Consider the following 83,493-nt stretch of genomic DNA (forward strand, 5'->3'; position numbering starts at 1 on the left):
CCCCACCGGCGGGTCCGGCCCTGACGCCGCCCGCCGGCCCGGCCCTCGCACCGGCCGCCGGGGCCGGCCTGGCCGTCGGGCCGTCGTCGCCACCGGCTGTCCGGCCGGCGCGCACGCCGACCGTCGGGTCCGCGCCCGTACCGACCGCCGGACCGGCGTCGGCCCCGCCGGTCGGTCCGGCCCGCACGGCACCCCCCGCCGGTGGTCGCCCGTCGGTCCCGGCCGGGCCGGAACCGGTCGGCCCGCCCACCGGACGGCCCGGCACGCGGTCGCCGATCCGGCAGCGGGTGCCCGGCGCGAACCTCCCGGCCCCCGCGCCCACCACCCCGGCCGCCCCGGCGACCGGCGGGCCGCTGATCGGCGTACCGGCCGATCCGGCCTCCGTCCGGGCCCTGGTCGAGGCGTTCCAGGACGGCGTACGCCGGGCCGAGGGCCACACCACCCTCGTCCCGCCCGCAACGGAGCGTCCCCGGCTGAGCCGGCGGGTGCCGGGCGCGAACCTGGCCGACACCCCGGTCCAGTCCACGCCCCCGGCCAGCTCCGACCCCGGCGACCCCGTCGAGGTCCGCAATCTCGTCAACGAATTCGAGGCGGGCGTCGCCCGCGCTCTGCGCGAAGTCAGCCCAGACCGTCATTACGAAGAGGACCCATCACGGTGACCAGCCCCTTCTTGCACGACAACATCGAACAGAGCGCCGCCGGCGACCTCAGCCCCGAGGCGCGCACCTTCAACTGGCTGCTCGACTCGTTCACCTCCAGCACCGCCGGGGTGATGGAGGCGATCGCGGTCTCCTCGGACGGGCTGCTGATGGCCATGTCCGCCATCAAGGACCGGTCCAACGCGGAACGGCTCGCCGCCGTGGTCTCCGGCATGACCAGCCTCGCCGGAGGCGCCGCGAGCTGGTACGCGCTGGGCGCGCTCAACCGGGTGATCGTCGACATGGCCGAGGGTTACCTGCTGATCAGCGCGATCAGCAGTGGTTCGGTCCTCGGCGTCGTCGCCGACCGGACGGCCAACCTGGGCACCGTGGCGTACGAGATGACGCTCTTCGCCGGCCGGGCCGGCGGCGCCCTGAGTCCCCGCCTGATCGCCGAGCTGAAGAACGCCGTTCAGCAATGATCCCGGGGGCCGCCGGCGCGGACCCGGAGCCGGAACCCGGCATCCGGGTCCGCCCCTTCCTGCACGCGTCCGTTCCGGTTCCGGAGCCGGACGCGGGCGACGGGGAGCCGACCGGCCCGCGCCCGTTCGTGCTGACCGCCGGACGAGTGGACGGCGACCCGGCGATCGGTCTGGAGACCCAGGTCACCGCTCGTCCGGGCAGCACCTCGTGGGCGGTGACGGCCCGGCTGTCCCCGGAACTGGCGGCGATCGTCGCGATCTGCGCCGAGCCCGTCTCGGTGGCGGAGATCTCCGCCCGGACCCGGATGCACTTCGGTGTGACCCGGGTACTCGTCGGCGACCTCCGCGCCGCCGGCCATCTCGACGTGCACGTCGCGGACGGCGACGACGCCCTCGATCCCGACATCATCCTGCGAGTGATTGATGGACTTCGTGCGATCTCCTGAATGGCCGGCGGCGGCCCTGGGCGGGCCGTCCGCGAACAGCGCCCCGAGCCGCTACGGCGGACCGGCCCCGCTGATCGGCCGCGCCACACCGCCACCGCCCACCCCGCCGCTGCCGTACCTGCCGCCCGGGGTGCCGCCCCAGGAACCGGCCCCGATCGTGAGCCGGGTCCCGGCGCCCCGCCCGCCGATCCCGGTCAAGATCCTGATCGCCGGCGGGTTCGGGGTCGGCAAGACCACCACGGTGGGGGCGATCTCGGAGATCGCGCCGCTGACCACCGAGGCCGAGATGACCACCGTCGGGATCGGCATCGACGACCCGGGCGGCGTCGCCGGGAAGACCACCACGACCGTCGCCATGGACTTCGGCTGCGTCACCATCGACCGCAGCCTCAAGCTCTACCTCTTCGGTACCCCCGGTCAGGCGCGGTTCGGTTTCATGTGGGACGACCTGGCCCGGGGGGCGCTCGGCGCGCTCGTGGTGGTGGACAGCGCCCGCCTCGACGACTGCTATCCGGCCATCGACTTCTTCGAACGTTCCGGGCTGCCGTTCGCCGTCGGCGTCAACGCCTTCGACGGGCGGCTGGCCCTCGACCTGCCGTCGATCCGCTGGGCGCTGGCGATCGCGGAGCACGTGCCGCTCGTGCAGTTCGACGCCCGGGACCGGCTCTCCGTCCGGGACGCCCTGCTGGTCGTCCTGGACCGGGCGCTGGACCGGGCGACCCGTTCGGGGCGGCGCGGCGACGGGCCCGCCCCGCAGCCACGGGCGGGCTGAACACCGACAGTCGTTTCGATCCGTTGTCTGGCGAAGGGGTGGACGCCATGAGAGGTGATCTGGACGAGACACTGGCCCGGATGGCGCGGCGCGAGGAGGCGATGCGCCGCCGGGCGCCCGGCGAACCGGCCGGCGGGACCGACCAGGACGTGGTCCCGGAGGAACTGCCGGCCGAGCCGGGCAACGGGCGGGCGGGCCACGGCGCGTACCGGCTGCGGGGCGGCGCGGCGCCGGCGCGGCGTGACCCGGTCGAGGAGGTCGCCGACGCGGTCCGGCGGGTCGTGGCCGACCACCCCGGGGTCGCCGTCACGCTGCGGGTGGAAGTGGGCGACCAGGCGTACCCGCTGCGGGTCTCCTGGTCGGGCCCCGCGGTCACGGTGGGCCCGGCCTCGGCGCCGACGCCCCCGCCGGCGTGGCCCATGTCGGTGAAGACGGTGCCCGCCCCCGGGCAGGACTCGGTCGAGTCGGACCCGGCGGCCCGGCTGGCGGAGATGATCCGGCGGGATCCCTCGCTGCTGGACGGCCCGGACCCGCGCTGAGGCGGCACCTCGTGGTCACGGCGGCTACTGTCGGCGGGTGGCGGAACCCGATCTGACCCTGACCGCGACGCTGCGGCCGGCCGCGCTCGACGCCCGCCGCGGCGTGGTACGCCTGCACCCCGAGGTGCTCACCGCGCTGGCGCTGCGCCCCGGCGATCCGGTGCGGCTGACCGGCCGCCGGACGACCGCCGGCATCGCGGCCGCCGCCGACCCGGGCACCAGCGGCGTCCTGCTGCACGCCGACGACCTGCTGCTCGGCAACCTGGGGCTGCGGGCCGGCGGCCAGGTGACGGTGAGCCCGCTGCCGGCCACCCCGGCGCGCCGGCTCACGCTGGCCGGCCCGGCCGCGGTGGTCGCCGCGGTCCCGCCGGAGATGCTGCGGCTCGCGCTGCTCGGCAAGGTCGTCACGCCCGGCGACGACGTCTCGCTGCTGCCGCAGGACGTGCTCCCGGACGCCGCCGTGCGCGGCCTGATCGAGGCCGCGCGGCGCAGTCTCGCCAGCTCCGTCGGGTACGCCTGGACCAGCACGCTGCTCAACGTGGTGTCCGTCGAGCCGGCGGCCGGCGCGCTCGTCACCATGGACACGGTGGTGGGCTGGGAGCACGGTCCGGCCACCCGGGGCTCCGGCCCGGTGTCCCCGGGCGCGCCCGTCTCCGCCCCCTCGGCCGCGCCGGCCGGGACGGAACGGGCCGAGGGCCTGCTCGGCCCGGAGGACGCCCCGGACGTAGACGAGCTGCCCGGCCTGCGCGCCCAGGCCGAGGAGCTGACCGAGCTGCTGGACCTGGGCTTCCACCACCGTGAGGTGCTGGGCCGGCTCGGCACCACCGTCTCGCTCGGCGTGCTGGTGGAGGGACCGGCGGGCTCGGGCAAGTCAGCGCTCGTGCGCGCCGTCGCGGCCCGGGTCGGCGCGGGTCTGCGCCCGCTCTGGGCGCCGGAGCTGGCCGCGCTCACGAACGACGCGGCGGCCCGCAGGCTCCGCGAGGCGGCGTCGGCGGTACGCGCCGGCGGACCGGCCGTGCTGCTGGTCACCGACGTGGAGGCGATCGCCCCGGCCGACGAGCCGGGTCCGCTGGCCACCGTGTTCCGCCAGGTGGTCGCCGAGGCGCTGCGGGCCGGCGTGGCGGTGGTCTGCACCAGCGGGCGACCGGAGGCGGTGGACCCGGGACTGCGCGGCCCGGACCTGCTGGCGCTGCGGATCACCGTGCCGCTGCCCGACGCGGCGCTGCGCCGGGAACAGCTGACAGTGCTCACCCGGCAGGTGCCGCTGGCCGGCGACGTACGGCTGGACGAGGTGGCCGGCCGTACCCCCGGGTTCGTCGCGGCGGACCTGGCGGCGCTCGTCCGCGAGGCCGGGGTACGCGCGGCGCTGCGGCAGAAGACGGCGGAGACGCCGACGGTGGCGATGACGGACTTCACCGAGGCGCTGGAGGTGGTCCGGCCGACGACGATGTCCGCGTCCACGCTGGAGCTGGCGTCGGTGACGCTCGACGACGTGGGCGGACTGCACGACGTCAAGCAGACGCTCACCGAGTCGGTGCTCTGGCCGCTCACCTACCCGGACACGTTCGCCCGGCTGGGCGTGACGCCGCCGCGCGGGGTGCTGCTCTACGGGCCGCCCGGCTGCGGCAAGACCTACCTGGTCACCGCGCTGGCCGGGTCCGGGCGGGCGAACGTGTTGTCGGTGAAGGGCGCCGAGCTGCTCTCCAAGTGGGTGGGTGAGAGCGAGCGGGCGGTGCGGGAGCTGTTCCGCCGGGCCCGCCAGGCCGCGCCCACGCTGGTGTTCCTGGACGAGGTGGACGCGCTGGCCCCGGTACGCGGGCAGGCCAGCGACGGCGGCACCACCGACCGGGTGGTGGCGGCGCTGCTCACCGAGCTGGACGGGGTGGAGGCGCTGCGCAACGTGGTGGTGGTCGGCGCGACGAACCGGCCGGAGCTGGTCGACCCGGCGCTGCTGCGTCCCGGCCGGCTGGAACGTCTGGTCTACGTGCCGCCGCCGGACGGGCCGGCCCGCGCGGAGATCCTCCGCGCCGCCGCCCGGGGCGTACCGCTCGCGCCGGACGTCGACCTCGACGCGCTCGGCGCCGAGCTGGACGGCTTCTCCGCCGCCGACTGCGCCGCGCTGGTACGGGAGGCGGCGCTCGCCGCCATGCGGGAGTCGCTCAACGCGAGCACCGTGACTGCCGCGCACGTCGGGGCGGCCCGGGACCGTGTCCGGCCGTCGCTGGACCCGGTGCAGCTCGCGCACCTGGAGTCGTACGCCGCCGGCCGGTCCTGACCGGTCAGCGCTCGTCGCGGCGGCGGGCACGCTCCGGCGCCGTGAGGACCGGCTCGTCGGCGTACTCGTCGTCGGCGAAGTCGTTGCCCTCGTCGTAGGCGGCGTACTCGTCGTCGGCCGGCCCGGTCTCTCCCCGCTCCTCCCGGAGCGCGGTCTCGTGGTCCTTGACGACCTGGGAGTCCTCGATCTCGCCGCGCCAGCCCTCGACCGCGTCCGGGTCGAGCACGGTCCGGGTCATCACGTGCCGGACGAAGTGCTTCAGCTCCAGCCGGACCCGGCGGCCCTGGGCCCGCCACAGGTTGCCGGTGTGCTCGAAGAAGCCCTGCGGGTGGTACTGCAGCACGACCAGGATCCGGGTCAGCTCCGGGGCGACCTCGTGGAAGCTGACGCTGCCGTCGACCGAGCCCTTCTCGCCGGTGGACCGCCAGTGGATGAGCCGGTCCGGGATCTGCCGCACGATCGTCGACTCCCAGGTCCGGTGCGACCAGAGCACCTGCGCCTTCCAGGTCATCTTCTCGTCGTCGCAGTCGGCCTGTTCGACCTTCTTCATGAAGCTCGGGAAGTCGCCGAACGTCGTCCACTGGTTGTAGGCGACCCGGACCGGTACGCCGACCTCGATGGTCTCGACGATGTTGGTGACCTTGAGCTTCCGGCCGCCGTCGCCGCCGCCCTTGCGGCCGAACGCCGCCATCAGCTTCTCCCTACCGCCGGCCACGCCGGCATGGAACATGGCCTTCACCGGGGAGCTGCCCTCGGCGAGCTTCCGCGCGCCGGTGGCGGCGGCGACCAGGCCGGGGTCGCCGCCCTGCTGCGCGTACTCGCTGAGTCGTCCGGTCGCGGCGGTGACCCGGTCGCTGATCGCCTGGACGGCCCGTTCACCGAGCGCCGCGGCGAGGTTGCGCAGCTCGCCGCCGATCTCGTCGCGTACCCGGCCGGTCAGATCGGTCGTCGCCATCGTCACCGCCCCCGCTGCTGTCGGTCCGGCGCCTCGGGCTGCTCGTCCAGCTCCGGTTCCTCGTCCGGCGCGGAACGCTCGGCGTCCGGCCGGCCCGGGCCGCTCCGGCGGCGCAGCGCGTCGGCCCCGTCGCGCAGCCGGCCGCCGATCGCGTCGATGCCGCTGCCGGCGGCGGCGGTCGCCGCGGCCCGCCCGGCCGCCACCAGCGGCGGCGCCAGCCCGCCGAGGTTGCGCAGCTGCGGACTGGCGCCCATCAGATCCGCGCCGAGCCGCTTGATGCCGCCGGGACGCTGGCTGGCCCGCCCGGCGGCGACCGCCGCGGCGAGCGTCAACGCGGTACGCATCTTCCTCCGGCGACCCAGCAGGTAGCCGAAGCCCACCGCCAGCGCCACCCGTGCTCCGCTTTTCATCCGCTCTCCTCCGCACTCCCCGGGGCGCGAACTACCCGTCACCCCGTTGGGAAAACATTTCCTCAGGGGAACGGAAAAGGCGGCCGAAACTTCACGTCAAGCGTCAGGGAGCTGCAAGAACGGGTTTCAGCGGATCGGCAGCGCCGAGTCGAGGCACATTCGGGCGTGCACTTCTCCGCCCTCCTCGCGCAATTCCGCACCGCATTTACGAAGAACGGAGAGAGCGCCCGCGTTGTCCGGCGTGGTGTCCGCGACCACTGTGTGCATCCCGGCCGCCGCGGCGGTGTGCAGCAGCTGCCGCAGCGCGGCGGCGCCGAGACCCCGGCCCCGGGCGGAGCGGCCCAGCCACATGCCCGTCTCCACAGTGCCGGGCTCGTCCCGGCGAGTCATCCGGATCATGCCGACGACCTCGCCGCCGGAGACGATCGCGTACATGGCGGTGCGGGTCGGGCCGTCGAGTCCGCCGAGGTTCGCCCGGTGGAACTCCCGGAACGCGTCCCGGCGGGCGAGCGACCAGCCCGCGGGCGCCTGCACCGGAGGCATCACGTCCTCCGGTTCCGCCTCCGCCGCCGCTACGGAGAGCAACGGTTCCAGGTTCCGCTCGTCCACCGGCTCCAGCCGTACCGCACCCGTCACGAGGCGCAGTCTGCCGCTACCTGTCCGGGCCGTCCACCCCTTTGGGCCCGGAATGCCGCTATGGCCGACCGCCTCGGCCGGTCGTACCCCCGGGGTGTTCCGCCTCACGCTGCGTTGTCATCCGACCGGGTGTTCCGGCGTGAGCGTGCTCACGCCGGAGGAGCGAACTCGCACAGCACCACCGAGGCGTCGTCGGTGCGCTTGCGCCGCCGCAGCCGCTCCGGGTGGTCCCGCTCGGCCGCGCGGACCCGGTCGATCAGCCCTTCCGGGCCCGCCACGGTCAGCACCTCCAGCAGCCCGGCCCAGTCGAACAGGCCGAACTGGTCGACCGCGCAGGAGGCGCCGTCGCTGAGCAGCGCGGCCCGGCGCAGCGCACCCGGACCGCGCAGCGGAAGCGTGCCGGTCAGCGCGTGGTACGCCGCGTCCGGGTCGCTCGCCGCCGCCCAGTAGCCGTGGGTGCGGTTCATCCGGGTCCGCTGCACCGTCGTCGCCCGCCGGAACCGGGTCGCCGGGTCGGTCTCGCCGTCGGGCAGCGCGGCGGCGTTGCGCCGCAGGTCGGCCACCGCGTCCGCGAGCCGGTCGTCGGTGACCACCTCGATCCCGCGGTCGGTGTCGAGCACCAGCGGGCTGTCGCAGAGCACCAGGTAGTCGACCCGGTCGCCGCTTTCCCGCAGCAGGCAGACGGTGGACGAGGGGGTGCCGGGATGGTCCAGGTCGCACGTCCCGCCGTGGTCGGCCCGGACCGCGAGGATCGCCGCCGCGAGGCTGCTCATCAGCGTGGCGGCGGGCCGGGCCGCGATCGCCAGGCCGATCCGGGCGGCCAGGTGCCGGACGTACCAGGCGGGACCGTGCACGCATCCGGTGTCGAAGCCCTCCGGCACGGTGGCCCCGTCGAGGACGCCGACGAGCGGGCCGATCCGGAAGACCACGTCCTCGTTCTCCGGGCGGCCCGGTGCCGGGTCGGAGGCGGAACGCACCCGCATCACCGGCGCCTCCCCGGCCGGGCGGGCCGGCCTGCTGCCGATCGCGTACCGGCGGTCCGGTGCTCCCATCGTCGCCTCCGTTCGTCGTCGCCGGCCGCCTACCCGGCCCGCGCCAGGTCATCCGCCACCGACCCGATCGTGGTAACCCTGCGTCATCACTCCCGCACTTTCGGTAGCGTCGAACGCGACCGGGTCGGTCCCGGTGACAGGGGGATTCGAGATGTTGGAGCGGTTGCACGAGGGCGGCATCCGGGCGGAGCACGCATACCTCGCCGGGTTCGTCAGCATCGGCCTCTCGGTCACCAGCTGGTTCCTCTCCAAGCACATGGAGCGCGCCGGAGTGGCGCGGGCGGACCGCTGGGGCATCTTCATCGGCGAGTGGGCGCCGACGTTCTTCGCCATCGGCAACGGGCTGCGCACGTACGAGAAGTGAGGCGGGTCAGCGCCGCCGGTTGCGGGCCCGCGACGAGCGCAGCCGGCGCAGCCGGCCGATCAGCACCGGATCGGCGGCGAGCGCGGCCGGGTGGTCGAGCAGCGCGTTGAGCAACTGGTAGTAGCGGGTCGCGGAGAGCCCGAACGTGTCCCGGATGGCCTGTTCCTTGGCTCCGGCGTGCTTCCACCACTGCGCCTCGAAGGCGAGGATCCGCTGCTCCCGCTCGGTGAGGCCGGCCGGCGTCGTGCCCGCGGCGCCCGTATCCGCCGCTTCCGGACCGGGCTGCTCGACCGGCGCGGTGGACTCGACGGGCGGCGACCCGGGCCGAACGGACTCCGACGGCTCCGACGGTGCGGTGGACTCGACGGGCGGAGCGGTGCGCGGTGGCGGAACCGTCCCGCCCGCGTGGCGCGTACCCGCTGCCGGGCCGGACGGGTCGACGGCGGCCCGCTGCGAGGCGTCGGCGGACATGGCGCTCCTCTCCGACGGCGGGTGACCGGCACGCGGAGCGCGCCGGCCGGGGGAGCCCCAGCGTAACCAGGGCCGCCCCCGGCCGCATCGGACGCGGGGTCCGCGCCGCCGGGGGGAGCCGGCGGCGCGGACCAGGTCAGGCGATGTCCCGCCGCCGCATCGTCCAGAACGCGGCCACGACCGCGCCCACCAGGGCCACGCCGAACACCACAGCCGACTGCTGCCAGGTGACCACGTACGTGGCCGGCTCGCAGGCGCCCTGGGAGAACTGACAGGTGTCGTAGTCGAACAGTTCCGCCTGCTTCAGGAACCACGACTGGGCGTACGTGGAGAGCACGTACCGGTCGCCGAACTGCACCCCGAGCACGGCGACCGCGATCCGGATGCCGATCTCACTCACCGCGAAGATGCCCACCGCCGCGCCGAGCGCCATCGCCGTGTGCCGGCCCAGCGAGGCCAGCGCGAACCCGACCGCCGCCACGAGGAGCGTCATGCCCAGCGCGCGCAGCCCGTCCAGCCCGATCGACTGCCACACCCCGGCGGTCATCTTCGCGGTACTGCCCCGCTGGCCGGCGATCAGCCAGAACGCCGCCGTCCAGAGCGCGCCGAGCACCACGGTCAGGCCGAACACCGTGGTCAGCAGGGCGGCCAGCTTCGTGCCCAGCACGGTCAGCCGCTTCGGTCGCCACAACAGCAGGTTCATCATCCCGCCGGTGTTCCACTCGGCGCCCACGAAGGAGGCGCCGACGATGAAGCCGAACAGCGCCACGGAGGCGGCGAACACGGCGATGAACATGGGGAACTCGGCCCGGAAGTCGAACTGGTAGGGCAGGTTCCACTTCGGGTCGAACATGTCCGGCTGCGGCGCGTAGTCCTTGCCACAGTTCGGGCCGTACTCCTCCTCGGTCTGCTCACCGCGGGCCTGCGCGGCCTCGCACGCGGCGACCCTGCGCTTCCACCCCTCCGTCGCCTGCTGGTACTGGGCCCGGGAGTCGGCCTCCGCCGCCGCCACCACGTCCGGCGAGAGCTTCTGACTGGAGAAGCTGAACGCGGTGGCCACTGTGGCCAGGCCGACGAGCAGCAGGACGAGCATCAGCCGGGTCAGCCGGCGCTTGCCGAGCCGGCGCAGCTCGGTGACGAACAGGCTCATGCGCCCCAACCTCCTGCGGTGCCGGTCTGGTCGACCTTGGCGGACTGATCGACCTGACGGTGCTGGCCGGGGACCGGCGCGGTGGCGGTCAGTTCGAGGAAGACGCTCTCCAGGTCGACGGCGACCGGGGTGAGCTCGCTGACGTACAGGCCCTGCTCGGCGAGCAGGCGGCTGACGGTGGCCGGCTTGTCCACACCGGACAGCATCAGGTGGTCCGGCTCGGCGGTCACGCCGACCCCGGCACGGCTGAGCGCGTCGGCGGCCTGGGGCAGGTCGTCGACCGCCTCCAGGCGTACCCGCACGGCGCCCTGGGAGTGGGCCGCGAGCACCTGGTCGACCGGTCCGAACGCGACCCGGCGGCCGAGCGAGATGATGGTGACCGAGTCGCAGATGAGTTGGATCTCGCCCAGGATGTGGCTCGAGAGCACCACAGTCATCCCGGCCTCGGACAGCTCCCGCATCAGCCCGCGCATCTCCCGGATGCCGCCCGGGTCGAGGCCGTTCGCCGGCTCGTCGAGGATCAGCAGCTTGGGGTTCTTGAGCAGCGCGGACGCGACCGCGAGGCGCTGCTTCATGCCGAGCGAGTAGGTCTTGACCCGCTCACCCGCCCGGTCGCGCAGCCCGACCAGCTCCAGCACCTCGTCCACGCGCTGCTTGGGCAGCTCACCCGCCTGGGCGAGCAGGCCCAGCGTGTCCCGCGCGCTGAAGTGCGGGAAGAACTGCGGACTCTCCACGATGGCGCCTACCTGCCCGGCGACGGCCGGCAGCGCGTGCGGCAGCTCCTGACCGAGGATCGCCATCCGGCCGCCGTTCGGCTTGATCAGGCCGAGCAGCGTACGCAGCGTGGTGGTCTTGCCCGAACCGTTCGGGCCGAGGAAGCCGTGCACCTGGCCGGCTTCCACTCGCATGTCGAAGCCGTCGAGCGCGTGGCGGACCCCGCGCTTCCGGCTCCGGTACGTCTTGCGGAGACCTTCGATCTCCAGGACAGCCGACACAGCTGACCTCCCCCGATAAGTAGGCGTCAGCGACACCATACGCGGTATGCACCGGATGGCAATACCTGGTATGCAGTGTCGGCGCGTCGAGGCGCGTCGAGGCGCGTTAAAAAGGGGCCCCTCCTCTACCGCAGGCGTTAAGAAGGGTCCCTTCCTTGCGCCGTCAGGCGCAGACGACGTGGACGCCGGCCTCGCGGAACGCCGCCACCACGTCCGGGGACGCGCCGGAGTCGGTCACCAGCGTCTCGACCCGGTCCACCGGGCAGATCCGGGCGAACGCGTGCCCACCGAGCTTCGAGGAATCGGCTATCACGACGACCCGCTTGGCGCGGGCGACCATGAGACTGTTCATGGCCGCCTCCCCCTCGTGGTGCGCGGCGGCGCCGAGCTGCGGGTCGATCGCGTCCACGCCGAGCAGCGCGACGTCGAGCGTGACCTCACGCAGCAGCGCCCCGCCCAGCGGGCCGACCAGCTCGAACGACTTGGGCCGGACCACGCCGCCGGCCACCACCACCTTCATCCGCGAGCGCACCAGCAGCTCGTTGGCGATGTTCAGCGCGTTGGTGACCACGGTGAGCTGGGCGCCCTCCGCGCTGGTGTTGAGGTCGGGGCGTACGGCCAGCGCCCGCGCGACCTCGGTGCTCGTGGTGCCGCCGTTGAGGCCGACCACGGTGCCCGGGGAGACGAGGGCGGCGGCGGCCGTGCCGATCCGCTGCTTCTCGGCCGAGTGCTTCGCGGTCTTGTAGCGCAGCGGCAGGTCGTAGGAGACGCCGTTGGCGACCGCGCCACCCCGGGTGCGGGTGATCATCTGCTGCTGGGCGAGCTGGTCGAAGTCACGCCGGATGGTGGCCTGGGAGACGTCCAGCCGGTCGGCCGCCTCCTCGACGGTGACCCGGCCGCTGTCGGTCAGCATCTCCAGCAGCGCGTTCCAGCGCGCGTAGCGGTCCACCGCTGGGGCCTCCCTGACTATGCGTGAACGGTGATCGGTTGCGTGCACACTAGTGCGCGAAACTCAGTCCGCGCAAAAGCCTTCGCTGCGCGAACTTGGAGACAGTTGCCACAACCACGCCGCTTCGCGCAGAATGACGCGCGAAAGACGGCAGTATCGCGCCGTATTGCGCAAGGGTTTTTCCCGGCGAGGAGTTGTCATGGCGTACGTGCACGCGGAGATCGCGAGCCAGCCCGACTGCTGGCGGGAGGCGGCGCGACTCGCTCCGACCGTCGCCGAGCGCCTGCCGCGCCCCGGCGAGCGGGTCGCGGTGGTCGGTTGCGGCACGTCGTGGTTCATGGCCATGGCGTACGCCGGGCTGCGCGAGGCCGCCGGCCACGGCGAGACCGACGCCTTCCAGGCCAGCGAGTTCCCCACCGGCCGCCACTACGACCGGCTCATCGCGATCACCCGCTCCGGCACCACCACCGAGGTGCTCGACCTGCTCGCCGCGCTGCGCGGGCGGATCCCCACCACGGTCCTCGTCGGCGACCCGGACTCGGCCGCCGTCGCGTCCGCGGACGCCACTGTCGCGCTCCCCTTCGCCGACGAGCGGTCGGTGGTGCAGACCCGCTTCGCCACCACCGCGCTCGCGCTGCTGCGCGCCCACCTCGGCGAGGACCTCAGCCGGCTCGCCGCCGACGCGGAGGTGGCCGTCCGGGCCCCGCTGCCGATCGACCCGGCCGGCATCGAGCAGGTCACCTTCCTCGGCCGCGGCTGGACCGTCGGGCTGGCCCAGGAGGCCGCGCTGAAGTGCCGCGAGGCGGCCACGTTCTGGGCCGAGGCGTACCCGGCGATGGACTACCGGCACGGCCCGATCTCGGTCGCCGCCCCCGGCCGGCTGGTGTGGGCGCTCGGCGAGATCCCGGACGGCCTGCCGGAGGACGTGGCCGCCACCGGCGCCGCGTTCGTGCACAGCCGCACTCACGGCTGGCGCACGGTGCTGACGAGCTGGGCGGCCGGGCGCAACCCGGTCGACCCGATGGCCGACCTGATCCTGGCCCAGCGTTTCGCGGTCGCGCTCGCGACCACCCGTGGCCTCGACCCGGACGCGCCGCGCCACCTGACCCGGTCCGTGGTCCTGGCATGAGCGAACGCACCGAGCGCAGCGAGGGCCGTGAGCGCATGCCCAGTCAGCACGGCGTGAGCGAGCGAAGCGAGCCCACGGCGTGAGTGGAGGCGACGAGGTCGTCGTCGCGCTGGACGTGGGCGGCACCGGGATGAAGTGCGCCCTGGTCCGGCCGGACGGCACGACAGTGCACACCGAACGGCACGACACCGGCGCGCAGCGCGGCCCGGAGGCGGTGGTCGGCACGATCCTCGACGTGGCCGAAGGGCTGGCCGGCAAGGCCCGCGCCGACGGCCATACGCCGGTGGCCTGCGGCATCGCCGTACCCGGAGTGATCGACGAGGCGCGCGGCGTGGCGGTCTGGTCGGCGAACGTGGGCTTCCGGGACGTACCCCTGCGGGAGCTGGCGGGCACGCGGCTGGGACTGCCCGCGGCGCTCGGCCACGACGTGCGTGCCGGCGGCCTGGCCGAGGCGCGCCTCGGGGCCGGGCGGGACGCCGGCCACGTCCTGTTCGTCGCCATCGGCACCGGCATCGCCGCCGCCCACGTGGTCGACGGGTCGGCCGCCACCGGCGCGCACGGCGCCGCCGGGGAGATCGGCCACATCCTGGTACGGCCCGGCGGGCCGCGCTGCGGCTGCGGGCGGACCGGCTGCCTGGAGGCGGTGTCGTCGGCCTCGGCGATCGGACGCCGGTACGCGGAGCTGTCCGGCGCGCCCACCACCGCCGCCCAGGTGGCCGAGCGCGCGGCGGCCGGTGAACCGCTCGCCGTGGAGGTGTGGCAGGACGCGGTCGAGGCGCTCGCCGACGGACTGGCCACCGGGCAGGCGCTCTACGATGTGTCGACAGTGGTGCTCGGCGGCGGGCTGGCCCAGGCCGGCGCCCGGCTGTTCGACCCGCTGCGGGCGGCGCTGCGCGAGCGGCTGACGTTCCACCGCGAACCGCGCCTGGTCGCGGCCGACCTCGGCGACGAGGCCGGCTGCCTCGGCGCCGCCCTGCTGGCCCTGGACACCCTGGTGAAGGAGAGTCGATGACCCGGCGCGTGACCGGCAAGGTGGTGACCCCGACCGGCGTCATCCGGCAGGGCTGCGTGGAGATCGCGGACGGGCGGATCACCGCCGTCGCCGAGTATCCGTCGGTGCGCGACGGGCACTGGATCGTGCCGGGCTTCGTGGACATGCACACCCACGGCGGCGGCGGGCACACGTTCACCACCGGCGACCCGGAGGCGGCGCGGCAGGCCGCCGCGTTCCATCTCGGGCACGGCACCACCACGCTGCTGGCCAGCCTGGTCAGTTCCCCGTTCGAGCTGATGCGCGACGCCACCGCCGCCTACCGCCCGCTGGTCGAGTCCGGCGTGCTCGCCGGCGTCCACTTCGAGGGCCCGTACCTGTCTGCCGACCGCTGCGGCGCGCAGAACCCGGAGTTCCTGCGGGACCCGTCCACGGCCGAGCTGACCGAGCTGATCGAGCTGGGCGGCGGCGCGGTACGCATGGTCACGCTCGCGCCGGAACGCGACGGCGCCACCAAGGCGATCGAGCTGCTTGTCGCGCAGGGCGTGGTGGCGGCGGTCGGGCACACCGACGCGACCTGGGAGCAGACCCGCGCGGCGGTGGCCGCGGGCGCGACGGTCGGCACCCACCTGTTCAACGGGATGCGCCCGGTGCACCACCGTGAGCCCGGCCCGGTGGTGGCGCTGCTGGAGGCCCCGAACGTGGTGTGCGAGCTGGTCGCCGACGGGGTGCACCTGCACGACGGGATGCTCGGTTTCGCCACCTCGGTCGCCGGCCCGGAGCGGGCCGCGCTGATCACCGACGCGATGGCCGCCGCCGGCATGCCCGACGGCGAGTACGAGCTGGGCGGCCAGGCGGTCACCGTGGCCGGCGGGGAGGCCCGGCTCGCCCACAACGGCGCGATCGCCGGCAGCACGCTCACCATGGACGCCGCGCTGCGGCACGCGGTCGGCGCGGGCGTGGCCCTGCCGGACGCCTGCCGCATGGTCGCCACCACCCCGGCCCGCGCGATCGGCCTGGGCGACCGGGTCGGCGCGCTGGTCGCCGGGCTGCGCGCCGACCTGGTGGTGCTTGACGACGACCTGAACGTGGTGCGGGTGATGCGCGGCGGTAACTGGGTGGAGTGACCCGCCCGGCGGTCAGGCGGTGGGCACCTCGACGCCGAGTACCGCCTGCTCGTCCGGCCGGTGCACCAGCACGTCCGCCAGGTACGACTGCACCGCCCGGCGCATCCCCACGTCCCGCCCGGCCTGCTCGGAGAGCAGCCACTTGTGCTCGATGATCTGGGCGAACAGCTCCTGCGGCTCCAGCTTGCGGCGCAGGTGCGCGGGCACCGCCCGGACCACCGGCTCGAAGACCTCGGTCAGCCAGCGGTGCGCCGCCTGCTGCTCGTCGGTCAGGTCGCTCTCCACCCGGTAGGCGTCCAGGTCGTTGAGGAGCCGGCGGGCCTGGTTCTCCTCCGCGTCCAGGCCGGTGAGGCGCAGCAGCCGCCGGGTGTGGTAGCCGACGTCGACCACCTTCGGCCGCACCAGGTAACGCCCGTTGTCGACAGTGGACATCGCCACCTCGGCCACGTCGAAGCCCAGCTCGTTGAGGCGGCGGATGCGGCGCTCGATGTCGTGCCGGGCGGCGCGCTCGACCTGCTGCTCGTAGGTGATCTCGTGCCAGAGCTGCTCGTAGCGCCGTACGACCTCCTCGCAGACCACCTCCGGGTCGATCGACTCGTGCAGCAGGCCGGCGGCCTGCAGGTCGAGCGCCTCGCCGAAGATGTTGACCCGGGCGATCTCCAGGTCCTCGCCGCGCTGCCCGTTGGACAGCGACGGGTGCAGCGCGCCGGTCTCCGCGTCCACCAGGTAGGCGGCGAACGCGCCCGCGTCCCGCCGGAACAGCGTGTTGGACAGCGAGCAGTCGCCCCAGAAGAAACCGGTCAGGTGCATCCGGACCAGCAGCACCGCGAGCGCGTCGAGCAGACGGTTCATGGTCTCCGGCCGCAGCGTGCGGGAGAACAGCGCCCGGTAGGGCAGGGAGAACTGGAGGTGGCGGGTGATCAGCACCGGGTCCAGCGGCTCGCCGTCGTCGCTCTGCCGGTCGGCCACGATGGCGACGGCCTCCACCGACGGGAAGTCGATCCGCTCCAGCGCCCGCAGCAGGTCGTACTCGCGCTCGGCGACCCGCTCGCCGGTCTCCTTCACCGCGTAGACGTACCCGCCGAGCCGGACGAACCGCACGATGTGCCGGGAGATGCCCTGCGGCAGCGCCACCAGGTGCTCGGCAGGCCACTGCTCCAGCGGGGTCGACCAGGGGAGGTCGAGCAGCGCCGGGTCGACGAGAGCCGAGGTGATCCGCACGGCAACCAGTGTGACCGCTCACCCCCGGACCGCGCTTCCCTTCGTGGCTCGGCACACAGCCGCCGATGCCCGCGCCGCCCCGGCGCCGTCGGCGGCCGGTAGCGTGGTCGCGTGCGTCAGACCTCAGGGGTACGCGGTCACCTGCGGCTGCGGCCGGTCCGGCCGGCCGGGTGGTGGTTCGACGGGCTGCTGCTCGCGGCAGTGGTGGCGATCACCGTGGCGCTCGCCTCCGGGCACCTGTTCGGGCTCGACCGGGCGGTCGCCGACTGGTCCGACGAGCACCGCCCGACCGCCGCCCGCTGGGTGGCGATGACGCTCAACCTGCTCGGCCAGGGCACCCCGCTGACGCTGCTCGCGGCCGGGCTGGGCGTGCTGCTGGCGCTGCGGCTGCGCTCGGTGCGGCCGATTCTGCCGCCGGTGGTCGCGTTCGTGCTGACGTTCTTCACGATCGGGCCGCTGAAGGTGTGGACGGCCCGGCCGGCGCCGAGCGCCTCGGTCAAGGAGCCGTTCCTGTCGCCCGAGCAGACGCTGCCGCTGTTCCAGCACGACCTGCCGGTCCGCTTCGCCCAGTCGTACCCGTCCGGGCACGTCGCCAACGCGATCGTCTGGTACGGCGTGCTGGCCCTGCTACTGGCCCCGCTCGTGCGCACGGTCGGCCGGACCGTGCCGCCCCGGCTGGTCACCGTGGTCCGGGTGGTGCCCCCGGCGGTGGTCTTCTGCACCACCGTCTACCTGGGCTGGCACTGGCTCACCGACTCGATCGCCGGTCTGCTGCTCGGCCTGCTGCTGGACCGGCTGCTGCGCCGGGTGCCCTGGGACGACCTGCCGCTGCCGCGCCGGCTCGGCGACTGGCGGCGGCCGGTCGACTGGTCCGCGCCGGGCTGACCGGGCGACCGCACCCGCTGTTCACCGCACGCTCCTAGGCTGCCGGTGTGGAACAACTGGCGCGGCGACTCGGCGTACCCGACGCGGTCGTCATCGGTCTCGGCTCGATGCTCGGCGCGGGCGTCTTCGTGGTCTTCGCCCCCGCCGCGGCGGCAGCCGGCGGCGTCGGTCTGCTTGTCGCGCTGGCGGTCGCCGGCTTCATCGCCTACTGCAACGCCACCAGCTCGGCCCGGCTCGCCGCCCGCTACCCCGAGTCCGGCGGCACCTACGTGTACGGCCGGGAACGGCTGCACCCGTTCGCCGGCTTCCTGGCCGGCTGGGGCTTCGTGGTCGGCAAGACCGCGAGCTGCGCCGCCATGGCGCTGACCGTCGGGGCGTACCTGTGGCCGGGGCGGGCGCGGCTCGTCGCCGTCCTCGCGGTGGTGGCGGTGACGGTGGTGAACCTGCGCGGCATCGGCAAGACCGCCGCCGCCACCCGGGTGCTGGTCGCGCTGGTGCTCACAGTGCTCGCCGTGGTGGCGGTGACCGGCGCCCCGCAGGTGGCGGCCGACCGGCTCACCGCCCCCGCCGACCTCGGGGTACGCGGTGTGCTCACCGCCGCCGGGCTGCTGTTCTTCGCGTTCGCCGGGTACGCGCGGATCGCCACGCTGGGCGAGGAGGTACGCGACCCGGAGCGCACCATCCCCCGCGCGGTGCCGCTGGCGCTCGGCGCGGTGCTGGCGATCTACCTGACGCTGGCGGTGGTCGCGCTCGGCGTGCTGGGCGCCGACCGGCTGGCGTCCACCGACGCGCCGCTGGTCGAGGTGGTGACCGCCACCGGGCACCCGGGGCTGGCCTGGCTGGTCCGGGCCGGCGCGGCGGTAGCGGTGACCGGGGTGCTGCTGTCGCTGCTCGCGGGCGTCGGCCGCACCTCGCTGGCGATGGCCCGCCGCCGGGACCTGCCGCGCGCGCTGGCGGCGGTGCACCCGCGCCACCGGGTGCCGCACCGCGCCGAGCTGGCCGTGGCCGCCGTGGTGATCGCCGTCGTCGCGGTCGGCGACGTCCGGGGCGCGATCGGCTTCTCCAGCTGCACCGTGCTGGTCTACTACGCGATCACCAACGCGTCGGCGCTGACGCTCGGCCCGGACCCGGCCCGGCGCGTACCGGCCCGGGTACTCGCCGCGCTGGGGCTGGTCGGCTGCCTGGTGCTGGCGGTCAACCTGCCGCTGCCGAGCGTGCTCGCCGGGTTCGGCGTGCTCGCGCTCGGCGCGCTCGGGTACGCCGTCCGCCGCCGTCGTCGACCTGCCTGACGCGGCCGGTCACTCCTCCGGGCGGCGCGCGGCGGGTGGGCCGGCAGGCGGCGCCGGCGGCGGCACGGGCGTGGTCTCCCGCAGCAGCGCGGTCAGCCCGGCCCGCCGGGCCACCACAGTCAACCGGTCACCGGCCTGGATCACCATCCGCGGATCGGCCGTCCAGTCGGCTTTCTGGTTCGGCCGGGTGTACGCGAGCAGGCGTACCTCGCCGGGCCGGGCCACCGCGCTCAGCGGACGCCCGTCCAGCGGTGAGCCCGCCACCACCGGCACCTCGGTGACCAGCAGCGCGTGCCGGTCGACCGGGATGGTGGCGACGACCGCGCGGTCCAGCAGCGCCGCCGCGAACGACGGCGCGGCCAGATAGGACACACTGCGCGAGATGCCGATGCCGAACGCCTGCTGGATCCGCTCGGCGAAGTCGCCGTCGAACAGCCGCAGCACCACCCGCAGGTCCGGGTCGAGCGACCGGGCGATCAGCGCGGCACGCAGGTTCGTCCCGTCGTCGGTGGAGACCACCACCAGCGCCTGGCAGGTGTCGACGGACGCGGACCGCAGCGTCTCCTCCCGGCCCGCGTCGCCGACGATCAGCGGCACCCCCAGCCGGTGCGCCAGCGCGGCGCCCCGCGCGTCCGCGTTCTTGTCGATCGCCACCACCTCGACGCCGAAGTCGTGCAGCTGGGCCATCACCCGGGTGCCGATGTTGCCCAGCCCGACCAGCACCACGTGCCCGGAGCGGTCCGGCTGGACCCGCCCGGCGTGCAGCGCCAGCCGGGCGTTTACGACGCCGTCGACCACGGCGGCCGTGATCAGCGGGATCAACGCCAGCCCGGCCAGGTTGAGCACCACCTGCATGACCTGGGCGGCGACCGGCTTGTTGACGTCCGGGTCCTGGCCGGTGAGTGTGGTGACCAGCGTCAGGTAGACCGCCTCGCTCCAGCTGACGTCGGCGGCCCGCGCGTTGAGCCAGCCCAGCACCGCGATCACCCCGAGCAGCACCAGCACCGCGATGCCGATCTTGCGGGTGGCGAAGTGGCGGACCGCGCGCAGCAGCACCGCCGCCGGCTGCCGTCGCCGCCGCGCCCGCACCAGCCGCCGCGCGGCCACCTCCGTGCCCGCCGGCCGGCCGGTCGCCTCGGCCAGTACCACGTCGGCCGCGGCCTCGTCGGCGGGCAGCACCCGGACCAGGTCCGGGTCGGTGGTGACGGCCAGGCCGCAGACCACGTCCTGCGGGCGTACGTCGTCGCGCCGCGCCACGTACAGCGTGCGCCCGGCGTGCCGGAAGTGGGTCGGCGCCACCTCGCCCAGCGCGGCGGCGACGAAGGCGGGCGCGGCCATCGAGGCGTCGGAGAGCACCGCCGAGTCCGGGAAGAGCTGGCGCAGCCCGTCCGCCAGGTTGGTGTTGAACATGCGTACCACCAGGCGCAGCCGGGACTCGACCTCCTGGGCGCAGAGCGCGGCGTGCATGTTGCCCACGTCGTCCTGGTTCAGCAGCGCCAGCCCGGCCGCGCCGGCCAGTCCGGCCCGGCGGAACGCCGCCTCGTCGAGGCGTTCGGCGGTGACGACCCGTACCCCCGGCACGTCCCGCCCGTCCGGGCCCTCGGACCGACGGCGGGCCGGCACCACGAGCGTGACCCGCACCCGCCCGTCGGCACTGTCGGTGGCGAGCAGCGACCGGACCACCCAGTAGGCGAGCGGATCGGAGCCGCACACCACGAAGTGGGGGCGTTCGTCCCCGTTCATCCGGAGCCGCCAGCCGGTCGCGCGGCGTGCGCGGTCACGCAGGGGCTCGGCCATGTCCGGATGGTAGTCAGCCGCTCGCGGTACGCGCAGCCCCCTCGATCATGAACGCATGGCGTGGCCGGGTACGGGTAGAGCACCGGCATGCAGACGTTCCTGCCGTATCCGGACTTCCTGGCCAGCGCCCGGACGCTGGACCAGAAGCGGCTGGGCAAGCAGCGCGTGGAGACGATCCAGGTGCTGCGCGGCCTGACCCGGCCGGACTACGGCTGGCGCAACCATCCCGCGGTGAAGATGTGGGCCGGGTACGAGGAGGCGCTGACCCGGTACGGGCTGGACATGTGCGCGGTGTGGTGCGAGCCCGGCCGGGCCGACACCTGCGCCGGCACGCTCGCCACCGACCTCGCCACCGCCTGCGGCATCGCCGTGATCCGCACCCAGGACGAGCTGGCCGCCGCCGGTGAGCTGCCGCCCTGGCTGGGCCGCGACGACCTGCACCGCAGCCACCGGTCGTCGCTGCTTCGCAAGGACCCGGTCCACTATGCGCGGCTGTTCACCGACGTCTCCCCCGACCTGGAGTACGTCTGGCCCCCCTCCGACCGCCCCCGCCACTGCCTCCCGTGAAAGGAAGGGCCCCTTTTTAACGCCTCCGGTAGAGGAAGGGCCCCTTGTTAACACCTCCCCCACGCCGCCGCGCGGCGCACTCGGCGCGCGGGCGGCCGGCGCGCGGCGCACTCGGCGCGCGGGCGGCCGGCGCGCGGCGCGGACGTAACCGGGCCGCCCGGCGTTAAGAAGGGCCCCCGCACATCCGTATGCGTTAAAAAGGGCCCCTTCCTTTCACCTCGGGCAGACTGGGGGGACCACCGACTGAAGGATGCCCCGTGAGTCTGTCGCAAGTGGTAGGTCGCCTGATCGGCGTACGCGAGCACGTGGTGGACCCGGGCGGCGGTGGCGCTCCCCGCGTGCCGCGACCGGTCGCGGCGCTGGTGGTCGGCGGCGGCATCGCCGGCATGTCGGCGGCGGTGGTGCTGGCCGAGCGCGGGGTTGCGGTGACCGTGCTGGAGGCCGCGCCGCACCTCGGCGGCCGGCTCGGCGCCTGGCCGGAGGAGCTGCCCGACGGCGTCCAGCGCAACGAGCACGGCTTCCACGCGTTCTTCCGGCAGTACTGGAACTGGCGGTCGATCCTGCGCCGGGTCGATCCGGCGCTGGGCTTCCTCAAGCCGATCCCGGGTTACCCGATCCTGTCCGAGCAGTGGCCGACGGAGGAGTTCGGCAAGCTGCCGCCCGCGCCGCCGGCGAACCTGCTGGCGCTGCTGCTGCGCAGCCCGAGCCTGCGCCTGGCGGACCTGCGCACGATGGATCGGGACGCCGCGCTGCCGCTGCTGACCTACGACCCGGTGCGCACCTACGAGGAGTTCGACGAGCGCACTGCCGACGAGCTGCTCACCTCGCTGCGCCTGCCGGACCGGGCGCGGGCCATGCTCTTCGAGGTCTTCTCCCACTCGTTCTTCAACCACGAGGCGGAGATGTCGGCCGCCGAGATGATCGCGCAGTTCCACTTCTATCTGCTCGGCAACCCGGAGGGGCTGGCGTTCGACTGCCCGGACCGGGACTACGCGACGGCGATCTGGGAGCCGCTGACCCGGCACGTGGAGAAGCACGGCGGCCGGGTGCTGACCGGCGCTCCGGCGGCCCGGCTGGACCGTATCCCGGAGGGCTGGCGCGTCACCGGCGCGGACGGCGACGTCTGGGAGGCGCCGCACGTGGTGCTCGCGGTGGACCCGCCGGCGCTCGCCGCGCTGGTCGGCGCCTCGCCCGGCCTGGTCGCGGCGGCGCCCGAGCTGGTGGCGCGGATGCCCACGTTCGGCACACCCGGGCCGCCGTACGCGGTGGCGCGGTACTGGATGGACGGGGACGTCCGCCCGGACCGGGCGGTGTTCAGTGGCGTCTCCCGGCAGCCCACGCTGGACTCGGTGACGCTCTACCACCGGCTGGAGGACGAGCCCCGCCGCTGGGCGGAGCGGACCGGCGGCTCGGTGGTGGAGTTGCACGCGTACGCCTGCGAGCCGGACGTGCCGGCCGACGAGCTGGCCGCCCGGATGCTGCGGGAGCTGACCGCGCTCTGGCCGGAGGTGGCCGATCTGCGGGTACGCGAGTTGCGCGCCCGGGTCGAGGCGCAGGCCCCGGCGTTCACGCCTGGCAGCCACGCCGGGCGGCCGGGGGTGGAGACCGACGCGGCGGGCCTCTACCTGGCCGGGGACGGCATCCGCACGGAGTTCCCGAGCGCGTTGATGGAACGGTCGGCGGCCACCGGGATCATCGCGGCGAACCACATCCTGCGTGCCGAGGGGGCGTCGGCCGAGCCGGTCCGCTCGATCCGTCCGCGCGGCCTGCTGGCCGGCAGGGTGAACCCGAAACGGTCATAGGCGGGCAAAAACGCCTCTACGCTCGACTGATCCGATGACACGGGAGGTCGGGCGGTGAGCACCGCGACGCGGGAGCGGCGCGACGAGGAGCACGGGACACCACGGGACGAACGGACCGCGGTGGTCACCGCGCTGCGACTCGGCTGGTCGATGGCGGACGCCTACCACCACGCGCAGACCGCCGACCTGACCGACGGCGGGAACCGGCCGACGGTCGCGCCGCCGAAGCTGTCGAACCTGACCGAGCTGGCCGGGTGGCACCGGCTCGGCATGTACCTGGACGGCGTGGACGTGGCGCTGGCCCAGATCGCGCCGCTGACCCCGGCGGGCCGTACCGTGCCGTCCACCGCCGCCGCCCGCCGCGCCACCGGCGCCGACCGGGACCCGTTGCTGCGGGCGCTCGACGACCTCAACATCGACGTGCTGCGCTGGACGATGGCGACGAACCACCGGGTGGGTGTGGCGTACCGGCTCGGGCGCTCGCTCGCCGACACCGTACGGCGCGGCGACGCCGACCGGCTCCCGGGCCGGTTCGGTGGCCGGCACCTCCAGATCGGCAGGTGGCTGGACGAGCTGGCGAGCGTGCTGCCGCCGTACTCGGCCGCCGTGGTGCGCCGCTCGCTCGCCGCCTGGGCCACGGCTGTCGGCCGGGCCACCGTCGGCGACCCGGGCGAGGCCGGACTCGCCGACCTGGCCCGGGAGCTGCGCAACCAGGGTGACCTGTGGCAGGACGTGCTCACCGGTGGGTTGCATCCGCGCGACCTGCTGGACGAGGAGAACTGGGCGGTGATCGCCCGCAACGTCGTCATCCGGGACCGGAAGCTGGTGGCGCAGGCGGCCCGGGGCATCTTCTGGCCGGTGCTGGCACCACTGCTTGTGGTGCTGCTGGCGGTGGTGGGCGTCAGCGCCGCCGCGGCGGCCGGCTCCCCCACCACCCGGGCGGCGGTGGCGCTCGTCGGCCTCGGCGCCGGGCTCACCGCGATCTGGCGGTCGATCTCCACGCCGACGTTGTCGGTGGCCGCCGAGGTGAACCGTCCGCTGCTGGACAGCGAGCTGGTGGTGCAGATGACCGCCCGGATCGACCGGCCGCTCGCCGCCGCGCGAAGCGCCGGCCGGGCCGGACGGCAGCGGCGACCCACCAAGGACGGATCGAAATACGTTGGCCACGATTCCCGAATCGATCTACCGTGAGCGAGCAAGGTCAACCACCGTTCCAGGAGCCGTCGATGTCGCTGCGATACGCCACCACGATGACGTCGTGGCTGCTCGGCGACGGCTGCCGGGAACACGGTCCCTGGCCCGGAGGGCACGACTGACGCGCGTCGCGCGTCCCCGTCGTCGCCGTACCGCCGATCGTGAAGGGAGAGCCCGGTGGACGCCGTCCTCGTCATAAACGCCGACCTCGGCCCGCTGCACCGGGTCACCGTCAAGCACGCGATCCGGATGCTCTGCCGCCGAGTCGCCGAGATCCACGAGGCCGAGCCGGACCGGGTGATCGGCGTCTTCCCGCTGCCGCGGGTGGTCCGCCTCGTCCGGTACGTGGTGACCCGCTGGCGGTTCAGCGCCGGCCCGGCCTGGTCGCGGGCCGGGGTGCTGGCGCGCGACCGGCGGCGGTGCGCCTACTGCGACGGCGCGGCCAGCACGATCGACCACGTCCTGCCCCGCTCGCGCGGTGGCCGGAACACCTGGGGGAACACCACCGCCGCCTGCTACGCGTGCAACCAGCGCAAGGGTGACCGGACCCCGGCCGAGGCGGGCATGCCGCTGCGGCGGGCTCCGGTGACGCCGAGCTGGGCCGCGCTGGCGCGGTGACGGACGGCCGGCGGGCACAGGGGGCGGTGTCGGGGGTACGCCCCGGCGCCGCGCCCGCCGGTCCCACCAGTGCGCCTACCTGTCGAGACGCCGGGCCAGCCCGTCGAGCAGGAGGTCCAGCCCGCCGCCGAACTCGTCCTCCGGTACGACCACGCCGGCATCGCGCGCGGTCGCGGCGAGCAGGGGGAACTCGTCGCGGGGCAGCGCCGCGATGACAGTCGTGCCGGGCCCGGCCAGCGCGCCGAGGTGTTCCATCTGGATCGCGCCGACCACGTAGCCGAGCAGGGCACGGAACGCGATCACCCGTCCGGTGCCGGTGAAGCCGGCCCCGGTCAGCACCGCGAGCACCGCCTCGCCCCAGCGCAGGATCGTCGGCGAGCGGTGCCGGTACGCGGGGAGCAACGGCACCACTGCCGGGTGGAGACCGACCGCGCGGCGTACCCGCTCGGCCAGGTCCCGGATGCCGTCCGCCCACGGGACGTCGGGCGGCGGGCGGGTGTCGACCGGTTCGAGGACCCGCTCGACGACGAGCGCTTCCAACTCGTCGCGGTCGGCGACGTAGCGGTAGAGGCCCATCGTGCTGGTGCCGAGCTGCGCGCCGACCGCGCGCATGGTGAGGCCGGCGAGGCCGTCCCGGTCGAGCACCGCGAGCGCCGCGTCGGCGAGCTGGGCCGGGGTCAGGGAACGGGGGCGGGGCATGGCCTTGACAGCGTACAAGATACGCCTACGGTTGTAGGAGTACGTCGTACGCCTACAACGGGAGCGCGCATGGACGTCGTCACCCCTCGCCATCTCACCAGCGTGACCGGTGCCCAGGTCGCCCTGCCGGACCCGGACCGCCTCATCCACCTCCAGTTCCGTCGCTTCGCCGGCTGCCCGGTCTGCAACCTCCACCTGCGCTCGATCGTCCGCCGGCACGCCGAGATCGAGGCGGCGGGCGTACGCGAGGTGGTGCTCTTCCACTCCCCCGCCGACGAGTTGCGCGAGCACGTCGCCGACCTGCCGTTCGCCGTGGTGGCCGATCCGGACCGGCGGCTCTACCGGGAGTTCGGGGTGGAGTCGGCGCGGCGGTCGCTGCTCGACCCGCGCGCCTGGCTGCCGATCCTGCGCAGCGTGGCGATCAGCACCTGGTACATCCTGCGCGGACGGGAGCGGTCGCCGTCCCTTACGCCGCACGGCGGCCGGTTCGGGCTGCCGGCCGACTTCCTGATCGCGCCGGACGGGCGGGTGCTCGCCGAGAAGTACGGCGAACACGCCTCCGACCAGTGGTCGGTGGACGAACTGCTGGCCCAGGTCAGCCGGAGCCGGTCGGCGCGGTGACCGCTGGATCGCCGGTCGGGACGTACCCGCCGAGGGGTGCCGGGCAAACGGCGGTCAGTGGGCGGTCGGCGGGGTCCAGCCGAAGCGCGGCGGGCGGCGCTCGTTCATGGCCGCCACCCCCTCGCGGGCCTCGCCGCTGTCCCGCACCTGGGCGTGCCACCAGGCCAGCCGGTCGGCGTCGGCGCGCCCGTCGACGATCTCCTTCGCGGCGGCCACCGTGAGCCGGGAACGCTCGGCGATGGTGGCGGTCAGCGTTGTCACCCGCCCGGCCAGCTCGCCGGCCGGCAGCACCTCGTCCACCAGGCCGATCCGCAGCGCCCGCTCGGCGTCGACCAGCTCGCTGCTGAACAGCAGGTGCTTGGCGGCGGACGGACCGACGAGCGCGGCCAGCCGGCGGGTGGTCGGCGCCGGGTAGACCAGGCCGAGCCGGGCCGGGGGTACGCCGAACCGGGCCTCCGCCGAGGCCAGCCGCAGGTCGCAGGCGACGGCGAGCTGGCAGCCGCCGCCCACGCAGGCGCCCTCGATCGCGGCCACAGTGGGACGGCCGAACGCGGCGAGCCGTTCCTCGGCGGCCACCGCGATGCTGCCGTCTCCGGCGGCCAGCAGCTCGTCCAGGTCGCCGAGGTCGGCCCCGGCGCAGAACGTGCCGGCCGCGCCGGTGAGCACCAGCACCCGTACCGCCGGGTCGGCCTCCAGGCCGTCGAGCAGCACCGGGAGCTGCCGCCACATGGCCGGGGTCATGGCGTTGCGCCGGGCCGGGTTGTGGATGACCACGGTTGCCACCGGGCCCCGGGGTCGGGCGGTCAGGTCAGGAGACGTTGACAGCGGTGTCGTCGAGCACGAACGACGTCTGCAGGGAGACGTCCTCGGTGCCGGTGAACTTCAGCGTGACGGTCTGCCCGGCGTACGACGCCAGGGAGAACGACTTCTGGCTGTAGCCGCTGGCCTTGTTCAGGTTCGAGTAGGTCGCCAGCGTGGCCAGCACCGAACCGGAGGAGTTGAGCACCTGCACGTTCAGCTTGTCGTACTGGACGCTGCTGGTGGTCTCGGCCGAGTCGATGTGCAGCCAGAACGAGAAGGTGTACGTGGAGCAGCCGCTCGGCAGGCTCACCGACTGCGACAGCGAGTCGGTGCGGGTGGTGCCGTAGCCGTTGAGCCAGGCGTTCCACGTACCGGTGCGGGTCGGCTGGCCCTGCGAGCCGTACTGGCCGATCACGCCGGAGGTGGAGGTCCAGACCGTGTTGCCGGACTCGAAGCCCGGGTTGCCGAGCTTCTGGCCCGCGCCGGTGCAGCCGCCGCCGGTGCCGTTCACCGTCAGCGAGAACGTGGCGGTCTTCGTGCCGGACGCCGCGCTGCCGGTGACGGTCACCGAGTAGGTGCCGGTCGGCGTGCTGGAGCTGGTGGAGATGGTGAGCGTGGACGAGCCGCCCGAGGTCACCGAGGAGGGGCTGAACGACGCGGTGGCGCCGGTCGGCAGGCCGGACGCGGAGAACGTCACGGTCTGCGCGCTGCCGTTGGTGGTGGCCGTGGCGACGGTGGCGGTGACCGAACCGCCCGCGGTGACCGACCCGGCGGTCGGCGAGAGCGAGACGGAGAAGTCGTTGCCGGTGGAGCTGCACGGCGCGTCGTTACCGGCGACGTTCACCGCGGTCCAGGCGGCCTGGACGGTCTTGTACTCGGTGGAGCAGTTGCCGTACAGGTCGGTGGCGGCCCGCAGGGTGTACGCGCGGGCGGTGTTGGCCGGGTTGCTGGTGTTGACGTACGAGGTGTTCGAGGTGAAGTACACGTCGAGCGCCCGGTACCAGATCTTCTCCGCCTTGGTGCGGCCGATGCCGGTGACCGCCGGGGCCGAGCCGCAGACCGGCGAGGTGCCGTACGCGGTGGCGCCGGTGCCCTCGGCGAGGTTGAAGAAGAAGTGGTTGCCGACGCCGGAGGAGTAGTGCACGTCCTTGTTCTTCGTGCTGGTGGACCAGCAGGAGTCGGACGAGCCGTCCAGCGACGGGTTGTACATGTAGCGCAGCGGCGTACCGTTGCCGTTGATGTTGATCTTCTCGCCGACCTGGTAGTCGCCCGGGTCGCTCGGCGCGGCGGCGTAGAACTCCACCATGTTGCCGAAGATGTCGCTGGTGGACTCGTTCAGGCCACCGGACTCACCGGAGTAGACCAGCCCGGCCAGCGCCTCGGTGACGCCGTGGCTCATCTCGTGGCCGGCGACGTCCAGCGAGACCAGCGGGCGGGAGTTGCCCGAGCCGTCGCCGTAGGTCATCTGGGCCCCGTCCCAGAAGGCGTTGACGTAGTTGTTGCCGTAGTGCACCCGGCTCGGCACGCCCTGGCCGTTGCCGAAGATGCCGTTGCGGCCGTGCACGTTCTTGAAGTAGTCGAACGTCTTGGCGGCGCCGAAGTGGGCGTCCACGGCGGCCGACTGCCGGTTCGAGGTGGCGCCGTTGCCCCACGCGTTGTCCGCGTCGGTGAACGTGGTGCAGGTGGAGGTCCCGTTGTTCATGTCGCAGGTACGGCCGTTGCCGCGTACCGGGTCGATCATCTGGTACGTGCTGCCGGAGAGCGTGGTGTCGATGGTGACCGAGCCGGTGTAGATGCCCTGGCCGGTGCCGGCCACCGTCTCGATCTCGTCGTACGAGCCGATCACCTTGCCGGTGGTGGCGTCGGTGACGACGTGCAGCTTCGACGGGGTCTGCTTGTCCGCCTTCCAGCCCGTCGCGACGGTCTCCCAGGCGAGGCGGCCCTTGCCGCTGCTGGCGTCGACGAACAACTCCGGCGTGCCGACCGAGGTGAGCGAGCCGGAGAACGTCTTGCGGGCGCTGGCCTTGGCCGCCTCCGCGCCGACCTTCGCGGTGGTGCTCAGGGTCAGCGGGGCGTCGAGGCTGACCGACGCGCTGGTCATGGTGCCGTTGGGGGCGGTGTGGATGACGAAGTCACCGCCGTACACCCGGAGACCCTGATAGGTCCGGCTGTACCGGGTGTGCGCCGCCCCGGAGGGGTCGACCTTGGTGCGGACGGCCTGATAGGCCTCACCGCCGGCGCCCTTGACGACGCCGGGGTTGGCGCGCAGCAGGCTCGCGGCCTTGGCCGCGGCCGAGGTCTCGGGGCTGGGGGCGGTTGGCGCTGCCGCTTGCGCCGAGGTGGTGACGCAGGCCAGCACGCTGCTGGTGAGCAGCGCTGCGCTGACGGCGGCGACGGATCTTTTCACGGGCCCTCCTGGAAGGCGAATGTTGTGACGGGGGTAGTCACTGATGTAGATATAGCGATACATCGACGAACGTGAAAGAGGCTGGCGGGAACCCGCCGGAGACACTGACCGAACGGATGAGGAGGACCGGTGGACCGGAACCGGGTGGTCCCGTCGCGCGTCCGAACCGGTATGAGAGCTGCCCCCGCCGTGGCGGCCGTCGCCGCCCTTCTCGTCCCGCTCGCCGGCTGCGCCCGCACCGACGCGCCACCCGTCGTCACGGACGGGCCCTCGCCGCTGGCCACCGAGGTCGTGCTCGTGAAGTCGGGCGGCATCGCCGGGCTGACCGACACCGTCCGGGTCGGGCCGGACGGCCACTGGACCCGCACCGACCGTGCCGGCGCCTCCCGAGAGGGGCAGCTCGCCGCGGAGAAGCTCACCCGGCTGCGGCAACTCGCGGCCGACCCCCGGCTGGCCGCCGAAGCCGCCGTCACCGCACCGGCGACCATGTGCGCCGACGCGTTCAGCTACCGGCTCACCGTCGGGCCCAACCAGGTCAGCTACGTGGACTGCCCGCCGCAGGCCACGCCGCCCGCCGTCACCGCGCAGGTGGTGGACCTGCTCAACGGCGCCACCGGCTGACCGGCGCCGACTTCAAACCCGTTCCGGCTGTGACATCGGCCTATGGCCGGCCGGCCCGCGGCGGGGCCAGCATGGAAGGCATGACTCGCGCACTCATCGCCCTGACCAGTCACTCCGAGCTGGGCCGCACCGGCCGCTCGACCGGCTACTACGTCGGCGAGGCCGCCGAGCCGTGGGAGGTGTTCCGGGCCGCCGGCTACGACGTCGACCTGGTCTCCGTGGCCGGCGGCGAGCCGCCGGTCGACGGGCGGGACGAGAACGACACCACCCAGAACGACTTCCTCGCCACCGCCGGCGTCACCGACACCCCGAAGGCCGCCGACGTCGACCCGGCCGGGTACGACGTGATCCTCTTCGCCGGCGGACACGGCACCATGTGGGACTTCCCCGACGACCCCGACCTGGCCCGGATCGCCCGCTCGGTCTACGAGCGCGGCGGCGTGGTGGCCGCCGTCTGCCACGGCCCGTCGGCGCTGGTGAACCTCACGCTCACCGACGGCTCCCGGCTCGTCGCCGGCAAGCGGGTCGCCGGGTTCACCAACAGCGAGGAGGCGGCCGTCGGCCTCACCGACGAGGTGCCGTTCCTGCTCGCCGACAAGCTCACCGAGGCGGGCGCGCAGCACGTGCCGGCGCCGGACTTCACCGAGCACGTGGTGGTCGACGAGCGGCTGGTCACCGGCCAGAACCCGCAGTCCGCCCGCGCCGTCGCCGACGCCGTGGTGAAGCTGATCCCCTGAGCGCCGGGTCAGAACCGGTAGTCGTCGGGCAGGCCGGTGGCCCGCAGCTCGGGCGGCAGGTGGGCGACGTCGTTGAGAGCGACGAGCGTCGGCGGGCCGCCCGAGCTGTAGCGGATCACCGTGAGCCCGCAGTTCTGGTGGTTGAGCCCGATCCAGCGGTGCGGCGGCGCCTCCAGCGCGTGCAGCACCAGCCAGGCGACCAGGAAGTTGTGGGTGACGACCAACTCGCGTACGTCACCCTCCGCGGGGGCGGCGGCGAACCGCGCCACCGCCTCCGCGGTCACACGCGGTCCGTCGCGCCGCTCCCGCTCGGTGAACCCGGCCAGGAACTCCGCGTACCGCTCGGGCAGGTCGGCCGGGTCGGTGTCGTGCGGCACGTGGTCGCCGGCGCGGTCGTCCTCGCGTACCGGAACACCCGGCAGCGACGCCGCGACCAGCGCGGCGGTCTCCGCGGCCCGGCGGGCCGGCCCATGGTGTACGGCGGCGAAGCGCGTGCCGCGCAGCCGTTCACCCAGCAGCGTCGCCTGCCGCCGGCCGCGCTCGGACAGGCCGGTGTCGGCCTCCTCCTCCGCGCGGTCCTGCTCGCCGTGGCGGACCAGGTAGAGCAGGCGGCTGGGCATCGGCGCCTCCACGGTCGGGGACCGCGAGACTAGCCCGCCGCCGCGCCGTTCACTGCCCCTGGCGCATCTGCCCGATCCGGATCCGGTTGCCGAACGGGTCGCGGATGCCGAAGTCGATCCCGTACGGCCGGTCGGTCGGCTCGTCGGTCACCTCCACACCCTTCGCGACCAGATCCGCGTACGTCTTGTGCGCGTCGTCGGTGGTGAAGAAGAGGAACCCGCCCGCGGCGCCCTTGGTCAGCAGCTCCCGGACCTGCTCGGCGGTCTTCGGGTCCAGGGCCGGCGGGCCCGGCTTCTCCAGCAGGATCTCCCGGCCCGGGTCCCCCGGCACGTTCACGGTGAGCCAGCGCATGAAGCCGAGATCCTGGTCGGTGCTGACCTCCAGGCCCAGCTTCCCGACGTAGAAGTCGAGCGCCTCGTCCTGGTCGAGCACGTAGATCTGCGAGCGGGAAGTCGAAGTCATCGTCATGCCGACGACGCTAGAGCAGCGGCCTGACCTGCTGCTTATCCAAAACTGCTCGGTCTGGTCCAGGACTTGGCGAAGCAGCTCGGCACGTCCGGCGGCGCGGCCCGGCGACGCCGGAAGGCCGAGGGCGACGCACCGACGATGCCGTGGAACGTCCGGCTGAACGTGCCGAGGCTGTTGAAGCCGACGGCGAGGCAGATGTCGGTGACGTCGCGGTCGGTCTCCAGCAGCAGGGCCATGGCCCGCTCGACCCGGCGGCGTTGCAGGTAGCGGTGCGGGGTCTCGCCGAAGGTGGCCCGGAAGGTACGGATGAAGTGCGCCTCGGACACGTGGGCGATCCGGGCCAGCGCGGCGATGTCCAGCGGCTGCGCGTACGCCCGGTCCATCGCGTCGCGGGCCCGCAGCATCGCCCGATTGGACTCCTCGACCGCTCTGCTCACGCCGTCCCCCCGCCGGCCAGCCTACCGAGACGTCGATCGTCAGCACGGCCGAGGCACCCTGACCCGTGCCACCCGTTGTCGGCCGCCCCGCCCGGTGGAAGACACCGTCCGGGGCGGCCCTGGTGTGCGCGTTGCTGTCATCCGGCCCGAGCGACGGCTCCTGCGATCACGAGGCGCAGGTGTTGAGCATGCTCTGCAGTGCTGACTTCTCGGATGATTGGAGCGTCAGGCCCCAGTTGTACTTCACGGTGATCCACATCTTGCTGTAGGTGCAGCGGTACGACGTCAGCGGCGGCTGCCACGTCGAGGGGTCCTGATCGCCCTTGGCCTGGTTGACGTTGTCGGTGACCGCGATCAGTTGCGGGCGGGTCAGATCGTTGGCGAAGCTCTGCCGGCGGCTCGTCGTCCAGGAGTTGGCTCCTGACCGCCACGCCTCCGCCAGGGGCACGATGTGGTCGATGTCGACGTCGGAGGCGGCGTACCAGGTCGCACCGTCATAGGGGCTGTACCAGCGGCCTGAGGTGGCGGCGCAGGAGCTGCTGACCACGACGGACGTGCCGTCCCGCTTGAGGACCTGCTCGCGGGTGTTGCAGGTTCCGGTGATGGTGATCCAGTGGGGGAACAGGTCCCGCGAGTAGCCGGACATTGAGCCCTGTGCGGCCACTGTCAGCGCGTTGAGCTGCGACTGCGCCGTCGCCTGGGAGGGGATGCCGGGCGGGGTGGCCGAGGCCGGCTGGCCGTTCACGGCGGCGAGAACAGCGCCCGCGAGGGCGGCGACAGTGATCGCGGCGGCACGGCGCCAGGCACGCGGGGTGAGGGTGACGGGCGTGATCGGCATGACGGCGACCTTTCGTCGAGGAAAGTGACAGCAACCTTCCCTGACGATCAGTCCATCGATCATCGTCCCTGTAAAGTACAGCAGTCCGGTTGTCGAGCATCGAGCCGCCCCGCACCGCCGACGCGCCGACTCCGCCGGCGTCACTCAGGGCAGCGGCGGCGTGACGGTCGCCGTGGCCCTGACCGTGGTGGGCGTGACCGGCATGTTCCTCACGGACCAGGGCAGGTCAGCTGACCTGCGGTGTTGTCGGCATCTTGTCCGGAGTGCGAGGTACAGGTCCGTTAGCTGCCGTCCACCGGGTCGTCGTACGGCGGCGACACCTCGTCGTTCCAGGAACGTTTCACGTAACCGCCGGTGAGATCTTGGAGCCGTAGGTTGACCTCGATCAGGGTGTTGATCTCCTGGAGCACCTCGTCGAGATCGTCGAACGTGACCTGGAACCGGCGGTCGTAGGTAGCCATCTCGGGGATGCCATAGTCCTCGGCGACCTCAGCGGCCTCAGCGACAATCCGTGGCCCCGCGTCGAAGGTCACCTCCAGCTGGGGACCATCGGACCATCGGACGGTGAATCGGTCGCTCTCCTCGGCCACCACCATCGACTTCAGGCGCTGCACGGCGTCGGCAAGGGTGACGGACCCGGTGAAGTAGACCCGGAACCCATCGCGCGGCCAGAGGTGAGACGAAACGGGATCGTCCAACAGCAGATCGACCGCAGCGTCGATCCTGGACTCAGCTTCGGTCAGCGGCACACCCAGTTGCGAAACATGGGCGACCAGGCCCGTCGCGTCCGCCACCACGTGCCCGATCCGGTACATGGTCCGGACGAGCCCTTCAGCATCCACGTCACTGCCACTGTGCCAGAACGGCAGATTGATGGCCGTCTCGCCGGACCGGTAGCGCACCGTAATGCCGCTGGGCTGGTGCGTCAGCGTGCGGCTCGGGCCGTCCTCGCCCAGAACCACCTCGCCGACGACGTCCCGTACGCCGGAAACGATGGCGTCCCATGCCTGCGAGTCGGACGGCTCACCCGCACCCTTCCGTTCGCCGTCCGACGCCTTCAGCGAGGGCTGTCCGACGGGCTCGGGTAGCAGGATGAGATCAAGAGTCATGGCCGTCAGGCTAGGGCCTGTGACGGGCGGTCGTGACCCTCGTTGCTGTCATCCGGCCGGATCGCAGCGGCTGCCGCCGCGAAATGCCTTGTGTAATTGGAGCCCCCGGCCGGGATCGAACCGGCGACATCTCGCTTACAAGGCGAGTGCTCTGGCCAGCTGAGCTACAGGGGCGCGTGCGTCGGGCTCAGCATAGCGACTGAGCCCCGGAAATCCCGCCTCGCAGGGCTCCCGAGCACGGAAAACGTCGGCATCCCGACCGGTGCGGCCGATGGATCATCGCCCGGGCACGCTCCCAGCGGGGAGATTGATGCCTCGCAGTGCCCTGCTGACCGTTATGCGTATGCCGTCCATCCCACCCGGAGCGACACGTCTTGGCACGATCGCGAAAGCCGTTTACCGTGCAGTGACACGGACGACACTCCGGCGGGCTTCGGCTGCCTGAGCGACGACCCCGTTGGCCGGTGCCTTGGGCGCCGGTCGCTCCTTCACTCGGATCGTCCGGCACGTTCCTGCCGGTGAAAGGAAGCGCTCCATCATGGCTACGGTCACCTACGCGAAGGCGTCCCGGATCTACCCGGGCACCGAGCGCCCCGCCGTCAACCAGCTCGACCTCCAGATCGGTGACGGGGAGTTCCTCGTCCTGGTCGGTCCGTCCGGCTGCGGCAAGTCCACCAGCCTCCGGATGCTCGCCGGCCTGGAGGACGTCGACGACGGCGCGATCTACATCGACGACCGCGACGTCACGCACCTCCCCCCGAAGGCCCGCGACATCGCGATGGTCTTCCAGAACTACGCCCTCTACCCGCACATGACGGTGTACGAGAACATGGCGTTCGCGCTCAAGCTGCGCAAGACCTCGAAGTCGGAGATCGACCGGCGGGTCAAGGAGGCGGCCGGGCTGCTCCAGCTGGAGGAGTTCCTCAGCCGCAAGCCGAAGGCGCTCTCCGGTGGTCAGCGCCAGCGTGTCGCCATGGGCCGCGCGATCGTCCGCGAGCCGCAGGTCTTCCTCATGGACGAGCCGCTGTCGAACCTCGACGCCAAGCTGCGTGTCCAGACCCGTACCCAGATCGCCTCGCTGCAGGCGAAGCTGGGCGTCACCACCGTGTACGTCACCCACGACCAGGTCGAGGCCATGACCATGGGTCACCGGGTGGCGGTCATGCTCGACGGCGTGCTCCAGCAGGTGGACACCCCGCGGGCGCTCTACGACACCCCGGCCAACGTCTTCGTCGCCGGCTTCATGGGCTCCCCGGCCATGAACATCAAGACGGTGAAGCTGACCGAGCAGGGCGGCGCGTTCGCCGAGATGATCGTGCCGCTGACCCGCGAGCAGGTCCAGGCGGCCAGCGCCGAGGGCGGCGACGGCAAGGTCACCGTCGGCTTCCGGCCGGAGGACTGCGACCTGGTCAGCCCGTCCGAGGGCGGCATGCCGGTAGTGGTCGAGCTGGTCGAGGACCTGGGCTCCGACGCCAACGTCTACGGCCACGCCGCGCTGGAGGGCCACAACGAGCGGTTCGTGGTCCGTACCGACCGGCGCAGCATGCCGAACATGGGTGACACCGTGTTCGTCAAGCCGCGTACCGGCCGCAGCCACGTCTTCCACTCCGCCACCGGCCAGCGGATCTGACGTACCCGAGAAAAGGGGCGGCCCGCCACGGCGGACCGCCCCTTTTTCGTACTCTCGATCAGACCTCGACGGACCGGCGGCGCGCGACCTCGGCCAGCGTGACGGCGGCGGCGACGCTCGCGTTGAGCGACTCCACGTCGGAGACCATCGGGATGCTGACGGTCAGGTCGCAGGTCTCGCCGACCAGGCGGGACAGGCCGCGCCCCTCCGAGCCGACCACCACGACGAGCGGGCCGACGGCGGCCTCCAGGTCGTACAGGTCGGTCTGCCCGTCGGCGTCCAGGCCGACCACGACGAAGCCGGCGTCCTTGCACGCCTTGAGCGACCGGGTCAGGTTGGTGACCTGGGCGACGGGCACGCGCGCGGCCGCGCCGGCGCTGGTCCGCCAGGCGGTCGCGGTGATCCCGGCGGCACGCCTTTCGGGTACGAACACACCCTGCGCGCCGAACGCGGCGGCCGACCGGATGACCGCGCCGAGGTTGCGCGGGTCGGTGACGCCGTCCAGCGCGACGAGCAGCGGGGCGGCCTGTTCCAGCGCGGCGGCCACCAGGTCGTCGAACGGCTCGTAGGCGAACGGCGGCACCTGGAGGCCGACGCCCTGGTGCAGCACCCCGCCGGTCATCCGGTCCAGCTCGGCGCGGCTGACCTCCAGGATCGCGATGCCCCGGTCGGCGGCGGTACGGACGATCTCCTTGACCCGGTCGTCGACGTCGATGCCCTGCGCGGTGTAGAGGGCGGTCGCCGGCACCTGGGTGCGCAGCGATTCCAGCACCGGGTTGCGCCCGACCAGCAGCTCAGGGCTGTCCTTCGCCGGGTTGGCCTTGCGGCCCGGCGCGACCCGGGGGCCGCCCCGGCCGGCCGGCTTTCCGCCCCGCCCCTTCGTCGTGGGCGTGCCCCGGCCACCGCCCTTGCCCCAGGTGGTGTCCTTGGTGCCGGGCTGGCCGATCTTGGGGGCGCGGCCCTCCTCGGCGGCGGCGCGGCGCTCCTTCTCCTGCTTCCAGGCGGTGCGCTGGGGCAACTTCTCGGTGCCCGAGTACGCCTTGTGCCACGGCCGCTCGTCGGCGGGCAGCGTGCGCCCACGCCCGGCGAGGGAGTCCTTGTTCTTGCCGCCGGTGCCCTTGGGGGCGCCCGCCTTCGGTGCCAGTCGCCGGCCTCGGCGCTGTGAGTTGCCGGCCATCAGTCCTGCTCTCCAATAGTCCAACGCGGGCCCTGGGGGGTGTCCTCGACGACCACGCCGGCCTGCTTGAGCTGGTCGCGTACGGCGTCGGCGGCGGCCCAGTCCTTGCGGCCGCGGGCCTGCGCGCGCTGCTCCAGGGCCAGCGCGATCAGGGAGTCCACCACGCCGCGCAGGTCGTCCGTGCGGCCGCCGCCGGTCCAGGCCGGGTCCAGGGGGTCGACGCCGAGGATATCCAGCATCGCCCGGGTGGAGGCGAGCGTCGTGCGGACGGTCACATCGTCACCGGCGGTCAGCGCGGTGTTGCCGTCGCGGACCACCTCGTGCAGCGCCGCGAGCGCCGCCGAGGTGTTGAGGTCGTCGTCCATCGCGGCGACGAAAGCGGCCGGCAGGTCGCCGGGCCGGCCGCCGCCGACCCGCTCGGCCGCCCGCTGCACGAAGCCCTCGACCCGCCGGTACGCCACGGCGGCCTCGCGCAGCGCGTCCTCGGAGTAGTCGATGCGGGACCGGTAGTGCGCGGCGACGTAGTAGTAGCGCAGCTCCACCGGGCGCACCCCGAGCGAGGCCACGTAGTCGAGGTCGAGCGTGTTGCCCAGCGACTTGCCCATCTTGGTGCCGCCGATGCCGAGCAGGCCGTGGTGCACCCAGTAGCGCGCGAACGGCAGGTCGGCGGCCTGCGACTGGGCGATCTCGTTCTCGTGGTGCGGGAACGTCAGGTCGAGCCCGCCGCCGTGGATGTCGAACTCGGGGCCGAGGTAACGCCAGCACATGGCCGAGCACTCGATGTGCCAGCCGGGCCGGCCACGACCCCACGGCGACGGCCACGAGGCGTCGGCCGGCTCATCCGGCTTGACGCCCTTCCACAGCGCGAAGTCTCGCGGGTCCCGCTTGCCCCGGTCGGGGGCGTCACCGGCCGGCTGCATGTCCGCCGGGGACTGGCCGGACAGCGAGCCGTACGCCGGCCAGGAGGCCACGTCGAAGTAGACGTCGCCGGAGCCGTCGGTGGCCGGGTAGGCGTGACCGGTCTCGATCAACCGGGCGATCAGCTCGTGCATTTCCGGGACGTGCCCGGTGGCCCGCGGCTCGTACGTCGGCGGGAGCACGTTGAGCGCCCGGTAGGAGGCGGCGAGGATCTGCTCGTTGGTGTACGCGATCGACCAGAACGGCCGGTCCTGCTCCATCGCCTTGGCCAGGACCTTGTCGTCGATGTCGGTCAGGTTGCGGATGAACGTGACCTCGAAGCCCTTGTCGAGCAGCCAGCGGCGCAGCACGTCGTAGTTGACGCCGGAGCGAAGGTGGCCGATGTGTGGCGGGGCCTGGAGCGTGAGACCACACAGGTAGACCCCCACCTTGCCGGCTTCCCGCGGGACGAAGTCCCGCACCGATCGGGTGGCGGTGTCATACAGGCGTAGCGTCACCTCACAAGGGTAGCCGTCCGCACATTTCGAGGTTGGCCGGAGCCGGGTCGTACGCTGCGTGCTGTGGACACGGCGGCGCGCACGGGAGAGACCGCACAGACCCTGGACCGGGGTCTGCGCCTGCTGCACCTCGTCGCGGACGCGCCGGGCGGGCTCACCGTCACCGAGGCGGCGCACCGGCTGGGCATCGGCCGCGCCGCGGTCTACCGGCTGGTCGGCGCGCTGACCGGCCACGGCATGCTCCGGCGCGACGGCGAGGGCCGGCTGCGCATCGGCGTGGGCGTGCTGCACCTGGCCCGCCGCGCCCAGCCGCTGCTCGCCGAGGGCGCGCTGCCGGCGCTGCGCCGCCTCGCCGAGGGCACCGGGGCGACGGCCCACCTGACCGTGGTCGAGGGCGGCGAGGGAGTGGCGCTCGCGGTGGTCGAGCCGAGCTGGACGTCCTTCCACGTGGCGTACCGGACCGGCACCCGGCACCCCCTGGAGCGGGGCGCCGCCGGCCGGGCCGTGCTGGCCGGGCGGGCCGGCGATCCGGGGCCGGTGAGCACCAGCGGTGAGCTTCAATCAGGCGCGTACGGGGTGGCGGCGCCGGTGCTGGGTGTGCCCGGCCTGGAGGGCAGCGTCGGGGTGGTGTCGCTGACCCCGCTCGACGTGGCGGACATCGGCGCCCAGGTGACGGCCGCCGCCGAGGCGGTCGCCACCGCGCTCTCCTGACCCGCGCGCGCCCTCTACGCCAGCTCGGCGAGGTGGCTGCATCAAGCGGCCCGGACACCACCACCTCCCCGAGGTGGAGTGGATCATGAGCAGGTCGAAGGCCATAGCACGCGGACAGGCCGCGCGGGGGTTGTCCACAGGGCGCGGAGGGCGGCACGGTTGCGGCTGTCCACAGGGGTACCGATCTCGACCCGTGCGCCGCCACGCTCGTCACATGCCACCTCATCCTCATCGCCCACCGGAGCTGGCCTGGCAGGTCTTCCGGGGCTCGGAAGCGATCCGGCACGGGCTGCTGTCCCGGCACCATCTGCGCGGCGCGTCCTGGGTCCGGCTCCGGCAGGACGTCTACGCCGACGCGCGGCTCGACCGCGACCACGCGCTGGCCTGCCGCGCGGCACTGCTGCGCCTGCCACCCGGCGCGGCGATCGCCGGCCCTTCGGCGGCCTACCTGCACGGGGTCGAGCACGCCGCGGGCTTCACCGACGACGTGCACGTCCTGCTGCCGGCCACGGTCCGGGCCGACTCCCAGCCGGGTGTCCGGGTGCACCACGCCCCGATGTCGAGCACCCGCAGCGGCCTCCTGGTCCCCGTCGGCGCCGCCACACCCGCGCGCACGAGCCCACCCGACGGCACGAGCCCATCCGCAGGCACACGCCCTGCCACCGGCACCAGGTCGCCCGTAGCAGCACCGCCTGCGGCGGACCGCCTCCCGGGCACACCGGGCCGGACCAGATCGCCGGATCCGGCCCACCCCCACAACCACCCCGGACCGCCCGGCCCGGCCGACCCGCAGAACTCAGCCGCATCGAGCCCGTTCACAGAGTCGTCCCCCGGCGCGGCGTTGACCCTGGCCGGGCCGCCGCCACGCACCGAGCCGGCCGCCTGTGCCTGGGAGACAGCGGTCTGGGCCGATCCGGTGAAGGCGGTCGGCATCATCGACGGGCTGCTGCGTACCGGTTCGGTGAACCGGTCGGCGCTGGCGAGCGAGGCGGCCCGGAACGCCTGCCGCCCCGGTGGGCGGCGGGCGGCGTGGGTGTTCGGCCTGACCGACGGGCTGGCCCAGTCCCCGCCCGAGTCCCACCTGCGGGTCCGTCTCGCCCTCGCCGGCCTGCCCCGCGCGGTGGCCCAGTATCCGGTGCGGGTGTCGACCGGCCTGATCCTGCACCCCGACCTGGCCTGGCCGGAGTTCCGCGTCGCGGTCGAGTACGACGGTCAGTGGCACTCCGACGCGGACCGGATGCACCTCGACCGGCGGCGGCTCAACCAGCTCGTCGCGGCCGGCTGGCTGGTGCTGCACGTGACCGGCCGCCGCCTGCGCAAGGAGTTCCCCGACCTGGTGCGGGAGATCCGCGCCGCACTGGTGGCCCGGGGGTGGCGCCCGTGACACCCGCCGGAACGCCGAGGTGGCGGCGTCCGGGTGATCCGGACACCGCCACCTCGGGGAAACGGTCGTTACGGTCGCACGTTCGGCTTTACCGGCGTCTTCACCGCGGCGTAGGCGTCGACGATGCCGTAGCCGTAGAAGCCGTTGAAGTTCAGCGAGCCCGCGCAGTACGCGTCGAACTCGGCGCTCCGGCCCTCGTTGGTGTAGCTCTGCAGCCGCGGCTCCGGGCAGGCGTGCTCGGCCGCCGTCCGGTAGAGGTGCTGCTCGACCAGGTTCGGCGCCATGCCGTAGCCGTTGCGGCCCTCCTTCTTGCCGTGCTTGCTGACGATCAGCGCCGCCACGCCCGAGACGTGCGGGGACGCCATCGAGGTGCCCTGGAGGTAGGTGTAGTAGCCACACTCACCCTTCGCGGTGCACTGCTTGAACACCGAGTTCTCGAAGCCGGCGACGATGTTGCCGTTCTCGTCGACCGACCCCTCCTCCTGGAGCACCTTCTTCGGGTACGTGGAGAGGATCATGTTGGCGTCGGTGCGGTACGTGTCGGTGCCGAAGCCGTCCCGGAACCAGCCACCCGGCGCCGCCACCGAGATCTGCTCGGTGCCGTAGTTCGAGTAGTCGGACTTCTTGCCGGACGGCCCGACCGCCGACACGCCGATCACGTGCGGGCCCTCGACCGGCAGGTCCCAGCAGGTCGCGTTGTCGATCGGGCGCGGGTACGGGTCGGCGCCGTAGTCCGGGCTGCTCACGTCGGTGCGCGGCGCGCCCAGGTCCTCGTGGTTGTTGCCGAGCGAGCCGACGAGCGTGACGCCCTTGCGGTGCGCGAAGTTGAGCGCCCGCTTCATGGCCTCGATGACGGTGCGCTGCTCGGCCTGCGCCTCCGGCGAGTCGGCCGGGTTGGCGGTGCAGTTGTAGAGCCACGGGTCGACGTAGAAGGACATGTTGACCACGTCCAGGCCGGAGCGGCCCGCGTGCACCAGGGCGTTGACCACCGGGTTGAGGAAGAAGTAGCCGCTGTCCTGGCCACCCTTCAGCTCGACCAGGGAGACGTTCGGGGCCACGCCGGACAGGCCGAAGCCGTTGGCGGCGGCGCCGATGGTGCCGGCCACGTGGGTGCCGTGCCCGCCGTCGTCGGTGCCGACCGGGTCGAGGCAGCTGGCCACCTCGCACGGGCCGTCGACCTCGGGGATGTCCGGGGCGAAGTTGCGCGACAGTGTCCAGTTGAAGTTCGGTGCCAGGTCGGGCTGGCTGGCGTCGACGCCGGTGTCCAGGATGCCGACGGTCACCCGGCGGTCACCCGGCTCGATCTTGCGGGCCTTGTCGGCCCGGATCATGTCCAGACCCCAGAGCTTGTCGTCGAGCGGGTCCATCTTCTTGCCGTTGTTCTTGGCGGCCTTGCCCTTGGTCGCCGCGGCGGCCAGCAGGTGCTCCTGCTCGACCCGGTCCAGCTTCGGCTTGCGGCCGATCGCCTTCTCCTCGGCCGCGCCGACCAGGGCGCCGGCGGCGGTGGCCCGGCTGGCGAAGTCCGCCCGGTCGCTCGTGACCTGGAAGAGGCCGACATCGTCGGTACGGGCGACGACAGTGCCGCCGGCGGCGGTGATCGCGGCGATCGCGGCGTCGGTGGACACACCGCTCTCGGCCAGCACGGTGAAGGTCCGGGTGTCCGACGGCGCGGCGTTCGCCGGGATCCCCAGGCCGGTCACCGTGAGTGCCAGCGAGGCCGCAGCCGCGACCGCGCCGACGGTGAAGCGCTTGCTCACCACATCAGATCCTCTCGTTGAGGGACGTGGTGTCATCCCACATCACGGGAGCGGGTTCCGCCAGATCGACGTCCGTTATCGGCCGCAACTAGGCATTCGCGCTTGTCAAGGTGTTGAGCACCGTGGACAGTCCGGCGAGCGTGGACACTTCGGCGTCCGGTTCGAGGCCCCGAGGCCGGGGAAGCCCGCCCCGGTTGAGCCAGACGGCACGCAGTCCGGCCCGCTGGGCGGCGACCACGTCGTGCTCCGGCGAGTCGCCCACGTGCACGATCCGCGCGGCGGGCAGCCCGCAGGCCGCCACCACGGCCGCGAAGAACTCCCCGGCCGGCTTCTTCGGCAGGCCGCCCTCGTGGGCGTACAACTCGAAGGCGAACTGCCCGGCGAGGCCGCAGCGTTCGGCGCGGCTGTTCCCGTTCGTGGCGAAGCCCAGCACGTGGTGCGGGCGCAGTGCCGCCAACGCGGGCAGCGCGTCGGGGAAGGGCCGGCTCAACGCGTACCGGCGGGCGAAGAACAACTCCGCCAACTCGTCCAGCTCCGTCTCCAGCCCGGCCCGGGCCAGCGAGCGGGCCAGCGCGGCCCGCCGGATCTCCTGCACCGGGGCGGCGCTGAGCGCGCCGAAGACCGCACCCCAGTCCTCCTCCAGGTCCGCGAGCGACACCGCGGCCGCCGCCGGGGTCCGCCGCCGCATCTCCTCCAGTACGGCGACGAGCGCGCCGGTGACCGCCGGGCGCAGGTCGACGAGTGTCTCGTCGGCGTCGAAGACGACAGCGCTGCGCGGCCCGCTCACCGGTCGCCTGCCAGCACCGGCTCGGCGGACGTGGCCGCCGAAGGTGTGCCGCGCAGTTCGTCCGCCCGGACCAGGGCGACGCCGCCGAGGATGAGCACCCCGCCGGCCAGCTGGATCAGGCTGGGCAGTTCGTCGAGCACCAGCCACGCGATCAGCACCGCGAACATCACCTCGGTCAGCCCCACGAAGGAGGACAGCCGGGCCCCGAGCAGCCGGGTGCCGGCGACCCCGGCCAGGTACGCGACCACGGCGGCGATCAGCGACAGCCCGGCGATCGGCACCAGCCAGCTCACCTGGTGCCCGGCGAAGGTGACGTCGGCGGTGCCGGCGGCGAGCGGCAGCGCGCCGATGCCGCCGAGCAGGAGCAGCGCCACCGCGCCGACAGCCATGCCGCCGCTGGCCATCACCACCGACGGCAGTTCGGCGTCGATCCGGCCGGCGATGACGAAGTATCCGGCCAGCCCGACGCCCGCGCCGAGACCCCACAGCACGCCCACCGGATCCAGGCGGCCGGCGCCGGTGAGGTCGAGGACGAGCGCCAGCCCGCACAGGGCGGTGACCGAGCCGGCCACCGTCAGCGCTCGCGGGCGCTGCCCGTGGACCAGCCACATCCATCCGACCACCAGCACGATGCCGAGGTATTCCAGCAGCAGCGCCACACCGACCGGGAGGTAGCGGACCGCGTTGAAGAAGCACGCCTGCGCGGTGGCGACGCCGAGCAGCCCGAACAGCAGCACCGTGACGCCGTTGCGCCGCAGCACCGACCACTTGCCGCGCAGGGCCAGCAGGGCGGGCACGGCGAGCACCAGCGCGGCGATGCCGACCCGGGCGACCACCACCGCGACCGCCGACCACTCGCCGGTGATCAGCGGGCGGGCGAACGTGCCCGAGGTCGCGAACGTGATCGCGGAGAGCAGTGCCAGACCGAGCCCGACGCCGGATCGTTCACGCATCGACAGCTCCAGGTCATGAGTGAAGGACGGTTATGCTGATGACGCTAGGCGGAGCCCCTGACAGGAGTCAAGTTGCTTTTCGCTCATGACACCGAATGCGCGCTGGTCGGTGCCGCCGCACTGGTGAACACCGCCGACGGCGACCGGGAAGGGCTGCCCGACGTGGCCGCCCTGGACGCCTTCTTCACCACCCACGGGTGGAGCGGCCGGCACGAGCACACCGAAACCGAACTGCGCCAGGTCCGCGCGCTGCGGCCCCGGCTGCGCCGCATCTGGTACGCCGACACCGACGAGGTGGTGGCGATCGTCAACCGGCTGCTGCGCGAGTCGCACGCGCTGCCGCAACTCGTCCGGCACGACGACGAGCCGTACCACCTGCACGCGGTGCCGCGGGACGCGCCGCTGGCGACCCGGATGGCGGTCGAGGCCGCGATGGCGATGGCCGACCTGGTACGGATGGGCGAGCTGAGCCGGCTGCGGCACTGCGACCACCCCGACTGCGACAACGTGCTTGTCGACCTGTCCCGGAACCGCTCCCGCCGGTTCTGCGACGCCGGCTGCGGCAACCGGGCCGCGGTGAGCGCCTACCGGGCCCGCAGGGCGGCGTCCCAGTTCTGACGGGTCGCGGGCCAGTCCTCCCGGGACAGCTCGTACTCCACCTCGCCGTGCTCCGTACCCGGGATCGGGTCGTCGAACGCGAGGTGGAACGTGCGGACGTAGCGCAACCCGGCGCGGGCCATGACCGCCCGGGAGCGGTCGTTCACCGCCATCGTCTGCGCCCACACGCGGCGGACGCCGACCGTGTCGAACGCGTGCCGCACCAGCGCCCGCGCGCCCTCGGTGGCCAGCCCGTGCCCCCACGCCGCGCGGCGCAGCCGGTAGCCCAGCTCCGCCTCGGCGCCGTCGTCGGACGGGTCGAGCGAGTGCCAGCCGAGGAACTCGCCGGTGAACCGGTCGAGCGTCGCCCAGCGGCCGAGCCCGGGGTGCCGGGTGTACTGCGCGAGCACCCGGGGCAGCACGTCGTCCCGGAATGTCGTGGCCGGAGTCGGCACGCCGCCGGTCAGGAAGCGCATGACCTCCGGGTCGGCGTCCAGCGCCACCAACCGGTCCACGTCGTCCATCGTGAACCGGCGCAGCGTCAGCCGCGCGGTCTCCAGCAGCACCCCGCCGTCGTCACGCACCGTCGGATCATGCCGCGCCCACGGTGACGGGTCGAGGCAATTACCGGCGCCGGCCTCAGGGGTGGGTCATCCGGAGCAGATCCAGCGCCTCGTCCAGCTGGGTCTCGGTGAGCTTGCCCGAGTCGACGTGACCCCGGGAGATCACCACCTCGCGGATGGACACCTGCTTGGCCAGCGCCTCCTTCGCGATCGAGGCGGCCTCGTCGTACCCGAGGTGGCGGTTGAGCGGGGTGACGATCGACGGCGAGCCCTCCGCGTACGCCAGGCAGACCTCGGCGTCCGCGACCAGGCCGGCCACCAGCCGCTCGGCGAACAGCCGGCTGGACGCGGCGATCAGCTTGATCGACTCCAGCAGGTTGCGGCCCATCACCGGGAGCATCACGTTCAGCTCGAAGTCGCCCTGCGACCCGGCGAACGCCACCGCCGCGTCGTTGCCGACCACCTGGGCGCAGACCTGCCGCATCGCCTCGGCCACCACCGGGTTCACCTTGCCGGGCATGATCGACGAGCCGGGCTGGAGGTCGGGGATGCGCAGCTCACGCAGGCCGGCGCGCGGGCCGGAACCCATCCAGCGCACGTCGTTGGCGATCTTGTAGAGACCGACCGCGACGGTACGGAGCTGGCCCGAGGTCTCCACCAGCGCGTCCCGGGCGCCCTGCGCCTCGAAGTGGTTGCGCGCCTCGGTCAACGGCAGCCCGGTGGACTCCCGCAGCTTGCCGATCACCCGCTCGGCGAACCCCAGCGGCGTGTTGATGCCGGTGCCCACGGCGGTGCCGCCCAGCGGCAGCTCGGCCAGCCGGGGCAACGCCGACTCCAGCCGCTCGACGCCGTAGCGGACCTGCGCCGCGTAGCCGCCGAACTCCTGCCCGAGCGTGACCGGCGTGGCGTCCATGAGGTGGGTACGCCCGGCCTTGACCACCGTCTCGAACTCGGCCGCCTTCTCCTCCAGCGCGCCCGCGAGCTGCTTCAACGACGGGATCAGGTCCTCCACCACGAACTGCGTGGCGGCCAGGTGGATCGAGGTGGGGAACACGTCGTTGCTGGACTGCGACGCGTTGACGTGGTCGTTCGGGTGCACGTCGCGGCCCAGCTCGCGGCTCGCGAGGGTGGCGATGACCTCGTTGGTGTTCATGTTGGACGACGTACCGGAGCCGGTCTGGAACACGTCCACCGGGAACTGGTCGTCGTAGCCGCCCTCGGCGACGTGCGCGGCGGCGGTGGCGATCGCCTGCGCCACGTCCGCGTCGATCACCCCCAGCTCACCGTTCACCAGTGCCGCCGCCCCCTTGATCTGCGCCAGGGCCTTGATCTGGGCCGGTTCCAGCCCGCGCCCCGAGATCGGGAAGTTCTGCACCGCGCGCTGGGTCTGCGCCCGCCACAGTGCCTCGGCGGGCACCTCCACCTCGCCCATCGAGTCGCGTTCGATCCGGTAGCCGGTCGCCTCTGGAGTCGTCACGCCTACCATCCTGCCGCGCCGCCGGTCGGAGTGCAGGGAAAGTGGCGGCCCCCTCAGCCCAGCTCGACCAGCAGCTTCTCGGTGTCCCGCTGGTCCGGCGTCTCGACCTGACGGAACAGCGCCAGCGCACGCCCGGCGTACCGGCGGGCCTGGTCCGGGTCGTCGTGGCGCAGGCATCGCGCGAGGCCGTCCAGGGCGCGGGCCTGCTCGTAGCGCAGGCCCAGCCGCTCGGCGTCGGCTAGCACCCGGCGGTGCAGGTCCAGCGCGCTGGCCACGTCACCCTGGTCGAAGATCGCCCGGGCCAGCAGGTTCCGGGAGGCGCACTGCCCGACCAGATCCCCGGCGTCGATCATGGCCACGAGGGCGTCCCGGTGCAGCGAGGCGGCCAGCTCCGGCCGGCCCTCCTCGCGCTCCATCATGCCCAGCTCGTTGAGCAGTTCGCCCTCGCCGTACCGGTTGCCCACCCGGCGCTTGAGCCTCAGGCCGACGCGCAGGAGCCGGCGCGCGGGCCCGTGCTCGCCGCGCCGGTGCCGCGCCATGCTGAGGTGCCCGATCGAGTTGCCGAGCTGCCGCAGGTCGCCGGCCTGCCGTGCGACAGCCATCTGGTTGCGGCACATCCGCACAGCCTCGTCGTACCGGCCGTGCGAGATCAGGGTGAACGAGAGGTTGTTCAGCAGGTTGGACAACCACGACGACTCGCCCGACCGGCGGGCGATCGCCGCGGACTCGGTCAGGAGTTCGATACCCCGCTGGTGCTGCCCGTCGACCGCGTACGCGGTGCCGAGGTTGCCCAGCACCTTGCGCAGCTCGCCCGGCCGGTCGAGCCTGCGGTAGATACCGACCACCGCCTCCAGCCGCCGGATGGCCTCGGCGAACCGCGCCCGGCGGTAGTCCGCCGAGGCGAGATAGTTGAGCATCGTCGCAACGGCCTCCTCGTCGCCCAGGCGCTCGGCGGCCCGCAGACCGATCTGATGCGTCTCGATCAGGTCGTCCAGGCGACCGCCGTAGAAGTTGCTGACCCAGGCGACCCGGGCGAACTGCCAGCTCTGCCGGAGAAAACCCTCGTTCTCCGCCAGCCGGACGAGCGCCGTCAGGGTCGAGCGGTTCTCCTCCAACCATGCTCGGCCGAGGCCGACAGTGGCTGCCACCAGGTCGGGCCGCGCCGGCTCCGGCAGGTCGAACAGGGACGGCTCGGCGCCCGTCTCCAGCGACCGCCCGATGGACGCGGTGACCTGAAGATGGAAGTCGATGAGACGGCCCACCGCCGCCCGCCGCTCGTCGGCGGTCTCGCGTCCGGCGCCGAGCGTGCGCGCGTACTCGCGGATCAGGTCGTGCAGCTGGTAGCGGCCCGGTTCCACCTCCTCGACGAGGTGCGCGTCGACAAGTTCGTCGAGCGCGTCCTGCGCCTGCGGCAGCAGCAGGTCGGCGAGCGCGGCCGGCACCCGGTTGTCGACACACTGACCCGGGTGCAGGCCCAGCAGGCGGAAGACCCGCTGCGCGAGCGGCGACACCTGCTCGTACGACAACGCGAAGGCGCCGGCCACCGACCGCTCTCCCGCGACCAGCTCGGCCAGCGGGTCGGACGCGCCGGCCAGCCGCTCCGCCAGGTCGGCCACCCGCCACCGCGGCCGGTGCGCGAGCCGGGCCCCGGCCAGCCGCAGGGCCAGCGGAAGGTGTCCGCAGCGGCGGGCCACCTCCATCGCCGCCTCGGGCTCGGCGGCCACCCTCTCCGCGCCGGCCACGCGGGCCAGCAGCTCGACCGCCTCGTCGGCGTCGAGTACCGGCAGCGAGGACGGGCGGCCCGAGTCCAGGCCGATCAGGCGACGACGGCTGGTGATCAGTATCAGGCAGTCCGGACCGTTGGGCAGCAGCGGTGCGACCTGGCCGGCGTCGGCCGCGTTGTCGAGCACCACCACGGCCCGACGCCCGGCCAGCTCGGAACGCCACATCGCCAGCCGGTCCGTCGGGTCGGCCGGCACCCGTTCAGCCGGCACGCCGAGCTGCCGGAGCAGGGTGGCGGCGGCCACTGTCGTACTGAGCGGGCTGCGGTCGCTGTGCCCGTGCAGGTCGATGAAGAGCTGCGCGTCGGGGAACCGGCCGGCCACAGCGGTCGCCACCTGCACGGCCAGCGTGGTCTTGCCGCTGCCCGCCATGCCGTCGACGAGCTGGACCCGGCTACCCTCCTCGACCTCCCGCACCAGCCGGGCCACTGTCTGCTGCCGCCCGGTGAAGTCGCTGATCGCGCGCGGCAGCGCCCGCACCGGCGCGGCAACCCGGCTCTCCGGGCCGCTCAGCGCCAGGTCGCCGGCGAGTATCCGCTGGTGCAGCTCCTGCAACGCGGCACCCGGCTCGATGCCCAGCTCCTCGGCGTAGATCCGCCGCCCTTCCCGGTAGACAGCCAGCGCGTCCGCGTGGCGGCCGACCGCCGACAGGGCCAGCATCAACTGCCCCCGCAACCGTTCCCGCAGCGGCTCGCGCTCGACCGCCTCGGTGAGCTCGTCGACCAGCTCGGGCGCCCGGCGCAGCCGCAACTCGATGTCGACGCAGTCCTCCAGCGCGGCGAGCCGCTGTTCGTCGAGCGCCTGCGCCCGCCGCCGCACGCTACGGGCGGGGATGCCGGCCAGCACCGGCCCACGCCACAACGCCAGCGCGTCCCGGTAGTTCTGACGCGCCTCGATCAGCCGGCCCGCTTCGGCGTTCCGGCGGGCCGCCTCCACACCGTTGGCGAACACCTCTGCGTCGAGGTCGCCCGGCTCGATCCGGATGCCGTATCCGGCCGGGTCGGTGACGATGGTCACGGTGGGCAGGCCGAGCGCCGCGAACCGCTGCCGCAGTCGAGACACGCAGATCTGGAGCTGGGTCCGCGCGGTCGCCGGGGGACGGTCCTCCCACACGGCGTCGATCAGGTCCTCGGTCGGCACCACCAGGCCCGGACGCAGCAGAAACATGGCGAGGACGATTCGATCTCGACCCGCGGTGACGGTGGCTTCACCGCCGCCGACCCGCAGGGGCCCCAAGATTCCGAACCGCACCGCGCTCCCCCGACCGCCGTATCAACCCTGCAGCAGCGTAGCCCGGCGGTCACCGAGCGCCGCGCCGAGGCGATAGCGATCCGATAGCGGCGGCGCACAGACTCGGTGCGGGTTGCCGATGACGGCATCCGACGGGGGCGGTGCGCCTGTCCGGTGGTCCGACCGGGCAGGCGCACCGATGTCTGTGCGTCTGAACTCAGCGGCGGCCGACGGTGAGCACCGGCTTGGTGACCTCGGCGAAGAAGTCGTTGCCCTTGTCGTCGACGACGATGAAGGCGGGGAAGTCCTCCACCTCGATCTTCCAGACCGCCTCCATGCCCAGCTCGGCGTATTCGAGCACCTCGACGTGCTTGATGCAGTCCTGGGCGAGGCGGGCGGCCGGGCCACCGATCGAGCCGAGGTAGAACCCGCCGTGGGCCTGGCAGGAGCGGGTGACCTGGGCGGACCGGTTGCCCTTGGCGAGCATCACCATCGAGCCGCCGGCCGCCTGGAACTTCTCCACGTACGCGTCCATCCGGCCGGCCGTGGTGGGGCCGAACGAGCCGGAGGCGTAGCCCTCGGGGGTCTTGGCCGGGCCGGCGTAGTAGACCGCGTGGTCGCGCAGGTACTGCGGCATCGGCTCGCCCGCGTCCAGCCGCTCGGCGATCTTCGCGTGCGCGATGTCCCGGGCCACGACCAGCGGGCCGGTCAGCGACAGCCGGGTCTTCACCGGGTACTTCGACAGCTCGGCCCGGATCTCGTCCATCGGCCGGTTCAGGTCGACGCGGACGACCTCCTCGGTCTCCAGCGTCTCGTCGGTCACGTCGGGCAGGTAGCGCGCCGGGTCGGTCTCCAGGCGTTCCAGCCAGACGCCGGACGGGGTGATCTTCGCCACCGCCTGCCGGTCCGCGGAGCAGGACACCGCGATCGCCACCGGGCAGGAGGCGCCGTGCCGGGGCAGCCGGACCACCCGTACGTCGTGGCAGAAGTAGCGGCCACCGAACTGCGCGCCGATGCCGAAGTTACGGGTCAGCTCCAGCACCTCGGCCTCCAGCTCCAGGTCGCGGAAGCCGTGCGCGCTCATCGAGCCCTCGGTGGGGAGCGCGTCGAGGTACTTCGCGGAGGCGTACTTGGCGGTCTTCAGCGCGTACTCCGCCGAGGTGCCGCCGATGACGATGGCCAGGTGGTACGGCGGGCAGGCCGCGGTGCCGATGAGCCGGAGCTTCTCCTCCAGGAACTGCATCATCCGCGTCGGGTTCAGCAGGGCCTTGGTCTCCTGGTAGAGGTAGGACTTGTTGGCCGAGCCGCCGCCCTTGGCCATGAAGAGGAACTTGTACGCGTCGGCGTGGCCGTCCGGGTCCTCGGCGTACAGCTCCACCTGGGCGGGCAGGTTGCTGCCGGTGTTCCGCTCGTCCCACATGGTCAGCGGGGCGAGCTGCGAGTAGCGCAGGTTCAGCCGGGTGTACGCCTGGTAGACGCCGCGCGAGATCGCCTCCGCGTCGGTGCCGTCGGTGAGCACGTGCCGCCCGCGCTTGCCCATCACGATCGCGGTGCCGGTGTCCTGACACATCGGCAGCACACCGCCGGCCGCGATGTTGGCGTTGCGCAGCAGGTCGAGCGCGACGAACCGGTCGTTCGGCGAGGCCGCCGGGTCGTCGATGATCGAGCGGAGCTGGGCCAGGTGGGCCGGGCGCAGGAAGTGGGCGATGTCGTGCATCGCCTCGGCCGTCAGCGCGGTGAGCGCGCCCGGATCGACGGTCAGGAACCGGCGTCCACCCGGGCCGTTGACGACGTCCACGCCCTCATCGGTGACCAGGCGGTATTCCGTCAGGTCGGGGCCGGTCGGCAGCAGGGGTGCGTACGAGAAGGCGGCGGCACTGCTCATGACCGAAAAGCCTAGGGCAGAGCCGTCGATCGGTGACACCCGCAGGTGGGGTCGCGGCCCGACCTCTCACCCGCTGTCACTTACCGTCGACGCAGAGTTCCCGCTTTGGGCCGCAACTGCCCTGGTCGCCGGGCGGCCGCCAGCTGCCCCCGGGGTTCGGCGCCACCGGCGCGTCGCCCTGCCCCGGCCCGGGCGCGCCGGTCGTGCCGGCGCCCCAGCGGACGTACCCGATCTCCCGGCCCTCACCGATGATCATGCCGTTGGGGCCGACCGCCAGCGCGTTCGCCGCGGTCCGCAGCTCGACCAGGACGCGGCCCTCGCGCGGCTCGACCGCGATCAGCCGAGACGGCTTCTCCTCGCTGATCAGCGCCGCGTACGGGGTGAGCGCGGCGCCGCTCTTACCGCCCGCCGGCCGGGTCCACCGGGTCCGGTCCGCCGACAGCTCCCGCCCCAGCAGCGACTCCTTGTCGGCGCTGCGCACTACGGCGTAGCGGTCGTCCACGGCGAGCAGCTTCTCACCGTCCGCGCCGACCTGGAGCAGACGGCCGTCGTACCCGTCGAGCACCGCCTCACGCCCGTCCGGGGCGACACCGATCAGGACGTTGCGCGCGCCCTGCGGGTCCTCCCGCTGTACGCAGCCGGCGTAGTCGGCCGTACGCAGGTTGATCCCGGTCCGACGCCACACCTGCTGACCCGTCGCCGGGTCGACTGCCGTGACGGTGTAGTAGCAGCTCCCGTCGCGGGAGGTGGCCGCGATCCGGAGCAGCCGGCCGCCGACCACCGCCAGCCGCTCCTCCCGGCCCGGCTCGACGTTCTGCAGCACCCGGCCGGTCGCGGTGTCCACCACGTGTACCCGGCCGTCGACCGGGAAGCCGAGCAGCGGCGGTACCGCCTCCGGCCCGGCCACCCCGCCGTCGATCCGGGTGGCGCCCAGCCGCCGCGTACCGAGCAGCTCCGGGTTGTCGGCGAGCACGCCGCTGTGCACGCCGGGCAGGAACGCGCTCCACAGCGGAGCGGTGCCGCGCGGCTCCCAGGCCCGCAACGTGCAGTCCGTGGCCCGCACGCAGTAGGCGTCCAGCAGCAGGTTCCGGTACGTCCAGACGGCGATCGCCCGATCGTCGCGACGCCGGGTCACGCCGCTGACTGGGTCGAGCACCTCGTACCCCTTGTCCAGCAGCTTGCCCACGGCGACGACCGGGTCCCGGTCGCCGCCCGCGACCGCCGACCAGTCGGCCTTGCGCTCCCAGAGCTGGCGGCCGTCGGCGAGGCTGCGCGCCTCGACGCGGGTGCGCTGCTCGACGATCACCGTGTCGCCGGCGATGGTGACGCTGCGCGGGGTGCCGCCGACGCGCTGCTGCCAGACCACGTCCGGCTCGGAGATCGGCTTGCTGCGGTCGACCCAGTCCCACAGCGCCGGGAACGGGTTCCAGACGCCTGTCGCGGCGAGTACGACCACGGTGACGAGCCCGAGCAGCAACCAGCCGCGTACCCCTAGGCCCTTCACACCGCACACGGTAGCGACGATCACCGGTCCCCCGGGTCGCGCGCGGGGCGTGTCGCAGCGCTTCTTGCCCGGGCAGGTGTTAATAAGGGGCCCTTCCACCTCCGCAGGCGTTAACAGGGGGCCCTTCCTTACCCCCGGGCGGCGGAGCGGACCAGCGGCAGCGTGCGGTACGGGATCTGCTCGGCCAGCGCGATGATGGTGGACGCGCGCCGGATCCCCTCGGAGGCGACGATCTGGTCGATGACCCGCTGGAGGTCGGTGTTCGACCGGGCGACGATGCGGCAGAGCAGGTCGCTGGAGCCGGTGATGGTGTGCGCCTCCAGCACCTCGGGAATCGCGGCCAGGTGCGCGGTGACCTGGTCGTGGCCGTGCCGCTGGCTGATCTCCAGCGTGACGAAGCTGGTCACCCCGAAGCCGATCGCGGCGGGCGTGATGTCCGGCCCGAACCCGGTCACCACGCCGCGGCCGACCAGCTTGTCCAGCCGGGCCTGAACCGTGCCGCGGGCCACGCCGAGCCGCCGGGAGCACTCCAGCACCCCGATCCGCGGTTCCTCCGCCAGCAGTTCGATCAAGCGCGCGTCCAGCTCGTCCAGCTGTACATCCTGACCAGTGTTCATGGTGTCCGACGGTACCGAATGCACAACCTGACCAGGAATAACGCCAACTGTTGCCCAACTCACCGTGCGCCGTAGATCCTCCCCGGAAGAGCACATCCACGGCGGCCCACGAGGCCGGCCGGTACGCGAGGGAGGCCACCATGACCCAGGCGATCGACCGACCCCAGTCGACCGAGGAGGTCGACGTCGACGCTCTCGTCGGCGCCGTCGACCACGACATCAGCCGCGACCCGTTCCCGGTCAAGGGCATGGACCACGTCCACTTCCTGGTCGGCAACGCCAAGCAGGCCGCGCACTACTACTCGACCGCGTTCGGCATGACCTGCGTGGCGTACCGGGGGCCGGAGCAGGGCTACCGCGACCACGCGCAGTACGTCCTGACCAGCGGTTCGGCCCGCTTCGTGCTGACCGGCGCGGTCCGCCCGGACGCCGACGGCGCCGAGCACGTGGCGAAGCACAGCGACGGCGTCTCCGACATCGCGCTGGAGGTGCCGGACGTGGACGCCGCGTACGCGCACGCCGTCGCGCAGGGCGCCACCGGCCTGGTCGAGCCGCACGACGTCAGCGACGAGCACGGCACCGTGCGGATGGCGTCCATCGCCGCGTACGGCGACACCCGGCACAGCCTGATCGACAGGTCCCGCTACACCGGCCCGTTCCTGCCCGGCTTCGTGGCCCGCGGCCCGATCGTGGACCGGCAGCCGATGATCGACGCCGGCCTCCAGCCGAAGCGCTTCTTCCAGGCCGTCGACCACGTGGTCGGCAACGTGGAGCTGGGCCGGATGGACGAGTGGGTCGAGTTCTACAAGCGCGTCATGGGCTTCTCGAACATGGCCGAGTTCATCGGCGACGACATCGCCACCGACTACTCGGCGCTGATGAGCAAGGTCGTCGCCAACGGCACCCGCAAGGTGAAGTTCCCGCTCAACGAGCCGGCCGTGGCCCGCAAGAAGTCGCAGATCGACGAGTACCTGGAGTTCTACCAGGGCCCCGGCGCCCAGCACATCGCGGTGGCCACCAACGACATCCTGGCCAGCGTGGACGCCATGCGCGCGGCGGGCGTCGAGTTCCTGGACACCCCGGACTCCTACTACGAGGACCCGGAGCTGCGCGCCCGCATCGGCAACGTCCGGGTGCCGATCGAGGAGCTGCAGTCCCGCAAGATCCTGGTCGACCGGGACGAGGACGGCTACCTGCTCCAGATCTTCACCAAGCCGGTGCAGGACCGTCCCACCGTCTTCTTCGAGCTGATCGAGCGGCACGGCTCCCTCGGCTTCGGCAAGGGCAACTTCAAGGCCCTGTTCGAGGCGATCGAGCGGGAGCAGGAGAAGCGCGGCAACCTGTAACACTGTCGGCGTGACCCAGCCTCCCCCGAACCCGACGCCGCCGCCTGCCGGGCCTGCACCCGCGGGCGGCGGCTTCGCGCCGCCCACCGGGCCCGCGGTGCCCGCGCAGCACGTTCCTCCGGGGTACGCCGGCCCGCCCGGCTACCCGCCGCCCGGTTACCCCCCACCGGGGTACGCCCCGAGGCCCCTCCCGCCCCCGGTGGCGCCGAACGGGCAGCCGCTGGCGAGCTTCGGTGACCGGCTGATCGCCTACCTGATCGACACCGCCGTCGCGATGGCGGTGACGATGGTGCTGTTCCTGCCGGTCTTCGCCCTCGTCTTCGTCCGGATGATCGACGAGATCGAGCAGGCGGGCCCGAACGGTCCCGACCCGGCCGAACTCTGGACCGGCGTGTTCCTGCCGCTGCTCGCCGCCGAGCTCGGGGTCCTGCTGCTGATGCTCGTCTTCTACTGGGTCTACCACGTCGAGTACGCCCGCCGGACCGGCCAGACGCTGGGCAAGAAGGTGATGAAGCTGCGGATCGTGCCGGTGCAGCCGGACGCCGCGCTGAGCCGGGGCATGCTCGGCAAGCGCTGGGCCGTCGAGTTCGCCGGCGGGATGTTCGTGCCGTTCCTCAACTACCTCGACGGTTTCTGGCAACTGTGGGACAAGCCCTGGCAGCAGTGCCTCCACGACAAGTTCGCCGGAACGGTCGTCGTTAAGGTTGGCCCGTGAGCGCGAGGAGTGAGCCGGGCCTGCGAGCCCCGCAGTCGCGAACTGAGGGGAGCACTGTGAGCGCGAGGAGTGAGCCGGGCCTGCGAGCCCCGCAGTCGGGAACAAGGACGGCGCTGTGAGCTTGGAACCTGGATGGTACGTCGACCCCGCCGACCCGGAGACCCGCCGCTGGTGGGACGGCGAGGGCTGGATCGGCGCGCCGATCCCGGTCGACGTCACCCCGCCCGACGGTCCACCGCCCGCCGAACCCGAGCCGGCCGCCGCCGCGACGCCCGGTGCCGGGACGGGTAGCGGGTCCGAGGTCGCCCCGTCGTCCGGCGCGCCCGCCCAGCCGGGCGGACCGTGGCCGGGCCAGCCGGGCCAACCGGGTCAGGCCGGCCCGTGGCCCGGACAGCCCGGTCCCTGGCCGGGACAGCCGGGGCAGCCGGGACAGCCCGGACAGCCGGGGCCGGGCGGCCCGTGGCCGCGGCAGCCCGGTCAGGCCGGGCCGGCGCCGCAGGGACCGCCGCCGGGCTGGCCGTACCCGCACTGGCCGGGCGCGCAGCCGATTCCGCGCCCGCACGGGCTGCCGCTCGCCTCGTACGGCGCGCGGCTGGTCGCCCGCCTGATCGACTTCGGCGTGGTGTTCCTGCTCAACGCGGTGGTGAACGGCTGGTTCGTCTGGCGCTACTTCGAGGCCGTCGCGCCGTACCTGCGTGAGTCGGTGCGCCGCGCGATGAACGGTGACACCTCCACCGAGGGGCTGCCCCAGATCGACGACCAGGCCGGTGGCCTCCAGATCGCCATCCTGGTGATCGCCACCGCGCTCTGGTACGCCTACGAGGTGCCGTCGATGGCGGCGCGCGGGCAGACGTTCGGCAAGCGGCTGATGGGCGTACGCGCGCTGCCGGTCGAGGCGGACCAGCCGCTCGGCTTCGGCCGGGCCACCCGGCGCTGGAGCACGCTCGGCCTGCCCACGCTGCTCTGGTACTGCTGCGGGCTCGGTCTGCTGCTGCAGCTCATCGACGCGGTCTCGCCCCTGTTCGACCAGCCGCTGCGCCAGGCCCTGCACGACAAGCGGGCGCAGACGGTGGTGGTCCAGCTTCCCCGTAAGCGGCCCGACCCCCGTACCACCCCGCGCGACCGCGCCGACACCCCGGGAGACACCCCATGACCGAGACCGGACGCCACCAGCCTCCGCTGCGGCTCACCCGCGCCGACCTGGACGCGTTGCCCAACTACGTGCCCGGCCGCAGCCCGGCCGACCTGGCGCGGGAGCTGGGTTTGCCCGAGGCGATCAAGCTGGCCAGCAACGAGGTGCCCTACGGCCCGCTGCCCGGCGTGGTGGAGGCGGTCGCCGAGGCGGTGGCGGGTTCGCACCGCTACCCGGACATGGGCGTGGTGGCGCTGCGTCAGGCGCTCGCCGAGCGGTACGGCGTGGACGCCGACCGGATCGCCACCGGCTGCGGCTCGGTGGCGCTGGCCGAGCACCTGGTCCGCGCCACCTGCCTGCCCGGTGACGAGCTGCTCTACTCGTGGCGCTCCTTCGAGGCGTACCCGATCATCGCGGCGACCAGCGGCGCGACCAGCGTGCGGGTGCCGAACGACGCCGGCCACGGTCACGACCTCACCGCGATGGCGGCGGCGGTGACCGACCGGACCCGGATGATCCTGGTCTGCAACCCGAACAACCCGACCGGTACGGCGGTGCGCCGGGCGGAGCTGGACCGCTTCCTCGACGCGGTGCCGGACGACGTGCTCGTGGTGATCGACGAGGCGTACCGGGAGTTCGTCACCGACCCGGAGGTGCCGGACGGCCTGACCTACCTGGACCGGCCGAACGTGGCGGTGCTGCGCACGCTGTCCAAGGCGTGGGGCCTGGCCGGCCTGCGGATCGGCTGGCTGGTCGCGGCGCCGGAGGTGGCCGCCGCCGTGCGCAAGGTGGTCACGCCGTTCTCCACCAGCATGGCCGCCCAGGCCGGCGCGCTGGCCGCGCTGGCGCAGGCCGACGAGGTGGAGCGGCGCTGCGCGCTGGTAGTGGCCGAGCGGGACCGGGTCACCGAGGCGCTGCGCAAGTTCGTCCCGGACGTGCCGGAGAGCCAGGCCAACTTCGTCTGGCTGCCGCTCGGCGAGCGGGCGGTGGAGTTCGGCCGGGCGTGCGAGGCGCGCGGCGTGATCGTCCGCCCGTTCCCGGGCGACGGCGTCCGGGTCACCATCGGCACCCCCGCCGAGAACGACGCGTTCCTGGCGGTGGCCGAGTCCGCCCTGGCCTGACCGGGGCGCGCCCGGGGCCGGTCCGTCAACCCCCTACGGACCGGCCCTGGGCGTCTCCTCCGACAACAATAGTGGCTTTTGTCCGTTTTGCAGGCCGAACCGCCGGTCAGGTGGCGGCGAGCAGCACCGGCTCGGCCATCAGGAAGTAGCCCTGGTCGTCGTCCTCCGGCGTGGCGCTCTCCCGCAGCCGTTCCACGGCGACGTAGCCGTCCACCGCGTACGCCCGGCCCGGCCGCCAGCCGATCCCGTCCCGCCCGACGTCGAGCACGAAACTGGACCGGGTCGCGCCGGTGAGCGGGTCGACGGTGACCAGCTCCCGCCGGTCGGTCAGCAGGTGCACCCGCCCCGGCTCGGTCGCGAGCACCCGGGCCGGGTGGATGTCCGCCCTGCGCCACAGCTCCGCGCCGGTACGCGCCGAACGCCCGACCACCACCGGGCCGGACGTGTCCACCACCCGCTCGCCGTCCAGCACCGTGTCCATCGCGTCCAGGCCCGGCGCGGCGCTCGGCTCGCCCGGGTCGGTCACCAGCCAGCCCTTGCCGCCCGCACCGCCCGGCCCGGCGGTGCGCAACCCGCGGCAGCCGGAGTGCCCGTGCGGGCAGCCGACCGGCGTGACCACGAGCTGATCCGGCGCGTCCGGGGGACGCCAGCGGGTCCGCACCGTGCCGGTCGCCGCGTCCCGCAGCTCGACCACGGGCGGCCCCTCGCAGCTGTCCACCCCGACCACTTCGCCGCTGGCTGTCGTACCCACGTCGGCCCGGCAGTCGCGGGGCAGGTCGGCGCGCCAGAGCCGGCGCCCGTCGGCGAGGTCGTACCCGCCGACCCCGCCGGGACCCGCCGACACCAGCACGGATCGGCCGGCGGCACGAGCGACGTGCAGCCCGGCCGGGTCCCAGACCGTGCCGGCGTAGGTCCGCCTCGGCTCCGGCACCGGCCCCGGCTCCGGGCCGTCGGCCCGCCAGGCGACCCGTCCGGTACGCGCGTCCAGTGCCACCAGCTTCCCGTCGGACCAGCGGCTGACCACCGTGGTGTCCTGGGCGAGCACCCCGGTCAACGTGGCCGGCCAGCGACGGTACGACCAGAACGGGGTGACCCGGTGCCGCCCGGTGACCGGCTGGTCCGCGTACACCTGACGGGCGCCCGCGTAGACGCGCAGCCGGCCGTCGACGACGAGCGGCGCCACCGGCAGCCGCCCGATCACCCCGGCGGTCGGCGCGGGCGCCGCCGGGTACGGCTCCCGGGCGACGGTCTCGACCTCGGCCGGCGCCAGCACCCGGACCACCACGGCGACCGTCGCCGCGACGGCGAGTACCGCCACCAGCGCCACCACGGCCCGCCGCCTCGCGGCCTTCGCCATCCGTCACCTCCGACCCGGCACCCTACCGGCCAGGTCCGGGCCGGGCGCGGCGAGCGGCCAGGTCGGCTCAGGCGGCCTCGGAGGACCGGGCCGGTCCGGCGGCCAGCGCCAGGTCGGCCAGGTCGCGTCGGAGCGCGCCCTCCACCGCGCGGGCGGCCAGGCCGCCGAGAATCAGGGCCAGCACCCGGCCGTACGGGCGGGTCGGCGCCGCCTCCTGCTCGACCGTGACCTCGGTGCAGCCGCGGCGTCGCCGCTCGACGGTGCGCAGCGTCCAGGTGATGCGGTAGTCCGCGCCGGCGCCGCGCGAGCCGAGCACCAGGCGGCTCGGGGCGACCGCCTCGATCACCTCGAACTCCTCCGGTTCGGCGCCGCCGTCCGGCCGGACGCGGGTCTCCCGCCAGGTCGAGCCGGGCCCGAACCCGCCGCCGCCGAGGACCTCGACCGCGCTCACCGCCGAGAGCCAGTCGGCGCGGGCCGGGAGGTCGGTCAGCAGGCGCCACAGGTCGGCGGCCTGCGCTTCGATGAATGCGGACACCGTGACCGTCGACATGGCACCTCCCGTGTCGTACACGGTACGGGCCGTGACCGGAAACGGGGAGCCTCGCTGTGACATTTCCACCGCCGGTGCCCCGATCGTCGGGGCACCGGGGTGTGGCACTGACGGTCAGCCGCGGAACGAACCGCCCCGCAGCGCGGTGACGAACGCGGCCCAGCCCGGGGGGCTCACCGCGAGCGCCGGGCCGTCCGGGTCCTTGGAGTCGCGTACGCCCACCACGCCGTGCGCGGCGACCACGTTCGTCGCCACCTCGACGCAGAGGCCCTGATCGTTCGAGCGGCTGCTGGTGCGCCAGACGGCGCCGGTCAACTCGGTCATGCTCGTCCTTCCTGTTCGGCTACCCGGGTACGCCCCCCGACCCGGCACCATCGGCGGCTCCGTTCCGGCCGGGAGCCGCCGTCCGGGGCGTACGTGATCCGGAGCGATAAACGCGGAAGGAAACGGCCCCGGTCGCACATCGGGTGCGACCGGGGCCGTTCGGGATGGCAGAACTCAGCGGGCCGGGAGGATCGTCCCGGTGACCTCGCCCAGCGCGACAGTGGTGCCGTCCGGGCCGGGCGCGGTGGCGGTGATCGTCACCGTGTCGCCGTCCTCCAGGAACGTCCGCTCGCTGCCGTCGGCGAACTTGACCGGCTCGGACCCGCCCCAGGTCAGCTCCAGGAACGACCCGACCTGGCCGCGCTCCGGACCGGAGACGGTGCCGGAGGCATAGAGATCACCGGTACGCAGCGACGCGCCGTTGACGGTGAGGTGGGCGAGCTGCTGCGCCGGGGTCCAGTACATGCCGGCGAACGGCGGCTCGGCGACCCGCTCGCCGTTCCACTGCACCGACAGCGTCAGGTCCAACCCGAGGTGCGGCGTGTCGCGCAGGTAGTCCTGCACCGGCGGGTCCTGGTCCGGCGCGGGTACGAACGCGTCGGCGAGCGCCTCCAGCGGCGTCACCCAGGCCGAGACGGACGTGGCGAACGACTTGCCGAGGAACGGCCCGAGCGGCTGGTACTCCCAGGCCTGGATGTCCCGGGCCGACCAGTCGTTGACGAGCACCACGCCGAAGACGTGGTCGGCGAAGTCGGCCACCGGCACCCGCTCGCCCAGCCGGCTCGGCACGCCCACCACGAAGCCCACCTCGGCCTCGATGTCCAGCCGTACCGACGCGCCGGTGGTCGGGCCCTGCGCGCTGGCGCGCTGCCCGGTCGGGCGGATCACCGGGGTGCCGGAGACGACCACGGTGCCGGCCCGGCCGTGGTAGCCGATCGGCACGTGCTTCCAGTTCGGCAGCAGCGGCGGCTGGCCGGGCCGGAAGATCTGCCCGACGTTCGAGGCGTGGTGCTCCGAGGAGTAGAAGTCGACGTAGTCGGCCACCTCGAACGGCAGCGCCATCTCGACCTCGCGCAGCGGCACCAGCAGCGGCTCGACCGCCGCCCGGTGCTCCGGTTCGGTGAGCAGCTCGACGACCCGCTGCCGGACCGCCGTCCACTGCGGGCGGCCGAGCGCCATGAAGGCGTTGAGCGTCGGCCGGCCCAGCGCCCCGCCGGCCAGCACCAGACCGGCGGCCTCCGCGCCGGCCAGGTCCAGCGCGAAGTCACCGATGCGGACGCCGATACGCGGCTCGCCCTCGCCGTGCCGGAACACGCCGTACGGCAGGTTCGTCACCCCGTACGGCGACCCCGCCGCCCCTGGTACCCAGGTCATGCCGTGCCGGCCGGGCACGCCCTCACGGCCCTCGCTCCGCTCGGTGCGTTCAGTCATGCCGTGCAGACTGGGCACGCCCTCACGGCCCTCGCTCCGCTCGGTGCGTTCGGTCATGCCTCGAAGCCTCCGTTCACCAGCCCCAGCCGGATCAGATCGGTAAGTGGTTCGGAGATGCTGCACGAGCCGTACCCGACCCAGAGCGGGCGCTCGGCGTCGCGGTGCGCCCGCGCCGGCTCGACCACACGGACCGGGTCGGTGGCGGCGAGCAGCTCGGCCACGCCGTCCACCTCGGCGCCCCCGACCGCGGCGAGCGTGGCGCCCAGCACGTTGACGAAACCGTGGTGGTTGAAGCCGGTCTCCGGGTCGCGGTGCCGGATCGCGTGGTGCAGCCCGGCGGTGAGCTTGAACGGCAGCTTACGGTCCCGGCAGGCGCAGATCACCGCGGCCAGCTCGACCGGGGTGGGGAACAGCTCGGCGGCGAGCCCGCCGGTACGGAACTTGGCGGCCACCGGCAGCCCGCCCGCGCGCGCCTCGGCGAGCGTGTCGAGCGCGCCCATCAGCCCGAAGGTCAGCGGGATCTCCGCGTAGACGGCGGTGCCGTCGAGCCGGTCGGCGAGCGCGACCAGTTCGGACAGCCCGGGTTGCGGGTCCTCGCCGCGCTTGGCGACCGGCGCCTCGATCTGCCGGGCGGTCACCCCGTCGGGCGCGAGCGCGTCCAGCGCCTGCGGGAGCTGGTCCAGGCCGGTGTCGCCGATCAGCCCGATGACCAGCCCTTCGGCCGGGTCCACCAGGCCGCGCAGCGACCCGCGCTGGATCTCCGAAGCGGGCAGCAGCAGCGGGCCGACCATGTCGGCGTACCAGGCGGCGCGGTGGGTGCGGTGCGCGGTCACCGCGTCGGGCAGCGCGGCGTTTCCGGGCGGAAAGACCGCGGCGTCGTCCACCAGGCCGGAGAGGAGGCGGGGCACCTGCGTTGACACGAGACAAGAATGTACGGGACGCTACGAGGAACGGACAACAGCGTCCGATTATCGGACGCCACCGGCCGGAGAACGGGACATATCGGGAGGCGAAATGCCGTACTACCGCAGCGTCGGCGACGTGCCGCGCAAGCGCCACACCCAGTTCCGCCAGCCCGACGGCACGCTCTACGCGGAGGAACTGGTCGGCCAGGAGGGCTTCTCCTCCGACTCGTCGCTGCTCTACCACCGCCACGCGCCGACCGCGATCCTCGCCGCCGAGGAGTACGCCCCGCCCACCGTCACCCGCGTGCCGAACCTGCCGCTCAAGCCGCGTCACCTGCGCACGCACAAGCTCGACGGCACCGGCGCGGACCCGGTGCTCGGCCGGCAGTACCTGCTCGCCAACGACGACGTACGCATCGCGTACGTGCTCGCCGACCGCCCGTCACCGCTGTTCCGCGACGCCACCGGCGACCACTGCCTCTACCTGGAGGCCGGGTCGATGCGGGTGGAGTCGCCGTTCGGCGTGCTCGACGCGGTCGCGGGCGACTACGTCGTCATCCCCACCTCGACCATCCACCGCCTCGTGCCCACGGGCGACGAACCGACCCGGCTGCTCGCCGTGGAGGCGTCCGGCCACATCGGCCCGCCCAAGCGCTACCTCTCCGTACGCGGCCAGTTCCTGGAGCACGCGCCCTACTGCGAGCGCGACGTCCGGGGACCGGACACGCCGCTGCTCGTCGACGGCGAGGAGGTGGAGGTGCTCGTCAAGCACCGCCGCGGGTGGACGAGGTACGTCTACGCCAACCACCCGTTCGACGTGGTCGGCTGGGACGGGCACATGTACCCGTGGGCGTTCTCCATCCACGACTTCGAGCCGATCACCGGGCGGATCCACCAGCCGCCGCCCGTGCACCAGACGTTCCAGGGCCCGAACTTCGTGATCTGCTCGTTCGTGCCGCGCAAGGTGGACTACCACCCGGCCGCCATCCCGGTGCCGTACAACCACCACAACGTCGACTCCGACGAGATGCTGTTCTACACCGGCGGCAACTACGAGGCCCGGCGCGGCTCCGGCATCGAGCAGGGCTCGATCTCGCTGCACCCGTCCGGCTTCACCCACGGCCCCCAGCCGGGCGCGGCCGAGCGCTCGATCGGCGCGGAGTTCTTCGACGAGCTGGCGGTCATGGTGGACACGTTCCGCCCGCTCGACCTCTGCGACGCGGCCGCCGACTGCGAGGACGACGGCTACGCCTGGACCTGGGCACGCAAGCCCTGACGTACGCGAAAAGGGGCCGCGCCCGGCACGGACGCGGCCCCTTCGCACGCGGTCGTCAGAACGTCGAGGCGTCGATGACGAAGCGGTAGCGCACGTCGGAGGCGAGCACCCGCTCGTACGCCTCGTTGATCTTCTCGGCTCCAATGACCTCGATCTCGGCGCCCAGCCCGTGCTCGGCGCAGAAGTCGAGCATCTCCTGGGTCTCCGCGATGCCGCCGATGTTCGACCCGGCGAACGACCGGCGGGCCGGGATCAGCGAGAACGCGTGCACCGACAGCGGATCCTCGGGCGCGCCCACGTTGACCAGCGTCCCGTCCACCGCGAGCAGCCGCAGGTACGCGTCCATGTCGAGGGTCGCGCTGACCGTGTTGATGATCAGGTCGAACGAGTTGGCCAGCTCACGGAACGTCTCCTCGTCCGAGGTGGCGTAGTAGTGGTCGGCACCGAGCCGCAGCCCGTCCTCCCGCTTCTTCAGCGACTGCGACAGCACAGTCACCTCGGCGCCCATCGCGTGGGCCAGCTTCACGGCCATGTGGCCGAGACCGCCCATGCCGATCACCGCAACCCGGGTGCCCGGCCCGGCGTTCCAGTGCCGCAGCGGCGAGTACGTGGTGATGCCGGCGCAGAGCAGCGGCGCGGCGGCGTCCAGCTCGATGCCGTCCGGGATGCGCAGCACGAAGTCCTCGGTGACCACGATGGCCTGCGAGTAGCCGCCCTGGGTCGGCTTGCCGTCCCGCCCCACCCCGCCGTACGTGCCGGTGCTGCCCTTCAGGCAGTACTGCTCCAGCCCCTTGCGGCAGTTGTCGCACTCCCGGCAGGAGTCGACCAGGCAGCCGACGCCGACCCGGTCGCCGACGGCGAACTTCGTGACCGCCGAGCCGACCTCACGCACCACGCCCGCGATCTCGTGGCCGACCACGATCGGGTAGCGGGTCGGGCCCCACTCGCTGCGCGCGGTGTGGATGTCGGAGTGACAGATGCCGGAGAACTTGATGTCGATGAGAACGTCGTCCGGGCCGAGATCCCGCCGCTCGATGGTGGTCGGGACGAGCGGTTCGGTCGCGGACGTCGCCGCGTAGGCATTGACGGTGAGCACGGGTCCCCGCATTCCTTGAGCCGGTGTTTCCGGTCCTCCTACCCTCTCACCGGCGAGCGAACGCGGTGAGTCCGGCCACCACCGACGCGGTCACCACCCCGGCCAGCGGCCACGGGCTGCCGACCAGCGCGTACACGAGAAGCAGCAGCACCGCGGCGGCGGCCGCCCAGACCGGCACGGCCAGGCCGCGCGACATCGCCTCCCGCAGGCCGGGCCGCCACGTCGCCGGACGCCGCAGCAGCACCGCCACGCCGGCCACCGACAGCGCCGCGAACAGCCGGGACGCGCCGGACGAGGCCGGGGCCAGGACGCCGGCCAGCAGGCTCGCGAGCAGCGACCAGCCGGCCACCGACAGCAGGAGCCGCCGGATCCCGTCGTCCACGGTCCGGACCGGGTCGGGCCGGGCCACCGGCAGGTCCGCCAGCGCGGTCAGGTGCTCCAGCGTCTCGGCGTAGCGGCGTCGCTCCAGCCGGGCCACGCCCACGTCCTGCCCCGCCTCGCCCAGCTCCGGGTCCAGCCGCAGCGCCTCCCGGTAGGCCCGCTCGGCCAGGTCGAACAGTTGCAGCCGCACCGCGACCAGGCCCAGCACCAGGTGCGCCTCCGGCTCATCCGAGGCCAGCTCGACACCCCGCCACGCCGCGTCCAGCGCCGCCTGCCCGTTGCGCGACGCGGAGAGAATGGCGGCGGCGCTGCGCTGCGCGTACGCGTCGCCCGGACCGCGCGCCAGGATCTCGTCGGCGGTGGCCGCTGCGGGCTTCCAGCGTTCGAGGTCGAGCAGCGCGAAGCCACGGGCCACGAGCACCGGCAGGACACCCCCGGCCGTGTCGGCGGCACGCGTCCCGGACGTCTCAACGGCAACGGGCGGCTCGACGGCGGACGTTTCGCCGTCGGCTGTCACGGCGTCCGGAACTGGGGTCACGGCCGTCTCGGCGACGGCCAGCGCCTCCGCCGGACGCCCGGCGGCCAGGTGCATCCGGGCCAGCATGGTCAACGCGGGCAGGTGCCCGGGCTCGTCCGCGAGCAGCGCGGTGAGTTCGCCGACGCCCTCGTCGTAGCGGCCCAGCTCGGCGAGGAGATGGGCGCGTTGCAGGTAGCCGTCGGCGGCGGACTGGTCGGGTGCGGCGTCACTCGGCATCCCGGCGAGCGTATCCGCCCCGGCCCACCAGCTGCCGACAGCTCCCGTCGTCAGGAACTCCGGCAGGCGACGCCCGCCCGGCCGCCACACGTCCCGAGGCTGCACCACCGGCGCAGCCCGCTCTCGTCCAGGAACAACCACCCGCAGCTCCGGTCCGGGCAGGCCCGCACGGTGAACCGGGCCGGATCGGCGAGCAGTTGCGCGCCGCTGAACGCAGCGGCGTGCACCGGCACCCGAAGGCCGGCGGCGAGGTCCGGCCACCAGCGACCGCGTCCGTCGACCGCGCGCCGGAACGCGAGCGTACGGGCGGCGGCCTCGGCGGCCCGGGCGACCGCTTCGAAGGCCGGGCCGTCGTCCGGGTCGACCAGGCTGGTGTAGAGCGCGGCGCGGAGCGTACGGGCCTCGTCGAGCACCACCTCCGCCGCGCCGGGATCGCGCCGGGCGAGGTGAAGCAGACGGTTCATCGACACCTCGTCCACCAGCCCGACATGGCCGGCCCAGACAGCAAGGGTGCGATAGCCGCGCAGCCACTCGGCGCCGGGCAACGGGGACTCGCGCCCCCAACCGGCGAGGGTGTTGCAGAAGTCCAGGGCCGGGTGGCCGCCCACGCTCCACGGCAGGCTCTCGTCGTTCACCCGGATCTCGTGCATCGGCCGGCCGACCCGGTCCAGGCGGTCGTCGCCCGCGAGCACCCGCCGCTGCACCTCGCGGAGCCGGGGGCCCGGCTCGACACCGAAGTCGGCCACGAGCAGGTCCCGCGTGGCGCGGTAGAGGCGCAGCGCGTCGGCCCGCCGGGCACCCCGGTACAGGGCGGTCATCAGGACCGCCACGAGGTGTTCCCGCGTCGGGTGCTCGGCGGCCAGCGGCAGCAGTTCGGCGATCGCCCGCGTGTGCTGGCCCAGCGCGAGCTGCGCCTCGGCCCGTAGCTCCACGGCCACCAGGCGCAGCTCCTCGACAGTGCCGTGCAGCCGGTGCCGCAGCTCGTCGTCCGCCGCGTCGGCGAGCAACGGCCCGCGCCAGAGAGCCAGCGCCCGGTCGAGCGACCGCACCCGCTCGGCGGGATCGGCGGCTCGCCCGGCACTCCGGACCAGTTCGGCGAACTCGTCGACGTCGACCCGGTGCCCGTCCTCCTCGACCACGTAGCCCTCGCCCCGGGTGCTGATCCGTACTCCGTACGCGTGGAGCGAGCCCCGCAGCCGCCCGACGTACGTCTGCACCACGCCCCGAGCGGCGGCCGGCGGCCGGCCGTTCCAGAGCAGGTCGATGAGGCGGTCGGTCGGCACCACGCGCCCCACGTCGAGCAGCAGCATCCCGAGCAGGCATCGCTCCTGGCGTCGGCTGCCGACCTCGACCGGCCGACCGTCGTGGCGGGCCTCGAACGGCCCGAGCAGGCGGAACTCCATACCGAACAGGACCGGTCGATCCGGGCCGGAGGTTGCCGTGCGGCGGTGATCGCATGGTCAGCCGTCCGGTCGTCCGGTCCGCCCGCTCGGAACAGCTCCGCACAGTGCGGTCAGCCCGTGGTGAGCCGGCCCGGCGATCCTGACCGCCCTGACCACCGACGAGATGGAGAGCGGACATGCGTTTCAGGATGAGCGTCGCGGTGGCGGCGGTTGTGGCAGTGGTTGTCGCGGCGCTACCCGGCTCGGCGACCGCCGCGCCGGACCGGCACCACGGCGTCGGCGCCTGGGAGCCGGCCCCGCAGGCGCCATTCGAGTTGCCCGCCGGCGCGCGATGCGAGTTCGCGGTACGCGTGGAGCCGATCGTGGACGAGGTGCGCAAGTTGACGCTCGCCACGTATCCGGACGGCGCACCGAAGCGGGAACTGTTCACCGGCGCCCTGATCAACCGGGTGACGAACCTGGAGACCGGCGCCACGTCCACCGCTGACGCGAGCGGCACCTCGCTCGTCGACTACCGCACCGACGGCTCGATGACCTGGTACGTGACCGGGCCGGTGCTCCTCGGCTTCCGGGAGAACGCCGGCACGCTGCCGAAGGGGCTGTGGATCGTCGACGGCCAGTTCCGGGTGGAGTTCTCCCCCACCTACGACAAGACCATCACGATGCTCCACGGCACGACCCGCAACGTCTGCACCGACGTCGACTGATCGGGTGACGCGGTGACCGGCGTCCCCCGGTCACCGCGTCAGCCGGCCGGGGCCTCGTAGACCAGGGCCACCGCGATCCCGGCCAGCCCTTCCCCACGCCCGGTGAAGCCGAGGCCGTCGGTGGTGGCGGCGGACACGGTCACCGGCGCGCCGACCGCCTCGGAGAGCACCCGCTGCGCTTCCTCCCGGCGCGGCCCGATCTTGGGGCGGTTGCCGACGACCTGCACCGACACGTTGCCGATCTGGAAGCCCGCCGCCCGTACCCGGCGCGCGCTCTCGGTCAGCAGCGCCACCCCGGAGGCACCGGCCCACTCCGGCTGGTCCACCCCGAAGTTCGCGCCCAGGTCACCCAGGCCGGCGGCGGAGAGCAGCGCGTTGCAGGCGGCGTGCGCCGCCACGTCGGCGTCGGAGTGACCGGCCAGGCCGTCCTGGTCCGGCCAGTGCAGGCCCGCGACCCAGCAGGGCCGCCCGGCCGCGAACGCGTGCACGTCGGTGCCGACGGCCACCCGAGGAACGATCATGACCAGAGGGTACGCGCTGCGCCTTGACGGCCGCCCGGGCTGTGGTTAGCTTGGTTTCTGTACGCCCCAGTGTCGCCTCTGCCTCGCGCATGCGCCTGGGGCTCTTTCTTGCCGTCGGCGCGCCGGACAATCCGCCGCGATCGTCACGCTTAGCATCCAGCCCGTGACGCCACACCCCCATGCGCGAACCGTGCATCACTGGATCTCCCTCGGCAGGTTCCATCCCTATCTGGCTGCCGCCGGTGGCGACGAGAGCAAGGCCTGTGAGCTTTACGAGTGGAGCGTCGCCCTGACGGGCGCGTCGTTCGAGGCGTTTCACTACGTCGAGGTCGTCACCCGCAACGCGATAGATCGGGAGATGAGGGCGCACCTCAACGAGCCGGGCCGCGGTATCCCATGGTTCCTTCTGACGGTCAGCGGTAAGCGCCAGGTGCAGGATGGAATCGATCGAAACGTCTCCGAGGTCCGCGCGCGCTTGCGTCGAGAGCACTCCCAGAAGGAAACCCGCGACCAGATCATCGCGGGCTTGAGCTTCGGCTTCTGGGTCTCGATGTTGGGTTCGGAGCACGAGCAACTCTGGCGGGAGGCCCTGCACCGTGCCTTCCCCTACTCGTCCGGCAAGCGCCACGATGTCGCCAGCGCCATGAATGCGCTCCGGGTGTTCCGCAATCGGCTGGCTCATCATGATTCGCTTCTCGCCACCGACGTGCCGTTCCGCCTCAGCCAGATGATCGATGTCGTCGCGTGGGCGGACCCGGACGCCGCCCGCTGGCTCAGGAGGATCGAGCGGGTGACCGAGGTGCACCGACTGCGCCCAGCCGCCCGCAACGACACCGTGGTGGTCCCCGCCAGGAACGCATGGGGGCTCTATCAGTCGACGCGAGCGTACGTCTGCCAGGCGGGCAGATCATTTCAACCTGTGGATCATCTGGCCTTCTACTCTCAGCGCCAGATCCTTCCAGAGGTGCCCAAGATTCTCTTTCGGCTCGACAACGTCGATTGGACAGTCGGTGAGGTGAACCGGCTCCGAGCGACGGGCGAACGGCGCGACGCCCTCCTCGCCGACATCATCGAGGTCAGCCGCAAGCAGGGGTGGACCGAAGGGCGCTATCAGGTATTCGGCCTCACCGCGCCAGGTTCGGCTGGCCACCTGACGCTACCGACGCCCATCCCGCATCACAGCCGAGGCAGAGGTAGCGCCTTCACCCAGGGTCAGCGGTATGTCGTCCGAGACCGCCTGCGCCGGGCTCGATCCACCGCCGACCTGTGAGGAGTACGTCAGGCGCCGGTGGACAGCAGGTGTTCGGCCAGGGACAGGTCGAACGGGCGGGTGATCTTCAGGGCCAGCTCGGAGCCGGGTACGCAGGTGACCGCGATCCCCTGCTTCTCGACCAGCCCGGCGTCGTCGGTGAGCGCGTCACCCGCCGACGAGTGGGCCGCGAGCAGCACCGAGCGGCGGAAGCCCTGCGGCGTCTGGACCGCCCGCAACGCGGACCGGTCGACGGTGCCGAGCACCCGCTCGGCCGCGTCGACCTCCTTGACGGTGTCGACCACCGGCAGCACCGGGATCACCGCGTCGTGCCCGTCGCGAACCGCCGCCGCCACCGACTCGACCAGGCCCGGCGGGGTGAGCGCACGGGCGGCGTCGTGCACCAGGACGATCTCCGGACCGGCGGGCACCGCTGCGAGAGCCGCCGCCACCGACGCCTGGCGCTCGGCGCCACCGGGCACCACTGTCACCGGCGCCACGGGCGCCAGCATCGCGCGTACCGCCTCGACCTCGGTGGCCGGTGCGGCCACCACGATCGTGTGCACAGAGGGCGCGGCGGCGACCCGGCGGACGGCGTGCACGAGCAGTGGTTCACCGGCGAGCGGGCGGAGCGCCTTGGGGGCGCCGGGTCCGAGGCGTACGCCGGCACCGGCCGCAGGAACGAGGACCGCGACGTCACCGCGCGGATTGAGCTGCGCGGTCACGTCGCGGTCCTCGGATTCGTTCGCTGCGGGGTGGGTAGAGGCAGAGGTGTGGATCAGGCCTCGGTCAGCACCTTGTCGAGCAGCGTCTCGGCCTCGTCCTTGGTGCTCTTCTCGGCCAGCGCGACCTCGCCGACGAGAATGTCACGAGCCTTGGCGAGCATCCGCTTCTCGCCCGCCGACAGGCCCCGCTCCCGCTCCCGGCGCCACAGGTCGCGGACGACCTCGGCCACCTTCAGCGGGTTACCGGAGGCCAGCTTCTCCAGATTCGCCTTGTAACGCCGCGACCAGTTGGTCGGCTCCTCGGTGTGTGGTGCACGGAGCACGTCGAAGACCTTGCCCAGGCCCTCTTCGCCAACCACCTCGCGCACACCCACGATCTCGGCGTTCTCGGCGGGAACCCGGACCGTCAGGTCACCCTGTGCGACCCTCAGGACGAGGTATTGCTTGGGCTCGCCCTTGATGACCCGAGTCTCGATTGCCTCGATGAGTGCGGCCCCGTGGTGGGGGTAAACAACGGTCTCGCCGACACTGAAAACCATAGGTTCGAAACCCCTTTCGCTGTGTCTAGGGTAACACGCTCAGGCACCGATGTCTCACCGCTGTCCTGACCGTTGGCGCAGCTCAGGGGCCCTGTGAGAGGTATTTCTTCAGCTTGACAGGCGGCCAAACCGATGGTTTCAACACGCTCCGTGAGGATCACGTGACAACCCGGTAAGGGGTGACGGGAGCGTCCAGATCTAGGGCAATGCGCTCCTTCCATGGTAGCTCCGCAAGTCCGTCCGCGCCCAGGTGTGGCGTTACGGCGGCCGGTGCGGGACGCTGGGAGAGGACGCGACGTCCGCTCACCGAGACGTTCCTGGGGGTCCGATGGGCGTGCCTGACGCTGACGGCCAGGGGCCGCCGGACGGGCTCCCCGGCCTGCCCCCGGAGTGGGGCCGCGTGGTCGTCCCGGACGACGCCTCGGCGCTCGCCGACGAGGCCCGGCAGGTCCGCCGGGAGCTACGGCGGGCACGAACGGCCGCCGGCCGGCGCACCGGCTCACTCCGCCTCGGACTACCGGCGCTGATCCTGCTCGTATCGGTGCTGATCACACTCGCCGGCCTCGCGGCGGTCACCTGGCCACGCGCCACCCGGTCCGGCGCACCGACAGTGCTCCCCCACGGCGGCGGCGCAGCACCGCAACCGGTCGGCCCGCTTCCCGCGCTGGACCTGGTCGGCGCAGACGACGTGCCGGTGCCGCTGCGCAGCATGCTGCCCGCCATGATCATCCTGACCGACGCCTGCGCCTGCGCCGAGCAGGTCACCGCGGCGGCCGGAGCCGCCCCGCCCGGCGTCACGGTGGTCACCGTGACCGCGGGCCGGCGGGCCGGCTCGGCGAGCGTCCCGGGGGTACGCCCACTCGGCGACCCGGCCGGCGGGCTGCGCTCCTACCTGCACCTGTCCGCCCAGCCCGGCATCGCCCCGGCGCTGCTGGTGGACCGGCAGGGCGCGCTGGTGCGGGTGGTGCCGGAGCTGGGCCCGCTGTCGGACTACCGGGCCGACCTGGCCCGGCTGGCCGGCTGAACGACCGTCAGTAGAGCGCCTCGAGCCGGGCGTCCAGGTCGGCCCGGCCCCTTATCGCGACGAACCGCATCTGCACCAGCTCGCCACTGCCGCCCACCACCGGCACGTCCAGCTGCCCGCCGCAGCGCAGCGCCCGCCGGAACTCGTCGTCCCCGAGGCCGGAGACGAGTACGACGACCAGCCCGTCACCGGCGCAGCTCACCGACAGCCGGTAGTTGTCGCCCCGCGTGGGCCGTACCTGCCGGACGACAGGCGGCCCGCCCGGCGTCAGCCGGGACCTCTCCCGCCACACGACGTGCGACACCTGGAGCAGACGCGTCGTGCCGTCGTCCTCCACCCGTATCACCACCGAGCGGTCCGGCTCGGCACGCGGCACGCGGCGGTTGTCCAACGCCGCTTCGCGCCCGGCGCGTGGCACCGGACGCGCCTCGCCCGTCGACGGGTCGACCCGCCAGTTGCGCGGGGCCAGATCCACGCTCGCGGGCGCGGCCGACGTGGCCGGGCCGGGCTGCGGGGCCGCCGACCGCCACCAGGCCGAGCCGAGCAACAGCGCCAGGACGGTCAGGCCGGCCAGCAACGCCCGCCCGTCCCGCTCCTCGGAGGCCATGCGGGCAGCGTATCGGCGCGGCGCGACCGGGGCGACCCGTCAGCCCACGCGTTCCAGCAGCGCCGCGTAGAGCGTCAGCCCCGGCCCGAACGCGAGCATCACCACCCAGCGCGGCGGCGACGGCTCCGTACGCCACAGCCGGTCCAGGATCAGCAGCGTCGTCGGGGACGAACAGTTGCCGTGCTCGGCGAGCGTCCCCCGGGAGGCGGCGAGCCCGTCCGGCGGCAGCGCCAGCTCACGCTCCACCACGTTGAGGATCCGCGGCCCGCCCGGGTGCACCGCCCAGCCGTCCACGTCGGAGCGTTCGCACCCGTGCCGTGCCAGCAGCTCGTCGACCAGGGTCCGCACGTGCCGGGAGAGGACCTGCGGCACCTTCGGCGACAGCCCCATCCGGAAGCCGGTGTCGGTGACGTCCCACGTCATGTGGTCGGCCGTGGAGGTGTCGGTGACCGAGGTGACCTCGCGCAGCGCGTACCCCCGGCCCCCGGGGACGACCACGGCGGCGACCGCGGCGTCCGAGAACAGCGCGTGGGAGACGATCTGCTGGGTGTCCACCCGGGCGCCCGGCGGCTGGATGTGCAGGCTGGTCAACTCCGCGCAGAGCAGCAGCGCGGGACGCCCCCGGGCGGTGACGAAGTCGCTCGCCGCGCCCAGCCCGGGCAGGGCCGCGTAGCAGCCCATGTGCCCGACGAACATGCGCTGGGTGCTCGGCGACATGCCGAGGTCCCGGGCGAGCAGGATGTCCAGCCCCGGGGTGGCGTACCCGGTGCAGGAGCAGACGATGAACATCCCGATGTCGGCGGCGTCCAGGCCGGCGGCGGTGAGCGCCCGGCTGACCGCCTCCTTGCCCAGCGGCAGCGCCTCGACCTGGTAGCGGCGCATCCGGCGCTCGGTCGGCCACTCCGAGACGTCCTCCAGCAGCGGGTTGACCGCCGCCTGCCGCCGGGTGACGCCCGAGTTCGCGAAGATCCGCTGCGCCAGCGCCCGGGTGTTCCCCTGGAAGTGCCCCGCGAAGAAACCCGTCCACAGCTCGTCCTGGTCCGCGCCCGGCGGATGCGCCGTACCCAGGCCCGCGATCACCGGCATGCCCACGTCCCCCACCCCTCCCTCATCTCTCGCACCAACCCTGGTCACCCGGCAGCCTTTCGTTCGCGACTGCGGGGCTCGCAAAACCGGCTCGCTCCTCGCGCTTCACCAACGAGGGAGCGCGCTGTCCCGGTCCGGGTCGCCGCCGAGCGCGGCGATGCCGAGCCAGTCGGCGCACACGTCGGACGTGGCCGGGTGCAGCGAGCCGCAGCGGGCGTCCCGGTAGAGCCGCTCCAGCGGATGCCCGCGCCGGGTCGCCGAGGTGCCGGCCGCCTCCAGCATCGAGGCGGCGACCTCGGCGGCGGTGGTGCCGGCCAGCAGCTTGGCCCGCCACACCCAGCGGTTCGTCTCGGCGTCGCCGGGCGCCTCGTCGACCCGGCGGGCCGCCTCGGCGACCACCAGTTCGGCGGCGGCGGTGGCCGCGTCCGCCCGGCCCAGGCGGGCCCGCACCGCGGGCAGCCCGGCGAGGTTGCGGGCGTTGAGGTGCTCGGCGGCCGCGTCGATCGCGGCCCGGGCCACGCCCACGTAGACCGCCGCGTAGCTCGCCACCAGCCAGTGCGGCATGAGCTGCGCGACCACCAGAGCCAGCCCCTCGACGCCGCCGAGCAGCCGGTCGGCCGGAACCGTCACGTCCAGGTGCACGTCGTGCGACGAGGTGGCCCGCATGCCGAGCGAGTCCCAGGTGGGCTCCACGGTGATCCCGTCCCCGGCCGGGACCAGGAACTGCGACACCACCGACTGGTCGGCGGCGCTGCGGGCGGCCACCAGGTAGCCGTCCGGATGGCCGGCGCCGGAGCAGAACGTCTTGCTGCCCTTGATGTGCCAGCCGCCCTCGACCGGCTCGTAGACGGTGCTGAGCTGCGACAGCCGGGCGCCGGCGCCGCGTTCGCTCATCGCCACCGCGTACCAGGCGCCGTCGGCCGCCGCGCGCAGCAGCCGGTCCCGCGCCGCCAGCGCCTCATCCGGTACGCCGAGCGCCTCGGCCAGTTCCTCGGTGACCGCGCCCAGCGCGCCGGTGACCGAGGCGTGCATGTTGAACACCAGCGCGGTCGCGCCGTTGCCCCGGGCCAGTTCGGTGGCGACCGCCGCGTACTCGGCGAAGCTCGCGCCCGCGCCACCCAGCTCGGGCGGCACCATCAGCCCGAACAGCCCGGCCGCCCGCAGGTCCGCGAAGTCTTCCACGGGGAACGAGCCGTCGCGGTCGTGCCCGGCCGCGCGGGCGGCCAGTCGCGGCGCCAACCGGCGGGCCGCCTCCAGCGCGTGCACAGTCATGTCGCCCCCTTCTCGGCGTCCCTTTACCCCGGGCGGCCCCGGCTACCCGCCCCGGCGCCCCCAGCCCTGGTACAGCACCGCCGCCGACCGGGTCGGCACCATGCGCGGCTCGGTCCTCGCCGGACGGTCGCCGCCGCGCATGCGGCGCAGCAACCAGGCAAGCGTGCCGCCCAACTCCGGGCGGACCCCGCGTACCTCGAGCGACACGCCGTGCCGGGCGCACTCGGCGACGAGCGCGCGGGCGTCGACGAACAACCGGGGGTCGTGGATGCCGCGCGGCACTGTGGGCAGCCGTTCGCCCAGCTCCACCGCGACCAGCCGGGCCAGCAGCGTGTCGTTCAGCGTGTCCAGCACCAGCAGGCCGCCGGGCCGCAGCAGCCGGCACGCCTCGGCGACCGCGCGCCGCCAGTCCGGCACGTGCTCCAGCACCTCCCCGGCGGAGACCACCGCCGCGCAGGCGTCGGTCAGCGGCACCGCCGTCGCGTCGCCCTGGACCGCTGTCACCCCGTGGTCGGCGGCCTGGTCCAGCGCGGAGCGGGTCAGGTCCACCCCGACGTGGCGGTAGCCCTTGCCGGCCAGGTGCGGGGCCAGCAGCCCGGCGCCGCAGCCCAGATCGACGAGCAGCTCGTCCGGCGTGGACGCCGGTGGCACCAGCGCCGCGCGCGCCCGCGCCAGCCAGTGCAGCATCGCGAACGCGCCGTCCGGCCGCCACCACTCGTCGGCCAGATCGTCGTACTGCCGGGGGTCGTTCGGCGGCAGCACCCGGTGCGGAGTGGACACCCCGGGCACGTCAGGCATGCGTCGAGCGTGGCACGACTGCCCGGTAACGACCAGACTTCCCTTATGTCGACACGGGTGTTAGGGCTGGTCAGGGCGAGCCATCCGGAACCCGCTGCGGCGGTCACCGTGGTCGCCGCGCTGCTCGCCGCCGGCGCCGGGCACTCTGCGGCCGGCGTCGCGGCGGTGGCGCTGACGGTGCTGGCCAGCCAGCTCGCTGTCGGCTGGAGCAACGATCTGATCGACGCCGAGCGGGACGCCGCGGTGGGGCGTACCGACAAACCGGTGACCACCGGCGCGGTCAGCCGGCCGGCGCTGGCCCGGGCCGTCGTGGTCGCCGCCGTCGCCACCCCGCTGCTGGCGCTGGCCGGCGGCCCGGCCGCGGCGGCCTGCGCCACGCTGGGCCTGGTCTCCGCGCTGCTCTACAACCGGCCGCTGAAGTCGACGGCGGTGTCGGTGCTGCCCTACGCGGTCTCGTTCGGCGCGCTGCCCGCGTTCGTGGTGCTGGCGCTGCCCGGCTCGCCCGCGCCGCCGGCCTGGCTGGTGGCCGCCGCCGCGCTGCTGGGCGCCGGCGCGCACTTCGCGAACGTGCTGCCCGACCTGGCCGACGACGCCCGGACCGGGGTGCGCGGCCTGCCGCACCGGCTGGGCCCCGCCGGCAGCCGGCTCGCCGCCGCCGGGCTGCTCCTGGCGGCCACCGTCGCGTTGGTCTTCGGCCCGCCGGGACCGCCGTCGTGGGCCGGGCTGTCGGCCGTCGCCGCCGCCGTCGCCGTGCCGGCCCTCGGCTGGTACGCGGGACGCGCCGCCGCCGGACGCTCGGCCAGCGCCTTCCGGGCGGTGCTGGTGGTGGCGCTCATCGATGTGCTGCTGCTGGTGACGAGCGGCCGGGTGGTCTGACGGTCTCCCTCGCCGGGTGGCATTGCCGGGTCCGCGTGCGGGCCTCGATCAGCTCCAACTACCCTGGAGCGCGGTCTGCGCGGGTATGGCCACCCCGTGCCCGGTGGTCGACCGGGCGGGGATCGTGACGAGGAGGACCGACGTGACGCGCTCGATCAGGGGTTCCCGGGGGCCGGCCCTGCTGCTGGCCGGCACGGCGGCGGCGAGCCTGCTGCTGTCCGGGTGCGGCACCGGGCAGATTTCCGAGACCGCCAACAAGATCCCGTCGGTACAGGGCGTCAACGTCCAGACCTCCGACAACCTGTACAAGGTGCGCGGTCTCTACGTGCGGACGCCGGGGCCGAAGGGCTACGAGGCGGGGTCGAACGCGCCGGTCAACGTGGTGATCTACAACGACAGCGAGAAGCCGGTGACCGTGACGGTCACCACCGACAGCGCCCGGGAGATCGTGCTCACCGGTTCCGGCGCGGGCGAGAGCGGCGCCGCCACCCCGACCGGTTCGCCCACCGAGCCGGGCACCGCCTCGCCGACCGCGAGCGACCCGAGCGCGTCGCCGAGCCAGTCGCTGGGGACGTCCGAGTCGCCGTCGGCCAGCCCGTCGCCGAGCGAGACCGGGTCCGCGCCCGCCGGTCAGCCGGCCCGGATCGAGATCCCGGCGCTCAGCTACGCCCAGCTCAACGCCGACAACCCGCGGTTCCTCCAGCTCGTCGGCCTGAACCAGAAGCTGCTCGTCGGCCAGCAGGTCAACCTGACCTTCGACTTCGGCGACGGCAAGGTCATCACGACCCCGGCGCCGATCGGCATCCCGCTGACCGCGGAGCCCACCCCGTCCAAGATCGTCAACCCGCGTGAGCACGGGGCCGAGGACGGTGGCGTCGAGGGCGGCCACTGACCCCCGTCCTCCTTCCGTCGGCACCGCCGCCGTGGCCAGCGCCACGCCGGCGGTGTCGCCGTTTCCGGTGGGCTTTCGTCGTACGGGACGGTTAGCGTCCTGTGGTGACCACGCCCCGATCGACCCCCTCCCGTGCCGGCGCCGGCCGCGGTCGCGCCGCTCGCGAGCCCCGTCCGGCCTACGAGTGCGACGCCTGCGGTCACCAGCCCCCGAAGTGGGTGGGCCGGTGCCCCGAGTGCGGCGAGTGGGGCTCGGTGGTCGAGTCCACGATCACCGGCCCGCTGGTCTCCGGCCGGGTGGTCAGCTCGCGGATGCCGGCCGAGCCGGCCCGGCCGATCGCCACCATCAGCGCCGCGCCCGCCCGCGCCCGGGCCACCGGCGTCAGCGAGCTCGACCGGGTGCTCGGCGGCGGCCTCGTTCCCGGCGCGGTGGTGCTGCTCGCCGGTGAGCCGGGCGTGGGCAAGTCGACGCTGCTGCTCGACGTGGCCCAGCAGTGGGCCGCCGGGGCCGGCAGCCCGTCGCTGGTGGTCAGCGGCGAGGAGTCGGTCAGCCAGGTGCGGCTGCGCGCCGAGCGGATGGGCACCCTGCACGACCAGCTCTACCTGGCCGCCGAGAGCGACCTGTCGGCGGTGCTCGGCCACCTCGACGCGGTCAAGCCCGGCCTGCTGGTGCTCGACTCGGTGCAGACCATCTCCACCACCGGCACCGAGGGCGTGCCCGGCGGCGTCACCCAGGTCCGCGCGGTCACCGCCGCCCTGGTCGCGGTCGCCAAGGAGCGCGGCATCGCCACCGTGCTGGTCGGCCACGTCACCAAGGACGGCCAGGTGGCCGGCCCCCGGGTGCTGGAACACCTGGTCGACGTGGTGCTGCACTTCGAGGGCGACAAGCACTCCTCGCTGCGCATGGTGCGCGGCGTGAAGAACCGCTTCGGCGCGGCCGACGAGGTGGGCTGCTTCGAGATGCACGAGGGCGGCATCAGCAGCCTGGCCGACCCGTCCGGCCTGTTCCTGACCCGCTACTCCGAGCCGGTGCCGGGCACCTGCGTGACGGTGGCGATGGAGGGGCGCCGGGCGCTGGTGACGGAGGTGCAGGCGCTGATCGGGGCCACCGTCGCCGGTTCGCCCCGGCGTACCGTCTCCGGCCTCGACAGCGCCCGGCTCGCCATGGTTCTCGCGGTGCTCCAGCGCCGGACCGAGCGGCTCACGCTGCACGACCGGGAGGTCTTCGCCGCCACTGTCGGCGGCATCCGGGTGGTCGAGCCGGCGGCCGACCTGGCGGTGGCGCTCGCGGTCGCCTCCGGCGGGCTCAACCTGGCGCTCAACCCGCATCTGGTGGCCATCGGCGAGGTCGGGCTCACCGGCGAGGTACGCCGGGTCGGCGCGGTGCCCCGCCGGCTGTCCGAGGCGGCCCGGCTGGGCTTCCGGCTGGCCCTCGTGCCGCCCGGGTGCGGGCCGGAGAGCAGCGGCGCCGGGCCGGAGAACATGCGCGTGATCGAGGTCACTGACGTGCGGGCCGCCCTCCAGGCCGCCGCCCGCGCATCGGCGGAGTGACACGGTGGGATCCGCCGGGCGTTCCCGGACACGCGGCGCAGCCCGTGAAGAGCCGCCCGAGCCGGGCATCGTGACACATCACAGTAACCACGAGAGCACCCACCGCACGGCAGTCCGTAGACTGTGCCCGTGCCGATCGACCGCGATGCCACCAAGCCCGCAACGGCGACGCCGCACGCCCGTACCGGCGCCGTGAGCGGCAACCCCGCTCGTGCCATCAGCGTGAGCGTCAACGGAAGCGTCGGCGGCGGGGCCGGTGGCGACCCGCTGCGCGCCAACCTCGCCCTGATGGCTCCCGGCACCGCCCTGCGGGACGGCCTGGAGCGGATCCTGCGCGGCCGCACCGGCGCGCTGATCGTGCTCGGCTACGACAAGGTGGTCGAGCAGATCTGCACCGGCGGCTTCCCGATGGACGTGGAGTTCTCCGCCACCCGGGTCCGGGAGCTGTGCAAGATGGACGGCGCTGTCGTCCTCTCCAGCGACGGCACCCGGATCGTGCAGGCCGGCGTGCACCTGATGCCCGACCCGTCGATCCCGACCGAGGAGTCCGGCACCCGGCACCGCACCGCCGAGCGGGTGGCCCGGCAGACCGGCTACCCGGTCATCTCGGTCAGCCAGTCGATGCGGATCATCAGCCTCTACGTCAACGGCCAGCGGCACGTGCTGGACGACTCCGCGGCCATCCTGTCCCGCGCCAACCAGGCGCTGGCCACGCTGGAGCGCTACAAGCTGCGGCTGGACGAGGTCTCCGGCACGCTCTCCGCGCTGGAGATCGAGGATCTGGTCACCGTCCGCGACGCGGTGGCTGTGGTGCAGCGGCTGGAGATGGTCCGCCGCATCGCCGACGAGATCGCCGGTTACGTGGTGGAGCTGGGCACCGACGGCCGTCTGCTGGCCCTTCAGCTCGACGAGCTGATGGCCGGCGTGGACGCCGACCGCACCCTGGTCATCCGCGACTACCTGCCGGTCGGCCGCAAGTCACGCACCCTGGACGAGGCGCTCGTCGAACTCGACCTGCTCAGCGCCACCGAGCTGATCGATCTCGTGGCTGTCGCCAAGGCGATCGGCTACCCGTCCGCCTCCGACGCGCTCGACGCGGCGGTCAGCCCGCGCGGGTTCCGCCTGCTCGCCAAGGTGCCCCGGCTGCCGGTCGCCGTGGTCGACCGGCTGGTGGTGCACTTCGGCAGCCTCCAGCGGCTGCTCGGCGCGACCGTGGAAGACCTCCAGGCGGTCGAGGGCGTGGGCGACGCACGCGCCCGTGGGGTCCGCGAGGGCCTGTCCCGGCTCGCCGAGGCATCCATCCTCGAACGGTACGTCTGACCGACCGCTCAGCCGGTGATGGTCAGCTTCACCGGCTCGCTGATCTTGGTGCCGACGCGGGCGAACACCTGGTACGCGCCGATCGCCGCGAACTCACCGTTCGCGAGCCCGTTGGCGCACCGGTTGTCCACCCGGCCGTTCCAGCCCAGCTCGTAGGAGCGCTCGAAGTTCGGCGTGAACGACTGCGGGTCCGAGCCCTTGCCGGTGCCGCACGTGTCCGAGGACCAGATCTTCTCCGCGCCCGCCTTGATGTACAGCTCCTGCAGATCGGCGCCCACGTCCCGGCTGCACGTCCGGTTCGACACGTTCTTGACCTTGAGGCGCAGCGTGACCACAGTGCCCCGCTGGGCGGTGGCCGGCACCGCGACCGGCGTCACCAGCAGCTCCGAGTCGGTGCAGTTGCCGTCGTCCGAGACCGGCTGCCCGTTCGCGCCGCCGTTACCGGTGCCGCCGCCGTTGTTCGCGCCGCCACCGGTGTTGCCGCCGCCGTCGCCCGTACCGCCACCGGTGCTGCCGCCGCCCGCGTCACCGGCCGTCGGTGACGGGCTGCCCGACTGCGGGGTCAGCACCGAGCCGGACGGGGCCGGCTCAGCCCCGGCGGAACCGGTCGGCGACGGGTCCGTGCCCGGCGCGCCGGTGTTGCGGTCCGTGCCGGTGCACGAGTAGAGCAGGACAATCAGGAAGAGCAGGCCCGCTCCGAGCACGACGGCACGACGCCGCCAGTACACGGCAGGGGGCAGGGGGCCGACCGTCAGACGCATGATGCGCCTACCGTAGCCGCGCGGCGCACGGCTCGCCGGTCCGACGCGCCGGGAACCCGCCGCCGTACGGCCGCCTCCGTCCACACCGGATAGCCGCCACCACCGTCAGAGGTAGACCTTGCGCTGGTAGATCGCGTGCGCGCCGGCCACCCGGTCGAGGAAGAGCAACCCGGCACAGTGGTCGATCTCGTGCTGGAGCGCGCGCGCCTCGAAACCGTCGGTCACCAGCCGGACCGGCTCCCCGGTGCCCGGCAGCACGCCCTCGACCACCAGCCGGCTGGCCCGCTTCACGTCGCCGGTCAGGTCCGGCACCGACATGCAGCCCTCCCGGCCGGCCTTCCACCGGCTCGCCTCCACCACCCGCGCGTTGCAGAGCACGAACGTGCCGTGCACGGTGACCGCCTTCGGGTGCCCGGTGACGTCCACCGCGAACACCTGCGCGCTCACCCCCACCTGCGGCGCCGCCAGACCCACACAGCCGGGCGAGACCCGCATCGTGGCCACCAGATCGGCGGCGAGGCGTACCACCTCGGCAGACGTCGGGTCGACCTCCGGGCCGGGTTGGCTCAGCACCGGCTCCGGGGCGGTGACCACCGGACGTACCTCGCCGGGGACGCCGAGCTTCTCCGGGGTCCAGCCGCCCAGGCCCGCGTACTCCGGCCCGGTCACAGCAGATCCGTGTCCGCCGGGCGGAGGCTGACCCCGACACCCAGCTCCGCCGCGACGCGGGTGAGCCGGCCGGCCACCTCGTCGGAGACGCCCGGCGGCAGCTCGACCTCGGCGACCACCACGTAGAGCGAACCGGTCAACCGCGTGCTCAGGTCGGTCACGTTCCCGCCCGCGTCGGTGAGTACCCGGGTCATCGCCGCCACGATGCCCATCCGGTCGGCGCCGTGCACCGCCAGCACGTACGGCTCCCCAGTGGGCTCGCTGCCGCCGTCCGGCGTGACCGCGCGTACGGTGGCCAGCAGATGCCCGTCGGCGGCGAGCGGGGCCAGCGCGGCCTCGACGTCGGCGGCGGCCGGGCCCACGCAGATCAGGGTCATCGCGAAGTGTCCACGCAGCCGGGTCATAGTCGAGTCGGTGAGGTTCGCGCCGAGCCGGGCGAGGACCTCCGCGACGTCGGCCACGATGCCCGGCCGGTCCCGGCCGATGACGGTGATCGCGAGCTCGTTCATTCGGACATTCTGCCCCGTCGCCCATGATCGATCGCGCCCGGCCACCCGCCCCGCCCAACCTGCGGGAAAGACAGCCGTGACATGATCGGCGGCGCGATGTCCGAGCCCACATTCGCCACCCAGGTCAGCCGGTGGTACGAGCGCAACGCCCGCGACCTGCCCTGGCGCAAGCCGGGCATCGGCGCCTGGGCGATCCTGGTCAGCGAGGTCATGCTCCAGCAGACGCCGGTGGTCCGGGTGGTGCCCGCCTGGGAGGCGTGGCTGGCCCGCTGGCCGGATCCGCGCGCGCTCGCCGAGGACACCCCGGCCGAGGCGATCCGGATGTGGGGACGGCTCGGCTACCCCCGCCGGGCGGTACGCCTGCGCGAATGCGCGGTGGCCGTCGTGGAGCGGCACGGCGGCGTGGTACCCGACCGGCTCGATCATCTGCTGGCGCTGCCCGGCGTCGGCACGTACACGGCTCGCGCGGTCGCCGCTTTCGCGTACGGGCAGCGGCACCCCGTGGTGGACACGAATGTCCGGCGGGTGGTGTGCCGGGCGATCGCCGGTGAACCCGACGCCGGTCCGACGACCCGCCCGGCCGACCTGGTCGCCACCGAGGAACTGCTGCCGATCGAGCCGGCCGCCGCCGCGCTGGCGAGCGCCGCGTTCATGGAACTCGGGGCGGTCGTCTGCACCGCCCGCGCCCCGCGCTGCGCGATCTGCCCCGTCGAGTCGAGCTGCGCCTGGCGGGCGTCCGGCCAGGCGGCCCCCACGGGACCGACGCGCCGCCCGCAGCGCTACGCCGGCACCGACCGGCAGGTACGCGGGCTGCTGCTCGCCGTGCTGCGGGAGTCCACCGGGCCGGTGCCACATCAGCGGCTGGACCAGGTCTGGCACGACGACGTGCAGCGGGCGCGAGCGCTGGCCGGCCTGGTCACGGACGGCCTGGTGGAACCGGTGGGCGAGGAGTCGTTCCGCCTGGCCGGCGACGGCCCCGCCGTCCCCCTCCCCTGACCGCCCCCACCCCACCCCTC

General features: G+C 73.4%; 82 protein-coding genes, 1 tRNA gene and 1 pseudogene. 36 read left to right on the forward strand and 48 right to left on the reverse strand.

All coding sequences use genetic code 11. The annotated features are described in order from the left end of the window. From KBX43_RS24685 to KBX43_RS24710, 6 genes and pseudogenes are all read left to right on the forward strand, one after another. A pseudogene (locus KBX43_RS24685) lies at nt 1–659 on the forward strand (histidine kinase); the annotation flags it as partial. Beyond that, nucleotides 656–1,120 carry a roadblock/LC7 domain-containing protein gene (locus tag KBX43_RS24690; RefSeq protein WP_043327977.1) on the forward strand — a complete coding sequence of 155 codons (465 nt, stop codon included), beginning with the start codon at nt 656–658 and terminating at the stop codon, nt 1,118–1,120. The pseudogene KBX43_RS24685 and the gene KBX43_RS24690, both read left to right, overlap by 4 nt. Beyond that, on the forward strand, nt 1,117–1,566 hold the full coding sequence (locus tag KBX43_RS24695; protein ID WP_043327976.1) for a DUF742 domain-containing protein: 450 nt from the start codon (nt 1,117–1,119) through the stop codon (nt 1,564–1,566). Before KBX43_RS24690 ends, KBX43_RS24695 begins: the two co-directional genes overlap by 4 nt. Then, complete coding sequence (locus KBX43_RS24700; protein ID WP_176722823.1) at nt 1,544–2,338, forward strand: ATP/GTP-binding protein; 795 nt, start codon at nt 1,544–1,546, stop codon at nt 2,336–2,338. Before KBX43_RS24695 ends, KBX43_RS24700 begins: the two co-directional genes overlap by 23 nt. A gap of 47 nt (nt 2,339–2,385) precedes the next feature. Continuing rightward, nucleotides 2,386–2,877, forward strand: coding sequence for a hypothetical protein (locus tag KBX43_RS24705; protein WP_043330885.1), 492 nt, complete (start codon nt 2,386–2,388; stop codon nt 2,875–2,877). Nucleotides 2,878–2,914: 37 nt separating this feature from the next. After that, entirely contained in the window at nt 2,915–5,152 is a 2,238-nt protein-coding gene (locus tag KBX43_RS24710; protein WP_043327975.1) for an AAA family ATPase, read from the forward strand. A gap of 4 nt (nt 5,153–5,156) precedes the next feature. Here KBX43_RS24710 and KBX43_RS24715 read toward each other — a convergent pair whose 3' ends face one another. The 4 genes from KBX43_RS24715 to KBX43_RS24730 form a co-directional block, all read right to left on the reverse strand. Next, on the reverse strand, nt 5,157–6,107 hold the full coding sequence (locus KBX43_RS24715) for an SRPBCC family protein (protein ID WP_113973545.1): 951 nt from the start codon (nt 6,105–6,107) through the stop codon (nt 5,157–5,159). A gap of 2 nt (nt 6,108–6,109) precedes the next feature. Beyond that, on the reverse strand, nt 6,110–6,517 hold the full coding sequence (locus tag KBX43_RS24720) for a hypothetical protein (protein WP_043327974.1): 408 nt from the start codon (nt 6,515–6,517) through the stop codon (nt 6,110–6,112). Between the two features lie 126 nt (nt 6,518–6,643). Next, nucleotides 6,644–7,153, reverse strand: coding sequence for a GNAT family N-acetyltransferase (locus KBX43_RS24725; protein ID WP_043327973.1), 510 nt, complete (start codon nt 7,151–7,153; stop codon nt 6,644–6,646). A gap of 149 nt (nt 7,154–7,302) precedes the next feature. After that, entirely contained in the window at nt 7,303–8,205 is a 903-nt protein-coding gene (locus tag KBX43_RS24730; protein WP_187693789.1) for a hypothetical protein, read from the reverse strand. A 151-nt stretch (nt 8,206–8,356) separates the two neighbouring features. Here KBX43_RS24730 and KBX43_RS24735 point away from each other — a divergent pair, with 151 nt between their 5' ends. After that, a complete protein-coding gene (locus KBX43_RS24735) occupies nt 8,357–8,569 on the forward strand; it encodes a hypothetical protein (RefSeq protein ID WP_013288875.1) in 213 nt (70 codons plus the stop codon). 6 nt (nt 8,570–8,575) lie between these two features. Here KBX43_RS24735 and KBX43_RS24740 read toward each other — a convergent pair whose 3' ends face one another. The 4 genes from KBX43_RS24740 to KBX43_RS24755 all read right to left on the reverse strand — a co-directional run bounded on the left by KBX43_RS24740 (nt 8,576) and on the right by KBX43_RS24755 (nt 12,134). Beyond that, nucleotides 8,576–9,040, reverse strand: coding sequence for a DUF3263 domain-containing protein (locus KBX43_RS24740; protein ID WP_043327971.1), 465 nt, complete (start codon nt 9,038–9,040; stop codon nt 8,576–8,578). A gap of 136 nt (nt 9,041–9,176) precedes the next feature. Then, nucleotides 9,177–10,190, reverse strand: coding sequence for an ABC transporter permease subunit (locus KBX43_RS24745; RefSeq protein WP_113973546.1), 1,014 nt, complete (start codon nt 10,188–10,190; stop codon nt 9,177–9,179). Then, nucleotides 10,187–11,185: an ATP-binding cassette domain-containing protein gene (locus KBX43_RS24750; RefSeq protein WP_043327969.1), complete on the reverse strand. Its 999-nt coding sequence runs from the start codon at nt 11,183–11,185 to the stop codon at nt 10,187–10,189. The genes KBX43_RS24745 and KBX43_RS24750 overlap by 4 nt, the downstream gene beginning before the upstream one ends. A gap of 163 nt (nt 11,186–11,348) precedes the next feature. Then, a complete protein-coding gene (locus KBX43_RS24755) occupies nt 11,349–12,134 on the reverse strand; it encodes a DeoR/GlpR family DNA-binding transcription regulator (RefSeq protein WP_043327968.1) in 786 nt (261 codons plus the stop codon). A 199-nt stretch (nt 12,135–12,333) separates the two neighbouring features. Between KBX43_RS24755 and KBX43_RS24760 the strand changes: the two genes are divergently transcribed. The 3 genes from KBX43_RS24760 (at nt 12,334) to nagA (ending at nt 15,381) form a co-directional block, all read left to right on the forward strand. Next, the gene (locus KBX43_RS24760) at nt 12,334–13,263 is read left to right on the forward strand and encodes an SIS domain-containing protein (RefSeq protein ID WP_043327967.1); all 930 of its coding nucleotides are present in this window, start codon (nt 12,334–12,336) and stop codon (nt 13,261–13,263) included. A 79-nt stretch (nt 13,264–13,342) separates the two neighbouring features. Then, complete coding sequence (locus KBX43_RS24765) at nt 13,343–14,275, forward strand: ROK family protein (protein ID WP_043327966.1); 933 nt, start codon at nt 13,343–13,345, stop codon at nt 14,273–14,275. Further along, on the forward strand, nt 14,272–15,381 hold the full coding sequence (gene nagA, locus KBX43_RS24770; RefSeq protein ID WP_064446740.1) for an N-acetylglucosamine-6-phosphate deacetylase: 1,110 nt from the start codon (nt 14,272–14,274) through the stop codon (nt 15,379–15,381). Before KBX43_RS24765 ends, nagA begins: the two co-directional genes overlap by 4 nt. 12 nt (nt 15,382–15,393) lie before the next feature. Here nagA and KBX43_RS24775 read toward each other — a convergent pair whose 3' ends face one another. Further along, entirely contained in the window at nt 15,394–16,602 is a 1,209-nt protein-coding gene (locus tag KBX43_RS24775; RefSeq protein WP_030502801.1) for a DUF4032 domain-containing protein, read from the reverse strand. A 111-nt stretch (nt 16,603–16,713) separates the two neighbouring features. Here KBX43_RS24775 and KBX43_RS24780 point away from each other — a divergent pair, with 111 nt between their 5' ends. Beyond that, nucleotides 16,714–17,487 (forward strand): phosphatase PAP2 family protein, encoded by a 774-nt coding sequence (locus tag KBX43_RS24780; protein ID WP_113973549.1) that lies wholly within the window; start codon nt 16,714–16,716, stop codon nt 17,485–17,487. A 47-nt stretch (nt 17,488–17,534) separates the two neighbouring features. After that, entirely contained in the window at nt 17,535–18,776 is a 1,242-nt protein-coding gene (locus tag KBX43_RS24785; RefSeq protein WP_210887343.1) for an APC family permease, read from the forward strand. Between the two features lie 9 nt (nt 18,777–18,785). On the opposite strand, the gene KBX43_RS24790 is transcribed toward KBX43_RS24785, so the two are convergent. Continuing rightward, nucleotides 18,786–20,573, reverse strand: a complete 1,788-nt coding sequence (locus KBX43_RS24790; protein WP_374226020.1) for a TrkA family potassium uptake protein — start codon at nt 20,571–20,573, stop codon at nt 18,786–18,788. An 87-nt stretch (nt 20,574–20,660) separates the two neighbouring features. On the opposite strand from KBX43_RS24790, the gene KBX43_RS24795 reads away from it, so the two are divergent. The 4 genes from KBX43_RS24795 (at nt 20,661) to KBX43_RS24810 (ending at nt 24,754) form a co-directional block, all read left to right on the forward strand. Continuing rightward, a complete protein-coding gene (locus tag KBX43_RS24795; protein ID WP_104113969.1) occupies nt 20,661–21,140 on the forward strand; it encodes an MSMEG_6728 family protein in 480 nt (159 codons plus the stop codon). 257 nt (nt 21,141–21,397) lie between these two features. Then, the gene (locus KBX43_RS24800) at nt 21,398–22,942 is read left to right on the forward strand and encodes an FAD-dependent oxidoreductase (protein ID WP_210887346.1); all 1,545 of its coding nucleotides are present in this window, start codon (nt 21,398–21,400) and stop codon (nt 22,940–22,942) included. Nucleotides 22,943–22,996: 54 nt separating this feature from the next. Then, nucleotides 22,997–24,133: a hypothetical protein gene (locus KBX43_RS24805; RefSeq protein WP_210887350.1), complete on the forward strand. Its 1,137-nt coding sequence runs from the start codon at nt 22,997–22,999 to the stop codon at nt 24,131–24,133. Nucleotides 24,134–24,313: 180 nt separating this feature from the next. Beyond that, on the forward strand, nt 24,314–24,754 hold the full coding sequence (locus KBX43_RS24810) for an HNH endonuclease (RefSeq protein WP_043327959.1): 441 nt from the start codon (nt 24,314–24,316) through the stop codon (nt 24,752–24,754). Nucleotides 24,755–24,829: 75 nt separating this feature from the next. Here the strand turns inward: KBX43_RS24810 and KBX43_RS24815 are convergent, their stop codons facing one another. Then, the gene (locus KBX43_RS24815; RefSeq protein WP_176722824.1) at nt 24,830–25,453 is read right to left on the reverse strand and encodes a TetR/AcrR family transcriptional regulator; all 624 of its coding nucleotides are present in this window, start codon (nt 25,451–25,453) and stop codon (nt 24,830–24,832) included. Nucleotides 25,454–25,522: 69 nt separating this feature from the next. Between KBX43_RS24815 and KBX43_RS24820 the strand changes: the two genes are divergently transcribed. Further along, entirely contained in the window at nt 25,523–26,074 is a 552-nt protein-coding gene (locus KBX43_RS24820) for a peroxiredoxin-like family protein (RefSeq protein ID WP_210887353.1), read from the forward strand. 54 nt (nt 26,075–26,128) lie between these two features. Here KBX43_RS24820 and KBX43_RS24825 read toward each other — a convergent pair whose 3' ends face one another. Beyond that, nucleotides 26,129–26,899 (reverse strand): enoyl-CoA hydratase/isomerase family protein, encoded by a 771-nt coding sequence (locus KBX43_RS24825; RefSeq protein WP_210887399.1) that lies wholly within the window; start codon nt 26,897–26,899, stop codon nt 26,129–26,131. Continuing rightward, complete coding sequence (locus KBX43_RS24830; RefSeq protein WP_210887356.1) at nt 26,883–29,282, reverse strand: M4 family metallopeptidase; 2,400 nt, start codon at nt 29,280–29,282, stop codon at nt 26,883–26,885. Before KBX43_RS24830 ends, KBX43_RS24825 begins: the two co-directional genes overlap by 17 nt. A 189-nt stretch (nt 29,283–29,471) precedes the next feature. Here KBX43_RS24830 and KBX43_RS24835 point away from each other — a divergent pair, with 189 nt between their 5' ends. Beyond that, nucleotides 29,472–29,903, forward strand: coding sequence for a hypothetical protein (locus tag KBX43_RS24835; protein WP_043327954.1), 432 nt, complete (start codon nt 29,472–29,474; stop codon nt 29,901–29,903). Nucleotides 29,904–29,983: 80 nt separating this feature from the next. Continuing rightward, nucleotides 29,984–30,640, forward strand: a complete 657-nt coding sequence (locus tag KBX43_RS24840; protein WP_247677703.1) for a type 1 glutamine amidotransferase domain-containing protein — start codon at nt 29,984–29,986, stop codon at nt 30,638–30,640. Between the two features lie 8 nt (nt 30,641–30,648). Here the strand turns inward: KBX43_RS24840 and KBX43_RS24845 are convergent, their stop codons facing one another. From KBX43_RS24845 to KBX43_RS24870, 6 genes are all read right to left on the reverse strand, one after another. After that, a complete protein-coding gene (locus KBX43_RS24845) occupies nt 30,649–31,260 on the reverse strand; it encodes a histidine phosphatase family protein (protein WP_166457739.1) in 612 nt (203 codons plus the stop codon). Between the two features lie 49 nt (nt 31,261–31,309). Further along, the gene (locus KBX43_RS24850; protein ID WP_043327953.1) at nt 31,310–31,729 is read right to left on the reverse strand and encodes a VOC family protein; all 420 of its coding nucleotides are present in this window, start codon (nt 31,727–31,729) and stop codon (nt 31,310–31,312) included. A gap of 35 nt (nt 31,730–31,764) precedes the next feature. Next, nucleotides 31,765–32,166: a helix-turn-helix domain-containing protein gene (locus KBX43_RS24855; RefSeq protein ID WP_187693841.1), complete on the reverse strand. Its 402-nt coding sequence runs from the start codon at nt 32,164–32,166 to the stop codon at nt 31,765–31,767. Between the two features lie 166 nt (nt 32,167–32,332). Beyond that, the gene (locus tag KBX43_RS24860) at nt 32,333–33,004 is read right to left on the reverse strand and encodes an HNH endonuclease family protein (RefSeq protein WP_210887362.1); all 672 of its coding nucleotides are present in this window, start codon (nt 33,002–33,004) and stop codon (nt 32,333–32,335) included. A gap of 281 nt (nt 33,005–33,285) precedes the next feature. Beyond that, nucleotides 33,286–34,113, reverse strand: coding sequence for a hypothetical protein (locus KBX43_RS24865; protein ID WP_210887366.1), 828 nt, complete (start codon nt 34,111–34,113; stop codon nt 33,286–33,288). A gap of 97 nt (nt 34,114–34,210) precedes the next feature. Next, a tRNA-Thr gene (locus KBX43_RS24870) sits at nt 34,211–34,287 on the reverse strand. Between the two features lie 364 nt (nt 34,288–34,651). On the opposite strand from KBX43_RS24870, the gene KBX43_RS24875 reads away from it, so the two are divergent. Then, nucleotides 34,652–35,743, forward strand: a complete 1,092-nt coding sequence (locus KBX43_RS24875) for an ABC transporter ATP-binding protein (RefSeq protein WP_043327950.1) — start codon at nt 34,652–34,654, stop codon at nt 35,741–35,743. Between the two features lie 58 nt (nt 35,744–35,801). Here KBX43_RS24875 and rlmB read toward each other — a convergent pair whose 3' ends face one another. Then, nucleotides 35,802–36,920, reverse strand: a complete 1,119-nt coding sequence (gene rlmB / locus KBX43_RS24880; protein ID WP_043327949.1) for a 23S rRNA (guanosine(2251)-2'-O)-methyltransferase RlmB — start codon at nt 36,918–36,920, stop codon at nt 35,802–35,804. After that, the gene (gene cysS / locus KBX43_RS24885; protein WP_043327948.1) at nt 36,920–38,335 is read right to left on the reverse strand and encodes a cysteine--tRNA ligase; all 1,416 of its coding nucleotides are present in this window, start codon (nt 38,333–38,335) and stop codon (nt 36,920–36,922) included. Before cysS ends, rlmB begins: the two co-directional genes overlap by 1 nt. 63 nt (nt 38,336–38,398) lie before the next feature. Between cysS and KBX43_RS24890 the strand changes: the two genes are divergently transcribed. Next, nucleotides 38,399–39,046 carry an IclR family transcriptional regulator gene (locus tag KBX43_RS24890; protein WP_043327947.1) on the forward strand — a complete coding sequence of 216 codons (648 nt, stop codon included), beginning with the start codon at nt 38,399–38,401 and terminating at the stop codon, nt 39,044–39,046. A gap of 214 nt (nt 39,047–39,260) precedes the next feature. Then, nucleotides 39,261–40,430, forward strand: coding sequence for a hypothetical protein (locus KBX43_RS24895; protein WP_210887369.1), 1,170 nt, complete (start codon nt 39,261–39,263; stop codon nt 40,428–40,430). Nucleotides 40,431–40,498: 68 nt separating this feature from the next. Here the strand turns inward: KBX43_RS24895 and KBX43_RS24900 are convergent, their stop codons facing one another. The 3 genes from KBX43_RS24900 to KBX43_RS24910 form a co-directional block, all read right to left on the reverse strand. Next, entirely contained in the window at nt 40,499–42,187 is a 1,689-nt protein-coding gene (locus KBX43_RS24900) for a S8 family serine peptidase (RefSeq protein WP_209963492.1), read from the reverse strand. A gap of 88 nt (nt 42,188–42,275) precedes the next feature. Further along, nucleotides 42,276–42,974 carry an HAD family hydrolase gene (locus KBX43_RS24905; protein WP_043327944.1) on the reverse strand — a complete coding sequence of 233 codons (699 nt, stop codon included), beginning with the start codon at nt 42,972–42,974 and terminating at the stop codon, nt 42,276–42,278. After that, the gene (locus KBX43_RS24910) at nt 42,971–43,927 is read right to left on the reverse strand and encodes a DMT family transporter (RefSeq protein WP_209963494.1); all 957 of its coding nucleotides are present in this window, start codon (nt 43,925–43,927) and stop codon (nt 42,971–42,973) included. The genes KBX43_RS24905 and KBX43_RS24910 overlap by 4 nt, the downstream gene beginning before the upstream one ends. A 72-nt stretch (nt 43,928–43,999) precedes the next feature. On the opposite strand from KBX43_RS24910, the gene KBX43_RS24915 reads away from it, so the two are divergent. Further along, nucleotides 44,000–44,545, forward strand: coding sequence for a CGNR zinc finger domain-containing protein (locus KBX43_RS24915; RefSeq protein WP_210887372.1), 546 nt, complete (start codon nt 44,000–44,002; stop codon nt 44,543–44,545). On the opposite strand, the gene KBX43_RS24920 is transcribed toward KBX43_RS24915, so the two are convergent. The 6 genes from KBX43_RS24920 to KBX43_RS24945 form a co-directional block, all read right to left on the reverse strand. After that, nucleotides 44,512–45,108 (reverse strand): GNAT family N-acetyltransferase, encoded by a 597-nt coding sequence (locus KBX43_RS24920; RefSeq protein ID WP_210887376.1) that lies wholly within the window; start codon nt 45,106–45,108, stop codon nt 44,512–44,514. The two genes, KBX43_RS24915 and KBX43_RS24920, sit on opposite strands and share 34 nt — an antisense overlap. Nucleotides 45,109–45,163: 55 nt before the next feature. Continuing rightward, complete coding sequence (locus KBX43_RS24925) at nt 45,164–46,573, reverse strand: class II fumarate hydratase (RefSeq protein ID WP_176722885.1); 1,410 nt, start codon at nt 46,571–46,573, stop codon at nt 45,164–45,166. A 44-nt stretch (nt 46,574–46,617) separates the two neighbouring features. After that, complete coding sequence (locus KBX43_RS24930; protein WP_043327939.1) at nt 46,618–49,596, reverse strand: AfsR/SARP family transcriptional regulator; 2,979 nt, start codon at nt 49,594–49,596, stop codon at nt 46,618–46,620. A 196-nt stretch (nt 49,597–49,792) separates the two neighbouring features. Continuing rightward, a complete protein-coding gene (locus KBX43_RS24935; RefSeq protein ID WP_030502831.1) occupies nt 49,793–51,460 on the reverse strand; it encodes a fumarate hydratase in 1,668 nt (555 codons plus the stop codon). Nucleotides 51,461–51,536: 76 nt separating this feature from the next. Beyond that, entirely contained in the window at nt 51,537–52,937 is a 1,401-nt protein-coding gene (locus KBX43_RS24940; RefSeq protein WP_069089590.1) for a PQQ-binding-like beta-propeller repeat protein, read from the reverse strand. 155 nt (nt 52,938–53,092) lie between these two features. Next, on the reverse strand, nt 53,093–53,581 hold the full coding sequence (locus tag KBX43_RS24945; RefSeq protein ID WP_013288920.1) for an Lrp/AsnC family transcriptional regulator: 489 nt from the start codon (nt 53,579–53,581) through the stop codon (nt 53,093–53,095). 140 nt (nt 53,582–53,721) lie between these two features. Here KBX43_RS24945 and hppD point away from each other — a divergent pair, with 140 nt between their 5' ends. From hppD to hisC, 4 genes are all read left to right on the forward strand, one after another. Beyond that, entirely contained in the window at nt 53,722–54,927 is a 1,206-nt protein-coding gene (gene hppD / locus KBX43_RS24950; protein WP_043327937.1) for a 4-hydroxyphenylpyruvate dioxygenase, read from the forward strand. A gap of 10 nt (nt 54,928–54,937) precedes the next feature. Then, nucleotides 54,938–55,642, forward strand: a complete 705-nt coding sequence (locus KBX43_RS31700) for an RDD family protein (RefSeq protein WP_210887380.1) — start codon at nt 54,938–54,940, stop codon at nt 55,640–55,642. Between the two features lie 115 nt (nt 55,643–55,757). Further along, nucleotides 55,758–56,795 (forward strand): RDD family protein, encoded by a 1,038-nt coding sequence (locus KBX43_RS24960; protein WP_113973566.1) that lies wholly within the window; start codon nt 55,758–55,760, stop codon nt 56,793–56,795. Next, nucleotides 56,792–57,895, forward strand: coding sequence for a histidinol-phosphate transaminase (gene hisC, locus KBX43_RS24965; protein WP_043327934.1), 1,104 nt, complete (start codon nt 56,792–56,794; stop codon nt 57,893–57,895). The genes KBX43_RS24960 and hisC overlap by 4 nt, the downstream gene beginning before the upstream one ends. A gap of 106 nt (nt 57,896–58,001) precedes the next feature. Here the strand turns inward: hisC and KBX43_RS24970 are convergent, their stop codons facing one another. The 5 genes from KBX43_RS24970 to KBX43_RS24995 form a co-directional block, all read right to left on the reverse strand. Next, on the reverse strand, nt 58,002–59,252 hold the full coding sequence (locus tag KBX43_RS24970) for a PQQ-binding-like beta-propeller repeat protein (protein ID WP_113973567.1): 1,251 nt from the start codon (nt 59,250–59,252) through the stop codon (nt 58,002–58,004). Nucleotides 59,253–59,319: 67 nt separating this feature from the next. Further along, on the reverse strand, nt 59,320–59,802 hold the full coding sequence (locus KBX43_RS24975) for an SRPBCC family protein (RefSeq protein ID WP_043327932.1): 483 nt from the start codon (nt 59,800–59,802) through the stop codon (nt 59,320–59,322). 114 nt (nt 59,803–59,916) lie between these two features. Beyond that, nucleotides 59,917–60,126, reverse strand: coding sequence for a DUF397 domain-containing protein (locus KBX43_RS24980; RefSeq protein WP_043327931.1), 210 nt, complete (start codon nt 60,124–60,126; stop codon nt 59,917–59,919). A gap of 174 nt (nt 60,127–60,300) precedes the next feature. Next, entirely contained in the window at nt 60,301–61,500 is a 1,200-nt protein-coding gene (gene fahA / locus KBX43_RS24985; RefSeq protein WP_043330870.1) for a fumarylacetoacetase, read from the reverse strand. 110 nt (nt 61,501–61,610) lie between these two features. Next, a complete protein-coding gene (locus tag KBX43_RS24995; RefSeq protein ID WP_210887382.1) occupies nt 61,611–62,477 on the reverse strand; it encodes a hypothetical protein in 867 nt (288 codons plus the stop codon). A 94-nt stretch (nt 62,478–62,571) separates the two neighbouring features. Here KBX43_RS24995 and KBX43_RS25000 point away from each other — a divergent pair, with 94 nt between their 5' ends. Continuing rightward, nucleotides 62,572–63,738, forward strand: coding sequence for a homogentisate 1,2-dioxygenase (locus KBX43_RS25000; RefSeq protein WP_210887385.1), 1,167 nt, complete (start codon nt 62,572–62,574; stop codon nt 63,736–63,738). 55 nt (nt 63,739–63,793) lie between these two features. On the opposite strand, the gene KBX43_RS25005 is transcribed toward KBX43_RS25000, so the two are convergent. Genes KBX43_RS25005 through KBX43_RS25015 form a run of 3 tightly spaced genes read right to left on the reverse strand, consistent with a single transcriptional unit; the run spans nt 63,794 to nt 67,372 of the window. Next, nucleotides 63,794–64,834: an NAD(P)-dependent alcohol dehydrogenase gene (locus tag KBX43_RS25005; RefSeq protein ID WP_064446761.1), complete on the reverse strand. Its 1,041-nt coding sequence runs from the start codon at nt 64,832–64,834 to the stop codon at nt 63,794–63,796. Between the two features lie 46 nt (nt 64,835–64,880). Continuing rightward, complete coding sequence (locus KBX43_RS25010) at nt 64,881–65,969, reverse strand: lipopolysaccharide assembly protein LapB (RefSeq protein WP_113973635.1); 1,089 nt, start codon at nt 65,967–65,969, stop codon at nt 64,881–64,883. Nucleotides 65,970–66,019: 50 nt separating this feature from the next. Further along, complete coding sequence (locus KBX43_RS25015) at nt 66,020–67,372, reverse strand: BTAD domain-containing putative transcriptional regulator (RefSeq protein ID WP_210887388.1); 1,353 nt, start codon at nt 67,370–67,372, stop codon at nt 66,020–66,022. A 176-nt stretch (nt 67,373–67,548) separates the two neighbouring features. Here KBX43_RS25015 and KBX43_RS25020 point away from each other — a divergent pair, with 176 nt between their 5' ends. Then, nucleotides 67,549–68,079, forward strand: a complete 531-nt coding sequence (locus KBX43_RS25020; protein WP_210887391.1) for a hypothetical protein — start codon at nt 67,549–67,551, stop codon at nt 68,077–68,079. Nucleotides 68,080–68,117: 38 nt separating this feature from the next. On the opposite strand, the gene ispF is transcribed toward KBX43_RS25020, so the two are convergent. After that, complete coding sequence (gene ispF / locus KBX43_RS25025; protein WP_104114853.1) at nt 68,118–68,600, reverse strand: 2-C-methyl-D-erythritol 2,4-cyclodiphosphate synthase; 483 nt, start codon at nt 68,598–68,600, stop codon at nt 68,118–68,120. A 163-nt stretch (nt 68,601–68,763) separates the two neighbouring features. On the opposite strand from ispF, the gene KBX43_RS25030 reads away from it, so the two are divergent. Then, a complete protein-coding gene (locus tag KBX43_RS25030) occupies nt 68,764–69,870 on the forward strand; it encodes a hypothetical protein (RefSeq protein ID WP_197494894.1) in 1,107 nt (368 codons plus the stop codon). An 8-nt stretch (nt 69,871–69,878) separates the two neighbouring features. Here KBX43_RS25030 and ispD read toward each other — a convergent pair whose 3' ends face one another. Continuing rightward, entirely contained in the window at nt 69,879–70,574 is a 696-nt protein-coding gene (ispD, locus tag KBX43_RS25035) for a 2-C-methyl-D-erythritol 4-phosphate cytidylyltransferase (protein ID WP_210887394.1), read from the reverse strand. 53 nt (nt 70,575–70,627) lie between these two features. Beyond that, nucleotides 70,628–71,113 carry a CarD family transcriptional regulator gene (locus KBX43_RS25040; RefSeq protein ID WP_007073334.1) on the reverse strand — a complete coding sequence of 162 codons (486 nt, stop codon included), beginning with the start codon at nt 71,111–71,113 and terminating at the stop codon, nt 70,628–70,630. Nucleotides 71,114–71,441: 328 nt separating this feature from the next. Between KBX43_RS25040 and KBX43_RS25045 the strand changes: the two genes are divergently transcribed. Further along, a complete protein-coding gene (locus KBX43_RS25045; RefSeq protein ID WP_043327922.1) occupies nt 71,442–72,137 on the forward strand; it encodes a hypothetical protein in 696 nt (231 codons plus the stop codon). A 7-nt stretch (nt 72,138–72,144) separates the two neighbouring features. Here the strand turns inward: KBX43_RS25045 and KBX43_RS25050 are convergent, their stop codons facing one another. The 4 genes from KBX43_RS25050 to KBX43_RS25065 form a co-directional block, all read right to left on the reverse strand. Further along, the gene (locus KBX43_RS25050) at nt 72,145–72,744 is read right to left on the reverse strand and encodes a hypothetical protein (RefSeq protein ID WP_064446766.1); all 600 of its coding nucleotides are present in this window, start codon (nt 72,742–72,744) and stop codon (nt 72,145–72,147) included. A 39-nt stretch (nt 72,745–72,783) separates the two neighbouring features. Further along, nucleotides 72,784–73,830, reverse strand: coding sequence for a type III polyketide synthase (locus tag KBX43_RS25055; protein WP_205798899.1), 1,047 nt, complete (start codon nt 73,828–73,830; stop codon nt 72,784–72,786). 105 nt (nt 73,831–73,935) lie between these two features. Further along, nucleotides 73,936–75,102 (reverse strand): acyl-CoA dehydrogenase family protein, encoded by a 1,167-nt coding sequence (locus tag KBX43_RS25060; protein ID WP_043327919.1) that lies wholly within the window; start codon nt 75,100–75,102, stop codon nt 73,936–73,938. Between the two features lie 42 nt (nt 75,103–75,144). Beyond that, complete coding sequence (locus KBX43_RS25065; RefSeq protein WP_210887396.1) at nt 75,145–75,900, reverse strand: methyltransferase domain-containing protein; 756 nt, start codon at nt 75,898–75,900, stop codon at nt 75,145–75,147. Nucleotides 75,901–75,945: 45 nt separating this feature from the next. Between KBX43_RS25065 and KBX43_RS25070 the strand changes: the two genes are divergently transcribed. The 4 genes from KBX43_RS25070 (at nt 75,946) to disA (ending at nt 80,538) form a co-directional block, all read left to right on the forward strand. Beyond that, on the forward strand, nt 75,946–76,776 hold the full coding sequence (locus tag KBX43_RS25070; protein WP_104112832.1) for a UbiA family prenyltransferase: 831 nt from the start codon (nt 75,946–75,948) through the stop codon (nt 76,774–76,776). 142 nt (nt 76,777–76,918) lie between these two features. Continuing rightward, nucleotides 76,919–77,668 carry a hypothetical protein gene (locus KBX43_RS25075; protein WP_043330867.1) on the forward strand — a complete coding sequence of 250 codons (750 nt, stop codon included), beginning with the start codon at nt 76,919–76,921 and terminating at the stop codon, nt 77,666–77,668. A 104-nt stretch (nt 77,669–77,772) separates the two neighbouring features. Beyond that, nucleotides 77,773–79,218 (forward strand): DNA repair protein RadA, encoded by a 1,446-nt coding sequence (gene radA, locus KBX43_RS25080; protein ID WP_064446858.1) that lies wholly within the window; start codon nt 77,773–77,775, stop codon nt 79,216–79,218. Nucleotides 79,219–79,347: 129 nt separating this feature from the next. Beyond that, complete coding sequence (gene disA, locus KBX43_RS25085; RefSeq protein ID WP_030502855.1) at nt 79,348–80,538, forward strand: DNA integrity scanning diadenylate cyclase DisA; 1,191 nt, start codon at nt 79,348–79,350, stop codon at nt 80,536–80,538. Between the two features lie 8 nt (nt 80,539–80,546). On the opposite strand, the gene KBX43_RS25090 is transcribed toward disA, so the two are convergent. The 3 genes from KBX43_RS25090 to KBX43_RS25100 form a co-directional block, all read right to left on the reverse strand. Beyond that, entirely contained in the window at nt 80,547–81,299 is a 753-nt protein-coding gene (locus tag KBX43_RS25090; RefSeq protein WP_064446769.1) for a hypothetical protein, read from the reverse strand. Nucleotides 81,300–81,404: 105 nt separating this feature from the next. Continuing rightward, nucleotides 81,405–81,968: a peptide deformylase gene (locus KBX43_RS25095; protein ID WP_043327917.1), complete on the reverse strand. Its 564-nt coding sequence runs from the start codon at nt 81,966–81,968 to the stop codon at nt 81,405–81,407. Continuing rightward, nucleotides 81,965–82,477 (reverse strand): glycine cleavage system protein R, encoded by a 513-nt coding sequence (locus KBX43_RS25100; RefSeq protein WP_013288949.1) that lies wholly within the window; start codon nt 82,475–82,477, stop codon nt 81,965–81,967. The genes KBX43_RS25095 and KBX43_RS25100 overlap by 4 nt, the downstream gene beginning before the upstream one ends. A 96-nt stretch (nt 82,478–82,573) precedes the next feature. On the opposite strand from KBX43_RS25100, the gene KBX43_RS25105 reads away from it, so the two are divergent. Continuing rightward, nucleotides 82,574–83,473: an A/G-specific adenine glycosylase gene (locus KBX43_RS25105; RefSeq protein ID WP_064446859.1), complete on the forward strand. Its 900-nt coding sequence runs from the start codon at nt 82,574–82,576 to the stop codon at nt 83,471–83,473. Nucleotides 83,474–83,493: the final 20 nt, after the last annotated feature.

Origin of the sequence: Micromonospora sp. C41 (genome assembly GCF_018070485.1) — a bacterium.
Taxonomy (GTDB): domain Bacteria; phylum Actinomycetota; class Actinomycetes; order Mycobacteriales; family Micromonosporaceae; genus Micromonospora; species Micromonospora chalcea.

Bases quoted from the DNA above. Each gene is read 5' to 3' on its own strand.
- KBX43_RS24695 (WP_043327976.1), top strand. From the start codon at position 1,117: ATGATCCCGGGGGCCGCCGGCGCGGACCCGGAGCCGGAACCCGGCATC.
- KBX43_RS24700 (WP_176722823.1), top strand. From the start codon at position 1,544: ATGGACTTCGTGCGATCTCCTGAATGGCCGGCGGCGGCCCTGGGCGGG.
- KBX43_RS24705 (WP_043330885.1), top strand. From the start codon at position 2,386: ATGAGAGGTGATCTGGACGAGACACTGGCCCGGATGGCGCGGCGCGAG.
- KBX43_RS24715 (WP_113973545.1), bottom strand. From the start codon at position 6,107: ATGGCGACGACCGATCTGACCGGCCGGGTACGCGACGAGATCGGCGGC.
- KBX43_RS24720 (WP_043327974.1), bottom strand. From the start codon at position 6,517: ATGAAAAGCGGAGCACGGGTGGCGCTGGCGGTGGGCTTCGGCTACCTG.
- KBX43_RS24730 (WP_187693789.1), bottom strand. From the start codon at position 8,205: ATGGGAGCACCGGACCGCCGGTACGCGATCGGCAGCAGGCCGGCCCGC.
- KBX43_RS24735 (WP_013288875.1), top strand. From the start codon at position 8,357: ATGTTGGAGCGGTTGCACGAGGGCGGCATCCGGGCGGAGCACGCATAC.
- KBX43_RS24740 (WP_043327971.1), bottom strand. From the start codon at position 9,040: ATGTCCGCCGACGCCTCGCAGCGGGCCGCCGTCGACCCGTCCGGCCCG.
- KBX43_RS24745 (WP_113973546.1), bottom strand. From the start codon at position 10,190: ATGAGCCTGTTCGTCACCGAGCTGCGCCGGCTCGGCAAGCGCCGGCTG.
- KBX43_RS24760 (WP_043327967.1), top strand. From the start codon at position 12,334: ATGGCGTACGTGCACGCGGAGATCGCGAGCCAGCCCGACTGCTGGCGG.
- nagA (WP_064446740.1), top strand. From the start codon at position 14,272: ATGACCCGGCGCGTGACCGGCAAGGTGGTGACCCCGACCGGCGTCATC.
- KBX43_RS24790 (WP_374226020.1), bottom strand. From the start codon at position 20,573: ATGGCCGAGCCCCTGCGTGACCGCGCACGCCGCGCGACCGGCTGGCGG.
- KBX43_RS24795 (WP_104113969.1), top strand. From the start codon at position 20,661: ATGCAGACGTTCCTGCCGTATCCGGACTTCCTGGCCAGCGCCCGGACG.
- KBX43_RS24815 (WP_176722824.1), bottom strand. From the start codon at position 25,453: ATGCCCCGCCCCCGTTCCCTGACCCCGGCCCAGCTCGCCGACGCGGCG.
- KBX43_RS24820 (WP_210887353.1), top strand. From the start codon at position 25,523: ATGGACGTCGTCACCCCTCGCCATCTCACCAGCGTGACCGGTGCCCAG.
- KBX43_RS24840 (WP_247677703.1), top strand. From the start codon at position 29,984: ATGACTCGCGCACTCATCGCCCTGACCAGTCACTCCGAGCTGGGCCGC.
- KBX43_RS24845 (WP_166457739.1), bottom strand. From the start codon at position 31,260: ATGCCCAGCCGCCTGCTCTACCTGGTCCGCCACGGCGAGCAGGACCGC.
- KBX43_RS24850 (WP_043327953.1), bottom strand. From the start codon at position 31,729: ATGACGATGACTTCGACTTCCCGCTCGCAGATCTACGTGCTCGACCAG.
- KBX43_RS24860 (WP_210887362.1), bottom strand. From the start codon at position 33,004: ATGCCGATCACGCCCGTCACCCTCACCCCGCGTGCCTGGCGCCGTGCC.
- KBX43_RS24865 (WP_210887366.1), bottom strand. From the start codon at position 34,113: ATGACTCTTGATCTCATCCTGCTACCCGAGCCCGTCGGACAGCCCTCG.
- KBX43_RS24875 (WP_043327950.1), top strand. From the start codon at position 34,652: ATGGCTACGGTCACCTACGCGAAGGCGTCCCGGATCTACCCGGGCACC.
- rlmB (WP_043327949.1), bottom strand. From the start codon at position 36,920: ATGGCCGGCAACTCACAGCGCCGAGGCCGGCGACTGGCACCGAAGGCG.
- KBX43_RS24895 (WP_210887369.1), top strand. From the start codon at position 39,261: ATGCCACCTCATCCTCATCGCCCACCGGAGCTGGCCTGGCAGGTCTTC.
- KBX43_RS24910 (WP_209963494.1), bottom strand. From the start codon at position 43,927: ATGCGTGAACGATCCGGCGTCGGGCTCGGTCTGGCACTGCTCTCCGCG.
- KBX43_RS24925 (WP_176722885.1), bottom strand. From the start codon at position 46,573: ATGGTAGGCGTGACGACTCCAGAGGCGACCGGCTACCGGATCGAACGC.
- KBX43_RS24935 (WP_030502831.1), bottom strand. From the start codon at position 51,460: ATGAGCAGTGCCGCCGCCTTCTCGTACGCACCCCTGCTGCCGACCGGC.
- KBX43_RS24945 (WP_013288920.1), bottom strand. From the start codon at position 53,581: ATGAACACTGGTCAGGATGTACAGCTGGACGAGCTGGACGCGCGCTTG.
- hppD (WP_043327937.1), top strand. From the start codon at position 53,722: ATGACCCAGGCGATCGACCGACCCCAGTCGACCGAGGAGGTCGACGTC.
- hisC (WP_043327934.1), top strand. From the start codon at position 56,792: ATGACCGAGACCGGACGCCACCAGCCTCCGCTGCGGCTCACCCGCGCC.
- KBX43_RS24970 (WP_113973567.1), bottom strand. From the start codon at position 59,252: ATGGCGAAGGCCGCGAGGCGGCGGGCCGTGGTGGCGCTGGTGGCGGTA.
- KBX43_RS24975 (WP_043327932.1), bottom strand. From the start codon at position 59,802: ATGTCGACGGTCACGGTGTCCGCATTCATCGAAGCGCAGGCCGCCGAC.
- KBX43_RS24980 (WP_043327931.1), bottom strand. From the start codon at position 60,126: ATGACCGAGTTGACCGGCGCCGTCTGGCGCACCAGCAGCCGCTCGAAC.
- fahA (WP_043330870.1), bottom strand. From the start codon at position 61,500: ATGACCTGGGTACCAGGGGCGGCGGGGTCGCCGTACGGGGTGACGAAC.
- KBX43_RS25000 (WP_210887385.1), top strand. From the start codon at position 62,572: ATGCCGTACTACCGCAGCGTCGGCGACGTGCCGCGCAAGCGCCACACC.
- KBX43_RS25010 (WP_113973635.1), bottom strand. From the start codon at position 65,969: ATGCCGAGTGACGCCGCACCCGACCAGTCCGCCGCCGACGGCTACCTG.
- KBX43_RS25015 (WP_210887388.1), bottom strand. From the start codon at position 67,372: ATGGAGTTCCGCCTGCTCGGGCCGTTCGAGGCCCGCCACGACGGTCGG.
- KBX43_RS25020 (WP_210887391.1), top strand. From the start codon at position 67,549: ATGCGTTTCAGGATGAGCGTCGCGGTGGCGGCGGTTGTGGCAGTGGTT.
- ispF (WP_104114853.1), bottom strand. From the start codon at position 68,600: ATGATCGTTCCTCGGGTGGCCGTCGGCACCGACGTGCACGCGTTCGCG.
- KBX43_RS25040 (WP_007073334.1), bottom strand. From the start codon at position 71,113: ATGGTTTTCAGTGTCGGCGAGACCGTTGTTTACCCCCACCACGGGGCC.
- KBX43_RS25045 (WP_043327922.1), top strand. From the start codon at position 71,442: ATGGGCGTGCCTGACGCTGACGGCCAGGGGCCGCCGGACGGGCTCCCC.
- KBX43_RS25050 (WP_064446766.1), bottom strand. From the start codon at position 72,744: ATGGCCTCCGAGGAGCGGGACGGGCGGGCGTTGCTGGCCGGCCTGACC.
- KBX43_RS25055 (WP_205798899.1), bottom strand. From the start codon at position 73,830: ATGCCGGTGATCGCGGGCCTGGGTACGGCGCATCCGCCGGGCGCGGAC.
- KBX43_RS25060 (WP_043327919.1), bottom strand. From the start codon at position 75,102: ATGACTGTGCACGCGCTGGAGGCGGCCCGCCGGTTGGCGCCGCGACTG.
- KBX43_RS25065 (WP_210887396.1), bottom strand. From the start codon at position 75,900: ATGCCTGACGTGCCCGGGGTGTCCACTCCGCACCGGGTGCTGCCGCCG.
- KBX43_RS25070 (WP_104112832.1), top strand. From the start codon at position 75,946: ATGTCGACACGGGTGTTAGGGCTGGTCAGGGCGAGCCATCCGGAACCC.
- KBX43_RS25090 (WP_064446769.1), bottom strand. From the start codon at position 81,299: ATGCGTCTGACGGTCGGCCCCCTGCCCCCTGCCGTGTACTGGCGGCGT.
- KBX43_RS25100 (WP_013288949.1), bottom strand. From the start codon at position 82,477: ATGAACGAGCTCGCGATCACCGTCATCGGCCGGGACCGGCCGGGCATC.
- KBX43_RS25105 (WP_064446859.1), top strand. From the start codon at position 82,574: ATGTCCGAGCCCACATTCGCCACCCAGGTCAGCCGGTGGTACGAGCGC.